The organism is Amycolatopsis sp. NPDC043887, assembly GCF_056435665.1.
The window spans coordinates 255,919-366,302 of the sequence record NZ_JBWKEB010000007.1 but is presented as its reverse complement, the minus strand read 5'-3'; the positions used below and the strand labels follow the sequence as shown (position 1 = coordinate 366,302).

Sequence of the window (110,384 nt, the reverse complement as noted above, 5' to 3'; positions counted from 1 at the left end):
GCGCCGCCTGAGCGACCTACTCGGCCTGCCGTAGCTCCACACAGCACTCGGCCGCGCCGGGAGCGAGGGCCGCCTCCACGTTCCCGGCGCGCACGCCGTTCAGGAAACCGGCAAGGAAGGCCTGATTGATCCCGCAGACCAGCCCCGGCGCCTCCGCGGCCAGCGGATGGAACGGGCAGTTCCGCAGTCGGACGCAGGTCCTGCTGTCCCGGCTCGGCTCGAAGCCGTAGCGGCGAAGCATCCCTTCGGCCACGGTGAGCGCGCGTTCCGTGCCGAGCCTGCCGGGGCGCGTTCGCGCTCGTTCCTCTTCGCCCGCCGCGAAACCGCGCTCCCCCGCGACCCGCAGCACGGCTTCCCGCGCGGACTCGCCGCTCCCTTCGGCGAGCACGGCCTCGGCGAGGATGCCCGCCAGGATCTCGTGCCGCCGGGCGGGAAGCTGCACTTGGATGGCCTCGTCGACGGGCTCGTAGACCTTCGGCCTGCGTCCCACCTTCACCACCGGACCGGCCGCGAAGCCGAATCTGAGCAGCCCGGCCGCCACGAGCTTGTCGAGATGGAAGGCGGCGAGCTTGCGGGAGATCCCGACCGCCGCCGCTGCCTCGTCCCGCGTGACAGGGCGCCTCGCACGCCGCGCGTAGACGTACATGCCTCGACGGAGGTCGTCGTCGAGCGCCGCCACCGCGGCGATGGCGGGGGCGTCGAGGCCGTCCGGGTCGGGCACTGTCACGTTCACCACGATATCGCCTATCTCAACCGGCGGAACATTCTGGACTGCCGATCTACCATGTAAGATGAGCCACCGGGTGGCAAAACACCCAAAAGTCTTGGTTTAATCCACTGGGGATCGCGTTCAGCCTAGGAGGCCCAATGTCCACTCCCGCCTTGCGCGTCGTGCACGAAACCGGGCCGGGGCCGGACCTCGCGGCGGCCGAGGCCGCGGCCGCCGATCTCCTCACCGCACTGGGCATTTCGCTGGACTCCGAGAGCCTCCGTGGCACGCCGGGCCGGATGGCGCGCGCGTACGCCGAGTTGTTCACTCCTCGGCCGTTCGATCTCACGACCTTCCCCAACGACGAGGGCTACGACGAACTCGTCCTCGCCAGGGGGATCCCGGTCCGATCCGTCTGCGAACACCACCTGCTGCCGTTCGTCGGGGTCGCGCACGTGGGATATCTGCCGGGAGAGCGGATCCTCGGCCTGTCCAAGCTGGCCAGGATCGTCGAGCACTTCGCCTGCCGTCCGCAGGTTCAGGAACGGCTCACGAAACAGGTCGCCGACTGGCTCGAAGAGCAGCTCGAACCGCGTGGCGTCGGCGTGGTGATCGAAGCGGAGCATTCGTGCATGACGTTGCGCGGCGTCCAGGCCGTCGGGTCGAGCACCGTCACCTCGACCCTGCTCGGCACACTGCGTGAAGACGCTCGTTCGCGCCAGGAGTTCTTCGCGCTCACCGGGATCAACGGCTGACAGTGGGCTCTTGCGCGTAGGCCGCGGAGACGACCTCGCGGTCGAACACCCGCCAGGTGAGCGCGGAAACGATCACCGCCACCACGAAACCGGCCCAGTACGGCGTCGTCAGCCCGAACTTCGACGCCACCGCCCCGCCGAGCAGCGCACCGACGCAGTTGCCGCCCGCGATGATGAACAGACTGGTGCTGCCGACCCGGCCCAGCATGTCGGGCGGGGTGAGCCGTTGACGCAGGGAACTGCCGACGATTCCCCACAGTGCGCCGTGTACCCCGAAGAGGAACAGGATCACCCCGACCACCGGCGCGCTCGTGCTCGTCGCGAGCACCAGATGTGTCCCGGCCTCGATCAGCAGCCCGATCCGCAACGTCCAGGTCGGGGTGCACCAGGCGATCAGCCGGTCGCCCATGACCGAGCCGAGTAGTCCGCCCACCGCCATGCAGGTGAAGAGCAGGCCGTATCCGACCGCACCCAGCTGGAGCCGTTCCTTCGCGAGCAGCACCAGGACCGAGGTGGCCGCGACGAGCGTCAGGTTCAACATCCCGATCAATCCGATCATGGTCCGCAGCAGACGCTGACCGGCGAGCCAGCGGAACCCCTCGGCCACCTCCGAGCGCATCGACCGGCGCGCGACCGGCTCACCGGTGCCGTCGCCGGGCCGCGGCCGGTACGCACCCGCGATCAGCCCGAGCAACAGGGCGCTGACCGCGTACGTCCCGGCGTTGACGTAGAACGGGATGCTCGCCGCCACGCCGAACAGGAATCCGCTCAGCGGCCCCGAGAGCATGCCGTGGGTCAGTGTCGTCCCGGCGTACAGCCGGCCGTTCGCCCGCTCCAGCAACGCTTTCGGGACTATCGAGGGCAGCATCGCCCCGCCGGCCGTCCGGAACACGACCTCGCTCGCGTTGATCACGAAGAGGACGGCGTACAGCAAGGCGATGCTGACGTCGCCCATCGAGATCGCGACGGCCAGCAGGGCGACGGCGGGCACCCGGATCCAGTCGAGGGTGATCATCAGCTTGCGCCGGTCCACCCGGTCGACGAGCACTCCACCCGGCAGCGAGAAGAGCAGCCAAGGCAGCCACGCCACCGCGAAGCCGCCCGAGACCACGAGCGGTTCGTCGGTGCGGGAAGCGATCAGCAACGGCGCCGCCACCGTCGCGAGACCGCTGCCCAGCGCGGACGTCGTACTCGCCGCCCAGAGCTTCGCGTACCTGCCATCCAGCCGCTCCCCCGTCATGAGATCAAATGTAGCGACCAGTGACCGAGCGGAGGCGTAGTTTCACCCCCAGCTGAGTAGCCGCCCTCTAGACTGCCCTTCCGTTCGGCCTTGGGAGGGGAGCACGGATGGTGCTGGTGCGCGACGTCGATCCGTCGATTCTGCTGATGAACAAGGCATCGGGCGAGAAACCGGGGGCTTACCTGCCCAGGGACATCGACGGCCCGCTCAGGTCAGCGCTCAAGACCACGCCGTTCACCCTCGTCGTCCACGAGGTGTACTCGGGCGCCAGGCGATCGGCCTTGGAAGCCTTGTGGATGACGTACGCCGGAACGGACCTGGTCATCGAGCCGGAGCTCGACGAGCTCGTGATGGACCGGCGCGACGGCCCGGCAGTGCTCTGGCTCGACCGGAAACTGCCCCAAACTCTCGGCCGCGACCCCGCCGCGGTGGCCAAATGGCTGGACAAGGATCCTCGGCGCCGACTTCTGGGGCTCGTCGGCGAAAGCCAATACGACCACCCGGAACTGCGTGCGGCGATCGATCGCCTCGGGCCGACCGTCCTCCACATCGGCCCGGCTCTCTCCGCCGCCGAACGCGCTGAAGCGAAGGCGATGTTCCCCGCGTCAGGGCCCATCCGCACGATTGACGAAATCGCTGTCGTGCGGAGCCCTCCTGATTCCGGGGACAAAGGCCCGGACCCCTTCGCCGCTCACGTCGCCGACTACCGGCCAGACACCGACGACGGCGTCGATCGACTCGGCATCGGCACCGACGTCCGTATGCTCGCCGACCTGGTCGTCTCCCGGATGATCACCCCTCCCCTGTCGATCGGCCTGTTCGGCAGCTGGGGTTCGGGCAAGAGCTTCTTCATGCGCCAGATGCAACTGCGCGTCCGCGAACTCGCCGATTCCGCGCGGGCGGCCGAAACCGAGGCCGGCACGCACGGGAAGTCCGTGTCCTCCTATTGTTCGAGCGTTCGCCAGATCAGCTTCAACGCCTGGCACTACAGCGAAGCGAACCTCCTCGCCAGCCTCGCCACGCATATCTTCGACAACCTCGCCGCGAACGGCGCCGAGAACGACCTTCAGCGCCAGGCCGACCTGCTCGCCGAACGCCGCATGACCGAGAAGACGCTTCTCGGCAGGCTCAGCGCGGTCCGGCTCGAACGCAGAACCCTGACGGCCCAGCAGAAACAAGCGAAGCGAAGGCGACGGAAACCGCGCGAGTACGTCCGCGCGGTCTTCGACAGCCTCACCGCCGCGGACAAGGCGTGGATCGCGTCCCGGATCGGCGTCGACCAGCCGACCGCCGAGGATCTCGAACGGCTGGCGCAGGAAACGGGCGGGCTGCGGTCGGACGTCGCCGAATTCTGGCGGCGGCTGCGGCAGGATCCGGTTCCGCTGCTGGTCCTGATCGGTGGGCTGGTGACGGTCCTGGTGGTCACGCTGCTCGTCGGCCGGTCGCAGGTGTCCGGCGTGCTCGGCGGACTCACCGTGGTGAGCTCCGCGCTGACCGTCGTCCTGCGGATGCGCGCCAGCGCGGACCGGATCCACCAGGCGCTCGACAAGCTCGGCGGACCGTCCGAAGAGGACGAAGAGACCGAGCGGCGCCTGGCCGAACTGGACGCCGAATCCGACCGGCTCGAAAAGGCGGTCGCCGAACTCGCACCGGGGCTGGACCTCGTGTCGTTCGCCGAGTCCCGGGTCTCGGACTACGTCGAACATCTGGGCGTGGTTTCGCTGCTGCGCAAGGATCTCGAGACGTTCGCGACCATGCTCGCCGAGGTACCCCACGGTTCGGGGAAGATCGAACGGACCGTGCTCTACATCGACGATCTCGACCGCTGCCCGCCGAAGGTCGTCGTGCAGGTCCTCGAAGCCATTCATCTTCTACTGGCGCTGCCGGTGTTCGTCGTCGTGGTGGGTGTCGACTCCCGCTGGCTCAAGAAGGCCGTGGAGCAGCACTACGAGGAGATGCTCGGCGACGATCCGGAGACCTTCGCCGAGAACTACCTCGAGAAGATCTTCCAAGTGCCGTTCACGTTGTCCCCCATGGACGATCCAGGGTTCGCGGGGCTCGTGCGCGGGCTCGCCGACACCGAGGTCCAGGACGCCTCGCCGTCGCCGACGCCCACCGAACCGGATCAGGCCACCGGTGACCGCTCTCCGGTCCCGGCCGATTCTCGCCCTCGCGCGGAAGCACCGCGACCGTCGTCCGAACAGTCCACAATAGACCTACGACCTCCTCGGCTGGTGATCTCGGCGCCGGAACTGGACTTCCTGCCGACACTGGCCCCGCTCGTCCGGTCCCCACGTGCCGCGAAAAGGCTCCTGAACCTGTATCGCCTGCTGCGAGCACGGTTCGCCGGAGAAGACCTGGCGGAGTTCCTCTCCGACGGCGACCGCGAGGCACCGTTCCGTGCGGTGCTGGTGCTGCTCGCGGTCCACGTCGGGCATCCGGACGCAGTCCGGTGGTTCGCCGGCCTCGATGGGAGCGCCCCCGACGACAAGGCCATCGAGATCGTGTCGAAGATGAACGACCACGAACTGCGCCCGAAACTCGAACGCGGCCTGTCCGGCGAAGCGTGGCCACTGCTGGCCGTGTCCTATCAGCGCTGGCTGCCGCTGGTGAACCGGTTCTCGTTCGCCCGCGATCGCTCGATGTCCGGCCCGCGATAGAGCCGCTCCGGGATCCGCGCCAGTGTCGACGGATGGACCTGCGGGCCGAGGCCGTAGAGCTTCTGGAAACTCATGATCAGCGGCCGCCACCGGTCGGGGTCGATCCGGTCTTCGGTGCCCGGCATCCGCACGTCGTCGTGGACGTGGACGCGCTGCACGCGGACCTCGAACACGAGGACGCCGCCGCGTTGTTTCGGATCGTCCTCCGCGAGCGGGTGCACGGCCTCGACGACGGCCTCCATCGTCACCGGGCATTCCGCGACGCGCGGCGGCCGGACCGTCTCCGAGGGCACCGGGGTGAGGCCGGCGCGGGCGAACTTGTCCGGTTCGTGCCGGTAGCCGCGTTCGTACTTGCGGGCCGGGACGGGATCCGAACCGGTGGTCAGCGCCAGCCTGTCGACGGCGGCAGCCAGCGCGTCGGAAGGGAGATTCAGAACACATTCACGGTTGCGCATGAGATTTTGCGCCGTCTTGGCTTTCGCGCCCAGTCCGAGCATGCCCCGCCAGCCGAGCCAGAACGCCGACGACATCGGTGCCAGGTTCGGGGCGCCCGCCTGGTCGACCGTCGAAAGGAGCACCACAGGGGTGCCGAAGTAGAGGATTCCTGGCTCGATACGGGTGTGCGCGGTCTCGGCCGCCGTCGTAGTAACTGTCACGTACGCCAGCTTCGCCGCCTCGCGCGCCGGAGGCTGGCGAGAATCGGACGTCGCGATCAACACCGTCGGCGGACGGCGTCGCGCCGCCCGAACACTTACCCTCTTCCGAGACGGTTCCCTTGGGCGGACGCGAACCCGCGGTCGTTCGGAGTATTGCGTTCGGCCGATTGCTGGTAGGTTCGCCGAACTTGAACGACGAAGGAGGCGCCGGCAGCGGCCCGGTCAACACCCGAACGCGCGTGGTGAGGCGAATCGCATGCGAGACGATGTGGTCCAGGCGAGCTCGATTCTCGGGCATTCCCCCGGCCAGGTTTGGGAAGTGATCGGCGATCCCGAGTCCTACTCGAGGTTCGTCGCGGAGATCAGCTGGTGCGAGATCCAACGTCCTGCCGAGCGCGGGCGCGGCCCGAAATGTCTTGTCCGGCTGGAACCGCGGCCGGGGACGCTCGTCGTCGGTGACATCGAGGCGCGGGTCTGGCGGCCGGGCGAGCACGTCGTGTGGTGCGGCGTCGAGAACGACGGCATCTGGGTCTCGGTCGAGCTGCGGCAGGCTCCCGGTGGCGGCACGGAACTCGTCGCGCAGCTGATGCTTCCGGCGCCACACTCCCCTCTCGTGTCCGCCGCGTCCTTCAAACGATCCGTCCGCGCGGCGGCCCGCCGGATCGATCTGCACCTTTCGGGCCGGGCGGCGTCGCCCCAGGAGGAACCGGCGCATACCAAGGCCACCACGCTGCACACGGCGAGCACGCTGATCAAGGCCGGGGTGCTCGCGGCCGCGCGCCCGGACAAGATCGCCCGGCAGCTCACCTCCTTGTCGCAATGGGGCGCCACCGTCGCCGGCGGCTACTCGGCCAACGCCGCCCGTGTGCCCGACGACGTCGCGTTGCACGACGAACGCAACGTCCGGACGTTCAAGCAGACGGCCGATCGCAGCAACCAGCTCGCGAACGCCCTCGCGGCCCGCGGAGTGCGCGCCCGCGACCGGATCGCCTTGCTGTGCCGCAACCACGCCGCGATGGTCGAGTCACTGATCGCGTGCAGCAAACTCGGGGTGGACGCGATCCTGCTCAACACCGGGCTTTCCGCCGGCGCGGTCGCGGACGTGATCGAGCAGCACAAACCGGTCGCGGTGCTCGCCGACGACGAGTTCTCGCGGATCATCGCCGGCATCCCCGGCGATTTCCTGCGGCTGTCCACCTGGCCGGAGACCGAGAACGGCTACCCGACGATCGATCAGCTGATCGCCGGGGTGCCCGCCACCAAACTCAAACCGGTGGACCGGATCGGCAGGCTCGTCGTCCTCACGTCGGGCACCACGGGGACCCCCAAAGGCGCGCGCCGCCCCACGCCGAAGGGATTGTCGACGTCGGCCGCCATGCTCGACCGCATCCCGCTCCACTCCGGAGACCGGTTCGTGGTGGCCGCGCCGCTGTTCCACAGCTGGGGGCTCGCCGGCATGCAGATCGGGATGGCCGTGCGCGCGTCCTTGTCGCTGATCCGGCGGTTCGACGCCGAGGAGATCCTGCGGACCATCGCCGAACACCGCTGCGGTGTGCTGTTCGCCGTGCCCATCATGTTGCAGCGCATCCTCGATCTGCCGGAACGGATCCGCGCCCGCTACGACCTGTCGTCGCTGCGGATCGTCGCCAGCAGCGGATCCGCGCTGCCGGGCCCGATCGTCACCGAGTTCATGGACACCTTCGGCGACGTGCTCTACAACTTCTACGGCTCCACGGAGGTTTCATGGGCCAGCATCGCCACGCCCGAGGACTTGCGCGCCGCGCCGACCACCGCCGGCCGCTGCCCTCCCGGCACCCGCGTCGCCATCCTCGACGACGACCACAATCGTGTCCCACCGGGCTGGGAGGGACAGATCTTCGTCGGCAACGACATGCTCTTCGAGGGCTACACCGACGGCGCCAGCGTGCCCCGCGCGGAGAACCTGATGGCGACCGGCGATGTCGGCTACCAGGACGCCGCCGGACGGCTCTTCGTCACCGGCCGGGCGGACGAGATGATCGTGTCCGGTGGGGAGAACGTGTCCCCTCGCCCGGTCGAGGAGGCCATCGCCGCCCTGCCCGGCGTCCACGAAGCCGCGGTGATCGGCGTGCCGGATCGCGAGTTCGGGCAACGGTTCGCGGCGTACATCGTGCCGAAACGCGGTGCCCGCATGAGTGCGGACGACGTCCGCGCCTACATCCACCACCGGCTGGCCCGCTTCGCGGTGCCGCGGGACGTGTACTTCGTCGAGGAGCTGCCCCGGAACGCGACCGGAAAGGTGCTCAAGCGGCTGCTGCAAGACGAAACGTGGCCGATCGACCAATGAGCCCCGTGTGCCGGGACGGAACACGCGTGCTTGGAGGCGGATCACGCGTGATTCCAGCCGGATGACCCGGCTTCGGCGTGTTCGGTCCCCAATCACGCGTGATCCGCCTCTGATCACGCGTGTTCCGCGCTCGGATGCCGCTCCCGCAGGAGAAACCGCTGGATCTTCCCGCTGGGTGTCTTGGGCAGCTCCGGCACGAAGTGCACCTCACGCGGGTAGGCGTGCGCGGCGAATCGCGTCTTCACCAGCTGCTGTAACTCGGCCACCAACGCGGTGTCGGCGGAGGCGCCGTCCCGTGCGACCACGTACGCGACGACCACCTCGCCGCGCAGCGCGTCCGGGACACCGACGACGGCGCATTCGGCCACGGCGGAATGCTGCTGCAGAACGCTTTCCACGTCGAACGGGCCGATACGGTAGCCCGCCATCAGGATGACGTCGTCGTCCCGCGAGGCGAAGGTCAAGTACCCATCGGTGTCCTTGGCGGCCACGTCACCGGTGTAGTACCAGCGGCCGTCGGGGCTGAAGCGCGCGGCGGTGCGCTCGGGCGCGTCGCGGTAGCCCCGGAACCACACCAGCGGGCTCGCCGCGAGATCCACGGCGACACGGCCGCGTTCTCCCGGCTCGGCCACCACGTCGGCGTCCTCACGGAGGACCTCGACCGCGAAGCCCGGCAGGACACGTCCCATCGACCCTGGCTTGACCTCCGAGCGGAGGTCGGGATGCCACGCGTTGCCCACCACCATGCCGAGTTCCGTCTGTCCATAATGGTCGTAAACGCCGACACCGAGCTTCGATGACGCCCACTCCAGGACATCCGGCGTCAACGGTTCCCCCGCCGATGAGCAGTGCCGCAGGCGGAGACCGCCCGGCACCGGGGCGGCCGAGTTCCGGAGCGCGCGATACACCGTCGGGGCGGCGGCGAAGTTGGTGACACCGAACCGCTCCAGTACCGCCCACGTCAGTTCGGCGGAGAAACCCGCGTGCAGCAACAGACTCCGCCTGCCGGTCGCCATCGGCGTCATGATCGCGTAGTACAGACCGTAGGCCCAGCCGGGGTCTGCGGCGTTCCAGAAGACGTCGTCGGCTCGGACGTCGAGCGCGAAGTCCTGGTACGCCTGGAAACCCGCGAGCGCACGGAGAGGAATCGGGACGGCTTTGGGCGTTCCCGTGGTCCCGGAGGTGAACAGCTCGACGAGGACCCCGGACCCACCGGTCACCGCGGCTCCCGGCAGCGGCGCGGCGTCTGCCAGCATCTCCCGGAACGACAGATCGCCCGCCTCGCCGTCCCCGACGACCACGATCCGCCGCGCAGGGTCGTCCGGCAGATCGGCGGACGGCGTCAGCTTCGAACGCTGACCGGCGTCGGCGATGACGACCTTCGTGCCGTTGCCGGTGACGCGCAGCGCGATGGCGGGCGGCGCGAACGCCGTGAACAGCGGGACGTGCACCGCGCCGAGCCGCCAGATCGCCAGCAGCGCCACGACCAGCTCCGCCGACTTGCCCATCAGCGTCGCGACCCGGTCCCCCGGCCCGACCCCGAGGCCGAGCAGTGCCCCGGCGAAGCGTTCCGACTGCTCGCGCAGCTCGCCGTAGGTGAGATCGTGGCTGGTCAGATCCGCTTCGACCACGGTGAACGCGACCGCCTCCGCCGGATGCCGGTCGCACAACAGCGTCGCCGCACAGGCCCGCTCGTCGTCGTAGACCTCGAGCAACCGCCGGACGTGAGCTTCGGTCATCGTTTCTCCCGGGACGTTGGCGAAGGCGTACAGTTCCGGAAATCGTGCGGGCGGGCCCGATCCGTCCACCACCCCCGATCGAGGGGGATCACCGAGGAGGGTGAGCCGATGCCGGTCGACGACGCCCAGCTTCTCGGCGCTGTCTCGGACCTGCGCCGGGACACCGGCCTGCCGGTCGGCTTCGCCGGGGTCGCCGTCGCCTCACCGCGAATGCGGCTGACCGCGTTCCTCGGCAACCGCGGCACCGCGCTGAACGGCCTGTCCGTCCGCGCGGGCCGCGGCCTCGGCGGCAAGGCGCTCGCGCTGACCCGGCCGGTGGTCGCCAACGACTACCACAGCGCCACCACGATCAGTCACGACTACGACGAGCCGGTCCGCGACGAGGGCATCCACTCGGTGGTCGCGATCCCCGTCGTCGTGCGCCGCCGGGTCCGCGCCGTCCTCTACGGCGGTCTGCGCGACGAGACCACCCTCTCCGACCGGACGATCACCGCCGCCCTGCACGCCGCGCGCGATCTCGAACAGACGTTGGCCGTCGAGGACGAAATCGAGAAGCGGCTGGTGGAGGCACGGCCGCTGGCGGAGCATCGCGAGGAGGCCGCTCCGCGCGAACGGCTGCGCGAGGTCTACGGCGAGCTCCGGGCGCTCTCCGGCCAGATCGCCGACGACGTTCTCCGTGACCGCCTCGACGCGATGTGCGCCAGCCTGACCGGCGCCGCTTCCCCCGTGGCGCGCTTGGCGCCGAGGGAACTGGACACCGTCGCGCTCGTCGCGCTCGGCCTGACCAACGCCGAGATCGCGCACCGGCTGGGGCTGACCGCGGAGACGGTCAAGAGCTACCTGCGGGATGCGATGCGCAAGCTCGACGCGACCTCCCGGTTGCAGGCCGTCACGCACGCGCGGCGGATCGGCCTGCTCCCCTGATTCAGCCCGCGGGAACGGGCGAGACCGACGAGATGCAGTACTTGTCGCCTGCCTCTCGCCGCACCTCCATAGTCCCGGTGAAGCTCTCGCTGTAGTTCAGGGTGCCGGTCATCGTCACCACGATCAGGTCCGGGCCCGCGGCACGCGGTTCTTGCGCGGTGAGCGACGCGTTGCGGTCGCCATATTCCTTCGCCGTCTGGCGGACCTTGTCCTTTGCGTCCGCGCAGGCCGACTCGGCGGGGTCTGCGTCGCACTGGCCGATTTCGAGGACTTGCTGTCGCTCAGCAGGAATCCGGGCGCGACGAACGCGAGGATCGCGAAGACGACCACCACGAGCGCGCCGCCACCGGCGATCAGCCCGATCAGCAGGCCATTGCCCTTCTTCGGCGGCTGCTGTCCCGGGTACTGCGGCCCTTGCGGTCCCTATGGGTACGACATCGATGCTTCCTTCCCCCGAACAACCTGTGCGAGAGAAATCTACCGTCCCCTTCGGACAGTCGTGATGCGGATCGGGACTCGTGAGTGGTGAGGACGGCGGCGCAGGAATGTCCATGAAGGATTTGGGACATTCACCGTCCCAAATCCTTCATGAACACGTCCATCACCACTCGCGAATCTCTACAATCCGCCCCATGAGACGGCTGGCCGTGGTGGTCTTCAACGGGGCATCCCTCGGCGCGATGTCCTTCGCGTTCGGCGTGTTCGAAATGGCTTCCGCCTTCGGGGAGCTGCCCGACCTCGAACTCAAGGTGGTCGGTGGCGAACCGGGGACCGCGCTGCGAGGCGGCGGGCTGACCGTGCCGGTCCCCGAAGACCTCGGCGCGGTCCGGGACGCCGATCTGGTGCTGGTCCCGAACTGGCGGTCACCGATGGAGGATCCACCACAAGCCGCCCTGGAGGCACTCCGCGCGGCACACGACCGGGGAGCCCGGGTGGCCGGACTGTGCAGCGGCGCCTTCGTCCTGGCCGCGGCCGGGCTGCTCGACGGACGCCCGGCGACCACGCACTGGGCGATGGCCCCGCTGCTCGCGGCCAGGTTCCCGGCGGTCCTCCTCGACGAATCGGTGCTCTACATCGACGACGGCGACATCCTGACCGCGGGCGGCGGCGCGGCGGGCATGGATCTCGGTCTGCACCTGATCCGCTCGTGGTGCGGCGCGGAGGTGGCGAACCGGCTGGCGAAGGGCATGGTCGTCCCGCCGCATCGGCCCGGCGGACAGGCTCAGTACATCGAGTCACCGATGCCGGAACTCGACGACGGCGACCCGGTATCGGAGACGATGGCCTGGGCGCTGACCCGGCTGGACACGGCGCTCCCGGTCGACGAACTCGCCAGGCGGGCACATATGAGCAGGCGCAACTACGATCGCAGGTTCCGCGAGATCACCGGTGCCGCGCCCGGCACGTGGCTGACCCACCAGCGCGTCATCCGCGCGCAGCAACTGCTCGAATCCACCGATCTCCCGGTCGACGAGATCGCCAGGTATTGCGGGTTCTCCTCGTCCGCCGCGCTCCGCCCGCATTTCCGGCGGCAGGTCGGGGTCACGCCGGTGTCCTATCGGGAGACGTTCGGGACCAGGCTGGGCGTGCCCGAGCCCATCCTGTCCTGAAACGAACCTCGTTTGGCGAAAACACCGCTCACGGTCGGAACCCCGTCCGGCCACGATCGGGACATGACCGAAGACAGCCGTTCCTTCCTCAACCGCCGGTCCATGCTCACCCTCGGCGCGGGGGCCGCGGCCGCACTGGTGGCCTCGGGTGGCATCGCCGAGGCCGGCCAGTCCGGCGCTCCCGACGACGCGGCACTCGCCCGCTCCCTCCCCGGCGGTTTCCGCAGCGAATACGCCCACGTCAACGGGGTCCGGCTGCACTACGTCGCCGGCGGCCGCGGCGAACCGCTGATCCTGCTGCCGGGCTGGCCCGAGACGTGGTGGCAGTACCGCAAGGTCATGCCGGAGCTGGCGAAACGGTACCGCGTCATCGCCGTCGACCTGCGGGGCATGGGCGGCTCGGGCAAACCCGCAGGCGGGTACGACAAGAAGACGATGGCCCGCGACATCTTCGAACTCCTGCGCACGCTGGGCCTCCGGCAGGCGCATATCGCCGGGCACGACATCGGCGCCATGGTCGCGTTCGCCTTCGCCGCCAACCACCCCGAGGCGACGAAGACCGTCACGCTCATGGACGTCTCACACCCGGACGAAAGCCTGTACCAGCTCCCCATGCTGGCTCCGCCCGGGCAACCGGTGAACGTCTGGTGGTTCGCCTTCAACCAGGTCGCGACCCTGCCCGAACAGCTGCTGACCGGCCGGTCACGCTTTCTCGTCGACTGGATGTTCGACCATCTCGCGGCCGATCCGGCCTCGATCGGGGCCAGGGACCGGGCGATCTACGCCGCCGCGTACGACCGCCCGGACGCGATCCGCGCGGGCAACGGCTGGTACCAGGCGTTCGGCACGGACATGGAGGATCAGAAGGCCTACGCGACGATCACCGCCCCGATGCTGGGGCTGGGCTCGGAGTTCAATTACGACTACCTCGCCGCGGTCCTGCCGTCGAAGGCGGTCGACGTCCGGGTGCGGAAGGTCTCCGGTTCCGGGCACTTCGTCGCGGAGGAGCAGCCGCGGACGGTCATCGACGAGCTACGGACCTTCCTCGGGTGAGGCGTATACCCCGAATGGGTCGACGCCGCCCGCTGAACGGACCGATTCACTCGGTCAGGTGAAAGACGCGGCCACGCGTCATTCTCACGACGGGATCTCCTCTTCTCTGGTGTGTCGGTACCGGCCGGGCAGCCCCCCGAACGGCCGGTACCGACATGGAAGTTCAGCTCAACCGATCCACCAGCGGGCCTTGTAGATCCACGCGCCGTGCAGCGCCAGCTCGGCGCGTGGAAAGGCCAGCCGGACGGTGTCCGTGCACCACGTGCACAGGTGACCGTCCTGCACCGAGGCGGTCAGGATCTGCCCGGTCCGCGGGTTCGTCGACACACTCTTCACATGCGGCCGGTCGATCTCCCGCACGCCCGCGTAGCGCTGGGAGAACCCGCCACTCGTCTTCGAGAACTGGTACACCCCCGCTTCCGTGGTCACCCACAGCAGGTCCGGCCGACCCGGGACCGGCTGGAGGTCGTGCCCGCCCTTGCTCGGCACCGGAACGGAGCGCTGCTCGGTGAGCACAGGCGCGGCGGGCGTGCCGCCGACGTTCAACGCGACGAGCGCGTCGGTGCCCAGAGCCCACAACACGTTCCTCACGGCGTCCCACACCACGCCGTGCGCGCCCACCAGCCGGTACTCCGTGTAGGCCGTCGAACGCTGCCCCTGCGAAGCGGTGTAGATCCGCACCCAGCCACCGGTGCTCGCCGCCACCGCGACGTTCCCGTCCGGCAGGAGTTCGATGCTGTGCGGGTTGGCGGGCCCAACCAACCCAGGATTAGGACACACAAACACCCGTTTGGCCTAATGATGTGAGTTTGACCAGGTCAGGGGTATGAGGCAGGCGCCGCGAGCCTGGATGATCGCGCCTTTCGCTTTCCGGGATGCTCGTCCGCCCCGTTCCATCTGTGGTGACGCGCTGCTCGCTGGACTTAGTCTAGCGGGCACCGCTTTCTTATCGCTACCGAGAACGTTTTGCCTGATAGAGAGGCCAAAAGGCGGTTTAGCGGGACACTCTTTCCGGCCCAGGGGCTTCCCTGGGCAAGGCCCGGACAGAGTGAAAGGACCCGAGCAATTGGTCATTCAAGATCAGGTGGCACGCGGTTGTCGCCGAGTAGACGACCGGTCTACTGAGTTGGACGTCGCGTCGTGTCCTGGGTGGATGCGGACGCGGGTGTTCCTGACCGACGAGTTCATGCGGGAGGACGGGGAGCCGACGTCGAGCGGCTGGAACGAGCGGTACGGGTTCCGCGTCGAGCTATCGGTCGATGACGACCCCGAGCTGACGTTCGTCGTCATGGCAGAGGCGGCCACGTCGGACGAGGCGGGCTGGCTCGCCGGCATTCGGCTTGGGCGGATCATCGCGCCGGGTCATTTCATCACGCGTTTCCGTACGGAGCGTGTGGACGATGAAATCTCGGTGCCCGTCCAGAGGCGGGGGTGCGTCCGTGATCCGAGGTGAACTTCAGGACGGCGAGAGGGTTGTCCCGGCTCAGTCGTTGGTCGAGTGGCAGGTGCCGGTTCGTGAGGGCTGGACGGTCACGATCAGGCCAGATGGGATCGACACCAATACAACGCCGCTGGACTTTGAGGTGGGCCGCTACTCGGCGCACGACCACCGCGACTTCCTCGCGAAGCGCCTGGTTTTTATCGTGGTGGTCGCTGAGGTCTATGGCCGCGAGCGTTCTCTGCTTGGTTCGGAAGAGATCGTCGGTGTCGAGTGGCGCCGCAGCGGCAGGCCGCAAGATCTCCACATCGGTCAAGCCGATGTGGACAAGCTCGTCACCACCGACGAACGCAAGTGGCTGACGACAAACGCCGTCTACCACGCGATCCAGGCGGGTGGGTCATGACGACCGAGTACCGGCCTGTCCTGTACGGATTGCGGGCGAAGATCCTGCGCCCGAGCTTCCTGCAACGCCAGGACCCGAGCAGGGTGATCAGCGGGAACCCGGCGATCAGTGAGGTTTTCATCGTGGGCGACGACGTACCGAAGGCCATGCCTGTCCGCGAAGGGCTCCCGTTGGTACTGCTGAAGCTGACCTTGCCGTGGTATCCGGCGGCGCGTCCGGCTGATCCGTGCCCTTCGAACCGTCACGGGTATATGGCCGGTGGCGCCTACATCGTCCACTCCAGCTGTTCCGAGGAGTGGGGCGATCTGTTCGGGCACTCGTTGCCGATCCCCCTGCACGATTACACGGAGCGGAGGTCGACGTCTCGATGACCACTTTGCACAGCAACGTCACGGTCGACAACTACGCCGAGGCCCTTCAACTCGCCGAAGCTGCGATGGCATCGGCGAAGGAGAAGCGCGATCGTCTGGAAGCGAAGTTCGAGGGGCGCACCGCGCCGCGTTCGGAGTTCGAGACCGATCCGGCCATCGTGTCCGGTATCCGGCGACGGACGACCGGGACGCAACGGCAGCGCGCGGATAGGAAGTTCGAGCTGGATTTGGAGGCGTACAAGGAGTTCCAGAACGCGGACCAGACCTATCAGGGTTCCCTGGCGCGCGTGACCAGGCTGCGGAAGTCGGTGCCGATCCCGTTCACTGAGGAGGAACTGAAAGCCGCCAAGGCGGTGCGTACCGGCGACGGCTGGTTCCGGCTGCTCAAGGTCAACCGGGTCACGGTCGGCGTGGACGCGGGCTTCCCGTGGCCGCTCAAGGTCAACCGGGACCGGGTTCTGGAGGTACACCCGAGTGCAGGAGGAGAAGTGAAAAACGAGCTCGCGGTCTTCTTCGATGCGGGCCGAAAGGCGTTCCTGGCGGGCGAGTCCCGCGCGCCCGCGTTGAATCCGGTCGTGCGCGAGGCCATCAAGGACATGGAGGTCGGGACCGGAGCGGCCGCGATCATGCTCGCGTTTCAAGAGGGGTGGATGGCCGCGTGCGTCGAGAGCGGCGCCACGGTCCATTTCGTCTCACCGGGCAACCCGGAGAAGTCGGCCTGCGCGACCAGTGCAGTCGAGCCGATCCTGTCCGGTGATCCGCGGGCCGTCATCTGCGAGCGATGCCAGGAGACCGAGGACTGGCGGGCGTACGCTGAGATGGCCGACGTCGTCGACAGTCTGCCGGAGGCGACCGAAGCCGAGGCAGACCGGATGGTGATCTTGCGGAAGGCCGTCGCGGACTTCGTGATGGTGAAGATCGACGGCACGGTCATCGATCCGCAAACCGCCAACGCGATCGTCACTGTCTACGACCACCCGAAGATCGCGGCCCACCCGACCTTCCGGGACAAGTTCGTCACCATGCCCGTCCTGGCGATGGCGAACTTGGCGTGGAAGCTGATCAGCAGGCGGTAGTCCAGAGAGGACAGAGCCCCCGGTCACCATTGTGGCCGGGGGCTCTGTCGTTCGCCGAGCGGTAGCCGGGGCGCTTGCGCCGGAATGACACGCGCCACATCGAACTCGTTCGGGTCCGTCGCGCGTCGTCCCTCGTCCGGGGAACAAACACCCCTTACTTCGGCTTCGTCCGCGCGCGCAAGGACGCTCGCGGAATAGGAAGTGCACGGAAAGTCCTATGGCGTAAGGATTCCTTTGCATGTCGGCGGAAGTGAGGTCTTGTCACCCGCCTGGTGTACTTCACGTAGAGAAACCGGAATGTCCTGCCGGGACAGCTTTTCGCAAACGCGCCTGTGCGTTTTTCCTGTGTTGACGGGGAAAGTCGATCATGCTTACGGTGGCGTCCACATTCAGCGGACCACGCGCTTCACGCAGACGCCCATACACCTGCCGACCGTTGCGCTTGAGTGAGACGAAAGGTCACTCGCATGACGGTCTCCGTGTGCGTGCGCAGCCTGCCTGCGCTCGTGGAACTGGTGAACACCCAAGGCAGTCAACGAGAACTAGCCCGGAAGATCGGGATGAGCGCTACGGCGATCAACCTGCTCTTGCAGGGCAGGCGCGACACCGTCCGAGTCGACACCGCCGCCCGCGTTGAGGACGCGCTCGGCGTCGACCGGGGCACCCTTTTCGTATTCACCGACGTCGACCTGGTGAGCCCCTACACCCGCCGGGATGCGGCATGACCGCCGGTCTGGATCGCGCGTGGACCGAGGCGTTCTACGCCGAGCAGGGGCTCACACTGCTGGATCCGGAATGGGCCGCGATCGAGCAGGCGGTGAGCGCCGCCCCGCCCGTGCCCGACGACGTCGCCGAGCAGATCGCGTCCGTGGTCCAGCCGGTCATGCCTTTTCCGCCGCCGCCCGCTGATACCCCGAGCGTGCGGAGACGTCCGCCGCATCGGCGAGCGGAACGCGCGGCCTAGCGCCAGGCCGCGCTGGCGTGCCCGTCCTGGCACGAAACCCCCTTCCCCGGGGCGGGCACGCCTTCCACCCCTTCGACGCGAAAGGCAGGAGATCCACTATGGCCGATCGGCCGACTCACGCTCTCACGGTGCGGCCCGCCGTGGTCGAGGCTCCCTTGTGGCTGCTGTGGCGAACCGCCTACGCGGCCAGCACCGCCCTGGCCGCGACGGGCGACATGGCTGCCCGTTACCTCGACGCCTACCGCGAGTCTGATCCCGCCCAACGCCACCTCGCCGCCCTCGTCGCCGCTACGACCTCGCTGGTCATGGTGCTCGCGACCGTCCTGATCACCCTGCTCACCTGATCCGGAAAGGACAGTCATGACCGACCTCGCCGAAGGCCTCGACCTCGCCGAGATCCGTGCCCAGAACGACCCGGACACCCCGGTCTTCAACAAGCTGCTGTCGGAGTACGACGCCGAGACGCTCACCGACCTCGGTACCGGCTGGCCGCCGAAGACCCCCGTCCCGGCCGACGACATCGACCGCCAGGCGGATTCGTCCAGCTAGAACTCCCGGTCCCCACCGGCCCCGTAGTCACCGTGCCGCGCGTACCGGAGTGAACAGTGAAGCCACACGAACCGTCGCCATCACAACAGAATTCAGATAGCCCGCGGTCATCCCCGCGCGGAACCGGCTCGAAGCGACGGATACCGCTCGACGCCTCCGCAGACCTGGTTCGCCGGTGGAAGCAGGCTCGGACCTCCGCCGGCCTCGCGCGAGCCGAAGTGGACAACCTCGAAGCCGAACTCCTCGCCCTGCTCGGGAACAACGACGTCGGGACCATCGACGGTGAACCGGTCGTCGTCCGCGACGTCGAGATCCGCAACGGCCTCGACCTGCCCAAGCTGCGCCAGGAGCGCCCCGAGCTGTGGCAGCAGTACCCGGCGAAACGGAAGCGCGAACGCCTGAAGTTCCCTCGCCGCCGCACCCGCACCTCCGACGACCAGCAAAGGCCGCCCGCATGACCCTCAGCCTCCGCATCCTGGCCTACCTGCTGGTGTTCCGGCTCCTGGTCCTGGACCTCGCCAGCGCCGACGACACCTGGGGGTGGCTGGTCGTCATGTTCGACCTCGTCCTCGCCTACACCATCTACCTCGACCGCGAGCCCGAGAGGGCACCGGCCACGAAGGACAGCACCCGTGACCGCCACTGACGTCGACGGCGTGGCCGTCGTGGACGACCAGCCGAGCACCGCCCCGTTCCGCGACCGTTCCGGGAACCCGATCTACCTGCGCCAGACCCGCGTCCTCACCCTCGCGAACGGGACCGTCGTCTACGGCTGCGCCCACTGCGACTACACCAGCGCGAACGTCAACAGCATCCGGCCGCACCTGGGCAAACACAACGGCCCGCGCCGGACCCGAGCCACACAGGACAAGGCGGGCGCCCTCGACCTGTCGCTGACCGACCTGCTCAAACGCTTGGAACAGCTGGACGCCGTCACCGCCGAACGCGACGAGTGGAAGGCCCGCGCCCAGGGCGCTGAACGCCGCCTCAAGCAGCTCCGTAACGCCCTCTCGGCATGACCCGCGTACCCCGCACTCCCGTGAAGGAACTGCCGTGTCCGTGAAACTTTCGCCCACGTTCCCCGCCGATGACCGCAACGGCATGGCGGCCATCGCCTCGGCGCTGACCGACCGTCCTGACGACGTCCACGTGGCCGTCCTGCTTGTCCGGACCAAGGAGATCCGCACCAACGCCCGGACCGGTGACGTCGTGCCCACGGCCGAGATCCTGGCCGCCGAGGCGTTCACCGGGACCACGGCGGACGCCGCGACCCTGCACCGGCTGCTACGTCGGCAGCACGAGCGACGAACCGGCAAGGTCGAACTCCCGCTCGAACTCGAGGAAGCCATCGACGCGCTACGTCCAGCCACGGCGGAACCCGGCGAGGACTCCACGTCCGACAACGATCCGGACAGCCGACGATGAGCACCCCGCAACCGTCCAAGCAGGCTGGAACCGTCCACGAAGGCCGGGCGTACCGGACACCGCCGTCGATCACCTGCGAATGGTGCGGATTCCCGGTCCTGTGGTTCTCACCTGGCCGATACGTCGATCACGGTGACCGGATCTTCTGCGCTCCCGGCATCGTCCGCGCACGCGCGCGCTGGACCGGGAGGCACGGTGCCGCCGCGTGAACGACTTCACCCCGCCGATCCGGCGGCGCAACCACGGCAAGGGACACAGTTACGTCGACGCCAACGGCGCGAAAGTCCCTGGCGTCACGACGATCCTGTCCGGCGGTGTCCCCAAGCCCGCGCTGATCGGCTGGGCCGCGAACACGACCGCGGACTACGCGATCGATCATTGGGACCGGCTCGCCGAACTCCCGCCGACCGCGCGGCTGAAAGAGCTGTCCCGCGCGCGGTTCGCCGACCGGGACGCCGCCGCGAAACGCGGGACCGAGGTCCACGGCCTCGCCGAGCAGCTGGTGTCCGGCCACGAAGTCGAGGTCCCCGAGCAGCTGGCCGGGCATGTCGAAGCCTATGTGGACTTCCTGGACCGCTACCGCGTCGAACCCATCCTCACCGAGTTCGTCGTGGTCTCCCATTCCTACGGCTGGGCGGGAACCGGCGACTTGATCGCGGACTTCCCGACGCTCGGCGGTCAGCGGCTGCTGTGCGACATCAAGACCTCACGGTCCGGTGTCTTCGGCGAAACCGCCTGGCAGCTCGCGGCATACCGGTACGCCGACGCCTACGTAGACGACCAGGGCGAGGAACAGCCCATGATCGAGGTCGACGGGTGCGCCGTCATCCACGTCCGTGCTGACGGCTTCGACCTCTACCCGATGCAAGCCGGACCCGAGCAGCTGAGGGAATTTCGCTACATCCGCGAGGTTTCCCGAGCCTGCGAACGGTCCCGCGACTACGTAGGCGAGGCCCTGCTCCCGCCCGCGCTGGAGGTGACCGCGTGAGCGGCGAACTTCAACGACACGACCCCACTGGCACCGAGATCACCACTCGGCCTGACTTCCACGCACCCACCGAGATCGATCAATGGGTCCTGGTCGTGCGCGACGTGGCCCGGCTGGCGAACCAGATCGCCGACACCCCCTTCGTCCCCGACTCCTATCGCGGGAACCCGGCAGCCGTCACCGCCGCCATCCTCACCGGCAGGGAAATGGGGCTCGGCCCGCTCACCAGCCTCCAGCACATCCACATCGTCAAGGGAAAACCCGGCAAGAGCGCGGAAATCATGCGCGGCATGGTCCTGGCAGCCGGGCACAACCTCCGCGACGTCGAGGTCAACGACACCCGCGTCATCCTGGAAGGCCGCCGCAGCAACGAGGAGGTCTGGACCCGCGTCACCTTCACCGCCGACCAGGCCCGCCGGGCGAAGATCGACCTCGGCGGCTATCCCGAGGACAAGCTGTACGCACGGGCGACCACCCGGTTGTGCAGGCGCAAGTTCGCCGACGTCGTGGGCGGGATCGCCCTCACCGTCGAGGAACTGGAGGACGGGGACTACCCGGACACCACCAGCGCCCCCCAGACCGGCCCACCCAGCCCCGTCGCCCCCGAGTCCCCCACGCCCCCGAAACGCACCGCACGGCGCCGTACAGGGCCGAAAAAGGCCACCCCCGCCGAGGAACCAACCACCCAGCCCGACGCGGCCGAGAACGCCCGCTGGGATGCTGACGAGACGCCACCCGATCCGCCGGCAACTCCACCGCCGCTCCCCGGTGACGACGAGGCCGAGCCTGACGAGGACGACGACACCGAGACGGTGTCGCGGACCCAACTGGACAAGCTCCACGCCCAGCTCGGCGACCTCCAGGTGACCGACCGGGCCGACAAGCTCACGACCGTGAGCATCCTCGTCCGGCGGAAGCTCGCCTCCTCCAGCGAGATGACGAAACACGAGGCGTCCCAGGCGATCGACATCCTCGCCCACGTCCTGGACGCCGAAGACCCCGCGCGAACCCTCGAAGCGGTCCTCGCCGAACTGGAGGCGTGAGCGTGGCGCGCATCCGCAGCATCAAGCCCGGATTCTTCAGCAGCGACGACGTCACACCGCTGTCGTTCCGGGCACGGCTGACCTGGATCGGGCTGTGGACCTACTGCGACGACCACGGGCGCGGGAAGGACAACACCCGGCTGATCAAGGCCGCCGTGTGGCCGCTGGACGAGCTGTCCTTTCAGGACGTCGAAGACGACCTCGCCGAGCTGGCCAAGCACAAGCGGATCGTGCGCTACCGCCGTGACGATCAACGCCTGCTCGCGGTGACGTCGTGGCACTTCCACCAGAGCGTGAACCGGCCCGGCAAGACTCTCTTCCCGGCGCCGCCGCCCGGCACGGTGCGGGTTCCCGAACCGGGAGAGAACCGGCACTGCGCGCGGTGCTGGCGCGACCAGAACCCTCCTGGATCACTCACTGAGCCCTCCCGGACCACTCCCGGAGCCGAATTCGGTGATTCCCCAGGTCATGGCCACAATGGCCGATTCAGTGAGCCGTCACGCAGGCCTCATGGAGCGCTCACGTCAGGAAAGGAAACGGAGAAGGGAAAGGAGACAGACACACCCTCCTTCGGAGGGGGTGTGTCTGTCGACTTCGTCCAGCACGCGCGTGGCCGTGAGCCCTCACTGAATCGCACCCGCACACCGCCGCCGTCGCGGCGTGACGCGCGGTGCGTCGAGCACGAGCACGACGACGACCCGCCCCGCTGCGGCGCCTGCGCCCGTGCCCGCCACCACGCCGAGCAAGCCGAGCACGAACACCGCGTCGAAGCCCGCCGCGCCGAACTGCGCGCCACCACAGCCCACAAGCGCCGCGCCATCGCCGACTGCCCGATGTGCGACGACCAGGGGTACCGGGGCACCGCCCTGTGCAACCACGACCCCGACGCCGAGAACCGCGCCCAACGCGGACGGCAACTGCTCAACCAGACCATGGGCTGGGCCACCGACCAGGAGCCATCATGACCACCCTCGACCTCGACCGCCCCTGCCAGCACAACGCGTTCGTCGCCGACGTCAACGTCCACCGGCTCACCGCCACCGACGACGGACCCGCCCTCGCCTACACCGCCGAAGTGCTCGTCCACTGTGGCCAGTGCGGCGAACGGTTCCGCTGGATCGGCGCCCCCGCCGGACTCCTCCCAGACCGGCCGTGCGTGTCGGTCGACGAAACCGAACTCCGAGCACCGCTGCGCCCCGCCTCCGCCGACCCGGACTTCGGACTCGGCATGCCCGGCTTCGCCATCGGGCTGGCCACACAGGACACCGGCCCGGAGGCAAGCTGATGCGCATCCGAGCCGAAGGCACCAAGCCCGAACTCGCCGCCGCCGTCGACCGCCTCAAGACCGTGTTCGACGTCCAGGAGACCAGCCGGTTCTACGACAACCGGGGCTCCTCCCAGCTCGGGAGGGTCTACCTCACCATCGCCTCGCCCACCAGCGGACCGACCGTCCACGCCCGCTCCGAGCGGGCCGACCGCGCCTGGGCCGAGCTTCAGCGAGCCGAGCACCGCGCAGACCTCGCCGCCGACCAGGAATGGGGACCCGCGTGAGCACCCTGGATCGCCGTAGCCGCGCGGAAATCGGCCGCGCCGCCAACCGCAAAGGCAAGGACGCCGAACAGGCCGTCGCCCGCTACCTGCGTGAACACGGCTGGCCCGACGCGCAGCGAACCGTCCGCACCGGCTGGAAATCCGGCGAACACCACTCCCGCGACCAAGGCGATATCGACGGGACACCCGGGATCTGCTGGCAGGTCAAGACCTCCATCGAAGACTTCACCGACACCCGCGTCCTGCGCGTCCTCGCCGCCACGGCGGATCAGGCCGTCGCCAGCGGCGCCGATCTCGGTGTCGTCGTTCAACGCCGCAACGGCGCGGCCGACCCCGGCCGATGGTGGACCTGGACGACCGCGGGCGACCTTCTGGCGCTCGCCGAAGCCGCCAGGAATCCTGACGTGCTCACCGTTCCTGAGTCACACCTGAACGTTCCCGTCCGGACGATGCTCGCTGACCTGCTCCCGCTGCTGCGCGCCGCCGGACGCACAGCCGCGCACCCTGCCGAGGAAGGCTTCCGCCAGTGACCATGATCGTCTCCAGCGCCGAGCTGCCCGAGCCCACCGACACCGACTTCCACGGCGCCGGTGCCGCCGCCTGGAACATCGCCGGACCGCTCGACGTGCTCTGGCTCCCGCCCCACGGCGACGTTCCCCCGCGCATCGGCATCGGCTGCGAACCCACGATGCTTGCGCTCAACACCCGCGACGCCCGCGAACTCGCGCTCGCGTTGCTCGCCGCCTGCGAACGCGAGGAACGTCCGTGACGTCCTATCCGGCCTTCGGACGGTCGGCAGCACGCAGCCAGCGGACCACCTCGTCCACACGGGCCGCGTCGAACGCCGGCAGCGGCACGGACTCCACGTCCGCGCTCCACGCCTGCAACAACCGCTCCAGGCGACGTCGCCGCGCCTGCCGCTCCCGAATGCCGTCCATGCCGTTCGACCTCCTCTCCAGCTGACGTCGCCCCACCCGGACGTGCTGTTACGCCCTCGCCGACACCGTGACCGGCCACTCAGGCCGATGACCCAGGAGACTCACCATGCTCGACCTTCACCGCTGCTACCGCGGGGCACGATGCGCCCACCGCGAAGCCGATCCCGACCACCCGGCCATCAAACGCGGTGCGCCGATCAACCCGGCCGAAGGACTCTGCGACGCCTGCACCCGCCACCTCCACCAGGCCATCGTGGACATGCCCCAGGACTACCTCGACCTCGAAGCCGTCCTCGGCGGCACACGGGACGGGCTCCGGCAGCTCGTCAGCGGAACCCGCGACCTGCCCGTGCCCCTGTCGCTCACCGTCGCCGCCCTCCAGGCCGAGCTGGTGCACGAAGCGCAGTGCTGGGCCGAGTCCACCGCCGACGTCCTCGGCGTCTGGTGGGACACCCAGGCCGCCCGCGACAGCCGACCAGGCCCGGTACTCGAGCGAGCCGCCCAGCTCCTGGAGAACTCCGTCAGCGTCTTGCTCGCCTTGCGCGGCGTCGTCCACACCGGCTGGACCGACGACGAATGGACCACCCTTGACCGGGACGGCCTCGACAGCGCGGACATCCTCCTCGACCTCCACCACCGCGTCGAAGCCGTCACCGGCCACAAACGACTCATAAACCACCTCCCGGCCCCGTGCCCGCGCTGCGACCGTGTCGCGCTCCAGTGCCCCGACGGGTCCGCCACCGTCACCTGCGGCGTCTGCCGAAACACCTTCACCTGGGACGAATACCAACGGCAATGCACGCTGCTCGCCGCCCAGCACGAGGCCGTCGCGTGAACCGGCCCGACCCGTGGCCCTGGCCCGGAGACACCCCGCTCGACCGGGCACGCCGCATCGCCCGCACCTACCGCGAAGCGCTCATGATCGCCGCACCCGAGACGTGCACCGACGTCGACGCACGCTGCCGCGACCTCGGACAGACCTGGGTCGTGCCGAAACCACTCACGTTCGGCCCCGACGACCTTCTAAACGCTCACGAAGTCGCGGAGATGTGCGACGTCCAGCCCAGCACTATCCGGCAATGGCGTCGCCGAGGACTGGCCACACAGGACACGGCGGACGGTCCCCGCTATCGCGTCGCCGACGTGCTCGACTACCACGCCGGGCGACGACGCCGACGCGCCGACACGGCCGTAAACGGCGATATGACAAGGGATTCATGACCGCCCCCAGTGGCGCGACGGCGCGCGACTGTACTACTCTCCGCAGCAAGCACCACTCTGCCCGCAGCCACGAACACCACGGCTAGCAGTCTGGCCACGACACCCTCCCGCGCCGCGCCAGCGGCCAACGCCGAACGCGCGCGGGGGTGTCATGCCCCTGCTCCGACAGAACAACCGGCTCAAACAGCACGGCATCTGGAACTGGAGCCTGCCCGCCTGGGCCGGACGCTTCGAAGACGGACGCACCTACAACGCCTGCCCCAGCGCAGGAATCTGCGCCAAAACCTGCTACGCCCGCAACGGCACCTACCGCATCCCCGCCGTCCTCACCCGGCACGAAGCCAACCTCCGCGCTACGCTCGACGACCTCGACGGCTGGAAAGCCGACATGCTCGCCGAACTCGACCACCCCAAGTTCACCGGCGCCTGGATCCGGATCCACGACTCCGGAGACTTCCACAGCACGGCCTACCTCCTGGCCTGGCTCGACATCGCGCGATCCCGGCCCGACACTGGTTTCTACTGCTACACCAAGGAAGTCGCCCTCTTCCGGCAGCACGTCGAACCCGACCCGCCCGAGAACTTCCGCTGGGTCTACTCCTACGGTGGCACCCAGGACGCCGACCTCGACCCCGAGCGCGACAGGGTCGCCGACGTCTTCGCCGACGAACAAGCCATCCAGGACGCCGGATGGAACTCCCAAGCCGAATCCGACCTGCTCGCAGTCCTCGGCCCCGCGCCCGTCGGCATCCCCGCCAACCGCATCCCGCGCTACACTCGGCTCCAGAACGGGCGCCGGTGGAGCGACTGGCAAGCCGAAGCCGATGCCGAACGCGCGCACCGGCGACCACGGCCCGGACCAGGCACCTGACCGGCGACGAGATGCCGAGCCAGCCAGGCCGCGTCTGCCCGACCTGCCGACGCACCGTCCCCGCCGGACCGTGCATGACCTGCCGACGCGAACAACGCCGCGACACCGACCAGGCCCGAGGCACCGCCGCCCAACGCGGCTACGGCCGAGACTGGCAGAAAAACCGCGCCGCCTACCTTCGCGAACACCGGATCTGCGCCCTCTGCCGGCAACCGGCCACAGTGGCCGACCACCATCCCGAAACCCGACGCTCCCTCGTCGCCCGCGGAGTACCCGACCCCGACGCCTGGAACCGACTCCGGCCACTCTGCAAGCCGTGTCACGACCGGCACACCGGACTTACGAGTCCAGGTGGCTGGAACGTTCGTCTCCGCCCTGAACGTCAGACGAACGCTCGCGGTGAAACTTGAAGCGTTTCTCCGCGAGCCGGTTGATTTCTGGCGCCTGCTGTTTGACGCGACGAATCACACGGGCCGTTTCCAAGCTGCGGGTGAACCAGTTTTCGTGTTTATCTATCCGCAGATCAAAGCGGATCGCTGCGCGAGACATGGCTACCGCAGCTACATACACTCGAATCAGGTCTCGTCGTTCGTTATCGTCCAGCTCATCCCAGTCGGCCAATCTGTGGACAATCTTGCGGTACTCGCCAAATGCTCCGATCACAAGATTGCTCGCGAAAACTTGCATTGAATGCTCCAAGCTGCTCAGCTTGGCAACAAATTCTCCCAAGTCAGGGCCAAGCGACGCCGTGTCCATGTAAAAACTGGCGTTGCGATCCAAGAGCTCAAGATAATCCAGATAGAGTTTGTACCTCTGATCGAGCAGGCGTGCTAAATGTACGTTCTTGCGATTCTTTCTCTCTCGTAGAGCGGAGAACGCGGCAGTCACCAGGGCTCCTAGTACCGTTCCGCTCACGAGCAGAGGTAGCACCTGATCCCAGGTCACACGACCTCCTGCCAGTTCACCCCAGTAGGCCGCGTGCCACCCGATGCCACGTAGTCATGTACCGCCTTACGCACTGTCGACCACAAGATCTCCGCGGTGCTCTGCACCACGCGTTCGTGTGACTGGTAGTCGTAGGCCACCGGCTCAGGCGACGTCGCGCCCGACGTGCTGATGACGCTCGGCTCGCCCCGGCCCATGTAGCCGACGAACCCGACCTGATCCGTGCGCACACCGAACTGGAGGATCGACCTGTGATCCTCGCCCTCCCAGGCAAGCTCGGCAATCACGCCCACCGGCGCCTCCGTCGCCTCGACCAACATGCGGTCCAGCAGGGCATCCACCTGGGCCGCGTCAGCCAGATCGAACGGCTCCCGCTGGCCTGGGTCGTACCAGGCTTTCACCACTGCCACGTCTTGCCTCCCTCGTAAGTCTTCTTGAACCCGTCGGTCCCGTGAACCGTCAGCTTGCTGCCCTCCGGCAACACGATCCCCAGCAGGCCGTCACAGCTCGTCTTACCCGTGCACGGCACATTGTTGATCACCACGGACGCCTCCGTGATGCCGCTGTCTCTCATCTCGGCGGCGAGCTTCAGCTCAACATCCGCGGCCGCCGTCACCGGTCTCATGGTGCAGCCCGACTCCTTCAGGATCTCGTCCACCCGGTCCGTGCGGTCATCCAGCCCGCTAGTGATGGCCGTGGCGTCCTTGCCGGGCGCGAACCATTGTCCCTGGGTCTTTACCCCACGAACGCCGGGAGTTGGCCCCGGCGGCAACTCCCGCCGCAGCCGCTCGACCAGGGCATCGTCATCCTGTTCGTCCCCGTCCTGGTCGCTGGACGAAGAGGACGGAGCAGGAGGAGCGGACTGTCCAGAAGCTCCAGCCGAAGTGGATTCCGCCGGCACTCCCAAGTCGCGAAGGTAGCCTTTGAGCAGGTCGGAGGACTGGCCAATCAGGCCGGAGACTGTCGCTGACGAGGCGTTCACCTCGGCGGGCAAACCCGGAAGCCGGGTGAACTCCAGGTCAGACACACCGGCCGCGACCTCCGACCACTTCCCGCCAGCTTCTTCAAGGTCCTGACCAGCGATCTTGAGAGCCGCCGTGGCCGCCTTCATCTTGGCGAGCGCCGTTCGCACGCCCGCGGCGATCTCTTCAACCGGTGCCACGCCCCCTCCCTAGAGCGCCGTTCCACAGGAACGACTCGGCGGCCGTCGATCTTGGGTACTGCGCAGATCAGGAGAGGGTGGGGTTAACCGCCTACTGGCCGTGACCTGACCTGCTTCGCAAACGCAACAGCAAAGCGGCAGCCTGGTGCGTCTCAGGGGCGTCTTCTCCCAAGACTCGGGCCATGTCTCTGCGTAGACGCTCCACCGTGTCTAGCAACTCGTCAGTCGGATCCGCATCAGCTATCCAGGTCAGTAGTTCAAGCCGAGTGGTAAGCGTGTGCGGGTGCTCAGGTCCCAAGTCCGCGTCTGTGTCGATACGCAGGTACTCAGCCATCCGCCGCGCCATCGGCGTATTGACGGCATAAGACCCGTACGAGCGCGGGGCAGGGGCCCATCCCCTACCCACCCTGGGAAGGGTTGGTTCCTCCTCGGAAAGTCCCGTCACAAACATGGCGTTCGGCGGGGCCACAGGCGGTTGTCCATAGCGATAGCTATCGGTAGCCGTGTCAGATGGGGATGCTTCAGCGATCTGGCGGACCAGATCAGGAGTTCGCCGCCCCAGCCTCTCGTCAAGTACGACACGCAACTGGGCTGCCGCGATCTCCTCTTCAGTGAAGCTCTGTGGCTGGCTCACGCCGACAACCCTCCTTCCGTGCGTTCGTCGGACAGGTCGTCCAATAGCCTGTCCAGTACACGCCCCTGGAACACGTCTAGCAAGAGAAGCTCGTCTCGCTGAGCAAGATCTGACTGCGCCAGCTTCGCTAGGAGCTTCAGGCCTGCGACTCTCTTCACCGGCGAGTCGTCCAGAGCAAGTTCTGACGCCCAGGTGAACCGACGCCACCACTCTTCACGACGTGCGGCCAGTTCCCGTTGCGACGTAGCACGATCATTTGCCCGCGCGCCCATGCGAGCCCCAACGAACGCACCCGAGGCGGCGAGCACGCCGACCGCAGCGGTGACAAGGATCTGCAACCAGCTCACGCAGGGCACCTGCCGTTCAGATCACCGCTCATGCAACGAGCCGCCTTCCCCTGTCGCCAACAGCGCACCCTACCGAAGCAGCAACGGATTCGCCTGTCCGCGATCGACACACGCCATCACGGACGGGATAGGGGTCGTAATCACTAGGGGGTAGCGGCTCCCAGACCGCGCCGGTGGTGCCGCGCGTGGCGCCCCACCTTTCGCGAACTCGGTTGAAGCACGTGATCAGACCTGTCGGTCCCCCGTGGCACGATGCTGAGCGCTGGACTCGCTCGACCTGGAGATGATCACGATGACCGACACCGGCACTTCGCAGCCTGACCTCACGAAAGCCAAGATCTACGCCTACGTCGTTGCGGTGGAGGAACCAGAGTCCGATCGAGGCGAGCGGTGGTACGTCCTCAGGAGCGATGACGCGGGCAACAGCGAGGACGGCGACGCCGATCAGCGCGAGGTCTGGTACCGCAAATCGCCCGACGCGCCACTGCGCAAGGCGTTGATCAAGGCGAGCACGCTGGAGAATCAGCCGACCTGGGTTCTCGTCGAGGCATGAGCACGCCCAGTGCCGCCGCTTGGCCGTGTAGCAGTCAACCAGGATCGGCGGATTACGAGACGTGAAATCGAGGAGGACAGACCAACCGAAGTCCGCGCTGGCGCGGCGGTGGCGGGATCGCGGAGGTACGTGGTGGTGGGCGATCATGGTTATCGTCGTCCCGGTCGTACTGATCGCGTCTGCGGCCGTCACGACGCTGCTGATGTACGTCGACCCTGGCGCTGATGAGAAGAACCGGATCGAGCTGATCAAGGTCGGTCTGACCGTCGGTGCGGGTACTGGCGGCGTGGTAGCTCTGGTGCTCACTGGGCGCCGACAGTGGTCCACCGAACACGATGCCAGCGAACGACGCCTGACTGAGCTGTACGTCAAGGCCGTCGAGCAGCTCGGTTCCGACAAACCCGCGGTTCGTCACGGCGGACTGTATGCGCTCGAACGAGTCGCCCAGGACAATCCTGACCATCGCCAGGTCGTGGTCGACGTGATCTGCGCCTACCTGCGTGCTCCGTTTCAGCTGCCTGGTGAACTGCGGCCCCGAAATCGACCGGGGATTCACCGGCCGCTGGCGCCCAGCATTGGCACTTCCCGAAAGCGTGCCGACCGTGGAGACCAGGCCGAGTCACTGACGGCTGCCGAACTCGACGACGCGGCCCGGCAGGAGCGAGAAGTTCGGCTTACCGCTCAACGCATTCTCACTAAACACCTAAAGCCAGGCGGGAACCCGAGACATCCCGCGAAAACCTTCTGGAAAAAGATCTCTCTCGATCTCACCGGTGCTACACTGATCGACCTCGATTTCAGACACTGCCATATTTACGCAGCCAATTTCGTCAACGCGACTTTTGCCGGGATCACCCGGTTTGACCGGGCTACATTCGTCGACCAAGCCAATTTCAGCGCAGCGGCGTTCACCGATGAAGCCTGGTTCTACGGGACAACCTTCGACTTCGCCAGGTTTGAAAAGGCGAACTTCGCCCAACATGCCCGTTTTATTGAGTCGACCTTCGCTGAGTACGCCCTGTTCCAGGGGGCAATTTTCAACGGTGCGGCCCTATTTGAAGGCGCAACCTTCACTGGCGCCTGGTTTAACAGTGCAACATTCGCCGGCCCAACCTCGTTTGCCAGGACGACTTTCACTTTCGGCACTTGGTTCGACGGCACGACTTTTATTCACACTTCCTTCTTTACGGGGGCCTCCTTCGCGCACAGTATCTTTAACGAGACAATATTTACCGACGATGCTGTCTTTGACGAGGTAACATTTGCGGGCGACAGTTTCTTCAATGGCGCCACGTTCGGCGGCGATACGGTCTTTTCGGCCAAATTCGAAGGTGAGGCCACCTTCAATAAGGCAACGTTCGAGGGCAAGGCCATCTTCGGAAACTCCGATTTTAGGGGCCGCACCGATTTCAGGGGGACGACCTTTATCGACGACGCCGACCTTGGCCACGCGACGTTCTTCTACGTGACCGACTTCAGCAAGGCGATTTTCAAGCGCCAGTCAGGCTTAGACTCTTGACACCTCTCGACGAGGTCCGGCGCAGCTAGCCGTCATGCGGCGATCTCAGCGCCGCCGTCGGTCAAGCCTCTGCGGCTCCGGCGGCGGCGTGGACCGTCCACTCAGTTCCACCTCGACGTCGGCGAAGGTGGTCGTGGCGAACTCATCCATGCCGTCCGTGACGACCACGCGATAGCGACCGTCCGGCCAGGGGCGAGGCTCCCAGTTGGCTTGCATCCATGCGGCCACGTCGGTGTCGTCGGTCCACGGGTCCCATGCGTGCTGGATTAGTCGCCAGTCATCCTGTGCGAACAGGTAGACGTACCAGTATGCCGAGGTCCTCAGCTGACGGGGCGCGTCCTGTGCCCATCCCTGCGTGCTCATGCTCTACCCGCTCTCGGTGGTGCTCGTCTCGCCGAGGGGGAAGCAGGGCGCGAAGGCTTCAGTCGAACCTCCGTTCGGGAGGGTATGCGACGAAGCACCTGGGCGCCAGTGCGGGCTGGTCCTCGGCCTGATCAAGGACGCGCACACCAAAGCCCTCACGGCTGTGCCGTGAGGGCTTTGTGCTCGGTTACGTCCCGTTACAGGGTGAACCTCGCGAGGTAACCCGCGAGGATCTTGCCGAACTGGGTGCGTGCGGCTTCGCCGCTTTCGTAGACCTGGATCTCGCTGTTCTCGCCGGTCTCAGTGATCAGGAGCAGCCGTCCGAACCGGGAGACTTCCCACACCTCGCCGTCGATAGCACCTGTGCAGGAAGCTTCCGGGATCGCGTGCTCGGCTTCGATCAGGTACCTGCAAACTGCTTCGGCGTCTTGCTGGGCTTCTTCCAGCGTCGAGCACTCGCCGAACGCGACGTCGGCGTGCTCGCCGCTGGCCTCGCTGACTCGCCACGCGTAGGGACCTTCACCGGTGACCATCGCGTGGTACTCGCTGATCTGATCGGCGTAGTCGGTCGACATGACCCACACGTCGGCTCCGTTCCAGGCGGGCAAGTCGAGTTCCCAGATGGGGCCGTTCACGGCCTCAACGACCTTGCCGTAGGCGGCGTTTCCGTTGCTGCTGTTCATGTTCGGTTCCTTTGCTTTGGCTGTCCGGGCCGTTGTTGCTGATCTCAGGATCAGCTCTCCGGGCGAGCACGGACCAGTGGCCGCGGATTCCAATCAGGTTCCGAACACGTGATCTCGACGAGAGCACTTCCCTTCTGACGCAACGACTTCGAGGGGTGATCGTGTACGAGATTCGGGTACCGGCGAACTACGCGTTCGGCCAGTTGAGCAGTGCGGCGGCGATCTCTGACACGTCGTTGACGTCGACCGATTTCGCTGCTCTGCAATCGGGCCTGAGCACGACGACGTATCTGCCGCTCACGCTCCAGGATCCGGCGAACAAGGTCTTCGAGATCGTGTGGGCAACCGCGCACACGGGCGGCTCGAACGCGATGACCGTGGTACGTGGCCGCGAGGGGACGACGGCACGAGCGTGGCCAGCCTCGACCTTGTGGGCGTGTGCGCCGACCTTGCGGGACGCGGTCCTGCCGGTGCCGAACGCGGCATCACTCCCGCCCGACCCGCACGTCGGGTTGCGCGCCCTTCTTCAGGACACGCAACAGGTTCTCCAGTGGGGAACCCCTGGCGGGTGGGCGCTGGAGGCGAGCAAGGGAATCCTCGGCCTGATCAAGCGGAACGTACAGGACCAGAACACGTCCCAAGTGGACACGCTGATGGAGACCCTGACGATCCCGGGAATGCGCACAACCCGCTACTACAAAGCGGTGTGGGTGTTCAACACGAACGCGACCGGCCCGGTCAACCCGCCGAACGCAACCGCGAACATCAGATTGAGCGCCGTCGGCGCGACGGTCTCGATCAACGACCCCGCGATTCGGACGCAAGGCATCGTAAACCAGATCTACACCAGTCCCGGGATCGTCTTGGAGACGATCTTCACTGTGCCCTCTGACGGGACGTATCAGCTCGGGTGTACCGCCAACTCAGGCGCGGCGACGAGCGGAACCGTGCTGACGATCGTCGCGGCGGGTGCGGCGGGAGACGTCAACGCGGCGAACAGGCGAGCGTTCTGGGTCGAGGACATGGGGCTTCGATAAGCCGACCGAGGACGGTTTCGAGCAGGAAAACGAAATCCCCACGGGAAGCCCGTGGGGATTTCGTTGGGTGATGATCGGCCCTCGCAGGAGCCGCCAGGTCAACTAGCGGACGGTCTTGTCCTTGCCCTGGAGGAAGACGATGACCTGTCCGTCTTCCTGGGTCTGCTGGGTGACATTCACGCCGAGGTCGCGGCTACCGGCTGCCCGGCGAACTGCGGCCTTGACCGAGTCCACGAGCTTCTGGTCGTTGGCCATGGCGGGCAGTGCGAACGGGGTCTTGTCCTCGTAGCTCTTCTGGACCAGGTCGGCCAGCGGGTTGGGCTTGCGGTTCCCCTTGGTGGGCAACGGCATGGCCTCGGCCTTGGTGGCCCCCAGGGCCAGCTTGCTGTACAGGTCGCCGTTTCCACGGCTGGCGCTGTCGGTCGCCGGGGCGGTGGGTGCCGGTGCGGTGGTCGCCTTGGTGGCGGGTGTGGCGGGCTTGGGGGCCGCCTTGGGGGCGGTCTTGGTGGTGGTGGCCTTGGGGGTGTTGGTGTTGGTAGCCATGGTGTTTCTCCCTGGTGGTGTAGGTGGTGGGCCTGTGTGCCCCCCGCTGACTACAACATTCGACTGTTGCGCGCGAGCAAGACAAGCGACGTCACCGGGAAATCGTTGAGCCATTCGAGCGTTCACAGACAGGAGTCCGATGATCGCCATTCAGTGCCGGAGCAGAGGCGGCGACCGGTGAGCGAGCGATACGTGGAGTACGTAGCGGTCGATGACATAGCACCGGCGGCGCGCAACGCGAAGCAGCACGACACCGTGGGCATCGCGCGCAGCATCGGCCACTTTGGACTTGCCGAGCTGCCGCTCATCGACGAGCGCACCGGCCGTCTGGTCGCCGGGCACGGCCGGTACCTCCAGCTGCGAGAGTGGGCCGAGGAAGGCCGCGACGCACCCGAGGGCGTGCGGGTCGATGACGACGGGCGCTGGCTGATGCCGGTCATCCGGGGCTGGGCGTCGCGTTCCGACGACGACGCCGAGGCGTACCTGATCGCGTCGAACCAGCTGACGGTCAAGGGCGGCTGGGATGACCACCTGCTCGCGGAGATGCTGCACGATCTCGGCGAAGCGCAAATGCTGGACCTCACCGGCTACGAAGCCGACGACCTCGCCGCGCTGGAAGACGCCCTCACCGCCGATCCTGACGACGACGGGGACGGCGCGGGTGACGCACCGCTGGACAAGGGCAACGCGCTCCGGCTGGCCGGAGTGACCGTGGGCGAGCCCGACTACGACACCGAGACTGGACAGGTCTGGCACGTCGGCCGTCATGTCCTCGTCGTCGCCGACGTCCACAAGAGCTGGCCATTGTGGACGCCGCTGCTCGGCGAGGGCGACCTGTTCTGGCCGTACCCGACGATGCTGGCGCCGTTCACCGACAAGGCCGACGCGCATCGCGTGGTGATGGTGCAGCCGTTGCCGTACCTGGCCGGATGGCTGCTGACGAAGTGGAAGCGGATCTCCGGGGAGGAGCCGGTGCTGGTGTCCACTGTGGCTTCGGGGCGTGCGGCGTGATCCGTACTGCCGGCGGAACGTTCGACCGTAGCGACGCCCCGATCTACTTCGCCGCTGGGGATTCCTCGGCGTATCCGCGTCATCTGCTGCTCGCGGTCAACGACCTGTATCACCGTTCCCAGGAACAGCGCATGGTCCGGCTGCTGGACGAAGGACACGTGATCCTGCTCGACAGCGGTATCTTCAACCTCACCAACGAGCACAAGCGCGCCACCGGCTGCACGATGGACGAGGCGCTATCGCTGCCCCCGGACGAGATCCAGGGCTTCGACCGGCTCTTCGACCGGTACGTTGAACTGGCCACACGGTACGAAGACCGGCTCTGGGGCTACATCGAGCTGGACCAGGGCGGCCGGGACAACAAGATCCGCACCCGCGAACGGCTCCACGACCTCGGGTTGAACCCGATCCCGGTGTATCACCCGCTCAATGACGGGTGGGATTACTTCGATGACCTCGCCCGCGGTTATGACCGCCTGTGCTTCGGCAACATCGTCCAGGCCAACCATCCGACGCGTGTCCGGCTGCTGCACACGATGTGGGAACGCCGTCGCCAGTACCCGGACCTGTGGGTTCACGTGCTCGGGCTGTCCGCCTGTGAATGGTGCCTGCCGTGCCCGCCGGATTCCTGCGACTCCAGCTCGTGGCTGAACTCCCTGCGGTATCCGTCGGTGCGCACCGAGTCCGCCGCGCTCCGGCGCCTCGGCGAGATGGGCCACCGCTTCCTCTACGGCCCCGGTGGAAACCGGGACGAGGCGTGCCAGATGCACGCCGACGTCATGGACCACACCAACCAGGTCTGGCAGGCGCTCGACGTCTTGCACACCGAACTCGGAACCCCGGCGCACCCCGAGCGAGACCCCCGTGAAGGAGAGCTGATGCCGTCGTGACCGAGACCGTGACCGTGTGGACCACCGTGACCGCCCCCGGTTTCCACCGCTGGCCCGCCGCTACCGGGCTCCGGTCCTATCTGGCCGACCGGCACCGGCACCTGTTCCACATCACCGCGCACGTCGCCGTCGAGCACAACGACCGGTTCCTCGAGTTCCACGACCTGCAAGACATCATCCGCGCGTGGTGGGGACCCGGTGCCCGCGAGTGCGGCACCGCGAGTTGCGAAGACCTCGCCCAGGACCTGTGGAACGTCCTAGAGGACGGCTACCAGCTGAGCCCCGTCCGGATCGAGGTATCCGAGGACGGCGAGTCCGGTGCGGCCCTGACGGCGGTGGACTGAATGGACAGCAGCACCGCCACCGTGACCATTGAACACAACTTCGAGACCGCGCACCGGCTCCCGCACCTGCCCGGAAAATGCGTCTCGCTGCACGGACATTCATGGTGGGCCGAGATCACCGTCACCGCGCCCGCCCTGGACGAGGACGGGATGGTGATCGAGTTCGGCCCGTTCAAGAAGGCCGTGCGCGGCTGGATCGACCAGCACTTCGACCACGGCGTCCTCCTCGGACCGGACGACCCGCTCATCCAGCCACTCCGGACAGAGGGCTGCAAGGTCTACGTGATGCCCGGCTGGCCCACCGTCGAAGCCGTCGCCCGCCATCTCGCCGAGCAGGCCGAGGCCCTCCTCGCGGAGATCCCGCACGCCGCCGGAACCCGCGTGACCGCCGTCGACGTCCGCGAAACCCACGTGAACCGAGCCGGATGGAGGGCAGCGTCATGACGACCACCCAGGCACCGGCCACAGCGGACACGCTCGTGGTCTCCGAGGTGTTCGGCCCGACCGTTCAGGGAGAGGGGCCGACCACCGGACGCCGCGCGAGCTTCGTCCGACTCGGGGGCTGCAACCTGTCCTGCTCGTGGTGCGACACCGCCTACACCTGGGACAGCTCCCGCTACGACCTGCGCGCCGAGCTGCGGCGCCTGCCCGTCGACGCGATCGCCGCGCGGGCTCTCGCCGGCAGTCCCGGCCTGGTCGTCATCTCCGGCGGTGAGCCACTGATGCACCAGAACCAGCCCGGATGGACAGTCCTGCTCGACACGCTCACGAACGCCGGAGCCGATATCGAGGTCGAGACCAACGGCACGATCGCGCCCACCACCGAGACCCTGGCCTCCGACGCCCGGTTCAACTGCTCCCCGAAGCTCACGCACTCCGGCGATCCGCTGGCGAAGCGGATCCGCCCGGAAGTCCTCGCCGCCCTGATCGCGACGGGACGCGCGGTCTTCAAGTTCGTGTGCTCCGGTCCGGACGATGTGGACGAAGCCGCCGAGCTGGCCCACCGCTACGGCATCCCGCCCGCGACGGTGTGGATCTCGCCGGAAGGCACCGACGCCGAGCAGGTCCTCCACCACGGCAAGGCCGTGGCCGAACCCGCGATCGGGCACGGCTTCAACGTCGGCACCCGGCTGCACACCCTGCTGTGGGGGAAGGAAAGACGACGATGAGCACCGACGCCCTGATCTCCGGTATCCGCTCGTGGCTCAGCGACCGCGGGCTTGATCCCGATGACCCGAACCTGGCCGACACGCCCGCGCGGGTCGCCCGCGCCTGGAACGAACTCACCTCCGGCTACGGCCACGACCCGGCCGAGCTGCTGTCGCGGACGTTTCCCGTCGACCGCGCCGACGGCCTGATCGCCGTCACCGGCGTCTCGTTCACCTCGGTCTGCGCCCACCATCTGATGCCCTTCACCGGCACCGCGACGATCGCGTACCTGCCGGTCGCGGGCGCCCCGGTCGTCGGGCTCTCGAAACTCCCGCGCCTGCTCGACATGTTCGCCCACCGGCTCCAGGTCCAGGAACAGCTGACCTGGCAGATCACCGACGCCCTCGACGCGCACCTCAAGACCGAGGGCTCGGCGTGCCTGGTCCGCGCCGAACACGGATGCATGACCCAGCGCGGCATCCGCAAACAGGGCGCGTCGATGGTGACCACCAGCCTGACCGGCCGCTTCGCCACGGATGCCGAGCTGCGCGACCAGCTATGGGAGATGCACCGGGGAGGCTGATCACGTGGGCCGACGCGGAGTACCGCCCAAGCCGACCGCCCTGCGCATCATCGAAGGCGACAAGCACACCGAGCGGTACAACCACCACGAGCCCATCCCGCGCTCGGGACGTCCGGAGTGTCCGGACGATGTGGCCGACGCGGTCCGGGAGATCTGGGACTACACGGTGTCCGAGCTGGACGCGATGGGCATCGCCCACGCCTGCGACCGGGACACCCTGCTCGTCTACTGCGAAGCCGTGGTCGCGCACCGCCGCGCCTCGGCGCTCGTGGCCAAAAGCGGCGTCCTTCAGAAAGGACTCCACGGCGGCTTCGTGCGTAACCCCGCGCTGATCATCCAGCGGGACTCTGCGCACGTGATCAGGGCTTTCGCGCAAGAGTTCGGGCTCACCCCGTCCGCGCGGACCCGGATCGAGCAGAAGGACGGGGCCAGTGGCGACGCAGGCAACCCGTTCGCGGGCGCGAGCTAGCAACCGTCACCATGATGCTTGGACCAGCGTCATTAGGAGGGGCGCTCGGCCGATCGGGTGGTATCTGCCGAGTTAGCTCGCCTCCGGCACGTCGACTGTCGGTGGTGAGGTGTATCACCTGGGTGATCGCACACTCAGGGAGGGTAAGTCGTGCCACCACGCAACTACACAGTTGGCGACCGCGCCGCACTCATTTTGTTTGGGCAAGGCAGGTGCTATTGGGGGCCAGGCTGCACGGAGCCCCTGCTCAGGAAAGTCGAAGACCGATATCGAATGAACCTGCAAATTGCACACATTCGATCAGACGAGGCGGCGGCGGAACGCTACGTTCCTGGAATTTCAAAGACAAACGTTGACGCCTTCGAGAACCTGATCTTCCTTTGCAAGCCACACCACGACACGATCGATGAGCCCGGAGCTGGCAAACGATTCACAATCGAAGTCCTCGAAGGATGGAAAGAGGAACGCGAAGCAGGTCTATATGACGAACTTCAAGGCTTGCGGGACGTAAATGAAGATGATCTGGTCGAGCAGATAGCCGGAGCCATCGAAGAGCAAAATCGCGACATTCGCGCCACGCTGGCCCGACTGGAAAAGACTGACACAGAAGCCGCCGCTCTTATTCGTGAGTTAAACGATGAGATAAAGGCACTCCGCAGGTCAGGATCAGTCCTTGATCCCGACGCGGTCAATATGCTTGGCGCCGCCGCGCGCGACCTGACGCACCTGCCGGACAGTGTCTCGCAACTATTGTTCGCGGCGCGCGACCTGTCACATCTGCGGGACAATGCGGCACTGCTAAACAAGGCTGCTGACAAAGCATCCGGGCTACAAGACGTTGCCGCGATGCTAGACAGCGCGGTTCGACGCGCCGGAGGAATGATGTAGGCAACTCGCCACTGCCGCCCTCGCTCGGACACGCTCCCGTTCGCGTGAAGGAACGAGGGCGGCAGTGGCGACGCAGGCAACCCGTTCGCGGGCGCGGGCTAAGCGCGCACCGTCCCGCTCCACCCTGGACCGCCTCCGGATCTCCCCGGAGGTCGGCTGGTACCTGCACTCCCGCGGTATCCCGCTCCCGGACTGCCCGCCCGCGATCAAGACCCCCGAGGGCAGCATCCGGCGAGGTGCCCGGTTCGATCCGGCCCGTGTGGACCGGGTACTGGACGTCTTCTCCCGGCTGCGCCACACGCAAGGGAAGTGGGCCGGACAGCCGCTCCGGCCCGACCCGTGGCAGGTCGCCTACGTCCTGGCACCCGTGTTCGGCTGGGTCTACCGCGACGCCGATGGCGATTGGGTTCGCGTCGCCCGCCGCGTGTACGTCGACGTTCCCCGCAAGAACGGCAAGACCACGCTCTCCGGCGGGTTCGCCACCTATCTGACCTGTGCCGATCACGAGCAGGGCGCACAGGTCTACGCCGTCGCGTCCGGCCGGGACCAGGCCCGGTACTGCTTCGACCCGGTCCGCCAGCTCGCGCAGAAGTCCCCGGCGCTGTCCCCGTACGTGAAGGCGTTGCAGAGCCGGATCATTCACCAGCCCACCGGCTCCTACTTCGCCGTCGTGTCCAAGATGGCCGATCTGCTCCACGGCGCAAACGTGCACGGCGCGATCATCGACGAACTCCACGTCCACAAGACGGCGGACCTCGTGGAAGCCGTCGAAACCGGAACGGGCTCGCGGACACAGCCGCTCGTCTTCACCATCACCACCGCCGACGACGGCCGAACGACCACCATCTACGCCCGCCGCCGGCACTACGTCGAACAGATCGCGCGCGGAGCCCTCCGCGACCCGTCGATGTACGGGGTCGTGTGGGCGGCCGACGAGGACGACGACCCGTTCGCCGAGTCCACCTGGAAGAAGGCCAACCCTGGTTACGGCATCTCGCCGTCGAAGGCGTACCTGGAGAACGCCGCCAAAGAGGCCCGCAACTCACCGGTCGACCTCGCGAAGTTCCTGCGCCTGCACCTGGGAATCCGCACCCGCCAGCAGACCCGCTACCTCGACCTCGACGTCTGGGACCGCAACGCCTCCATCGTGGACGAACAGCGCCTCGCCGGGGCCAGCTGCTACGGCGGGCTCGACCTCGCCTCCACCAGCGACCTGTGCGCCCTCTGCTGGGCCTTCCCCGACGGCACCGGCGGCCACGACCTGATCTGGCGCCTCTGGTGCCCAGAACGAGCCCTGGAAGCCCTGGACCGCCGCACAGCGGGCCAAGCGTCCGAATGGGCTCGCCGGGGCCTGCTCACCGTGACCCCCGGCGACGTCGCCGACTACGACTACATCCGCGCCCAGATCAACGCCGACCGCGAAACATTCCTCGTCCGCGAGATCGCCTACGACCCATGGAACGCCTCCCAGCTGGTCACCGACCTGCTCGGCGACGGCGTACCCATGGCGAAGATGCGCCAGGGCTTCGCCACCATGTCCAGCCCCACCAAGGAATTCCAGCGCCTCGCCCTCGAAGGCACCGCCGAAGCACCCCGGCTCCGACACGGCGGGAACCCCGCCCTCCGCTGGCAGGTCGACAACCTCGCCGTCGAGATGGACGCCGCCGGGAACGTCAAGCCCAGCAAACGAAACTCAGGCGACAAGATCGACGGCGTCGTGGCCGCGATCATGGCCCTCGACCGCGCCGTCCACTACACCCCGCCCCGCCGCAGCGCCTACGACGACGGCGACCTCGAAGTCGTCTAGGTCAGCTAGCTGGACTTTCCGATCGCCCGGGGTTCACTGACGTCGTACGTCTCCGGCACGATCAGTGCACGAGGGTCCTTTTCGCTGGGTGGGACCACTTTCCGAATCAACGTGACCTTCTGCTCCCATCGCAAGATCCGTTGCTGGTCAGAGCATCGAAGGGTTGCGGTCAGCGACCGTATGTCACCGACGTCCTCCAGTGGCGACAGCCCATTCAGCTCAATGTGAAGCTCCGCCTCACCTGTCCAGGAGTTCGGGGTCTGACCTCCCATCGAAGGCAGTTCCCCTGCCCCGACGCGTCGACCGGTCGAATCGTGAACGACTACCGAGACGTCCTCGGCACGGAACCCAGCCATGTTTCTGATCTCTACCGTTTCGCTGGTAGTCGAGTCAGGGAGGTTGCTACGGGTGTTGTGGAGCGCGAGGTAAGGACGGGTTGCGTATGCCAGGGCCTCACGACTCTCTCTCGCCGCCTTACCACTCGTCAGCGCCGACCTCCACGCTGCGATCGCGGACGCGGCGCCCGCGCCGGCGCTGACCATCCCCGTCACAGCTGCGATTACCTGTACGTCGGCCACGCGTTCCCCTCCCGAATATCGGTGCGCTCACAAATCGCCCGCCGCGAAGACGTTACCTGGTCTGGAGGTCGCGACATGGATACTGCGCTGGCCTGCATTTGCGTGTCGGTGTTGAGCGCGTTGACGATCTTCTTCGTGGTCAGCCACTTGCGAGAAAGAAACTTGGCAGTCCGTCAGCGCGTTGTGGTGAACCTCGTCGATGACCAGGCCTTAACCGGCATTCTGTGGCAGCGCCATCGCCGTCTGGTCCTGCTGCGATCAGCCGAGCTCGTCCAGCCCGGCCGGGAGCCCGTCCGGATGGACGGTGACGTAGTGATCGAACGCGACCGGATCAACTGGGTCCAGATCGCGGGGTCCTGATGGCTTTCGTGGTTTCCCAAGGGATTCTCGAATCGGTCCACCAGTACCAGACGGCGACGATCCCCGTTGGCGGCGCTATCTCGCTAGCCGACGGCCTCGCGCAGGACTACGCCACGATCTGGAAGACACAGCCGCAGGTCCGGACGGTCGTGAGCTTCCTCGCGCGGAACATCGGCCAACTCGGGCTGCACCTATACCGGCGACAGTCCGAGGTCGACCGCACGCGCCTGACCGACCATCCGATCGCGACACTGCTGTCCCGCCCGAACTCGTTCACCACCCGGTACCGCCTGATCGAGGCCCTGGTGTCGGACCTCGCGATCTACGACAACGCGATCCTCGCGAAGGTGAACGGTGTCGGGCTGGTCCGGCTGGATCCGCGGTTCGTCACCCCGATCTCCAGCAGCCAATTCGCGGTCGAGACCTATCGGTACAGGGGAACCACCGGACACCGCGACATTCCCGCTTCCCAGGTCGTGCACTTCCGGGGCTACAACCCGGTCGATATCCGCTGGGGCTGCTCGCCGATGGAGACCCTGCGGCGGATCTTGTCCGAGGAGTTCGAGGCCGCCCGGTATCGCGAACAGCTCTGGCGCAACGGCGCCCGGCTCGCCGGTTACCTGAAAAGGCCAGTGGACGCACCGGACTGGGGCGACAACGCCCGCGAGCGGTTCCGCCGGTCGTGGCAGGAGCAGTACACCGGAAGCGGCGCGAAGGCGGGCGGCACGCCGATCCTTGAGGACGGCATGGAATGGGTGTCCGCGTCGGTCACGCCGGAAGCAGCGCAGTACATCGAAGCCCGCAAGCTTACGCGGGAAGAAGTGGCCAGCGCGTACCACATCCCGCTGCCGATGGTCGGAATTCTGGACCACGCGACCTACAGCAACATCCAGGAACAGCACCGGAATCTGTACCAGGACACGCTCGGGCCGTGGCTGACCATGATCACCGAAGAACTCGGCCTGCAACTTCTCCCGGATTTCCCGGACTACCAAGACCTTTACCTCGAATTCAATCTCGCCGAGAAGCTGCGCGGGAGTTTCGAGGAACAGGCAGCCCAGCTTCAGACCAGTGTGGGCGCCCCGTGGATGACCCGCAACGAGGCCCGCTCCCGCGTGAACCTCCCGCAGGTCGAGGGCGGCGACGAGCTGGTCACCCCGCTGAACGTGCTGACCGGCGGCCAAGCCTCGCCGACCGACAGCGCACCCGAGCCGAAAGCCGTGCTCGCCGCCGCGAGACTCCTGGAGGGCGCCGCGTGATGAGGAAGACGAAGACGTGCCCGGTCCGGATCAAGGCGGCCGGGGAACAGGACGGCACCGAGAACGGGGTGTTCGAGGCCATTGTGGCCGCGTACAACGTGGACAGTGTCGGAGACAAGATCGTGCCGGGCGCGTTCGCCGACACCCTCGCCGAGTGGAAAGCCTCCGGCGACCCGATCCCGGTCCTGTGGTCGCACATGTCCCACGACCCGGACTACCACATCGGGTACGTCGAGGACGCCGAGGAACGCGACGACGGGTTGTGGGTCCGCGCCCGCCTCGACCTCGACGAGCCGAAGGCGGCCAAGATCTACCGCCTGCTGAAAGGACGCCGTGTCCGGCAGTTCTCGTTCGCCTACGACGTGCTCGAAGGCGGCTGGATCGAGAAGACCAGCGACGAGGACGGCGACGAGAGTTTCTACGAGCTGCGCAAACTCAGGCTCTACGAAGTCGGCCCCACCCTGATCGGCGCCAACCAGACCACCGAGCTGCTGACCGTCAAGACCCCGCCCGAACCCGCCCAGCCCCACACCCCTCCGCCCGCCGAAGCGGACCTCGGGGCAACGGCCAAGACCGACCTCCGCGCGGCCCTGGCGAAGATCGCCGACGGGGCCGCCGCTATCGAAACGGTGCTGTCCAGCCTGGACAGTGACGACGAGGACGAGAAGGCCGCGACCTCGCCGGAGACCGCCCGGCCCGATCCGCCGGCGCCACCCGACGCGGCACCGTCCACGGAGGCCAGCTCGGTCCGCTTGCGGGCCTCGCTGGCTCTGCTGGACGCCGAGTCGTAGCCGCTCACCTCCCAACCCATCCGACATAGCCTGACGTTCCACGGCCACGCCCGACCCCGCCCGCGCTCCCGTCGTCTCGACGGTGTGCGCCAGCTCGGCACGGGAACCGCCTCTCTTCGTCTGCGCGTGCGCACGAACTGAGGATTTCCCTTGAGTGACAAGATTTCCCAGCTCACCGACGAGCTGAAGAAGCACCTGAACGACGCGAAATCTATCGCGGCGAAAGCCGAAGAGGAATCGCGCGACTTCACCGACGACGAGCGCACCGCGGTCACCACCGCGATGAGCAAGGCCCAGGACGCCAAGCGAGCGCTGGACGCCGCGAAGGCCGACAACGCGGTCCGCGACGCCATCCAGGATCTCGGCGACGCGGTCGGCCTGGCCGACGCCCAGGCCGAGGAGAAGACCCGTCGCGAGCAGGCCGCCCGCGACGGGTACAAGGGCACCCGGACCAGCATCGGCGAAACGTTCGTCACCTCCGAGCAGTACAAGGACATGCTGCGGTCCGCGCCGAACGGGATGTTCGCGAAGGACATGCGCGTGCAGAGCCGCCCGCTCGGGGTCAAGGAACTCGTCACCGGGCTGAGCCCCACCTCGGGCGGCGCGTTCCGCACCGAGGACTACCGGGGTGTCCTGGTCGGACCGGAGCAGTTCTTCCGGCCTCTGACGCTGCGGCAGCTCGTCACCGGCGGCACCACGACCTCTGACCAGGTCGAGTACGCCCGCATCACCGGCTGGGCCAACCGGGCCGCCCCGGTCCCGGAAGCCACCACCTCGGCCCCCGTAGGCTCGGGAGACCCGGCGGTCACACCCGCCCAGGCGGGCGTGAAGCCCGAGTCCGGGTTCGGCACGGTCCGGGTCACCACGCCCGTGCGGACCATCGCGCACTGGATGCCCGTGACCAAGCGGGCTCTGTCCGACGCCGCGCAGGTCCGGACCCTCATCGACAACTTCCTCGAGGTCGGGCTTGAGGAAGAGCTGGAAGACCAGATGATCGCCGGAACGGGCGTCGGCGAAGACTTCGAGGGACTGGCCAATGTGTCCGGTACCCAGACACAGCCCGCCGTCGCCGACCCGGCTGGGAAGCCGCCGGGGTTCGGCAAACTCCTCGCGGTCCGCCGCGCGAAGACGAAGGTCCGGATCGCGGGACGCTCCGTCGCCAACGGCGTCGTCATCCACCCGCTGGACCTCGAAGCCATGGACGAGATCTCCGACATGGACGGAAGGTTCTACTTCGGCGGTCCAGCAGGGACGAACAACACCTCGCCGCTGTGGGGCCTGCCGGTCATCGAGTCCGAAGCCGCCACACCGGGACAGGCATGGGTCGGCGACTTCCGCAAGGCCATCCTGTGGGACCGCCAGCAGGCATCGGTCACCGTCACCGACAGCCACGCGGACTTCTTCGTCCGCAACCTCGCGGCCGTCCTCGCGGAGATGCGCGCAGCCTTCGGCATCGTCCAGCCGTCCGCGTTCTGCAAGGTCACCCTCGTCTGATGCTCGGCGACGTCGGTTGTCCCGTCTGCGGAAGCCGCGACTTCTCCTGCGGGACAACCACGTCGACCACCGGCGTAGACGAACGAACAGGAGAGGCACCAGCCATGGCAGAGCTACGCGAGTACCGCGTCACCGTCAACGGCCACCCGACCATCATGAACCTGACCGAGGAGGACGCCGCCCGGCTCGGCGGCGTCCCCGTCGAGAGCGAGCCCCGGGCGAAGCAGCGCTCGGAACCGCCGAACAAGGCGCGTACGGCCAGCAACAAGACCGATGCGCCCGCGGAGGACGCCCGGTAGCCCTAGTCAACAGGGCCGTACACCTCGCGTGCCTCGAACTCCTCGTGGTCGTCCCGTGTAGTGACGCCGACTTCGATCCTGATTTCCCAGAGGAGATGGTCAGCCGCGAAGACCATCTCGCCGACGTAGCCGAGATCGCCGTCGACTACTCGCGCCATACCCCAGGCGAACTGGTCCAATAGCGCCCGGACTGCTTTGCCGCTGACGACACGCGCGCGCAAGTGAGACTGTCGCACGGCCTCCAGACGCACGCTGAGCAACGGGAGATCCGGCTTCTCCTCGCGCGCCTCGTTCATGACCTCGTCGATAAGCGGAACAAGTTCGGCGTAGAAGTCGACGCGACGGTTGTACAGCTCCTTCTCACGTTCTAGTGCTTGTGCATGTGCTAGCTCCTCGCGTTGACGGCGAAGCGTCAGCCAGGCCGTCAGCCAGGATCCCAACAGGGTGAAAGCTCCTGTGACGATCGCGGTCACGAGCACGAACCACCAGGGCGCCGACGTCATGTGCGCCACGATAACGAGGTGAGGGAGCGCGCCATGCCCTTTCCTCCGCTGGCTGATCCCGGAGTCCTGGCGCGCTGGACAGGGCGAACCGAGACCGACCCGGCGGTAGCCGATGCCCTTGCGGCCGCCTCGGCACGGTTTCGTGCGGAGGTACGGCATCCGGTGTCGCGTGTGGCCGATGACGAAGTACGGCTCGACGGGCAAGGCGGGACGGTGCTGGCTCTGCCTGCCGCGCCCGTCGTCGCGGTGAGCCTGGTCGAGGTCCAGGGAACTCGCGTCACGGACTTCACCTGGTCTCGTCTTGGTCTGCTGCGTCGCGAGCCCGGATGGCCGGACGAATTGGACGCGGTCCGCGTCGTCTACACCCACGGGTACGAGCCCGTCCCGGAGGACATTTCGGAGGCGGTCATCAGCGAAGCTCGCTACCTGCTCACCGTCCAGCCGGGCTTGACCTCGATGACCGTGGGGGGCGAGTCCGTGGCGTTCGCCAGTCCGGCCGCGACGATGCCCCTGTCCTGGACACGGGCGGTGGACCGGTACCGGCTCAACCGCGGGGACCTGCCGTGATCTTCGGCGACACCATCACGATCCTTCGGCCCGCGATCGGCCGGGACCGGTACGGCTCCGACGTCCTGGACTACGGCGCCGGCAACCGCACCGTCGTGACGGGGGTGTGCGTCCAGCCTCGTTCGTCCACGGAGGCCACCAGCGCCTCGCGGACGACCAGCGACGCACGCTCGATGGTGACCACGGGGTGGCGGATCTACACCCCGGCAGGCATGGACCTCGACGTGACCCCGGTCGATCGGATCGAGTGGGCGGGCCGGACCTGCGAGGTCGTCGGCGAAATCGCCCGCTGGCCCCACCCGATCCGCCCCGGCGCGGTGCACCACTGCGAAGTCGACATAGAGAAGGTGACGGGCTGATGGCTCTGACAAACCGCGAATTCCGCGCGCTCATGCGCCTTCCCGGCCTGCGCGCCCGGCTGCGAGGGGTGGCCGAAGGAGTCGCCACCCGGACTCGCGCGAACCTCGCAGCCGCGAGGGTCGATGCCGAGGTGACCGTGGAGGAAGGCATCCGCCCGAGGGGACGCAGCTACGCCCGCGTGATCCATGACGATCCGTTCGGCGAGTTCGGCACGAAAGACGTTCCCCGCCATCGCGCGCTCGGCCGCGCGATCGGCGGCAAGTAGAAAGAGAGGCCGCCGTGGCCCGAGTGATCATCGCGTTCCACCCCGACCACACCCAAGTCGGCAAGACCGTGACCGTGGACGACGACCAGGCTGTGACCATGGTCGCCGAAGGCCGCGCCCGCTACGCCGACGACGACAAGGCCGCCCAGGGCACAGCAGCGCGCAAGCCCGCACCCAAGGCCCCCGGCGACCAGTGATCGACGTCGAGGCCCTGGTGGTGAGCTGGCTCGCCGGGCGCCTCGACGGAACACGCGTCGTCGCCGAGCTGCCCGCCGAGTTCGAACGGCACCTCCCGGTGGTCCAGGTCACCGCCCTGCCAGGAACGAAGGACACGCGCCCGTGGAACCACCCGCATCCGCTGCTGTGGCGGCCCCGCGTGGACGTCGACGTGTTCGCCGCATCCCGTGCAGCCGCGTTCGACCTGGCGTCCACAGTGGCCGGGCACCTGCACGAGCTGACAGGGCAGGACAACCCGTGGGGGTACGTCGCCGCTGTGGCCGAACCAGCCGGACCGGCGTGGCGGCCCGACTACAACCCGGCGGTACGCCGATGCGGGCTGACCGCCGAACTCACTCTCCGGGCTGACTAGCCCGCCAAACGATCCGCCCCGCTCTCTTCGCTCGCCAGGGGACTCCGCAACCGCAAGGGAGAAACCCGTGGCATTGAACAGCACCCTCGCGCGCCTGGGCGTGACCGGAGCGCTCTACGTCGGTGCCGTGGGCACGACGGCGCCGAGCGCGACCACCCTCGGGCCGTGGGCGCCCGCGATGCGCGACCTCGGCTACATCAGCGATGACGGGATCGTGGAAGGAGTCGACGAGGACAAGGAGGAGTTCACGCCCTGGCAGAGCGCGACTCCGATCCGCTCGGAGATCACCAAAGCGACACAGACCTATCAGGCCACTTTGTGGGAGAGCAAGTTCGACACGATCTCCCTGTACTACCGGGTCGGCCAGGAGGACATGACGCAGACCGGCACGGGCGCCGACGCTGTCGTTTCCTTCATGGACAAGGGAAAGCCGAAGCGGGACCTGCGGTGCTTCGGGATCGACGTCATCGACGGCGCCTACCACCGCCGGGTCTTCCTGCCCCTGGCCGAGGTGACCGAACGCGGGGAACTGACCTACAAGTCGGACACGCTGATCGGCTACGAGGTCACGATCACCGCCTACCCCGGCGCTGACGGCTACTCCGCCCTGCGGGTCTTCAAGGAGGGCTGGGAACTTCCCACGCCGTCGTGACCCGTCGCTAGCGGGGGCCGATGTGGACAACTGGTGGGCGGTCCACATCGGCCCCCTTTTCTCTTGCTCACCAACGCTCACCGGATGGAGAACCCCGAGTGTCCACCATTGACATGGACGCGATCCTCGCCCAACGCGAGGAAGCTACCGGATCCGCCGATACCTTCAAGTTCGTGTTCAAGGGCAAGGAATGGGTCTGCATGGACCCGATCACCGCCGACGACGACTGGAAGGACGGCCTGCTCGACCTGGACACCGACGTCGACGTGGCCGAGTACTACCTCGGTTCCGATCAGTACAAGACGTTCGTGAAGGAGGGCGGCCGGGCCGGATACGTCATCCTCGCCATCAACTCCTATATGCAGACGATGCGGCAGGAACAGGAGGATGGGCGCCCTACACGGCGGCGGACCTCCTCGCCGAAGCGCCGGAAGCGATAGAGGCCGCCCTGTGCGCGACCTACGCGCCCCGTAACCCGATCGCGGAGTTCTGGCGCGGGGACATCACCCTGCGCCATCTCCGGGTCCTCATCGAGCACCTGCCGCCCGACTCCGCATTTCACCGCACGGTGCACGGGCACGCGTGGTCGGACGTCGAATACCTCCTCGCCGTCATCGCCGACCGAGTCGCCGAAGGCACCTTCGTGACCGGGCGCGGGGCACAGATGAAGGGCCTGCACCGGCCGAAGCCCGTGCCCCGCCCCGGCGACGAGCACAAAGGCCGGATCGGTGACCGGGCCGGACGCAGCGCCGAAGACGTCATCGCCTACCTCGACACCTTCAAACCCGACAGGTCGGCCGCCACTGGCTGAGACACCCGCGCGGGGAGGTGTCCACTGTGGCCGAGTCCGGCGAGGTGTACTGGGTCGAGGTCCTGCCCTCGGCGCGGCGCTGGGGAACCATGCTGGCCAAAGAGGCCAGTGGCGCGGGCAAGCGCGCGGGCGACCAGCTGTCGAAGGAACTCGACTCCGCGTCGGCAAAGGCCGGTCGTACTGCCGGCCAGAACCTCTCCGAGGGCATGGCCGCCGCCGAGGCCGAGGTCAAGCGGATCGGTGACCAGCTCAAGGCCGCCCGCGACAAGGAAGCCGACGCGGCAGGGAAAGTCCGCGTCGCCGAACAGCAGCTCGCCGAGGTCCGCGCCAAGAGCGGTGCCCGGGCGTCCCAGGTGGCCACCGCCGAAGAACGCCTCGCCACCGCGCAGCGCACCCACGCACGCGTGCAGGAGCGGGTCACCACCGCGACCGGCGACTACGAGCGGGCACAGCGCAACGCGACCGAGGCCACCGAGTCCATGCGGCTCTCCGGCGACGACGCATCGGCCACGATGGACAAGCTCGGCGGCGCCCTGCGCAAGGTCGATGACGTCAACCTGCGCCGGGCGCACAAGTCCATTCTCGGGTTTGGCGCCGGGGCCTACAGCGCCGCCGCTGCGGTATCCCTGCTCGGCCACGCCGCGCTCGGGATCGGCGGCATGGCCAGCGCAATCGCCACCGCCTCCGGTGCCGCGCTCGTCCTGCCCGGTGCCGCGTTCGCCGGGGCGGCGGCCGTGGGCACGCTCGTGCTCGGCGTCCAGGGCATGGGCGACGCGATGAAGGCCGTGGCCGAGGGGGACGCCAAGAAGCTCTCCGAGGCCCTGTCCGGCATGGCGCCGTCGGCCGCCGCGCTGGTGCGCGAGATGGCGGCCTTGAAGCCCCAGTTCTCCGCCATGCAGGACGCGGTCCAGCAACGGCTTTTCGAGGGCGTGTCCGCCGAGCTGCGCCCGTTGGCGAACCAGTACCTTCCCGTCGCCAACCGGCAGCTGACGTTCCTGGCGGCCGGGTACAACACGGCCGCCCTGCAAGCGATCGCGTTCACCCGGCAGGCCCGCACCGTCGACGACGTGAACGCGATGCTCAGCGACTCCGGCATCGCCATGCGGGAACTCGGTCTGGCGGCGGTGAACCTGCTGCCCGCCCTGCGCGACATCTCAGCCGTGGGCGCGCAGCTGCTCCCGAACCTCTCCGGCGGCGCGGCGGAGGCGGCCCGCGGTTTCAGCGAGATGATCGCGCGCCTGCGGGAAACCGGGCAGCTCCAGCAGATCATGGTCAACGGCCTGTCGCTGCTCGGTGATATCGCCGCCGTGGCAGGCAACCTCGGCTCCATCCTCGGGTCCGTGTTCAGCGCCGCGAACACCTCGGGCGGGTCCCTTCTGGACACCCTCGGCTACCTGTCCGGCGAGCTGGCGACGTTCCTGAAAACCCCGGAGGGCGCCGGCGCGCTGATCACGTTCTTCACCACCGTGCACGACGTGGTCATGGGCCTCTCACCGGGGCTGCACGCGGTGCTGGGTGCCCTCGCCGAGGGTGTGATCGCCCTCGGCCCGACCTTGCCGCCTCTGGCCACCGCGTTCTCCGCTGTCGCGGTCGCACTCGCCCCGCTGGTGGTCGACGCCGCCTATCTCGCCGCCGACCTGATTCCCCTTCTCGTGTCAGGAATCCAGTTCCTCGCTCCCGCGCTTGGACTGCTGCTGGCGGCCTTCGGCGCGGGCGTCCTCGCCATGCGTGCGTGGTCCCTGGCGATGCGGGCGATGATGTTCGCGTCCACCGTGGTCAGCGTCGTCCAGGCGCTGACCACGGCGCAGCACGGGTTGAACACCGCGATGCGCGCGAACGTCATCGGGCTGATCCTCACCGCGGTCGTCGCGCTCGTCGCCGGGTTCGTGTACCTGTGGAACCACTCGGCCGGATTCCGCGATTTCTGGATCGGCCTGTGGGACGCGATCAAGACCGCCGCCCTGTGGGCCTGGCAGAACGTCCTGAAACCCGCGTTCGACGGAATCGTTGCGGCGCTGCGGTTCCTCGGCCAGATCGCGGGCTGGCTGTGGTCCAACATCCTTGAACCGGTCTTCGGCTTCATCGGCAAGGCCGCCGCGTTCCTCGCGCCGATCCTGCTGACCGTCCTGATCGGACCGACGGTCGTGGCGTTTCGCGCGCTGGCCGCCGTGGCGACCTGGCTGTGGTCCACCGTGCTGGAACCGGTCTTCTCCGCGCTGGGCGCGTTCTTCGGCTGGCTGTGGAACACGCTGCTGCGCCCGTACTTCGACGCGTGGGTGGCCGTGTTCCGGCTGGTCGCCGGCGTCGCAACCTGGCTGTGGGTCAACGCTCTCGGCCCGACCTTCCGCGCGCTGGGCGACTTCTTCGGCTGGCTGTGGGGAACGCTGTTGAAACCGGCCTTCGACGGCTGGGTCCGGGCGTTCCGGCTGGTCGGCGACGCCGCCTCGTGGCTGTATGACCGGGCCATCAAGCCCGCGTTCGACGCGATCTCCGGCACTCTCTCGTGGGTCTATGACCATGTGGTCCGCCCGGTCTTCGGCTGGTTCGCTGATCGGCTCGCGGACGCGAAGCGCGGGTTCGAGCTGCTGGCCGACACGACGCGCCGGGTGTTCGACACGATCGCCGGGTTCATCAAGACCCCGGTCCAGTTCGTGATCGACGTCATCTGGAACAACGGCTTACGCAAGGTCTACAACTCGGCCGCCGCTCTCATCCCCGGCGTCGACGAGCTGCCGGAACTGCGACTCGCGCGTGGCGGGGTCCTTCCCGGTTACGCGCCGGGGCGGGACACCGTGCCCGCGCTGCTGTCGCCGGGCGAGGCCGTGTTGGTGCCGGAGCTGGTGCGCGCGATCGGCCCGGCCGCCATCCTCGCCGCGAACGCCGCCGCCATGCAGGGACGCGGCTTCTCGCGGGGCGGCCTGGTCGGACGGTTCGCGACGGGCGGGATCGTCGGCACCGCCACGACCGCGACGGCGGTCACGGCCACCACCTCGGATCCGGCCGCGTCCACTGTGGCTACCGAAGCACTCACAGCCGCCTCGACAGCCCTCGCCGACACGGTCACGACCGTGCTTCTGCCGGCACTGGCCGAGGTGGAGCACCACACGTCGCTGCTGCTGCCGCAGGCCAACGGGATCGCGGTGGCGAGTCTGCTTGCCCTGCAAGGGACCTCGGCCACCGTGTGGACGGCGATCACCGGCCACAGTGTCCTGCGCGCGGGCGAGATCACCGCGCGGCAACTCCGGCTCCAAGCCGACCTGACCACGTCGTGGGCGGGGATCTCCGCGGTCGTCTGGGCGTCGGCGACCGCGCAGACCAACGCCTTCACCGCCCTCGGGAACGGCTTGGGCGCGCTGAGGACCGCTGTCGCCTTCACCGCCGGGTGGGTGCGGGACCGGTTCGCGGAGATGCAGGGACATGCCGCAAACCCGGTTCGCTGGATTCTTCAGTGGCCCTTGAACTCCGGGCTGGTCGCGGCCTGGAACAAGTTGAACTCGGACTTCTCCCTCGGAAAGACGATCGGTCCCGTTCCGATCGGGTTCGCCTCCGGTGGGCCGGTTCCGGGCGCCGGGAACACGGACAAGATCCTGGCCCTGCTCACCCCGGGCGAATACGTGCTGCCCAAGCAGGTCGTGCAGACCTGGGGTGTAGGGAACATCCGGGCGGCGCACATGGCCGCCTTGCGCGGGAACTTCCGGGGCCTCGAAGGGCTGCTCGGGGACGACTTGCGCCGGGCACAGGTGGTACCGGGCTACCAGTCCGGTGGGCTCGTCGCCGACACGGGCTCCGCGATGGACGCCGCCATCGCCCGCGTCGTCCAGTTCGGCCGGTCGATGCACGGGCGCCCCTACGTGTGGGGTGGCTCTTCGGCGGCCGGGACGGATTGCTCGGGCTGGCAAGCGATGCTCAAGCGGGCGGCGCTGGACCAGAAGCCGTACGCGCGGCGGGAGTGGTCGACCGGCGGCGTCAGCACGAGCAACCCGCCACCAGGGTTCGTACCGGGGATCGGCGGGACGTTCGCGATCGGTGTGACCCACGGGAACCCCGGTCACACCGCCGGGACCGTCGCGGGCATCAACGCCGAGTCCGGCGGGTCCCATGGTTATGTCGCGTTCGGGCCACCCTCGGCAGGGGCGGACCACCGCCAGTTCCCGATGCACTTCCACATCGCCGAACTCGGCGGACAGTTCGTGTCCGGCGGATCGGGGTTCGACCCGGCAGCCCTCGTCGGCAGCGCGTTCGCCGACACCTACCGCCTGATCGAGGACGCCGGACGAAACTTCCCCGGCAACATCGCCGCCCACCATGGCCAAGGCGTCGCGCGCCGTGCGGCGGACGGGGCGAAGACGTTCGCCGTCGACCGGATCTCCGACCTGCTGTCCACCACCACGGCGGGCGGATCGGCCGATGTGGTCGCCGCCGTCCGCGCCGTCGCCAGCCGCTACGGCTGGGGCACCGGGCCACAGTGGAACGCCTTGGACTGGCTGATCGGGCATGAGTCGAGCTGGAACCCGGCAGCGGCGAACCCGAGGTCGAGCGCCCGCGGTCTGTTCCAGAAGATGGAGTCGGTGCACGGCCCCGTCGAGCCGACCGCCGCCGGTCAGGCCGAGTGGGGGCTTCGCTACATCGCCAGCCGCTACGGCTCCCCGCTCGGCGCGAAATCGTGGTGGGAAGCCCACCACTGGTACGACCAGGGCGGCTGGTTGCAGCCCGGTTTCACCCCGGTCTACAACGGGACCGGGAAGCCCGAGCTGGTCCTTCCGCACGACACGGCGAAGAACGTCATCGGTGCTCTCGCCGGCAACACCGAGCCGGTGCGGCTGACCGGCGAACTGTCCATCTCGGACGACGGGATGACGGCGTTCGTCGACGGCCGGATCGAGCGGAACAACGACGCCACCGGTACCGCGATCGCCCGCGGTGTCCGCTTCTAGGACGGGGGCGGGCATGTCGTGGGCTCGTGGCGGGTATGCCCGCAATCCGTTCGCCTCGGGTGTCGGCCCGGAGTTCGGCTCGCTGCCTGGCGAACAGGAACTCCCGCCGCCCATTCCCGGCGGGACGTCGAAGTGGACCTACGCCCCGAACCCGATGCCCGCCTACGCCTCGCGCGCCTGGGCGGGGAGCGTGTTCCCGCTCCCGTATCCCGGCGGCGGGATCTCGATCCTGCCCGTGCCCGAGCAGGGTGTGATGCGGGTGACGGGGTGGTGGCCGAACGCCTCGGTCGTGCAGCTCATCCGCGAGCATCCTGACGGGACACTGTGGCCGGTGCGCGGCGGGAACCCGCTCACCGTGGACCAGCCGACCCGGTACAACTACGCCACCAACCCCTCGGTGGAGGTCGGGTTGCACGGCTATGTCCCGGACGTTGGTAACCCGGTTCTGGCGCGGGTCACTGGCCCGGAGGCACCTCGAGGTGGGGCGTACCTGACGGCCACCATCGCCGAGGCGGGGGCGGCCGGGGTCACCGTGCCCACCTCGGTCCCATTCGGGCCCGAGGTGGCGATCGGCCTGGACATGCGGATTTCCGCGCGCCCGGAGACGGTCACCATCCAGGTGACGTGGACGACTGCCGGGGGCGTGCCGCTTCCCCCGGCAAGCGCGGTTCTCACCGCCGACCAGGTCAACGCCTCGATCGGGCAGTTCGCCCGCCATGTCGTCACGCTTACTCCACCAGCGGGAGCGGTCACCCCGACCATGAAGGTGCTCGTGGACGGTCTGCCCGCGGGTGCGGTCCTGGGACTGGACGGGTTCACCGTCGAGACACAGAGGACGTCGTCGTCGGGAACGTTCTTCGACGGCGCGGTCTACGGCGGGACGTGGGTCGGAACTGCCGGCCTGTCGGAGTCCACAATGGCTCCGCTGCTCGTGCTGGACGACGCCGAATGCCCGCTCGATGTGCCGATCCGGTACCGGCTGGTCAATCCCGCGCCCACCGGCGGATCGATGACGAGCCAGAGCGCGGTCCTGCTCAGCCTCGGTCAGACCTGGCTCACGCACCCGTCGCGGCCTGGTCGGCCGGTCACCGTCCACGTGGGCGCGGTCCCGTCCCGCACTCGCGAGGCCGCACGGGGGATCTTCTACCCGATCGGCGCGACCCACCCCATCATCGTGTCCTCCGCGCGCCGCCGCGCGCCCACGGGTGAGCTGTCGATCGGTGCGCTGACCTTCGCCGAACGGGACCGGCTGCTGGAGCTGTTCGCCGACCTCGCGCCCGTCCTGCTGCGCGCCCCCGCCGAGTTCGGCTACGGCGCGGGAATGTGGCTGGTCCTGGGCGACCTCACCGAGGACGCCAGGTCCCGCCGCGCCTACCAGGAGACCCGCATCCTCACCGCCGGATTCCACGAAGTCGAAGCACCCAGCGAACTCGCCGTCTGACGCGGAGGTGCGCTGGTGTGGTCTCTGTCCACGCAGGCCCGGATCGCGCTCACGCAATCCCACGCGATGCAGGCACGGGCCACTGTGTCCAGTCCGACCTACGGCGTGCTCACCCTGCCGCTCTCGGGCGGCTCGGTCGAGGTCGATGCCACCAGCAAAGTCCGCCGGACCGCGACACTCCAGGCCGATCCGCGCTGGTGGCCGCACTCGCCCACGGACCTGCTCTCGCCCTACGGGTCCACCTGCCGCGTCGACTACGGGATCGTGCTGCCCAGCGGCGACACCGAGTGGGTACCGCTGCTCACTGGCTATCTGGACGAGACGTCGAGGACCAGGCCCATCACCAACTCCGGCGACCTGACGGTCAAGGTGGTCGACCCGGCTCAACGTGTCGCCGAAGACCGGCTCGACGTGCCCGCGCAGACCATCGCCAACGCCCCCGCCGTCAGCGAGATCATCCGCCTGGTCAAAGCGACCCTTGGCCCGCAGCTCGACGTCGTCGACGAGACCGGCTCCAGCGCCTCCGCATCGGTTTTTATCATCGAGCGCGAGCGCTGGGACGCCGTCGAGAAACTGGCCGACTTCCTCGCGGCCGAGCCGTTCTTCGACCCGCTCGGGCGCCTGGTCATCCGGCCACAACCGACACTGTCCCGAAGTCCTGTGTGGACGATCCGGACCGGGAATCGGGGAAGCCTGCTCACCGCCAAGGACAAGCGCAGCCGCGAGCAGGTCTACAACCGCGTCGTCGCGTCAGGACAGCGCACCGACGGCGTGCCCGCGGTCTACGCCACCGCGACCGACACCACGAGCCCCGCCTACTACGGCGGGCCGTTTGGGAAGAAGAACCGCTTCTACACCTCGGAACTGCTCACGACCACCGCGCAATGCCAGGCCACAGCGGACGCGCTGCTGGCCCGCACACGAGGTGTCGGCGCACAGGTCGAGATCGAGGCCCTGGTGAACCCTGCCCTCGATTCCGGAGACGTTCTGGTCGTACTCGACCCGGAGACCGGGGAGACCCGCCACATCATCGACAAACTCTCCATCCCGCTCACCCCGGACGGCACGCAGTCCATCACCACCCGCTCGGACGAGCTGCCCGCCGAGACCTGACCGAGGAGGACCGGCCGTTGAACATCGCCGAAGCCGTCGCCCGCGTCGTGGACGACGCGCTGACTGCCCGCAGGAAAGTCGGCACCGTCACGGGAATGTCGGGCAACCGGGTCATTGTGTCCGTCCAAGGCGGATCACTCGAACTTCCCCGTCTCGCCAGTTACACCCCGACCGCAGGGGACGTCGTGCACATCGACGCCACCGTGCCCGGCGCGTGGCTGGTCCTCGGGAAAACCGCATAGGAAGGACAAACCCATGGCCGCCACCCTCGCCGAGAGCGCCGAAATCGCCGCGTTCCCCGCCTTCACCCGCCGCGTCCTCGCGGCCGTGTCCATCGCGGCCAAAGACGTCGGTAGTGAACCGGAAGACCCGAACTTTCCCAACCGCACCCAGCTCCGCCGCGCGCTGGCGACCAACGTCTTCGCCAACCCGCTCGACTACGGCAGCCGGTTCGCCTGGGCCGTCGCGACCAACCCCGTGATCACCCTCGCCTCCAGCGACTCCGATATCCAGTACACGGTCAATTCGGTCTGGGACACCATCGCGGGCGCGCCCCCGATCCCGGCCTCGTAGCCCATGACCGTGCACGCCGTCCTTCTCGCCCAGGCGCAGTTCGACCCGACCGCCTACCTGAACTTCGGTGTCCTGGGCCTGCTCGTCGTCTCGCTGCTGACCGGCTGGCTGTGGACACGGCCGAGCGTTGACCGGCTGACCGAGGAGAAGCAAAGGGCGATAGCCGAGAAGGACCGTGCCGAAGCCCAGCGGGACGCCATGGCCCAAGTCCTCCAGGACCGCCTCTTGCCCGTGGTGAGCGACTTCATCACCACGACCAAAGCGCTGATGCCGCTCCTTCAGGAGATCCAGCAACTCCAGCAGATGGTTCCGCTTCTGCATGAGATCGCCAGGACGGGAGACCACCGTGAGCCTCTTCCGGCGCCCCAGGCCCGATCCGCCGCCCGCGCACCGCGGCGACACACCACCTGAATACAGCGAAGACCAGGTCGCCGTCCTGACCAGCCGCGCCGCCGAACTCCTGGACGAGTTGCACGAGGTCATGGACGAGATGGCCCGCAAGCTCCTGTCCACCAGCTCCGAAGGGGAAGGCCGATGAGATTCCCGTGGACAGGCCGCCATCCGGAGCGCCGGCGCCAGGCTCGCCGACCAGCCACTCAGGACAGCGACGTGAGCGCACTGGCCACACGGGCCGATCAGATCCTCACCGAGCTGGACGCCGTCGTGAACCGAATGTCGACCATGCTGCGAGAGGCATACCCCGATGACGACGCCTGACCCCAACACCCGCGAAACCTTGCGCGCCGCAGCCAGCCTCGAAGACGGCATGGCCGCACTCCGCACCGACATCGCCGCCCTGCACCAGCGCAGCAAACGCGACCGGAACTGGATCATCGGCCTCGCCGTCTCGCTCCTGCTGGACGTCGTGCTCTCCGTCGTCGTGGCGGTCGTCGCCGTCGAAGCCGCCCAGGCCACCTCGCTCGCCGAACAGAACCGGCAAGCCCAGACCGCCTCGTGCGAAGCCGCGAACGCCGCCCGAGCAGTGTCGGTATCCCTGTGGACCTACGTCCTCGACCAGGTCACCAAGAACCCGGAGAACCAGACTCCCGAGCGGGCAGAGCAGATCGAGCAGTTCCGCCGCTACATCAGCACCGCCTACGCCCCGCGCGACTGCGCCAACCCAGGGAAGTGAGACCGTGCCCCTCCTGGTCGACCTCTACCAGCGGTGGAACCGCGTCACCGACTGGAAAGCACTGTCTGGCGCGGTCTCCGGCGCCTACATCAAGTACAGCGACGGGACCAGCGGCGCCCAGGTCCCTGCCGACACCTACGTCACCGGGTGCCGGAACCACGGCATCCCGCACGGCGGCTACCACTTCGCCCAGGCCGGAGACCCCGTCGCCCAGGCCCGTGTCTTCCTCGCCCAGTACCGGCGCCTGGGCGGGCAGCTCGCGCCCGCGCTGGATCTTGAGTCCGGCGACATCCCGGTCGCCGCCCGAGCTGGCTTCGCCAGGCGGTTCCTGGAGACGGTCCACGAGGTGTACCCGGTCGTCGTCCTCTACGCATCTGGCTCGTGGCTCGCGTCCCTCAAGCCGGACAGCTGGCCGTACCCGTGGGACCGCACCTGGTGCGCGGAGTACGGGCCAAACAACGGACGCCGCAACGCCATCACCCATTACCGCGGGCGCGTCGACCTGCACCAGTACACGAGCGTCGGCCGGATCGCCGGGGTCACCGGCGACGTCGATCTGAACTGGACAGACGACCTCGCCGCGCTCCGGCTCGACACCACCAGCCCGTCACTGTCCGAGGAGGACGACATGCCCGCGATCCCGTACACCTTCGACGGAACCGGCCGCGACGCCAACGGCAAGCTCCGCGAGCGATGCCACGTTCTCCCGATCCCGGTTGGGTCTGTGAGTCTTGTCGTGGACCGCGCCTGGCTGAGCTTCAAGACCGCCATCGGTCCGGCCGAATCCGTCCGGCTCATGGCCATCTCCAGCGGCACCAAAGCCGGATACCCGGTCGACAAGACCTGGACCAACGTGGCCCACGACGCCGCCCGACCGTCCATCGAGGCACCGTCCGGGGTGGACCAGTTCACCGTCTTCGTCAAGTCCGAGTTTCCCTACGGCCTCTGTGTGGAGACCCTGGCCAAGAAGCGCTGATCCACCACTCCGAGATACAAACGCCCGCGCGTGTCACCTGGTCCAGGTGCACGCGCGGGCGTTTCTCGTCGTTACCCGACCACGGTGGTCACCATGCCCGTTTGGACCTGGTCCACCGTCGACGTTTCCTCCTCTTCTTCAGCTCGCTGCCCAGCACCCTTTGAACGCTAAGAAAGTCATCAGCTGAACCCAGCGAGTCCATCGGCGCCTCGTCGCTGCGCTCAGCTCCCGCCGCTCGCGCAGAAGGTCGTGAAACTCCAACGCCCGCGCGATCGCGACCTTCCTATGTCCAAGAGAATCCGCGATCTCGTCTACCGTCAGTTGCTTCTCGCAGAACATCTCGCGAAGCTGTCGTCGCCCGCTTGCCTGCAGGAGCTGCCGCTTCGGAAGACCGTAGACATAGACATCGCGATAGAGACTGGCCGTGCCCAGATCGAACATCGTCTTGAGATCCGAGACGCTGATCTCCAGGTCAAACCACGCTTCAGTGAACGCCTCACGCCGTTTGCTCTCGCCTGCCGCTGCCTCGGACGATTCGTTGACGAGATCTTCCGCGGTCGTCACTGGCCACACCGGCCTCTGGGCTGATCGTTCAGCACCCCGAGTGCATCCAGCGCACCGTGTACCTCGGCGAAGCTGACGTCGGCTTCGCTCGCGATCTGCGCGACGGACTTACCCTGTAAACGCTGATTCGCCCACGTCAGATGACGACTATCCTGGGTAGACGGCCTTCGGTTCTTCCTAGATGAACTCACGATGATCCCGCTGTCGGCCGGGCCTGATGCAGCTGGGCCCGGGAAAGTGAAAGGGCGTTCCTTGACACTCTTGGGTCGCAGTGCCTCCGCATTCGGTGGACCGTCTTCGTCTTCGACCGGCCACTGCTGATTGGCGACCCATCCATGCAAGCTGCGTGCGCGAAGCGGCGGGAACAAGTAGCTCTCGTCCGGCTCCTGAGTCCTCCCGATCGGCCAGAAGAGCACAGTTCGCTCCACTGGCGAGGAAAACCAGTCCACAGATCCCAGTCCCGCCCAGTGCCCCAGAGACTCACTCGTCGCACGATGGCCGATCCAATTCGGCCTGCTCCTTGATGCTACGTAGCTCTATCCGCAGCCGCACCAAATCGCGATACACCAAATCTACTCTTGTCGAGTACTTTTCAGAAATACGACGTACTGACTGTTTTTCGACTTCGTACTCTCGCCGTAGTTGCGCGTCGCTGTATGGTCGCGACTTACGCCTTCTTCCTGGCGGGCGAATCTGCACATCGGATTCATCTATTACCTTCTTTATCCAATAAGGCGAACAGTCGTAATTTCTAGCGAGTGCCGCAGTTCCAAGGCTTGCGTCGCGTTCATACTCTTGCGCAATTCGCTGTCGCAGCTGGGGGCCGTAGATGTAATGGGTGCGCACCTCACTCGGCGGAAGGTTCTTCAAAGCCCAATCAAGGTTGAGTTCCCTCGCTGCGGATGACATGCGACTTTTCTCTCCGCTGATTTATGGATGCCCCGTCCGCCGCTCAAGATAGATCCATTGATTGACGGACGGGGCTGACTCGACCGCTCGGGGGGCGTGGCGGACGAGCCAGGTCACATTTCGTTCGTTAATCGAATTCGCGCTCAGTCGGCAAAGCTTACTGGCCTGAGACGGTTACCTCGCTGCTCTTTGCAGTGAGCCGGACCGCTAAGGACAGTAGGTGCTCCACCATCTGCCGGTACATCCCTGCCATGTGAACAGGAGGCGCCGTTGCGCTCTCTTCCTCGACCAGCCTCAACCAGTGCGACAACCACCTGTCCGCTTCGTGGAGTAGGCGGCCCACTGACGATCGCCGCCGGGTCACTCGAAGTGCCTCGCGTACAGAGGTTCGGATCGCGATCAGCTGGTGGTGCCCCTCATCGGCGCTTGACCGATACGGGCGGGGAAGGTTCTCTAGACCACTTCGAGCAAGTCCGAGCGCCACTCTCTGCCGTGCCCGGCGACGCCTCGAATGCCCCATCACGGAGTCCACAACCGCGGAGCAGACGCCAGAACGAGCTTCGGCGCGAGCGGGTCACTAGGGCCTGGCAGGTCGAGCAATTGTTCGAGAACGTAGGCGAGCGAACCTTCTTGCTCCCACAGCAAACCATTGGCGTGGTCGCAGCGGATCGCCCCGGCGTCAGCCTGACCCTTTATGCGGATCGCATCGACGGCACCCTCGGGAAGCCAGACGTAGGCGCCCACCACGCGGTCAAGATGACCATCTTCATCGAAGCCAGGTTCGAATTTCCAGCCGCGAGATAAGAGTGTTGCCAGGTTTTCGAACTCAGGTGAGCCCCAGATCGAGGTGAGCGGAGATGCGGGCGCGGTGGTCATCGCCGATCACGTCCACGGCCATGCTGGACGGCCCGTCGGGCAACCGGGGCAATGTGACAAGGAGCGCCCGCGACCATCGCCGCCGAGGCGCCGCCGGCATCACGCTGCAGCGGAGCATGTCCGATAGACGAAATGCGCAATCGCCCTACGAGTGCTCGCAGCTGCAAGAAGCGTCGTCGCGCCCAGTCCACCGCCGCGCAGATGAGTGGTAGTGCGACCACGGAGGCCATGACTACGTGAAGAAACGTTGGCGTTTGAAGATCAATCACCAACTCAACCTAAGAATGTTCAGGTCGGTCGAGGTAGGACACGGTGTCCTACTACACGGTTGGGGGTAGGACACCGCGTCCTACCCCCAACCGTGTGAATGCCTACACGGGTCACCCCTCGCGGCCCACTCCGATTCGCCTTGCGAGATCACGTAGCCTGTTCGATTTTCGCGATTCCCTCGCCAGCAGCTCTCGGGCTACTTGCTTCGCAAGACTTTGGTGCTGTATCCAGTCCGGAGCCATATCCTCGGTAGCCAATAGGATCTGGAGCGCCTTGTTTCCATGTCCCATTCGCACGTGAGCTAAAGCACGGTCGGTCATGTGGCGAGCTTGGGCAGCGAGGGGTAATCCAGGATTCTGAGGCATCTTCTTAGCTGCCCGCAGTGCACCACCGTAGTCCTCGGTGACCACGTGAACATCCACGGTTTGCATTGTGACCTGAGAGGGTCCAAAGGCTGTTTGATAGTCGTCTCTGTCATGGCCAATGCGTTGAGCCACTACACTCGATTCTGCCAGGAGGTCGCTAGCGGCCTCCGCTCGTCCGTTCCGTGCAGCAGCTGTTGCGGCAGTAGTGATCAATGATCCGTATGTTGACAGATGAGGAGCTTCGACCTGCCCGGATGGCTCGATCGACTCGGCGGTCTTCGTGGCAAGTTTCACGGCTTCCTCATATCTGCCCGAAACAAGAAGTTGCCATGAAATTGAGCCGCGCAGGGTTGCCGTCAGAAGTTCGTCGCCTGCATTTTTGGAAACTTCAATTGAACGACGGACGGCAATAAATGCAGCGTCAGGTTGGTGCAGATGAGCCAATGTGCACCCAGCCACCCAGAACGCACGCGCAAGCGCATCAGCTGCCTTTGATCGCTTTATTTCGCAGACATCGTGTAATGTGGCTTGCAAGTCCGTCAGCGCAGTGGGAATAAGACTCGTGAGCACGTCATACTTTCCGGCCCAGTACGCGCCCCAGAGGTATTTGGCGGTCCTCTCGGCGTCACTGACCGAAACCGCGTCCCCCTGATAGTTTTCTAGGAGGTCGCTAATGTCAGTTACAGCTCTGCGTAGCGCTATCACCCCCGCATCATCGCCTGACGTCGGAAACGCTTCACGACCGAGAAGATCCGCCACATCGCGATCAAGCGCGCGGGCAATTCGATGAAGGCTGCCGATCTGGGCAGCGTGACGTTGCCCCTGCTCCAGCTTACGGATCAGGTCGACGCTCACTCCCGCAGCTGTCGCTAGCTCCTGCTGAGACATCCAGTCTTCTCGCAGGTCGCGGATCCGCTCCCCAATTGTGTTACCTAGCGTTTCCATAGCTGCTCACTCTCAGTGTTCGAGCCGCAGGTCCAGGCTTCCAACGGTACTCGTTGCGGTGCTGGACTGGCGGCTGAGCTGCCTTGACCGGTGGTGCGACGAACGATCGGCCGCGAACCGAGCTAGGCGGGCTGCTTTTTTCGTATCGGTCGGTAAATGTTCACACGCCGTGATCACGCGGCTACGTTAGCTCGGGTTCGAGGTTCCTTCCCGAGTGTGCATTGGAGGTCCGAGATGCCTGTGTCTGTTGGTGTCCCGGTGGCGGAGGTAGTCGAGTCGGTCGAGGAACTGGAGGTGAGTGAGCTGGCGGCGTTGGTGGCCGAGCCGGTGCCGGACCGGTGTGGCCTGGATCGGATGACGCCTCGGCGTCTGGAGGAGTTCTTGACGCCGGTCGCGTTGACCGCGCACCTGTAGGGCTGCTGGGCCGCGAGCTGGGAGGCGTACTTCTGATGGCGAACGATTGGGGACGTGTCAGCATGCAGTTCACTGCTGGCTCGCGGTCCCTCAAAGCACCGGATGAGTTGTCGTTGGCGGACATGCTGCTGGCGAATGGGATGCCGCCGGGGCTGTTTCAGGCCTATGTGGCCGGTGAGCTGGGCGAGCTTCAAGCTGTTCCGATGACGACGGTGCTGGCCGAGGTGCCGGCGGATCGGGAAGTGGTTCTGCGGTGTATCCGGAACACCGATATCACCACGCTTCGGGCACCGTCGGTCGAACTCGTCGCGCGTGACGAGTGGCCGGTGGCGGCGGTGCCGGATCTCGACGTCGGGTCTCACGATCCAGTCGCGCGGGCTCATCTGGTTGACGAGCGCACGTTGCGGGAGATGGTGGCGTTCCGGATCGAGCGTTTCCTGGAGCGGTATGAGGTCGGGGGCACGATCCTGGCGGGGATCTCCGGTGGCGGGGACAGCAACACCCTGGTCAAGGGGCTCAAGAAGGCTGCTGGCGACGTCGTCTGCTTCACGTTGGCGATGGAGCCTTTGTGGCCTGAGTCCGCGGTCGATCGTGCCCGTGAGCTGTGTGAGGACGCCGGTTTCGAGCACGTGGTCCTCTACGCCCAGGACATGGCTGATCTGCTCGGCATGACGAAGTCCCCGGAAGCGCTGTGGGACCGGTTCCGGCGAGACTTCGGCCCGGACGTGGTCCACTTCTTCGGCACGTTCTTCGTGAACCTCGTCGGCCGCCGGATGTGCCAGGACCGGGAGATCCGCAACCTCGCGGTCGGCTACAACCGCGAGGACCTGACGGCCGAGCTGCTGTTCTGCCTGCTCAACGGCAGGTCACCGTTGCGGTACCCGGTCCGGCGGATGGGGACGGTGAACTGTCTGTTCCCGCTGTGGGAGATCCCGAAGCACCTGCTCGACGCCTGCTATCCCCGCTACAGCGCGAGCAACTATAAGGAGCGGGTGGACTCCACGACGCCGCAGCGGTCAGCGATCTACGTCCTGGCTCATGCCCTGGACGCCCTCTATCCGCAGCTGTCGTTGTCCCTGCTCAAGGGCGTCTCGAAGCTCATGAACGAGGCCGACGGCTGGGAGGCGCTGACGCCGATCGCGGGCACGCCGCTGATGCGGACCAGCATGAGCGAACTGGACACCGAGGACCAGGTCCTGGACCTGCTACGCGAATACTTCGGGGACTGGCGAGAGGCTGCCTGACCGGGCGCGGGAAACTGGCCCCCAGGGCGTGGACGCGAGCCCCTCGCTGTCCGCCCCTGGGGGCCGGTCCCGTCACCGGGTCGGGTGTTCGGCCAGAATGGCCACCCAACCCACCAACGCACGAGGGACGGTTCATGGCGAAGGTTGAGCCACCATCAGGAACCCGTGATTTCGTCGGCGACGAGGTTCGCCGACGCAAGGCCGCGTTCGACACGGTGAGCACGATCTTCGAGCATCATGGGTTCGAGCCGCTGACGACGCCCGTTTTCGAGCGTCTGGAAGTCTTCGCCGGGAAGCTCGGCGAAGAAGCCTCATCGCTGATCTTCAAGATCTTGAAGCGGGGCGCGAAAGCGGCGAGCGGCGAGGCGGACTTCGCGCTGCGCTACGACCACACTGTCCCGGCCGTCCGCGCCGTGGTCACCCACGGAAGCCACCTGCCGATGCCGTTCAAGCGCTACGTCATCGACAACGTCTGGCGAGCGGACCGGGCGGCCCGCGGTCGGTTCAGGGAATTCGTCCAATGCGACATCGACATCTTCGGATCGGCGTCCCCGCTAGCCGATGCCGAGATCGTGTGGGCGATCAACGCCGGACTCGAGGCGCTCGGCGTCCGGGACTTCACGTTCCAGCTCAACTCCCGGCTGGCCCTAGCCGGTTTGCTGGAGGCCTACGGAATCCCGGACGACCAGGGCACGCGTGTGCTCGGCTCACTGGACAAGCTGGACAAGGCCACCCCGGAGGCCGTGGTCGCCGAGCTGGTCGACCGTGGCCTGTCCACCGCCGTCGCCGAGGGCCTGGTCGCCGACGTGACCGCACCCGACGGCGAGCAGGTCCGGGCACGGCTGGCCACGACCGAGCGCGGCCGGGATGGTCTAGCCGATGTGGACCGCCTGCTCGCCCTCACCGCCGATCTCCCCGAAGGACGGGCCCGGTTCACCCCGCGCATGGTGCGCGGGCTGGACTATTACACCGGCCCCATCTGGGAAGTCAGCGCGGAAGGTTTCCCCGGCTCGATCGCCTCCGGCGGCCGATATGACCAACTGGTCGCCAAGCTCGGCGGCCCGGACATGCCCGCCTGCGGCGGCTCGATCGGCCTTGAACGCATTCTCGCGATCCAGGAAGCCGAAGCGCCGGCCGAACGAGGACTCGACGTCGCGCTGACCGTGCTCGGCGCCGAAGACGAGATCGTGCGCCTCGCCGGGCAGCTGCGCGCCCGCGGGCTACGAACAGGTGTCTACCTGGGCTCGTCGGGCAAGCTCGCGAAGCAGATGAAGTGGGCCAACGACCAGAAGGCGCGCTGGGTCCTGCTCTACGGGCCGGACGAACAGGACAGTGGAGCGGTGACCGTGCGGGACATGGTGTCCGGTGAGCAGGCGCAGGTCCCGTTCGCTGAGGTCGCCGTGTACCTCGCGAAGCAGGCAGCGACGGTCTAGCGGACTGCCCTGGCGACAGCAAGAACCCCCTGTGCCGTACGTCGGCACCGGGGGTTCTTTCACGAGCAGCCGTGTCCTAGACGCCCTGGATGGTCCACCACCTCCGCAGCTCACGACCGTGGTTGAACAGGAGGTGGCCGGGTAGGACGTCGACCACGTAGACCCCTCGGCAGAACACGCACGAGGTTCGCGCGCCGAAGCGGGCGAGACCGTGCACGGACCGGCCCCGCCTTCGCGCGTCTTGCTCGGCCCGGACCCTGATCACCATGTTGTCCAGGATGGCCGCCAGGACTTTCAACTCGTGGTCGGCTAAGCCAGTGACGCAGTCCTCGATCAGCGGCAGGTCCGCCAGCCGGAGCGCGGTCATGATCGGATTCACGTCGGAGAAGCCGCCCTGGCTGGTCACGCGTCCATTCCCGTCGCTGCGAGCCGCCGGACGCAGTCGCGCAGGTCTTCGACGTGCACATCGGACTCCTGTGCGACAACGGTCCACTGCCAGGTGCTCCGCGAGACGTAGCCGACCTCGACTTCGTAGAGGTCGAGGTCGTTCAACTTGATGAGGATCTTGCGGAACTTGGTACCGGCGGGACCGAAGAGGAACATCAGGCCGTCGTCCATGCCGATGAGGTTGCGTGCGGAGATCTCGGCGCGCAGGGCGGCCCCGAGCTGGTCCTTGATCACCTGGGGGTCTGCGTCGGCCATGCGGGTTTCACCGATGGACCGCCGAACCTCGTTCATGCCGCTACCTTCCTCTGGTGCTTGTTCTGCCCACTGCTCGGTCAGATGGCCTTGTTCGTCGTATCCGAAGGTGCGGATGCGATCGAACGGGAACGCCATGAACACCGGATAGCCGTTGATCTGGAAGAGCCGGAAGTCGCGGGCGATGCCGAGGAACCATTGGCCCGGCTTCCGGTCGGTCCAGAATTTGGGGCCATATAGGACTTTGCGGTACTTGCTGTCCTGAGGCGGCCGGTTGTGCCGCTGTATCGCAAGGTGCGGGCAAAGCGATAGTGCCGCGATCGCGCAGTCCTCGTGCATGGGCGGATCGCCGTAGGTACGCAGACATGTCGACTGGACGCCGCCGAGGAACGCGACCTCCTGATCGAGTTCGTTGGCGCAGAGGCCGCACAATCCGCTTTGGGCGCTCTCGATTGCCCTCACGTCGCTGACGATGGTGAAGTCCACGTGTACGTGGCCGTCTCCCTCCTCGTGCTCGTTCATCCACGGGATGGGCAATCGCCTCTGCGGGTCGACGGGCCGCCCCGCTAGCGCGGGTGGTAGCGCTGGATGCATGTGTTGGTTCCTTTCGTGACCTGTCCGGGCTGTCCACAGTCCCCTGTGGACACCGCACGTCTGCCTCTCCGAGGAGAGGCAGACGGCGGAATCCACGCGGAACGGGTCAGGACCGTTTGCGGAGCCTGGTCACCGTGGCGTTCACACGCTTGCTCGTCCCAGGATCACCCAGTACCTCGACAATGGCGGCGTGCAGGTGTGACCGGCAGCTGTGCCGTCCTCCGTCGCCGTTGTTGAAGTACGTCACGAAGTAGGCGGCCTCCTTGCCGCACGGTCGTTTCGTGTCCCAGAAGTGGGACTCGATCTCGCAGGATTCGGCCTGTATCGAAACCTGGCTCATTGGCCGCCCCCGTCCAAGGCGACAGAACCCATGCACCAAGCCGGTCGACACTGCTGTTTTTCGTTGGAGTGAGGGCATTTCATCCGATCCAAGATGACCGTCCATGTCTCGCTGTCCTCGGCGAAGAGGAAGACAGGCTCGCCCTCCAGGTCGGCCACATGCTGGTCGCACCAGAAGTTGTACGAGCCATGCTGGACAGGCGCGATGTTGTCAGTGAACGAACGGAACAGGGCCGCGAGCTGTTGCCGGGGCACGGAACGGATCTCGAAGCCCTGGTCGTTGACCGTCGCCGCGTCTTCGAACCGGCCGCGAACCGTGCACAGGCCATCGCCACGATCGTGAACGGACCCGGTCAGGCTCATCGTGCCGCTTTCGAACGCGAACAGCTCAGGGGCGATCGGATTGGACTTCTCCGGCATCAGATCCACCTCCACCCACGCAGGTCACGGACGTCGACGTCGCGACTTTTGATCTCGGTTACGAGGGAACGGATGTACATGCCCGCAGGCGCGGAAAGAGACGTGTCGTCGCCCCCGCTGTCGGGAGCCCCCAGAAACACTACGGTTCCGTAGTAGATCTCGGTGACACCGTGGTTGAAGCCGCCCACGACGACGGTGGCGTACTCGTTGGGCATGGGAAGCTGCACGAGCTTCCCTTCCTCATCCAAGTACATCGAGGCGTGGTGCCCACTGCGGCCGAGGCGAACGGCCTCGATGGTGTTGCAGTTGATCGTCGCGTGCAGAGCTTTTAGCAAGCCGTTCCCCGAGATGGGGAACTGCTTCTCTTCCAGTTCACCGTCCGGGGTGAGAACGAGGCCATGTAGTTCGTTCACTGGACGACCTCCTCGACCTGCCACGCCCAGCCGAGGCCGAACGCGTACATGCCGTCGTCGTCGGGCTGGATGACTGCGGAGGGTTCATACGGCTTCTCCGGCATGAACACGAGTACGTAGCCCTCGGGCGTCCACTCGCAGATCGGGGACTCATCGTCGTTTTCGGCGATCCCGTTCGTCCATGCCACGACCTGCTCGGCGATCGCCTTGGGGAACCACGGCTCGATGTTCTCCCCGATGCCCTGCGGGTCACGCAAGTACGCCTGGAATCGCGGAGCATCTACTTGTCCCGCTATGTCGATGAACACGGTTGCTAGCACGGCGATTGCCGTGCTGTCAGTGCAATTCATAGGTGTCCGGGTCCTGTTCTGTGTATGGGTTACGAGGACCCCCACGACCACATGATGAGCACCCCGCAGCAATCATGCGGTCCGTAACGCGGGCGCGATGCGGCAAGCGTGGTTATGCGGGTATGCCAACGAAAAGCATGGTCGTGAAGGCTGTCCGGGCCTTGTACCCACCGTGTGGGCACACCTAAATCCTAGATGCGCCATTGCAAAACGGACAACAACCGCAACCCGAATGTCCGACGCGCGGCCAATTGCGCTGATCGTGAAATGGGGACGGCCCCCGAGCGTAAGCACGGGGGCCGCCTGTCGTACCCATACACAAATGGCCCGGACAGAGTCATTTACAGGATCCGACGGAAGACACTCTAGCGTGTCGGCCCTCCGGCGCGAAACCTGCATCTCAGCGATGCTTGGCGTGAGGATCGCTCAATGACCTGTCGCGGTTGATCCACAGACGGGCTGTCCCTGTTCCCATGCCCTCAGCGGCCGGAGCGGCAGCACCTCGGGAGTCCGGCAAGCCCCGTCACCGGTGGCTTGCCGGACCCCCAATACGGGATCGCGAGAACGACGTGACCTCGTTTAACCTCTGTCCGGGCCGGATTACGAGATCCCCGCCGATGCCCCCTACAGCACTCGCGACCCCGACACCTCAGCCTTCGTCAACCTGGGCTGAAGGTGCGTCTCAGATGCCCGACCGCCCTTCGCACGGAGTCAGGCGACGGCGGCCTTCCCGCCTTGCCGTTGCGTCGACGTCGCGGGCGGAGTCGCTTTCCGGCGGCGGTGCGCGCGAACTGTCGTTCCTGCCGCTGCCAGATCCTCCAGCTCGGCACGGATGGACACCTCGGTCGCGTAGGCCCGGCTGATCCTCACTCCCTTCGCGAGGTAGCCTTTCGCCTCCCTGTAGTCCGAACGGTTGTCGAGCCGGATGTAGCTGACGACCCGTCCCCGCCGCAGGACTACGTGGAACCGCTCGCGCTTCTTCGCCTTGCACCGACCACACACGAACGTCTTCTCGTGCGTCGCCTCAGCGTCGTTGTATGCCTCCAACAGCGGAACGTCGTCCTCATGCGGGAAGGCGTGCCCCTTGCGGCATTTCGCGAACTTGGGATTGCTGTTCAGGTATTCGTCGGGGTCTGTGACGTCCCCGTCCTCGTGCAGGGTCATCGTGTCCAATCGCGTTCGTGCTTTGCTCATTTGGCCCGCCTGCGAGACTTGCTTCCCTTCGCGGCGCTTGACGAGGAATGCTGCGCCAGGCCCTCCCACGAGGGATCGGCCATCGTGGACCACACCTGCTCGAACCAGCCCTCGTAAGCGGCCTTGGGAACGATTCCTCGAGTACCGAGGTCGTCCCACCCGTTGCGCCTCGCCCACTCCCGGACAGCACGGCGAGCCTCCGAGAAGCGCCGCGCCGTCTCCCGGCTCAGTGGTCGCGGCGGGTCCATCCACCAGGGCTGACCTTGCACGGGCACCGGCGTGATGGTCGGCAGCGGGCCACCAGAGCGGCCGTCGACCGTCACCTGCCCATCTTGGCTGGTCTCATCGTCTTTCAGCCTGCGGGCAGCCTTCGTCCAGTACGACGTCATGGCGTCGAAACGCTCGACCTCGTCCGGTCGCAGCCATCGCGTGTACTGCTTGCGGTTGTACGTGAACGTGCGTTTCCGCCAGCCTGTCATCCACTCCGCGAAGTCGCTGTCGATCCTCGCGGCGTTCTCCTCGCTAAGGTCGATGACGTAGGACCGGGCGCCCACCTCGAACGTCCGGGCCGTGGTCGCTTCAAGCGAAGCGTCCACGTCATCGACATAGCTGACGATGGTTTCGACCTTCTGTGCCATCTCTCTCCCGGCTACGTATCGGCGCCGTCTTGGCGGCGCTTCAGCTGGACCACGTTCTCCTGATCGCCTTGGTCCGAACTGGCATCGGCCACTGTGTCCGGACGAGGTGGATCGGAATGCGCCTGGTCGTACTGCCGGCGGATCTGCGCGGGAACTCGCCCGCGGGCGCTGACCGGCAGCTTGCGCCGTAGCGCCCACGCCCTGATCGTGGCGTCATCTGCCTCGTGGGGCTCTCCTCTCCCTCGGTTGCGGAGCAGGCGGCAGACCACCCCAGCCTCGTCTGCGTCGAGATCGACTTCGTACATCGTGGCGGCCGTCGGGCCGCCTGGGGATGCGCGCTGGTCTTCGTCTTCGTTCATGAAGAGGATCAGCGCCCGGTGGCGGGTCACCATGTGAGGCAACACTTCCTGTCGTGGTTCCACTCATCGTGTAATTCCATTGCGTTGCGAGGGGTAACTGGAGTTTTACAACGCGATGATCAACCCGGCAACCGAATGACATTGCGGGACACGATCGGGTGATAAACGTCCTCTTCATGTATCTGGAGAGTGAGTAGCGCGACGGCCAGGGAAGAAGAATGCCGTCGCGCTACTTACTTTCTCGGAGGTAGTCCGAACGGAGCAGTTGTAATCAGAGAAGGTCCGCTGATCGGATCACCCGATCGGCGGCATCGTCACGCCGCCGTCCGCTCCCCCGGCGCTTTGAATCGCATGTCGATGGCCATTGGATTGAACGCGCGACTCCCGGCGCGCCCGACCGGCATGATCGTAACGACCATCAGAGTGTCGAGGACGTAACGCTTAACGCTCAGCGGCTGCGATTTCCATAGCTGAGCCACGTCCTTGACTCCGATAAACTGAGCCAGAGGTGAGTCTGCGACAGCCGCATCCCGGATCTGCCGCTCAATCGCTTCAAGGCGACTCAGACCCAGTTCGGTGCCTCTCAGCATTTGAGATCGCGTGATCTGCCCCCGAATACGGTCCTCAGCGAACCCGTCCAGCTCGACACGGATGGCATCGGCCTCCGTGCGCAGCACGCCTAGATCCACGGCGGGCTTCTTCTCCGCTTCGTATACGAACTGCTCAACAAGCTTTCGATCACTGGCGATCCGCTGTAGGAGAGTCGCTTGCACCAAAGCGTCGAGGTGCACCGCGTTCCGGGTCAGGTGGGAGCTGAGCTTGCACTTGTATCGATGCGCTCGCTCACTGATACCGACGTCGCACGTCGTGCCATCCAGATGGACACCACACCCATAGATCCCCGACCCGAGCCACCGGGGAGGCCCACCCGCTGACCTTCCGGTACGTGCGGGATCGGTAAGCAGCCGGACCACGGCCTGAAACACCTCCGGAGCCACAATCGGCTCGCCAGGAAGCTTGCCAACCTCACTGCCTTTATGTAGGAGGACCCCCATGTTCCGCGGACGCGCTAGTAGATGCCGCAACGCGCCCGCCGTCATCGGCATGCCCGTACTCGTCCGAACTCCGGCGTCCCGCGCCTCGGCCGCTAGCGCCGCTAGAGTCCACTGCTTCTTCGTATGCTTGTTCAGCTGGAGAACGCGCATGGAAGCGTAGGCAAGGAAGTCGGACTCACCTTCGCGCGGCGTGATCCCATCCTCCTCGAAGCCGAAGGGGCGGATGCCGCCACCGTGCTCCCCCGCCATGGCCTTCCGTTCACGTCCGAGTGAGACTCGGCGGGAGGTGTCCCGCGACGACTTGTTCGCAAAAGCAGCCATAGCGCGGGCTAGCGTGATCTCGGAGTCTGTTCCACCGTCGGTGAAGGTCAGACTCCCCGTGAGAGATCGGACGTTGATCTTGTTCGCCTCGGCGACGTCGATCAGGTCTTCGAGGTCCCGTGGATCACGCAGTACCCGATCCAGGTCTTCGGCCAGCAGGCCATTAGCGACACCCGACTTCAGGTCCCGAAGGACTCTCCTGTAGCCAGGCCGGATGACACGCATCACAGTGGAGCCGTCGGGCAGCGTGACCTTGCGTCGTTTGAACGCCGAGGCCGGTCGAGCTTTGCCGGTTTTGGCATCGACGTCGTTCTCGACTATGACTTTTACAACTTGCCAACCCCACCGGTCAGCGAGTTCGCGTAGTCGCCGCTCCCGATCACCGAAGGTTTTGCCGGTTCCGTCCTTCAGGTCCTCCTGTCGCAGGTCAGAGAGCCGCAGGTAGATGATGGCTTGTGTAATGACTGTCCGGGTCATGACACGGACAGTCACAAACCTGGTGTGTCATAAACAAGTGGTCGGCCCGCCGACGTTCGCCGCCCAGTACGACCGGTCACCCGCCGGATACGGCACGACGGCGGTGAAACCGCCCGATGCCGACGTCAGCAGGTACTTCTCGCCACCTCGCTCGGCGAGCTTCGCGTCGCTCGGGTTGCTCCACGAACCCGCCAGGTCCGCCAGCCCGTTCGCGGCGTTCGGCGCCCACGCCCAGCTCACCTTCCGGCCCTGCCAGGACGCCCGGTCCGCGGACAGGACCAGGATCCGCTTGGACGCCTGCTCGGTGATGACGATCGAACCGCGATCGCGGGCGCCCTCGTCCGCCACCGCCGGCGCGGACGCCGCGACCGAAAGGCCCACGACGGCCAGCGCCGCCAAGGATTTCCGCATGATCTCCATAGGGAGACCGAACCCGCCCCGGGTGACGGGCGGGTGGCGGCGGCCCGAAACGTGGATGTCGACGAGATGACCCCGGATCAGAGGCTCGCCTCGGACCGCCGGAGCAGCACTTCGCCGACCTGACGGCGGGCCGTCATCGGCACCGGACGGCCGTACCCGAAGCGCAACACCGTGTGCGGCCGGCCGAGGTCGGCGAAGATCCGGTCCATCCCGGCCCGGGTCTCCGGGGTTTCGAACGGCCTGCCGACGAACGACGCCGCGAGGCCGGCGGCCGTCGCCGTCAGCAGTACCCGCTGCAGCACCATGCCCGCCCGAAGATCCGCGGCGGGTCCGGTGTCCGCGGTCAGCACCGCGCCGAGCACCGGCTCACCGCCTTCGGGCTCCGCGGTGAAGAAGGACGCCTGCGAGGCAGTGCGGTGAGCCGACGGCCGTCTGGTCGGCGCCGGGACACCGTCCGGCGCGTTCGCCGTCCGCCTGGTCCACAACGCGACCTCCGCCTGGAACGCACCGTTGCGTGCCTGCGCGACCTCGGCCCGGTGCAGCACGCCCGCGACCGCGTTCGCCCGGTCACCACGACCGAACAGCTCCAGCAGCCCACCCTCCACGAGCGCGGCCGCCCGCAACGTCATCCGCGCCCACACGGGCACCGGCCGGTCCAGGAACGGACGACGGTTCGTGTGCCGGCGGAAGACGACCTCGGCCAGCCTCCGCTCCTCCGGCGAGGAGAACCGGTCGCCATCGATCTCGAGTTCGGCGAGCAGATCAGGCTCGTCCGGCTTCGGCACCACCCGCACCGAAAGGGTCTTGCCGTTGGACCGCAACGAAATCATCAGGTTGAACATCGCCGCACCGCACGACAGCCGCGCCTCGCGGGCGTCCGGGTCGGCGATCCGGAGCACCCTGGCGCGGTCGAGCCACACCTCGATCCGGTCCCTGTCGACGACGAACCGCCACGGCTGGGTGTTGAGCGGGGACGGCGCGCGGACGGCGGCCGCCACCGCCTGGTCGACATGAGTCGGCAACGGGATCTTCATCGTGGTCTCTCCGAAGACGAGGGTTGGTCCACCTTCGGCCGGGGTACCCGGCGACCGCAGCGGCCGCCGGTCACGAATTCCGAGGACTTTCGCCCCCGATTCCCGGGAGCGAGGACTTAGGACCCTGTGCCACGAACGGCGGCGATGGGAGTCTCGATGACCGGAACGGAGCCGACGATGACGGACAAGTGGACGATCGACGTTTCCCTGCAGCACGAGCCGTACCGGGTGCGCGCGGAAGCGTTGCTCCGGCTCGAGGACGGCGGCGAGTTCGTCGGTGTCGGAATCGCGGAGGCCGGGCTGAGAAACGGTTCGGCATCCCAGATCGGCTCCTATCTCGCGGTGACACGGGCCCTTTCGGACCTCACCGCGGAACTGCTGGAGACCGTCGCCTCCGACGTCGCCCGCTCGGTCGAAGTGGACGGGATCCTCACCACGCAGTCGACGAACTGACCGCGGTCAGCGCAAGGGGGCGGACCACTCGACCCTGGTTCCGCCCTCTTCTTTCGCCTCCGCCCGGAACGTCCCGCCCGCCCTTTCCGCGCGGTCGCGCAGATTCCGCAACCCGCCGGGCCCGCCGGGCTCACCGCCGATCCCGGTGCCGTCGTCGGTGACGACGATCCGCAGGACGTCGTCCTTCACCGCGACGCTCACCGAAACCCCGCTCGCCCGCGCGTGCCGGACCACGTTGCCGACCGTTTCCAGCACCACCGCTTCGGCGTGTTCGGCGAAGGCGAGCGGAATCGAGTCGAGCGGCCCGGACAGGCTGACCGTCGGATGGGTCGGGGTGTCGTCGGTGAGTTCGGCGATCGAGTCGTAGAGCCGGTGCCGCAACCGCACTCCCTGCTGGCCTGCCTCGCCGCCGTGGAGATCGAAGATCGCCGTGCGGATCTCGTGCACGATCTCGTGCATCTGGTCGATGCTCTCGCCGATCCGCCGCCGCAGTTCCGGCGAGTCCGCGCGGCGGTGGGTGCTCTGCATCGTGAGTCCGACCGCGAACAACCGCTGGATCACGTGGTCGTGCAGATCCCTGGCGATCCGGTCGCGGTCGGCGAGTACGTCGAGTTCCCTGGCCGTGCGCTGCCGCGCCGCCAGTTGCAGCGCGAGCGCGGCCTGGTCGGCGAACGAGGCCACCACGGGCAACTGGGCGAGTTCGAACGGGACGGCGCCCGGGTTCCGCACCGCCATCAGCACGCCGGACGTCCGTTCCCGCGCCCGGAGCGGCACCACGAGCGTCGGGCCGAGGCACAACTCCCCCTCGTCGCCGAGCACGAGTTCGGGCACACTGCGCGGGGTCCGGTCGCGGTAGACCGCCCCGGGCAAGGAGGTGGCGACGCTGATCCGCGTCCCCGTCAGCTCCGCCGCCCGCGTACCCGCGCAGACGGCGATGGTGAGTTCGTCGGCCTCGTCCTCCCCGTCCGGGCTGACGTCGAGCCGTCCGGGACCGGGCAGCGCCAGCAGGGTGAGGTCGGAACCGGTGAGTTCGAGCGCCCGGCCCGCGATCAGGTTGAGCGCGTCGACGGGATCGGTTCCGCCCAGCAGTTCCGTGGTCACCTCACTGGTCGCGGCCTGCCACCGCTGGCGGATCCGCGTCTGCTCGTAGAGGTGGGCGTTCTCGATCGCGATCCCGGCCGCGGCGGCGAGTGCCTGGACGACCACCTCGTCGTCGTCGGTGAAACTCTCCCCGCGTTTCTCGGTGAGGTACAGATTTCCGAACACCTCGTCGCGCACCCGGATCGGCACGCCGAGGAAGGAGCGCATCGGCGGATGGCAAGGCGGGAACCCGACCGACGCGGGATGCCGCGAAATGTCGGCCAGCCGCACCGGTTTCGCCTCGTCGATGACGAAACCCAGCAGCCCGTGCCCTTTCGGGAGATGCCCGATCTGTTCCTTCTTCTCGCCGTCGATGCCGAGATAGACGAATTCGGCGAGCGATCCGTCGTCCGCGATCACCCCGAGCGCGCCGTAAGTGGCTTCGCCGAGTTCGATGGCCGCCTGCACTATCCGGCGCAGCGTCGTGTCCAGCTCCAGCCCCGACGCGACCGCGAGCACCGCTTCGAGCAGGCCGTCCATCTTGTCGCGGGTGCCGATGAGCCGTTCGATGCGGTCCTGGAGGTCCCGCAGCACCTCACGAACGCGCAGCTGGGAAAGGGCGCCGGTGATCCGGTCGTCGCTTCCGCCCAGCCGGTCATGAGCCGACATCCTGCTGCGCCTCCGAAGATCGGGACGAGTCGCGGCCGTGGTGACTTTCTCCTCTTTCGGCCCCGTACCGCAGGCGGGGACCGTCTCACAAGACAACCTTATTGCCCGTGGCGCGGCGGCGGGGGAAACCATGACCATACAAGTCACCAGGGTCGGACGCTTGAACTCCGAACAGGTGAATTCCGTGCTCCGGTCGGCGACATTGGCTCCGTCGACGCACAACACGCAGCCGTGGCTCTTCCGGTGCACCGGCACCGGGATCGAAGTCCACGCCGATCCGCGCCGGATCCTGCCCGCCACTGATCCGGACGGCCGGGAAATCGTTCTCTCGTGCGGTGCCGCCCTGTTCACGCTCCGGACGGCGATTCACGCACTCGGCTTCCATCCGGCGACGACCCTGATGCCGAGCCGCGCCGATCCCGATCTGCTGGCGGTCGTCCGGCCGCTCGCCGAGCGCACGCCGGATCCGAAGGTCGTCCGGCTCGCCCGTGCGATCCCCCGCCGACGGACCAACCGGCGGCCGTTCCTGTCCGACGTCGTCCCGAAGACCACGCTCACCGCGCTCCGTCACGCGACCGAACTCGAGCACGCTTGGATGTCGAGCTTCGATGTCGAACAGTGCCGGCTGCTGCGAGACCTCACCGCCCGTGCCCGCCGCGAGCAACTCGCCGACCCCGCGTTCCTCGCCGAACTCGACCGCTGGACCGGCCTGGGCGCGAGCACTCGCGACGGGGTGCCGTCCTACGCGATGGCGGGCTCCCCCGCCGACGAAAGCTGGCTCCTCGACGAATTCGGCGAAGACCACAGCACCACGCTGCCTCTTCCGCTCGTGGTGGTGATCGGGTCCCTGACCGACGAACGGCTCGACCGGCTGCAAGCCGGCCAGGCACTGCAACGGGTCCTGCTGACCGCGACCTGCGCGGGCCTGGACGTGTCGTTCATCTCGCCGCCGATCAGGGTCCGCGGGGCCCGCGCCGAACTCCGGCGTCTCCTCGGCTGCGGCGTGTGGCCGCAGGTGCTGCTGCGGGTCGGTTACGGGTCGCCGCTGCCGTGGACGCCCCGGCGCCCGCTGGAGGACATGCTGCTCGACACGCTCATTTCCGCTTGAGCCAGGCCGGAGGCTTCACTGCCGTCGCAGTTCCGTGGCCAACACGGCCGCCTGAGTCCGCCGCTGCATCCCGAGTTTCGTCAGCAGCCGGGACACGTAGTTCTTCACGGTCTTCTCCGCGAGGAACATCCGCTCGGCGATCTGCCGGTTGGTCAGTCCCTCGCCGATCAGTTCCAGCAGGGTGCGTTCCTGGTCGGAAAGCCCGGCGAGCGGTCCCTTCTTGGCGGCGTCGTCGCGGAACTTCGCCATCAGCGTCGCGGCGGCCCGCGTGTCCAGCAACGACCGGCCGAGGCCGACCTCCTTGACCGCCGCCACCAGGTCCATCCCCCGGATGTCCTTGATGACGTACCCACTCGCGCCCGCCATTATCGCGTCCAGCATCGCTTGCTCGTCGGTGTAGGACGTGAGCATCAGGCATTTCAGCTCGGGCATCTTGGAGCGCAGTTCCCTGGCTAGTTCGACGCCGTTGCCGTCCGGCAGCCGCACGTCGAGCACGGCGACATCCGGCCGCAGAGCCGGAATCCTCGCCAGCGCTTGGGAAAACGTGGCGGCCTGCCCGACGACGCACAGGTCGGAGTCCTCCTCGAACATGTCCGCGACCCCTCGACGGACCACCTCGTGATCGTCGACCAGAAACACCCGGAGCATTCCGACCTCCACGGCTTCCCTCCTCGGATGAGAGCGTACGGCGCACGGCCGGTCACTGCGACAGGCCAAAGGGCCCTGTTCGGCGCCCGTTCGAGTGGCTGCCGCCGACCGGACCAGGTTCATTTGCATCATTCGAGTCAGGACGTTCTGTTCTTCCGGAGCAATCCGGCCGCTGCGACGATCACCTCATGTCCGAGATCACGTCTTCGCCGGCCCCCGCGGCCGGGTCTCCCGACCCGGCCGACGACCTCGTGGCCATGCGCAACCGCATCCGCTTCTACCGGGCCCGCGCCGAGCAACTCCAGTACGCGCTCGACCACCGGCTTCCCATCGAACAGGCGAAGGGAATCCTCGCCGAGCGTTACCAGATCGACATCGACGCGGCGTTCGAACTGCTGCGCTCGTTCTGCCGCAACAACAACATGAAGATCCACGACGTCGCCAGGACGCTCATCGAGCAGCCCAGCGAAGGTGACCGCCGGATCTCTTGCTGAGTCACGCCCAGTTCGGCGGGGGGCCCGCGACCACCACCGGAGCCGCAGACCGCGCGGGCTCGGATCGGGTGATGAACCGAACGCCGCCCCCCAGACTCCGGGTGCTCGTAGCGGACGACAACCCGGTCATCGGCGACGCCCTGCGCGCCCTCTTGGAATCCGAACCTGACATCGAGGTGGTCGGCGTCGCGCTCGACGCCGGTGAAGCGGTCGCGCTCGCGGAGTTGCTGGCCCCGGAGGTCGCCCTGCTGGACGTACGGATCCCCGGCGGAGGCGGCGCGTGGATGGCGCGGGAGATCCGGCGCCGGGTGCCCCATACGCGGCTGATGGCGTTCTCCGCGCACAGCGACACCCGGTCCATCGCCCAGATGGCGTCCGCGGGCGTCACCGAATACCTCGTGAAGGGCAGCCCCAACACGGAGATCGTCGCGGCCATCCGCCGCGTCTGCGCGAGCAGCGCCAACGGGACCGAGTAGCCCGCCGCTGAGAGCCTGTTGGCGGAGCTGCGACGTGCCTCGCGAAAGGGACATAACGCGTGACCCCGCCTCGGCCGAAGGCCTCGCTATCGCGGTGGCAGGGCGCCTCTGTCGCCAACGTGAGAGGTAAGACCAGATCGCGCCCTGCCGGCGCGATCGCGGACGCGGGTTCACCAACAGACACTCAGTCCGCGAGCCAGCGTTCCATGCAAGCCAGCAGTTCCTCGGCGTTCACGGGTTTGGTGACGTAATCACTCGCCCCGGCGGCGAGGCTCTTCTCTCGGTCCCCTTCCATCGCTTTCGCGGTCACCGTGATGATCGGCAGACCGGCGAACTTCGGCATCTCGCGGATCGCCGCGGTCGTCGCGTGGCCGTCCATCTCCGGCATCATCACGTCCATCAGGATCAGGTCGATGTCGTCGTCGGCCAGCAGTTCCTCGATGCCCTTGCGGCCGTTGGGCGCGTGCACGACCGACAGTCCGTGCAGTTCGAGCATCCCCGAGATCGCGTACACGTTGCGGGGGTCGTCGTCGACGAGCAGGACCTTGCGCCCCTGCAACCGCGGCGAGCCGGCAGGCAGGCCGGGCGGCTGGTCGTCCGGCGACGGCACCGTCACCTCCGGCTGCTGCATCAGCGGCAGGATGCCTTCGAGTTCGCTGGCCGAGATGTGCAGCATGATGCGTTCCCGCAGCATGTCCAGCGACGGCAACAGCTCGACCGGATGCACCTTCGCGTGCCCGTGCAGCAATCGCTCCTGCGCCGCGCTGAGCTTGCGGGTCGCGTACGCCAGCACCGGGACCTCGACGGGGTCCGGCCCCTCGGCGAGCCGTTTGAGGAACGTCAGCGCGCTCGTTCCGGGAATGCTGGTGTCGAGCACGACGCACCGGTAGCTCTCGCGCTTCACCTCCTCGTACGCCTCCACCGGATCGGCCACCGCCCGTACCTGGACCGAGCCGTGGCTGTCCGCGACGTCGGCCGCGACACCGCGAGCGAGCAGGGTCAGCAGGCTGTTCCGCTCGCCCTCCACGACCAGGACCCGCCGCTCCGCGCCGACTTTGTCCACAGTGGACTCGTCGAGGCTCGCGGGCGCGGCGAACCTGGCCACCGGCAGGTAGAGCGTGAACGTGCTGCCCGTCCCCAGCGCACTGTCCGCCCGGATCTCACCGCCGAGCAGGTACGCGACCTCACGGCTGATCGACAGGCCGAGCCCGGTGCCGCCGTACTTGCGGCTGGTTGTGCCGTCGGCCTGCTGGAAGGCCCCGAAGATCGATTCGAGGTTCTCCTCGGCGATCCCGATCCCGGTGTCGATGACGCTGAAGGCCACCAGTGATTCGTGCGGGAGCGCCCCCGACGGCGAAACGACGGTGTCGACCAGTTTGACCCGCAGTTCGACGCTGCCGTCTTCGGTGAACTTGACCGCGTTCGACAGCAGGTTCCGCAGCACCTGCCGCAGCCGTTGCTCGTCGGTGAAGAGCAGTTCGGGCACGTTGGGTTCAACGGTGACCTGGAAGTCGAGCCCCTTCTCCGCGGTCAGCGGAAGGAAGGTGGTGCCAACGTAGTCGAGCAGCTGGCGCAGCGGGAACGGCTCGTGGTGGATGTCCATCTTGCCAGCCTCGACCTTCGACAGGTCGAGGATGTCGTTGATCAGCTGCAGCAGGTCGGTGCCCGCGGACTGGATCACCTTGGCGAACTCGACCTGTTTGGGCGTCAGGTTCTGGGTCGTGTTCTGCGAGAGGACGCCGGCGAGGATCAGCAGGCTGGTCAACGGCGTACGGAGCTCGTGCGACATGTTCGCCAGGAACTCAGACTTGTACTTCGAAGCCAGCGCGAGCTGCTGCGCGCGTTCCTCGATCTCCTGGCGCGCCTGCTCGATTTCGAAGTTCTTCACCTCGATGTCGCGGTTCTGCCGCGCGAGGAGTTCGGCCTTCTCCTCCAGTTCCGCGTTGGAGACCTGGAGCTTCGCCTGCTGCGCTTGGAGTTCCTCCGAGCGGGCCTGGAGCTCCTCGGCGAGCCGCTGGGACTCCTCCAGCAGCGAGTCGGTCCGAGCGTTGGCGATGATCGTGTTGACGTTGACCCCGATGGTCTCCATCAGTTGTTCGAGGAAATCCTTGCGGACGGCGGTGAATTGGCCGAACGTGGCCAGTTCGATGACGCCGAGCACCTGGTCCTCGAAGACGATCGGCAGCACGATCAGGGTGACCGGCGGGGCGGAGCCGAGGCTCGACGAGACCTTCACGAAACCCGGTGGCGTCCGGTCGACCACGATCGGTTTCTTGGTCTGCGCGGCCTGGCCGATCAACGACTGCCCCATCGCGAACTCCGAGGGCGTGTCCGGGTCCTCGCTGTGCCCGTAGCTGGTGATGAGCCGCAGCCGGGTGCCGTGTTCACCGGATTCGGTGAGGAACAGCGTCCCGTGCTGGGCGCCGACCAGCGGGGTCAGCTCGTTCATGATGAGCGTGGCCACCACCCGCAGATCCCGGTGCCCCTGCATCAGGCCGGAGATCCGCGCCAGGTTGCTGTTGAGCCAGTCCTGTTCCTCGTTCGCCCGCGTGGTCTCGCGCAGCGACTGGACCATCGCGTTGATGTTGTCCTTCAGCTCCGCGACCTCGCCCTGCGCCTCGACGGAGATCGACCGGGTGAGGTCGCCGGTGGCCACCGCGCTGGTGACCTCGGCGATCGCCCTGACCTGGCGGGTCAGGTTGCCCGCCAGCTCGTTGACGTTCTCCGTCAGCCGCTTCCAGGTGCCCGAAACGCCTTCGACCTCGGCCTGGCCGCCGAGCCGCCCCTCACTGCCGACCTCGCGCGCGACGCGGGTGACCTCCGCGGCGAACGCGGAGAGCTGGTCGACCATCGTGTTGATGGTGGTCTTGAGCTCCAGGATCTCGCCGCGGGCGTCGACGTCGATCTTGCGGGACAGGTCGCCCTGCGCGACCGCGGTGGTCACCTGGGCGATGTTGCGGACCTGGCCGGTGAGGTTGTTCGCCATCGAGTTGACGTTGTCGGTGAGGTCCTTCCAGGTCCCGGCGACGTTCGGCACCCTGGCCTGCCCACCGAGGATGCCCTCGGTGCCGACCTCGCGCGCCACGCGCGTGACCTCGTCCGCGAAGGCCGACAGCGTGTCGACCATCGTGTTGATCGTCTGCGCTAGCGCGGCGACCTCGCCCTTGGCCTCGACGATGATCTTCTGCGACAGATCACCCCTGGCGACCGCGGTCGCGACCTGGGCGATGGACCGCACCTGATCGGTCAGGTTGTCGGCCATGACATTGACCGACTCGGTCAAACCCTTCCACGTGCCCGACACCCCCTTGACGTCCGCCTGACCACCCAGCCGCCCCTCGGTGCCGACCTCGCGAGCCACGCGCGTGACCTCGTCGGCGAACGACGACAACTGATCCACCATCGTGTTGATCGTGTTCTTCAACTCCAGGATCTCGCCCCGCGCGTCCACGGTGATCTTCTGCGACAGATCACCCTTCGCCACCGCCGTCGCGACCTCGGCGATGTCGCGGACCTGGCCGGTGAGGTTGCCCGCCATCGCGTTCACCGAATCGGTGAGGTCCTTCCAGGTCCCCGAAACCGAGGGCACCGCCGCCTGGCCGCCGAGCTTTCCGTCGGTCCCCACCTCGCGCGCGACCCGGGTGACCTCGGAGGTGAACAACGCCAGCTGATCGACCATCCCGTTGAAGACGAGCGCCATCTCGTCCATCAGGACGTCGTCCACCTGGGGCAGCCGGGTGCTGAAATCACCGTCGCGAACGGCTTTCAGGCCCTCCAGCAGCCGCTGCAAGCCTTGGTCGTCGATCGCCCCGCCCACCCGGACCGTCTCTCGTGATCCGCGCTTGCTTCCCGGTTCCGGCATCGAAATGGCTCCTTGTCCTGACTACCCGCGGAGAGGGCCCAACGGAATCCAGAAGGTCACCGACGTACCTTCGCTGGGTCTGCTGGAGATCCGAAACCAGCCTTGCGCCGCTTCGGCACGTTCACGCATCGACGCCATGCCGATGTGCTCGCCCGACAACGATTCATGCGCGTTCTCGCCGTCCGGTTTCATCCCATCGCCGTCGTCGGCGACCGTCACCAGCAGACCGCCGTCCTGACCGGTCAGCGAGACCGCGACGGAAGTGGCGTTCGCGTGTTTACGCACGTTCACCAACGCCTCCTGCAGGATCCGGAAGGCGGTGACGACGAGGTGGGGCGGCGGCTTGACGGCGAGATCGTGCCGCAGTGTGCATTCGAGCCCCCACCCCGCCACGACCTCGTCGAGGTAGTCGCGGACGGAAGCGATCACGTCCTCGTCGTTCAACGCGGGCGGCCGCAATTGGGCGACGAGGATCCGCAATCGTCGGATCGCCCCTTGAATCGCTTCGTCGAGTTGCTTCAAAGCGGGATCCCGCCGTTGCGCGGCGAGCATCTGCAACCGCATGCTGACGGCTATCATCGACTGAATGGAATCGTCGTGAACATCCCACGCGATACGGCGACGTTCGGTTTCCTGTGCCCGGACCAAATGTGCGAAGGCCTGGCGGCGTTCGGTCCTTTCCTCCAGTGTTTTCCGGCGTTCGGTGAGATCACGGGTGACTTTGCCGAAACCGACGAGGCCGCCTTGTGCGTTCCGCAAGGCGGTGATCACGGTGTTGGCCCAGAACCGTTCGCCGCCGCGCCGGACGCGCCAGCCCTCGTCCTCGTGACTCCCCATCTCGGCGGCGACCAGCAGCTCCGAGGCGGGTTTGCCGTCGGCGACGTCGTTTTCGGTGTAGAAAACGGAGAAATGACGGCCGAGGATCTCGTCCTCGGAATAGCCCTTGATCCGCTCCGCCGCCGGATTCCAGCTGATCACGCGACCCTCGGCGTCCAGCAGGTAAATGGCGTAGTCGACGACGCTGTGCATGAACAACTCGAAGAGCACAGCGCTGCGGTGATCAGGCGTCTGTTCCGATGGCAGCATGGCCATAGTGCAGCTTGGCACTCGGATACGTCTCCCCGCTACGGCCGTTCGAGGAGGCCATTCTTGCGCGCGTGCGCCACGGCTTCGAGTTTCGAATGGGTCCCGGTCTTCACCAGAATCCGCTGCACGTGATTCCGCACGGTATTCCGCGCCAGCCGCAGCTCTTCGGCGATCAGGTCGGTTCCCGCTCCTTCGGCGATCAGCCCGAGCACCTGTCGTTCCCTCAGGGTGAGTACCGGCCCGAGCCTGCCAGGGCTGCCCGCCCCCAGCATGGCCAGCGCGCCGCTGAGCAGTTCGGGGTCGATGACCACGTCGCCCGCCGCGATGGTCCGGATCGCCGTGACCAGTTCGTCGAGGAGACCGGATTTCAGCAGCAGCCCGGCCCCGCCGACCTCCAGGATCCTGGCGACGATGGCGCTGTTCGCGTCACCGGTGAGCACCAGCACCCTGCTCGACGGCGAGATCGCGCGGAACCCGGCGATCGCCTCGATCCCGTCGCCGTCCGGCAGCCGCCGATCGAGCAGCACGATGTCGGGCAGGTGCTCTTCCGCCGCGATCATCCCGTGCGCCAAGGACTCCACCGACGCCACCAGGTCGATCTCCGGGAATTCCCCGAAGGCCGCGCCCAGCGCTTCGGCCACCATCTTGTGGTCCTCGACGAGCAGCACCCGGATCGGGGCCGCCTCCGGGGGCACGGGCTGCGGGGAGGTCGGGTTCGGCATGCACCTTCTCCGTCGATCGTGGTCTCGCCCTGACCATTGTCCGGCAGATTCACGGAAATCAATCCCGCCCATGGCCGCATTCACCCTGGTGCGAATTCGCGTGCCCGAAGACGGACCACACCCGAAACCGCATCGCACGGTGTCTTCCGGCTTCAAGCACGCGAGATCCGGCCGGACACACGAGTCTTCCGCCCAGGCACACGTGTGGTCCGGCTGGAGACCGGCGCATCTTCCCACTGCCTCCGGTCCCGCCGTCGTTTCGAGGCCAACCCGTGACCCGTTGTACCCGTCCGGCGACCGCGGTGAGGTCTTTGTGCCCTCGATGGCACAACCTTCGGCGCTGACCGGAACGGCCCTCGGTGGCTCATCGTCGTACGCGTCGACTGCCGGACCGAGAGCACGGGAAGGGTGACCGGGACGTGACCACGAGGATCTGCGAGACCCGCCGCCATCCCGGCACGCACGCGGTCGCCCGCCGGGCGCGGGTCGCGGCCGGCGGGCGGCTGCCGAGGGTCGTGGCCGAACCCGAAACGCACGCTTCGCTGCTCGACGACGTGCTCACCGCCATCCGGCATCTCGACGGCGCGGCCCTGGCCACGCCGTCGCGGCGCCGTCTCCCGGGGTGGACCCCGCGGGACCGGCGCGTCCAGCGGCTGCGCGGCTGGCTCAGCGGCGCACCCGGCTGACCGGGCAGGCGCCCGTCACACCGGGCGCCACCGGCCGATGTCGGACTCCATCGGCACGATCCGGCTCAGCGACGAGCGGATCCTCAGTTCCATAGCCCTGTCCCGGCCCTGGGTCCCACGAGGCGCGTACGGATAGAAAGTGCCGCGCTCCCGGCGATAGACCATGGTCAGCTTGGGATGGCGCATGTCCCGCAGCTCGGCGAAGTCGACCGTCGTGTGCAGCAGCCAGGGCGCGAACCCGGCCTGAGCCAACCGCTCGTTGACGTCGGCGAGGTCGTCGAGCAACCAGCCCAGGTCGCCGTTCTCCCGCCAGCAGCGCACGATCGTCCGCCCGAGCGCGTCGTGATTGACCACGTTACGACGGACGGAGTCCCCGGCGAGCCCGGCGACGATCTCCGCCTCCGTCCCCTGGCCCGGACGGCCCTCCGCGACGAAGCAAACCGTCCCTGATCCGGTGGACGCCAGCCCGTACCCGGACCGCAGTGTCAGTGCCGCGGACCTGAACTCCAGCAACGGAAGCAGGCTCGGCCGCACCGACCGGCTCCTCCCGCGCAGACCTCCCAGCGACGCCATGACCTCACCGCACCCTTCTGGTGCGTGAAGCCTTTCCGATGACGACCTCGCGCCCTAGGGCCGCACGGTCGCGCGTTGTCCGGGACAAGTCCCCGGTTCCGGTGACCAACGGCCCTACCAGCCCACGCTTGCCGTTTCCCGGCAGCCGTCACCGGCCTCGCGACCGGAGTTCACGGGCGTCCAGTGTGCCTTCGACGACGCCGCGCGCGACTTCCGACAGCTTCCTGTTCGTACCGCGGGCGAGGGAACGCAAGCGCTTGAAGGCGGTGCCGACATCGACACCGGCGCGTTCGGCGAGCATGCCTTTCGCCTGTTCGATGACGACCCGGCTTTCGAGCGCGGTCTGCAACTGCTCCGAAAGGGTCCGGTAGTGGCGCAATTCCCGCTGGCGCAGGAGGCACAACGTCGCGACGTCGGCGAGCGCCCGGCCAAGACGGCGGTCTTCGGCACTCAGGACCGCGGTTTCGGCACTGAGGAAGGCGATCGCGCCGACGGTTTCGTCCGCCGTCCGCAACGGCAGCGCGGAAACCGCGGCATAACCCTTCCCCGCCATTCTGGCGGCGTAACCCGGCCAGCGCGAAGCCTCCGCGGAAAGGTCGCGGACGGCGATGTCGTTCCCGGTTTCGAACGACTCTCGCGCGGGCCCTTCCGCCACCGCCGAGGGATGGCGTTCGAGTTCGAGACCCGGCAGGAAGACCTCGGTGGAATCGATCGGCAGCAGTCGCGTGCATTCGCTGGACAAGGTGTCCACCACCCGGTCCGGCCCGAGGTCTTCCGTGACACTCGCGGTCAAACTCGCGAAGGCGGCACAGACCGCGGGCTCCCGGTCCGTTCGCCAGCTGTTCACCCGAGCGATTCTGGCCTTCACCGCGATCACCGGCAACGACCAGATGGAGGATCCTGTTCCGACGGCGTCACACACGGCGACGACCGTTGATCTCGGCTGGATAACGACGGGCGGGGTTCTCAGTACCGCCGCAGGGAAAACGGCGGTACTGCATTCGCCCTCAACGCCTCTTCGTCCAAAGTGGACTCCCCGATGCCCGCCTTGCCGAGCTTTTCCGCGACGAGCGCGCCAGGCTCTTCGAGCGCGTCGGCCCTGCCGCTCAGGAACGCCCACTCGTGCTCGTCCGAACCGTAGTAGAGAACGGTACCGAAAGACTCGCTGAACCGGCGCCACGACGTGCTCAACGTCTGGTTGCGCCACAACGTCGGGCAACCCGCCTGACACCCGACCACTCCGCCGTCGGTGAGCGACGCCGTGCACCGGGCGAGGAAGTCGGCACCGTACAACCGGTTGTGCTGCGCCTCCGGATCGTCGTTCTCGTCCGGCAGGTCGATCACGACCACGTCGTAGGAATCCCCGCGCTCACGCGCGTCGGCGAGGAACTCCCAGCCGTCGCGGTAGTGGATCCGGATCTTCCCCTCCCCGCGTTCGGCACGGGCCAGATCGTCGAGCGTGTAGCCGTAGGGAAGATGCTCGGCGCAGGCCCGCACCGCTTCGGCGTCGATGTCGACGTGATCGACCACCTCTGCGCCCGCGGCGACCGCGAGTTCGGAGGCGACCCCTTCGCTGGACCCGATGATCAGTACCCGCTCGACGCGTTCTGCGAGCAGCAGCGAGGGGATCATCAGCGCCTCGTGGTATACGAGCTGACTCAGTTCGGTGCTCTGCCGTTCGTCGTCGCAGAACAAGGAGATCCCTTGCGCGGTCCGTCCGATGAGGACGTTCTGGAACGCGGTGCGGCCCTCGAACAGGACCTCCTCGACGTCCCAGTTCCGGGTGAGCCCCGCGCCCATCGGCTCGACGATCACTCGCTGCGCCATCAGTTCTCTCCTCGTTCCACGATGGACATCCGGACGGTACCGGCGCCCAGCATCTTCGCCAGCAGTGTGACCGCGCGTTCCGGATCCGCCCGGTCCCCGCAGGTGAACACGTCCACGAACACCGAGCCGATCTCCGGATAGGTGTGCACCGACGCGTGCGATTCCGCCAGCAGCGCGAGCACGGTGACCCCTTGCGGGGCGAAGGAGTGCGACACGACTTCGCAGACCGTCGCGCCCGCCTCGGTCACCGCTTCGGCGAGCGTCTTCTTGAGGAGCACGGCATCGTCGAGCAACGACGGCTCGATCCCCTCGAACTCCGCGAGTACGTGGCGGCCGGCGAACCGGCCGACGAGTGGTACTTCACCCGGCATCGGCGAACCTCCCCACACAATAGGTACGCAACGGCTCGATTCCGTTGAACGCGACGGACGAATAGCTGGCGGTGTACGCCCCGGTGCCCGGGATGTCCAGCCGGTCGCCGGCCTTCAACGACATCGGCAGGGCACATGGCGTCCGCTGGTAGAGCACGTCGTCACCATCGCAGGTCGGCCCGGCGAGGACCACCGGTCCTTGCGGTCCCTTGACGCCGACGGCCTCCAGCCGATACGCGACGGCTTCGTTCTCGCACTCCGCCATTCCGTTGTACCTGCCGACGTCGAGGTAGACCCAGCGGCGTTCGTCGGCGGCGGCGCGAGTCGTCACCAGGACGACCTCGGTCCTGATGAGCCCGGCGTCGCCGACGATCACGCGACCGGGTTCCAGCAGCAACTCCGGCTCCGGCAGATGCTCCCGGCGTGCGGCGTGGATCACCGCGGCGTAGTCCGTCAGCGACGGCACGGGTTCCCGATGCTCGGTGGCGAACCCGCCGCCGATGTTGAGCCGCTCCAGTACGACGCCCGCGTCGGCGGCGACCTTTGCCGCGGTCGCGATCCCGATCTCCCAGGCGGCCGGATCCGGCTGCTGCGAGCCGACGTGGAACGCGATCCCCGGCCGCAGTCCGGCTTCCGCGGCCTGGCGGACCAAGACCGCGGCCACCGCGGGCTCGCACCCGAACTTGTGGCCGAACGGCGTGACCGAGTCCGGGCCGCCGGTCAGGAGGCGGACCGAGACCAGCGAACCGGGCGCGTGCTCGGCAAGGTTCGCCAGATCACCGGCGGAATCCGTGGTGAATTCACAGACCCCGCGCTCGTGAGCGAAGGCGATGTCCGCCGGTTTCTTGATCGTGTTGCCGTAGGCCAGGTCCGCCGCCCGCGCGCCCCGGGACAGGCACAGCTCGATCTCCGCCGTGCCCGCCACGTCGAAGCCCGCGCCGGTCGACGCCACGGCGTCGAGTACCTCGGGAGCCGGATTCGCCTTGACCGCGTAGCGGATCAGCGCGTCCGGGAAAGCCGCCGAGACCGCGGCCGCACGCTCCGCGACCAGGTCGGTGTCGACGACCAGGCACGGTGTCGGCGGCTCGCGGTCCGCCAGGAAGGCGCGGATCCGGTTCAGGCTTGCGGTCACACGCCCCAGGGTGTCAAAGCCCGATCATCGGCTCCGAACCCGGGTCACGCCCGGACGTCACCCGAAGACTGCTCCGGCAGCTCCACGCCGTGCTCGGCGGCCAGTCGCTCCAGGTTGGCCAGATCGGCGCCGACGGCCGAGGCCCTGTCCTCGTCCGAGGCCTGCTTGGCGATCTGGACGTCTTCCCTCGCCTGCCGTACCCGGTCCCGCAGATTCACCGCGAACTCGCTCATCGTGCACCCCCGATCTCCCGCATCTTGTCTGCTTTCACCCTAGGACCCTCCGAATCGGTCACCCACGTGATCTGCGTCATCACGGGTTCGTTCGTGTCGGAGTGGAGCAGTATGACGGCAGGCCCCGGGTTTCGCAGATCAGCGGAGCCTGGCTTTTTCAACGGGTTCCGGCGCGGCCGCCCGTCGGCCGATCACCGCGAGCGGGACGAGAGCGCACAGTCCGCCCGCGACGGCGACCAGAACGTATCCGCCCAGGCCGAACAGCTGCCCGGCGAGCAGGCTCGCCGCGGCCGAGGTCCCCCAGACGAAGGCGTCGACGGTGCCTTGCGCCCTCGTCCGCTGAGCGGGCGGGAGATCGCGGCTGAGCATGCTGCTGCCGCCGACGAACACCAGGTTCCAGCCGTAGCCCAGCAGGAACATCGCGACCGGGATTCCCACGTGATGCGAATCCGGGGCGCCGATCGCGGTGACCGCCGCGACGGTGAGCGTGCCGATCCCGCCGAAGATCGCCGCGCGGCCGCCCCAGCGGTCGGTGATCCAGCCGGACAGCGGTGCCAGCGCGAACATCCCGACCAGATGGGCGCTCAGCACCCAGCCGACGACGTCCAGTCCCTGACCGTGCTGGTGCAATTGGACCGGCGTCATCGTCATCACCGCCACCATGGCCAGTTGCGCGCCGACCATCGCCACGAGCGGCCCGAGGATCACCGGGTTCCGCACGGACATCCGCTCCCTCCTCGGCACCCCCTCCGCCGGGGCGGCGAGGCCACGCGGCAGGGTGGCGACGGCGACCACGGCGATGGCCACGACGATCGCCCCTGCCGCGATCGGGCCGGACAGGGCGGGCAGGTCGGCGGCTTCCGCCCTCGCCGCGGCCGGTGCGATCAGTGCGGGCCCGGCGACCGCGCCGACCGTGCCCGCCCAGACCATTGTGGACAGTGCGAACCCCTTGCGGTGCTCGGGCGACAGGTCGGCGGCCGTGTACCGGGACAGCTGCGCGCCGCTGTTGCCGAAGCCGATCAAGGGCATCCCCGCCACCAGCGCGAGCACGGATCCGCCGAGCACACCGGCGAACGAGATCAGCGCGCCCGCCACCGCGGCGCCGTACATCAGCACCAGGACGAGCCTCCTGCCGTAGCGGGCGGCCAGTGCCCCCGACCACAGCGAACCCGCCGCGGAACCGAGTACCAGCACGGCGTTCGGCAGTCCGCTCCACGCTGCGCCGGCGTGCTCGACCACGATCAGCGCCGCCGTGGTGGACAGGCCGACGACCGCGGTACTGAGACAGGCGACGCCCATGAAGAGCGCGAACATCGGTTTCATGATTCAAATCTAGGGATTCCGGGCGCTCCGGCGAATAGGCTGACGAAGGCCTCGCGGGGGTGCGAGGCGCATCATGGAAGGAATCCGGGCGCGATGACCTTACGATCGGAAAGGGCGCTGGACGACCTCGACTGGCGGCTCCTCGAAACGCTCCAGAGCGACGGGCGGCTCTCGTTCAAGGAACTCGGCCGCCGCGTGAACCTCTCCGCCCCGGCCGTCGCCGAACGGGTCCGGCGGCTGGAGGAGGCGGGCGTCATCACCGGGTACCGCGCCCAGGTCGACGCCCGCCGCGCCGGGTACGGCCTCCAGGCGTTCGTCGAGATGCGCTGCTCGCTCGGCAGCTGCCTCCTGCGCACCAGCAAGTCCGAGGACTACCCCGAGGTGGTCGAGCTGCACCGGCTCAGCGGCGACCGCTGCACCATGCTGAAGGTGCGGGTCGTTTCGCTCGAACACCTCGAAGGCCTCTTCGAACGGCTGGGCGAACACGGCGAGATCCGGTCGTCGGTGGTGCTGTCGACCCAGTACGAGGGCAGGCCGGTCGGCCCGCCGGTCGAGGACTACCTGAAGGCGACGAAGAGCGAGGGCTGGAGCGTCTGAATACTGACGCCCATGGCACTTCTGTTCGTGGACGGCTGGTTCGGCCCCGAGCCCGGGGACTGGCAGTCGGTCTGGTGTGACCGTTATCCGGGGTCGAGGCGGTTCGAGCAGGACGACTGGGACTCGCCGGTTCGCGAGGCCTGGGTCGCCAGGCTCGACGAGGCGCTCGCGGAAACGACCACCCCGCCGGTGCTGGTGGCGCACAGCCTCGGCTGCCTGACCGTGCTGCACTGGCTCGCCGCAGGGGGTGACCGCCCTGTGCGCGGCGCCCTGTTCGTCACCCCTCCCGACGTCGAGGAGAACCCCGAGCCCGCGCTGGCCGGGTTCGGCCCGATCCCGCGCCTGCGGCTCCCGTTCCCGGCCGTCGTCGCCGCGAGCACGAACGACCGCTGGATGACCCCGGCCCGCGCGCGGTCCTTCGCCGGAAGCTGGGGTGCCGAGTTCGCCGACATCGGCCTCGTCGGGCACCTCACCGGAGCGCACGGGCCGTGGCCCGAGGGAGAGAAGCTCCTCGCGGCCCTGCTTCGGGAAGACGGATCAGGAATCGAGAAGCACAATGCGCCCGAACTCACCTAGCGTGATCATCGTCGAGGACGAACAGCTCGAAGCTGGTTAGATCGAGCCCGGTGAGGCTGACGGAACGTACACGCGGCCCACATGAGGATGGAGAGAAGATGCGCAAGACCACCAGGCCGCAGCCGCCCGAGCAACACCCCGCCGACAGCCACGACCTGATCCGCGTGCTGGGCGCGAGTGAGAACAACCTCAAGAACGTCGCCGTCGAGCTGCCGAAGCGACGGCTGACGGTGTTCACCGGGGTTTCCGGTTCGGGCAAGAGCTCCCTGGTCTTCGACACGATCGCGGCCGAGTCGCAGCGGCTGATCAACGAGACGTACAGCACCTTCGTGCAGGGCTTCATGCCGACGCTGGCCCGGCCCGAGGTCGACGTGCTCGACGGCCTGACCACCGCGATCATCGTCGACCAGCAGCGGATGGGCTCCGACCCGCGCTCCACGGTCGGCACCGCCACCGACGCCCACGCCATGCTGCGCATCCTCTTCAGCCGGCTCGGAAAACCGCATATCGGCTCGCCGCAGGCGTTCTCCTTCAACGTCGCGTCGATCTCCGGCGCGGGCGCGGTGACCGTCGAGAAGGGCGGGCGGACCACGAAGGAACGCCGCGAGTTCAGCATTACCGGCGGCATGTGCGCCCGCTGCGAAGGCCGGGGGCAGGTCAACGACATCGACCTCACCGCGCTGTACGACGACACGAAGTCCCTCAACGAGGGCGCGCTGACGATCCCCGGCTTCTCCATGGACGGCTGGTACGGCCGCATCCTGCGCGGCTGCGGTTTCTTCGACCCCGACAAGCCGATCAAGAAGTACACCAAGCGGCAGATGAACGACCTGCTCTACAAGGAGCCGGTCAAGCTCAAGATCGAGGGCATCAACCTGACCTACTCGGGACTGATTCCCACGATCCAGAAGTCGTTCCTGTCCAAGGACCGCGAGGCGATGCAGCCGCATATCCGCGCGTTCGTCGACAGGGCGGTCACCTTCGCCACCTGCCCCGAATGCGACGGAAGCAGGCTCAGCGAGCTCGCGCGATCGTCGAAGATCAAGCGGATCAACATCGCCGACGCCTGCGAGATGCAGATCAGCGACCTCGCCGACTGGGTCCGCGGGCTCAAGGAGCCGTCGGTGGCGCCGCTGCTGGAGAAGCTCCAGCACACCCTCGACTCCTTCGTCGACATCGGCCTCGGCTACCTCTCCCTCGACCGGCCGTCCGGCACGCTTTCGGGTGGCGAGGCGCAGCGCACGAAGATGATCCGGCACCTCGGCTCCTCGCTCACCGACGTCACCTACGTCTTCGACGAGCCCACCATCGGTCTGCACCCGCACGACATCCAGCGGATGAACAACCTGCTCCAGCAGTTGCGAGACAAGGGCAACACGGTGCTGGTCGTCGAGCACAAGCCGGAGACCATCGCCATCGCCGACCACGTCGTCGACCTCGGGCCCGGCGCGGGTACCGCGGGCGGGACGATCTGCTTCGAGGGCACCGTCGAAGGCCTGCGCGCCAGCGACACCATCACCGGCAGGCACCTCGACGACCGGGCGTCGCTCAAGGACAGCGTCCGCAAGCCGACCGGCAAACTGGAGATCCGCGGCGCGGACCGCCACAACCTCCGGAACGTGGACGTCGACGTCCCGCTCGGTGTCCTCTGCGTGGTCACCGGTGTCGCGGGTTCCGGCAAGAGTTCGCTGATCCACGGCTCCATCCCCGCCGCCGAGGGCGTGGTCTCGGTCGACCAGACCCCCATCCGCGGCTCGCGGCGGAGCAATCCGGCCACCTACACCGGCCTGCTCGAACCGATCCGCAAGGCCTTCGCCAAGGCCAACGGGGTGAAGCCGGCGCTGTTCAGCGCCAACTCCGAAGGTGCCTGCCCGAACTGCAACGGCGCGGGCGTCATCTACACCGACCTCGGCATCATGGCGGGCACCGCGACCACCTGCGAGGAATGCGACGGCAAGCGGTTCCAGGCGTCGGTGCTGGAGTACACCTTCGGTGGCAAGAACATCAGCGAAGCGCTCGAAATGCCGGTCTCCGAGGCCGTGAAGTTCTTCGGCGAGGGCGACGGGCGCATCCCGGCCGCGCACGCGATCCTCAGCAGGCTCGACGACGTCGGGCTCGGCTACCTCAGCCTCGGCCAGCCGCTCACCACGCTTTCCGGCGGTGAACGGCAGCGGCTGAAGCTCGCGACGCACATGGGTGACAAGGGGGGCGTCTACGTCCTCGACGAGCCGACCACCGGTCTGCACCTCGCCGACGTCGAGAACCTGCTCGGCCTGCTGGACCGGCTCGTCGACGCGGGCAAGTCCGTGATCGTGATCGAGCACCACCAGGCGGTCATGGCGCACGCCGACTGGATCATCGACCTCGGCCCGGGCGCCGGCCACGACGGCGGCAAGATCGTCTTCGAGGGCACGCCGTCCGACCTCGTCGCGAGTGCTTCGACGCTCACCGGCGAACACCTGGCGGCCTACGTCGGCAAGTGACCCTCTGCCCCTCTCGCATTTAGTCCTCTAAATGCGGGAGGGGGTCACTCGCCGTCGGCGTCGAGGCCTTCGCGGTCCGCCCACTCGAGCAGGGTGTCGAGCGAGTACGCCGTGTCGTCGATGCCCGCGTGCAGGTCGCCGAGTTCGGCGAAGCGCGCGGGCACGGTGGCGATGGTGAACTCGCGCGGTTCGACGTCGTCGATCTCGTCCCACCGGATCGGGGTCGAGACGACGGCTTCGGGCACGCCACGAACCGAATACGCGCTCGCGATGGTGTGGTCGCGCGCGTTCTGGTTGTAGTCCACGAACAGCTTCGACGGGTCGCGGTCCTTGCGCCACCAGGTGGTGGTGACCTCGTCGGGCATCCGCCGCTCGACCTCGTGCGCGAACGCGAGCGCCGCCCGGCGGACATCCTGGAAACCCCAGCGTGGTTCGATCCGGACGTAGACGTGCAGGCCGTGCCCGCCGGAGGTCTTCGGCCAGCCGGTGATCCCGAGCTCGTCCAGGATCTCGCGGACCGTGTGGGCGACCTTCCGCACGGTGGAGAACGGGCAGCCGGGCATCGGGTCGAGGTCGATCCGCCATTCGTCGGGTCGTTCGGTGTCGGCGCGGCGGGAGTTCCACGGGTGGAACTCGACGGTCGACATCTGCACCGCCCAGATCACGTCCGCGGGATGGGTGACGCACAGTTCGTAGGCGTGCCTGCCGGAGGGGAAGTCGACGCGGACGGTCTGCAACCAGTCGGGAGCACCGTTCGGCACCCGCTTCTGATGGACCTTCTCCCCCGAAACGCCGGACGGGAACCGATGCAGCATGCACGGCCGTTCCCGCAGTGCCCGCACGATCCCGTCGCCGACGGCGAGGTAGTACCGGACGAGGTCGAGCTTGGTCTCGCCGCGTGCCGGGAAGTAGACACGATCCGGATTCGAGACACGCACCGTCCGGTCGCCGACCTCGATCTCCACCGCCGAGCTTTTCGCCATACAGGGAAACTAACCCGAAAGCCGCCTATCCGCGCTCTGCCAGGATGAACGACATGGCACCACGGACACGCGCGGAGGCACTGCCACCGGCCCTGGCGCGATCTCCTGGCATGTGCCGAACAAGGGCGCGCTGCTCGACGCCGCGACCACGTCCGTCATCGCTGATGCGCCGGCCGTCGAAGCAACGGGCTCACCCCTGCGCGAGATCCGCGCCCTCGCGCTCGGCCTGTTCGACGCGGTCGACCGGCACCCCTGGCTTTCCCCGCTACTCTCCCGTAGCCCTCGGGGCTCCGTGACGCCGCGGATCTTCGAAAACATCGGACAGCGGGTCGGCGCGCTCGGCGTCCCCGAAACCACCTGGTTCACGGCGACCTCGGCGCTGGTGCACTACATCTTCGGCGCCGCGGGCCAGCACGCCGCGAACGCCCGGGTGCTCGGGCCCGGGGTGGACCGTACCGAATTCCTCCACGCCGCGGCGGACGCGTGGGAAGACCTCGATCCGGGCGAATTCCCCTTCCTCCGGACAGTCGCCGCCGAGGCCCGCGATCACGACGACCGGATGCAGTTCCTCACCGGGCTCGATCTGATCCTCGCCGGGATAGCCGGCGCCGGTGGATCGCGGCGACCATGACCGCGAACACCGCTCCGAGAAAGGTCACGTCCACCGCGGGGACCCAGCGCACCTCGCCGCCTTTGAGCACGTAGGCCCCGACGGGTCGCGCGGCGAGGATGAAACCGCCGCCCTCGCCTTCCTTGTCTTGTTCGGCTCCGTGCCCACCGCCTCCGCCGCCGATCACGCTCGCGGCCGGGATGACCACGACGCCGTCCTTCTCGACGGGCTCGCCGTAGACACGCCGGACGGTGAGGTTGTCGCGCATGACGCCGACGACCTTTTCGAGTCCCATCGAGGTCAGCCTTCCTGTGGCAGCGCCGACATCACTTCGGACACCGGGCGCAGATGCTCCTCCAGCAGCCGCGACGCCTCTTTGACGTCATGGGCGTTCAGGGCGGCGACCAGGGCCCGGTGCTCCTCGTTGATCACCGTCAGCCGTTCCGGGCGTGCCTCCAGCGCGCGGACCGTGACCCGCTGCTGCCGTGAACGGAGCGTGTCGTACAGCTCGGTCAGGACGGTGTTGCCCGCGGCGTTCACGATGGCGCGGTGGAACCGGCGGTCGAAACCCGAAACGGCGAACCAGTCACGTTCGGCGCCGGAGCTCGCCATCGCTTCGATGAGTTCCGGCAGTTCGGCGGGGGCCCCCGCCGAGTTCGCGCAGAGCGCCGCGATGGCGTGCCCTTCGATCAGCCGCCTGCTCTGGTAGACCTCTTCCAGTTCCCTGGCGGTGACCGTGCGCACCTGGGCGCCCTTGCGGGGCAGGAGGCTGATGAACCGCTCGGCGGCCAGGCGGTGGAACGCCTCGCGCACCGGGGTCCTGGAGACGCCGACGACGCCGGAAACCCACATTTCGTCGAGGAAGCGGCCGCCCTCCAGCTCGCCCGAGATGATTCCGTCGCGCAGCCACGTGTAGACCCGCTCGCGCGCCGGGCCGCCCCCTTCGGCGGTCACAGTCATCTCGTTCCCCCTCTATTCCCTTACTTTCCGCGACAGAGCCTACACCTGGACCACTCAAGTATCCATCATGTATACAAGAGTTCCACTGATTGGAAGGGGTCCCATGGTGCACGTCGCGGTGGCGCAGTTCGCGCCCGGCAACGACAAACAGGCCAACCTCGCCCGAGTCGCCTCCCTCGTCGGCGAAGCGGCCGACCGCGGTGCGCGGGTGGTCGCGCTGCCCGAGTACTCGCTGTTCACCGTACCGACGATGAGCCGGGAATTCGTGACCTCGGCCGAAGAACTCGACGGGCCCTTCGTCACCGAGCTGCGCGGCCTCGCGAAGGACCGGCAAATCACCGTCGTCGCGGGCATCAACGAAGCACTCCCCGGCGGCGAGCGGATCTCGAACACGCTGGTGGCGGCCGGCCCCGACGGCGCGATCGTCGCGCTCTACCGCAAGCTGCACCTGTACGACGCCTTCGGTTTCCGCGAATCGGAACTGGTCCGGCCCGGCGACATCGAGGCCCCGGAGACGTTCGAGGTCGACGGCATCACCTTCGGTCTTCAGACCTGCTATGACCTGAGGTTCCCGGAGGTCACCCGCCGCCTGGTCGACGCGGGCGCGGACGCGGTGCTGCTGCCCGCGGAGTGGATGCCCGGTCCGCTCAAGGAGGACCACTGGACCACCCTGGTCCGGGCCAGGGCGATCGAGAACACGATCTACCTCGTCGCGGCGGGGCAGGCCGCGCCCGCGGGTTCGGGACACAGCATGATCGTCGACCCGATGGGCGTCGTCGTCGCCTCGCTCGGCGAGCGCACGGGGACCGCGAGCGGCGAGGTCTCCGCCGAGCGGATCTCCGAGGTACGTGCCAAGAACCCGGCGCTGGAACTGCGCCGGTTCGCCGTCACCCCGAAGTCCTGAGTATCTTCTGACCCGGAGGTCCGTTCGTGAAGACACGCCCTCGGGCGTGGTGACGCGGCTTCCGTTCGCCTGGGTGCCGGGTGGCCGCCCGGCACCCAGGCTCATTTCACGGCACCAAAAGTCCCCAGTGGACGGCCCAGGGGACGAACAGCACGGTCCCGGCCAGCAGCAGGCCGACGCGCACTCCCGCGCCTTCCTTCTTCCGCCACCACGAAACCGCGGTCACCGCTCCGGCGACGACGACCCCGACCGCGATCAGCTGCAACGCGAGCCACGGCAATGTCCGTCCGAAAAGGACCGGGCCCGGCGCCATCGCCGCCCCGATCGTCAGCACGACGTAGTAGACGAGAAATCCCACCGTGCCGAGCAGGCCGGCCGACGCCAGCCAACGCGCGGGCCTGCCGAGCGGAACCTCCTTACGACGGCGGAACAACGCTGTCACCGGGTAGGCCGCGAACGCCAGCAAAGCCAGCGCCCAGACCCCGATCTGCACCCACGGCGCCTCGTACCAGGCGAGCGGCGCCAGTGCCGCACTTTGGCTCGCCTGGACCGGAGGCGGGTCTGCCAACGGCCCGCCCTTCGCTCCGTTCACCCAGTTCGCGACGAGGTCGAGGTAGCCGGGAGCGAACCCGTCGAGCTTGTCGAAACCATCGGTGGTCCGCCGGAGCCCGTGCTGCGCTTGCGGGAACACCTTCAGCGTGTACTGCCGGTTCCCGGCCCTGTCCAGCGTTTCCCGGAAGATCCGGACGGCCTCGCCGGGCGGGGTGAGCCGATCCAGCTCGCCCCACAGGCCGAGCACCGGCTGCCGCACCCTCTCCAGCACCGGAACAGGGTCGTATCCGGCCTCAGGGAACACGCCGGCGCCCGCGAGGGTGCGCATGTTCGTCGACGACACCATGTCCACCATCGAACCGGTGACCCCGCCGCGGCGCAGATAGGTCTCGAAGGCCCACGACTGCTGGCGGTCGGGCGAAACGCCGTTGGCACCGACGGTGACCACGAAGGAGACGTCCTTCGACTTCGACGCCGCCAGCGGCGCGACCCAGCCTCCCTCGCTCAGTCCCCACACGCCGACGCGGGCCGGATCCACCCCCGGACGCGAACGCAGCGCCTGGACAGCGGCGAGAGCGTCGTCGGCCAGGACCGAGTAGTCCCGTTCGAACAGCGAATAGCCCTCGGTCCGCTTGTCGTAGATCAGGGTCGCGATCCCCGCCTTGGCGAAGGATCCCGCCTCGGCGCGGTAGTCGTCCCGGTCGTGTTCGCCGGATCCGTGCACCATGACGATGCCCGGCGCCGGACCGCCGCCCTCCGGCGCGACCACCGTTCCCCGCAAGGTGACCCCGTGGCTGGTGAACGAGACTTCGCCGTCCGGAGCCGCGGCGGGCAGCGGTGACGAGACCGCCACGACGGCCGCGAGCAACGCGGCGATCATCGCCTGCTCACCCGGGCGACCTCCAGCGACGGCGACGCGAGGATGTCCTTCTCGCAGTACCGTTCGGTGACCCACTGCTTGCGCGAGTACAACTCCGTCTGGTCGCTGTGGTGCGCGGACTCCGGGTTCGCGGACTGCGAGTAGGTCAGCAGCGTCGTCGTGTCCGGGCAGCCCGTACCGTCGAACGCCACGACGTGCAGGTACGTCCCGCCGTGCGTGAACTCGGTGTAGCCGCGTGCCGGATCCCAAGGTCCGCCCAGGGTGTTGTAGACGCCGCGGCCCGCGGTTCCACCACCCAGCGGGATCTTCCGGCCGTCACGGACGATGTAATGGTTGTCGCCGTACGGCGCGTCGAGCGGAATCTTCGCCGCTCGCAACTCCGCGACGGCATCGGAAAGCGCCTTGCGGACCGCCGCGTTGCCCGTGTCGAGGGTGTTCGGCGTGCGGACCGGGTCCTTGACGTCGAACGGAACCTTCCAGATCGATGGCCCCACGCGATCCACGGCCGACCAGAACCGGTCGAACAGCAGAGCGCCCCTGCTCTCCGCGTCCGAACGGCCGTCCCAGCCCGCCAGCGCGGCGCACGCGGCCTCCATTCCCGGCATCGTGCGGCACATCGTGACGACGTCGGCCCGCACGAGTTCGGCGGCGTGGTCCCGGTGCGAGAACATCAGGTCCCGCATCGCCTGCCCCGTGAAGCCGCCCTTCTTCAGCTGATCGGCGATCTCGACGAAGCCGCCACGGGTCCGCATGTTCTGTTCGTAGCGGACCGGGCCCACGATCCTGGGGAAACCGGTCGTCGCGGCCGAGGGGTTGGGCAGCCAGTAGCTGTCGTTCGAGTTCGCCACGTAGTCGGACCGGCTCAGGCTCGGCAGGCTGGACGGGCCGAAGACGCCAGGTCGTAGCGCGTCGCGATCCCGGCCCCACGCGCAGGCCGTCTTGGCACCGTCGAGCACCGCGACGCCGTCAGAGTCGAACAGCTCCTTGCCCAGTGGCGTGTTGCAGCGCGCCGCCTTCTCGTCGGTGACGTGCGGGACGCCGTGGATCTGGCTGAACTCCACCCGGCCGCGGTCGTCGGCGGCGAGGATGTTCATCCACGGCAGCCCTTGGGTCTCGCGGACCGCGCCGATCATCTCCCCCGCCGTCCGGCCGCGGGCGATCGCGAACATCGAGTTCGTCATCCCGAGGTTCGTGGCGTTGGCGTCCGCGATGGCGAACGCGCTCGACGCCGTCCACGGCAGTTCCCGCTGCCCGAGCCGGGTCGTCACCGGGCCGTACCGCGTCGTCCACTGTGGACGTACGACCCGCTCCAGAGTGCCGTCCGCCTTGCGCGACAGGACACTCACGTCGTGGCGGCGCATCCGCTCGGGCTTCCCGTCGACCAGATACGTCGTCGGTGAGCCGGGCGCGAGCTTCAGCTCGAACAGCGTGTACGTCCGCGTCGTGTCGGTGGCGGTTCCACTCCAGGCGGCGGTTTCGTTGTGTCCCAGCCACATGAGCGGAATACCGGGGATACCGGCTCCGCTGACGTTGAGCTTGCCGGGCAGCGTCACCTGCGACTGCCACAGCCTGGTCCCGCTCAGCTGCCACGGCAGGTGCGGGTTGGCCAGCGAGACACCACGTCCGTTCGCCGACGCCGCCGAGCCGATCGCGATCGCGTTGCTGCCGATCCCGGTCTCCCCGAGCATCTGTCCGGCACCGCCGCCCGCGGGCGGCGCACCCGGCAGCGACGCGGTGATCGAGTCCGCGACGCCGCCCTGTCCGAAGATCATGCCGACCGCGTGGCTGTGCCGGTAGACGTCGAGTTCGGTGATCGGCTTCAGCCAGCCGGCGCCCCGGCAAGCCGGGTCGGTGATCTCACCGGTGCGGAGGTACTTGTTGACCCCCTCGACGTAGCCGCGGATCAGTTCGCGGACCTCTCGGTACGGCCCGCGCGGCGCGGGCGCCGAAAGGAGCCGCTCGATCACCCCGCTTTCGTTCAGACCTTGGAAGTACAGGTCGCTCGCGAGGTTCGTGCTCGCCTGGCTCACCCCGCTCGTCGGCGGCGCGTCCGGCCCCAGCCAGCGGGAACGCTCGGCCCGAGTCGTGACCGCGACGTCCGCGATCGCGCAGATGTTGTCCTTGGCCGCGGCGAACCCCTGCCCGAAGCCCAGGTTCACCCAGTCGTTCGCGACGATATGCGGGATGCCGTATTCGGTGTAGCGGATGGTGGCGTCCGCCCGGGTTGCCCCGTCCGGCGGTTGCGCGGCCGCCGCGGTCCCCGCCGCGAGCAGGCTCGCCGCGGCGCAGACGGCCGCGATTCTCTTCCAGAGCAGCATGCTGCTCCCCCTTGTCTGTGGAGTCGTTCGTGAAGACACGCCGTCCGGCGTGGTGACGCGATGCCGGTGGTCGAGTGGCCGCTCTCCCACCGGTTTCACTTCCCTTCGCCCACCTCCCCGTCGGCATCCGGGAACGCCGTCCAGCGCACGAGCACCTTCCGCGCGTCCGGGCCGGGTTCCGGCCGCCAATAGCGGCGCAGCAGGTCCAGGTACGCGTCGAAGAACTCCTTGAGCTCTTCGAGGTTCAGGTGGACCGAGCCGCGTGAGAAGACCAGCGCGTCACCCCATTCGCCCAGCTCACCGCGGCGCTCGAGGAAACGCGCCAGCTGTTCGAGGTCTTCGGTGAACGCGGCGCGCTGCGCCTCGTCGAACACGGCGCGCATCTCGTCGTTCTGCTCGCTGTGCCGGGGCCAGCGGATGTCGCGCGGCCGGGCACGCCACCAGCGCTCCTTGCCGTGCGCGAGTTCCGGCGCCTCGTCGACGAAGTCGTACTTCGCCAGTTCCCGCAGGTGGTAGCTGGTCGCGCCCGAGCTCTCCCCCAGTTCCTTGGCCAGCTTCGTCGCCGTCGCGGGTCCGCGGCCCAGCGCCTCCATGATCCGGCGGCGCAGCGGGTGCATCACCGCCTTCAGCACGGCGGCGTCGGCGATCTCTTCGGGTGGCGGCGGACCGGTCATGGCACCAAGGTAGCCGTGCAAAGGAGATTGTGCAAAGGTCTCTTTGCACGCGGTTCAGGCCACCCCGAGGAGCGAGCGGGGATTCTGCTGACGATTCGGTGAACTCAGCGTGAAATTGACAACTTCACTACGAAGGTCTTGTGCCGGGCGGACGAAAACTCGACAGGATCGCGGGTTCTTCGTTGCGCCGTCCCCGAAATTCGGTGATATCGGATAGTTTTGCCCGGAGTCGACCTTGCGGGAGAGAACATGCCGAAGCACCGCCCTCGACAGACGGACAAGTTGTCCGCCCGGCACCGGACGGCCTTCGCGCTCGCCGGCGGGGCGCTCGCCGTCCTGCCCGCGGTCACCGCGTCGGCAGGCCCGGACGCCCCGGTCGCCGCGCCGAAATCGGCCGCACCGCAGAACCAGGCCGCGGCCTGGCAACCGCCGGCGGGCACGGTCCCGGAGATCGCCGTCGACGGCAGCCTCCCCCAGCCGCCCACGCCGGACCCGCTGACCGTCCCCGGCCACAGCGGCAACGTCGGCGGCGCGTTCGCGCCGTCGGGCGCGCTCGGCATCCCCGCCAGCATGATGAAGGCGTACAAGAACGCGGCCGACATCCTCGCGAAGGAACTGCCCGGCTGCCACATCGACTGGGCTTTGATCGCCAGCATCGGCCGGATCGAGTCCAATCACGCACGCGGCGGCTACGTCGACGCCAACGGCAACACCCTCGAACCGATCCTCGGCCCGCAACTCAACGGCGCCGGGCCGTTCGCCGCGATCTCCGACACCGACGGCGGCAAGTACGACGGTGACACGGTGTGGGACCGCGCGGTCGGACCGACGCAGTTCATCCCGTCGACATGGAAGGGCTACGCCTCCGACGGCAACGGCGACGGCGAGTCGAACCCGAACAACATCTACGACGCGACGCTGGCCTCGGGCCGGTACCTCTGCTCCGGCGGTGTCGACCTGACGTCGGAACAGACCCAGCGCGTGGCCGTGTACCGCTACAACCACTCACTGTCCTATGTGGACACCGTGATCCGCTGGGCGGTCGCCTACCGCGGCGGCGTCGCGACCACGCCGGACAGCCAGGTGCCCGTCGGCGCTCCCGACTCTCCGGACGTCGCCGCCGGCACGCCCGGCGGCGAGGTCCCGGTGCCGACCCTGCCCGGCACTCCCCCGCCCGGTACGACCACGCCGCCGCCGACGTCGCAGCCCGGTACGTCGCTCCCGCCGAGCAGCACCACACCGCCGAGCAGCACCACACCGCCGAGCAGTACTTCGCCCTCGAAGCCGACCAGCACCCCGCCGTCGTCGACACCTCCCTCGTCGACACCGCCTTCGTCGACACCGCCTTCGAGCACGCCTCCGTCCTCGACGACGCCCCCGCCGTCCAGCACGTCCTCGGCTGCGCCGTCCTCGACACCGGCCGGGAACACCGGCGAGACGAGCCCGACCAGCACCACCACTTCACCCACCCCGTGACGCTCGTGAGTGGTAAGGACGGTTAGGGCCAGCCGTGTCTTAGGTACCTACTGGCGCCTGGATGAGCTTGCGCGGGCCGGTCCGTGAAGGCCTCCTTGCCTACCTTGAGGGTAGGGAAGGAGGCCTTCACTACCGCTGGGACCGCCACGCTCGCTTAGTAGGTTCTGCCGGTGCGCGGGTGGCGGTTTCGCGTGTTCGGGCGGACGACTCGCGGCGGAATCGGCCGCGGGTCGTGTCGTCCATCCAGTCACGCGTGTCGTCCGCCGGATCACGCGTGTCGTCCGGTCAATCACGTAACATCGCCGGCTCAGCGCCCGGAATGGCCTGAACCCGTTCCGCGTTACCGCTTCTCGTAGCCACCAACCGAGAGAAGCGAGACACGGATGTCGTCATTCGTCATGACCGCCGAAGAACGGGAAGCCTTCCTGAGCGAGGTCCACATCGGGGTCTTGGCCGTGGAACGGGAGGGCCGGGCGCCGCTGGCCGTGCCGGTCTGGTACGACTACGAGCCAGGCGGAGAGCTCCTGATCTGGATGGACGGCGGCTCGGTCAAGGACAAGGCGATCAAGAAGGCGGGCAGGCTCAGCCTGGTCGCGCAGACGGAGACCTTCCCCTACAAGTACGTGACGGCCGAGGGTCCGGTCATCGCGAACGACACGCCGCCGACCAGGGAGCAGGCGCTGAAGATCGCGCACCGCTACCTGCCCGGCGACGAGGGCACCAAGTACGTCGACGGCGCGCTCAGCGACAACTCCGTGCTGGTCCGCGTCCGGCTGGAGAAGTGGCTGAGCAACGATCAGAGCAAGGCCTGACCGCATGACGGTGTCCCGGCGGGCCGGCCGCCGGGACACCGTCATCAGCCCGCGATCGGTTCGAACTCGACGACGCTGTCGAGTGCCTTGCCCATCGCGGCGTTCCCTTCGCGTTCGATCATGATCTCCACCAGCACCGGTCGCGACGTCCGCTCGGCCTCCTTGCGCGCCCATTCCAGCGAAGCCCGGATATCGCCAGGCTCGGTGACACGGGTACCGGAGCAGCCGTAGGCCTCCATGACCTTCACGTTGTCCGTGCCGATCTTGTCGTAGTGGATGTCGACCTCGAAGTTCATCTCGTAGCCGGTCTCGGCCTGCCGGATGAGCCCGAGGTACTCGTTGTTCAGCATGATCAGCACGAACCCGACGTCGTACTGCGCGGCGACCGCCAGCTCCTCCACCAGGAATTGGAACGAGTAGTCCCCGACGACGCCGACGACCTCGGCCTCCGGTTTCGCCTTCTTGACCCCGATCGCCGCCGGGATCTCCCAGCCGAGCGGCCCCGCCTGGCCACACACCTGGTAGTGCCGCGGCTTGTGCGCGCGCTGGAACTGCCCGGACCAGATCTGGTAGAGCCCGATCGCGGTGACGAAGTAGGCGTCCTCGCCGTAGAACTCGTTGATCTCCTTGAACACCCGGGGCGCCTTGATCGGTGTGTCCTCGAAGTCCTCGCGCCGGGGCAGGCTCCCCTTGAGCTCGCCGATCCGCTGTGGCCACGCGCGATCCCGCACCGGCGAACGCTTCGACGCCGCCTCGATCAGCGCGTCCAGGAAGGCGCCCGTGTCCGACACGATGCCGAGATCCGGTCCGAACACCTTGCCCAGTTGCGTCGGCTCGATGTCGACGTGGATGAACTTCCGGTTCCCGCGGTAGACGTCGAGGTCACCGGTGTGCCGATCGCCGAACCGCGCGCCCAGCGCCAGCACCAGATCCGCTTCGAGGAAGGCCGCGTTCGCCCAGCGTTGCGAGGTCTGGATACCCGCCATGCCGGCGAACAGTTCGTGGTCCTCGGGAAAGGTCCCCTTGCCCATCAACGTCACGCCGACCGGGACGCCGAGCAGCTCGGCCGCGGTCCGCAGCCGGTCGCTCGCGTCGCCGAGCACCACGCCGCCACCGGCGAGGATCAGTGGCCGTTCGGCGGCCAGCAGCAGATCCAGCGCGCGCTGGACCCTGGCCGGTGACGGCGTCGCCCTGGTGACCGGCAGCGGCGAGTCGATACTGGAGTCCCACTCGATCTCCTGCCGCTGGACGTCGATCGGCAGGTCGATCAGCACCGGCCCCGGACGGCCGGACCGCGCGATCCGGAACGCCTCCCGGAACACCCACGGCAGCTGGGCCGCCTCCTTGACCTGCACGGCCCATTTCGTCACCGGTTTGGCGATCTCGACGATGTCGACGGCCTGGAACGCCTCGGTGTGCAGCTTCCGCGAGTCGGCCTGCCCGGTGATGCACAGGATCGGGATCGAGTCGGCCTGCGCGGTGTAGAGGCCGGTGATCATGTTCGTCCCGGCGGGCCCGGAGGTGCCGATCGCGACGCCGACGTTGCCGGTGGTCCTCGCCCAGCCGTCGGCCATATGGGTCGCGCCCTCTTCGTGGCGCACGATCAGGTGCTCGATACCGCTGTCCTGCATCGCGTGGTACAGCGGGAGGATCGCGGCGCCGGGGCAGCCGAACGCGGTGTCGACGCCCTCACTGACCAGAACGTCGACGACGGCCTGCATGGCGGGGATTCTGGGCATGCGTCACTCCTTGTTTTCCGCGCCGGACAGCGTTTCGACGACCTTCAGCAGCGCGGAGTGATCGAGCGAGCCGTGGCCCATCGCCCGTCCGGCGGCGACGAGCTGGGCGACCAGCCCGGTGAGCGGCAGCGCGACCTCGGCCTGCCTGGCGGCGGCGAGCGCGATGCCCATGTCCTTGTGGTGCAGGTCGATCCGGAAGCCCGGCGCGAATTCCCGCGCCACCATGGACTTCCGCTTGAGTTCGAGAATCCGGCTGCCCGCGAGGCCGCCCGCGAGGACGTCCAGCCCGACACCGGCGTCCACACCGGAGGCTTCGAGCAGCACGATGGCCTCGGCGATCAGCCCGTAGGTGCCGCCGACCACCAGCTGGTTCGCGGCCTTGACGACCTGGCCGGCGCCGTGCGGCCCGACGTGGACGATCGTCTTGCCGACCGACTCCAGGATCGGGAGCGCCGCGGTGAAGTCCTCGCCATCGCCACCGACCATAATGGACAGTGATGCCTGCTCGGCTCCGGCCTGGCCACCGGAAACGGGTGCGTCCAGCACCCGGATCTCCCGTTCCGCCGCCCGCTCGGCCACCTCGACGGAGGTCTCCGGCCGGATGGTGCTCATGTCGATCAGCAGGGTGCCCGGTTTCGCCGACTCCAGCACCCCGTCCGCCGCGAGCACGACGGCCTCGACCTGAGGATGGTTCGGCAGCATGGTGATGACGACCTCCGCGCCCGCCACCGCGTCCGTCACCCCGTTCGCGGCCCGGCCGCCCGCGGCTTCCAGCCTCGCGAGCGCGTCGGCGTTCGTGTCGAACCCGCTCACCTCGTGGCCGGCGGCGACAAGATGTCCCGCCATCGGCCCGCCCATGATGCCCAGGCCGATGAATCCCAGCTTGGTCATGCCAGTCCCCTTCGTTCGAAAGGCAGCCACGACAGCGAATCCGCGCTCGGCCCGTCGGGCTTGTACTCCACGCCGACCTGCCCGCGGTATCCCGCCGTCTGCAGCTTTTCCAGGTATCCCTCGATGTCCAGCGTTCCGGTACCCGGCTGGTGACGCCCTGGGGAATCGGCGATCTGCACATGGCCGATCCGTCCGGTGTGGACGGTCGTGACCGTGTCGAGGTCGTCACCGTTGACCGCCAGGTGGTACAGGTCGGCCAGCAGCTTCACGTTGTCCCGCCCGAGTTCGTCGAGCACCTTCAGTACGTCGTTCGCGGTTTTGAGCGGGTACTTCTCCGCCCCAGACAACGGCTCCAGGACGATCTCCGCGCCGATGCGCGCGGCCGCGTCCGACGCGAGCGCCAGATTCGACAGGCCGAGCTTGTCCTGCCCGGCCGGATCCGCGCCGTCGATCCGGTTGCCGTAGAGCGCGTTGAACCGCCGGCAGCCGAGCCGCTCGCCCAGGTCGATCGCCGAAGCGATACCGCGGGCGAACTCGTCCTCGCGGCCAGGCCAGGTGACCAGGCCGCGATCGCCGCCCGCCATGTCACCGGGGAAGAAGTTCAGCCCGGTCACCGCGACGCCCGCCCGCTCGACCGACGCCACGAAGGCGTCGACCTCGGCGGCGTCCGGCACCGGCGTCTCGAACGGCCACCAGTACTCGACCGCGGTGAAACCCGCCGCGCGCGCCGCCTCCGCACGGTCGAGCAGCGGCAGCTCGGTGAAGACCAGCGACAGGTTCAGCACGTACGGCAGCGCATGACGCGAACCGGCAAGATCAGCCATCGAAACCTCTGCAATTTCGCTCTGCGGAAACTTTCTTTCGTATATCGAGAATAGCTCGCTGGCCTGCCCTCGGTCAACGGGCGGTATACCGGCAGAGGGACGTCGAGCGCGGGTGGCCGTTCGGTACAGGTGGTCGTGAGTGGCGATTCGGGTTCTCACCCGAATCGCCACTCACGACCCACTCGACCATCACCGGCAAGCGTTCGCCGGTTCGAGGGTGTCGCCGTAACAGAACGTCGGGATGTTCTTGCCCGCCGCCGCGCAGGCGTCGAGAATCGTCGATCCTTCGGGAACGCGGACGATCTCGCCGTCCACAGTGAACTCGACGAGCCGTCGCGGGAGTCCTATTTCGACGATGGTCATGACTGCCCCCTCCGGCGCGCCCAGCCGGTCGATCGCCGACTCGATGGCGTTCCAGGCGGTCTGGTCCGGCCCGCAGATGGACGAGTCACGCATCACCTGGCCGACTTCGCGCAGCAGCGCGAGATCGTCCCCGCCGGTGCCGAGCCCGCGGCCGCCGACGATCCGGTGCAACGCCTCCTCCTGCCGCACGGTCACGATCCGGCACGGCACGCACTGCCCGCCGCGCGGGCGTCCTCCATGGTCAACGGCGGGGCGGTCTCGTCCGGGCGCATGAAACCACCCACCGCGCCGCCGAGCAGGATCGCCCGGAGCTCCCGCTCCTCGGGCCAGGTCGAGCAGTTCACCGAGCGCCGTCCCGACGGCACCTCGTACACGCCAGGACGCCGGACAGGCAGAACAGTTTCGGCCCGGACGAACGCTCCGTCCCGATACGGCGGTAGGCGTCGAAGCCCTCGGTGAGGATCAGCGGGACGTTGACCAGGGTCTCGACGTTGTTCACCACCGTCGGCTTGCCGAACAACCCCGTCTC

At 67.6% G+C, this 110,384-nt stretch carries 131 protein-coding genes (2 of these 131 only partly in view); 78 read left to right on the top strand and 53 right to left on the bottom strand.

Annotated features, from left to right (window positions below; all coding sequences use genetic code 11):
• A protein-coding gene (locus AC069H_RS21115; RefSeq protein ID WP_478233537.1) for a carboxymuconolactone decarboxylase family protein crosses the window boundary here: on the top strand, positions 1–11 show its 3' end. The gene continues 442 nt to the left of window position 1, outside the view; 11 of the gene's 453 nt are visible here — the last part of the coding sequence; the start codon falls outside the window, past its left edge; its stop codon occupies positions 9–11.
• Positions 12–16: 5 nt separating this feature from the next.
• Here the strand turns inward: AC069H_RS21115 and AC069H_RS21110 are convergent, their stop codons facing one another.
• A complete protein-coding gene (locus tag AC069H_RS21110) occupies positions 17–733 on the bottom strand; it encodes a helix-turn-helix transcriptional regulator (protein WP_478233612.1) in 717 nt (238 codons plus the stop codon).
• A gap of 134 nt (positions 734–867) precedes the next feature.
• Between AC069H_RS21110 and folE (AC069H_RS21105) the strand changes: the two genes are divergently transcribed.
• The gene (folE, locus tag AC069H_RS21105; protein ID WP_340681596.1) at positions 868–1,464 is read left to right on the top strand and encodes a GTP cyclohydrolase I FolE; all 597 of its coding nucleotides are present in this window, start codon (positions 868–870) and stop codon (positions 1,462–1,464) included.
• Here the strand turns inward: folE (AC069H_RS21105) and AC069H_RS21100 are convergent.
• Entirely contained in the window at positions 1,454–2,704 is a 1,251-nt protein-coding gene (locus AC069H_RS21100; protein ID WP_478226046.1) for an MFS transporter, read from the bottom strand. The two genes, folE (AC069H_RS21105) and AC069H_RS21100, sit on opposite strands and share 11 nt — an antisense overlap.
• Before the next feature lie 107 nt (positions 2,705–2,811).
• On the opposite strand from AC069H_RS21100, the gene AC069H_RS21095 reads away from it, so the two are divergent.
• Entirely contained in the window at positions 2,812–5,364 is a 2,553-nt protein-coding gene (locus tag AC069H_RS21095; RefSeq protein ID WP_478233536.1) for a P-loop NTPase fold protein, read from the top strand.
• On the opposite strand, the gene AC069H_RS21090 is transcribed toward AC069H_RS21095, so the two are convergent.
• Positions 5,295–5,945, bottom strand: a complete 651-nt coding sequence (locus AC069H_RS21090; RefSeq protein WP_478226162.1) for a flavin reductase family protein — start codon at positions 5,943–5,945, stop codon at positions 5,295–5,297. The two genes, AC069H_RS21095 and AC069H_RS21090, sit on opposite strands and share 70 nt — an antisense overlap.
• A 331-nt stretch (positions 5,946–6,276) precedes the next feature.
• Between AC069H_RS21090 and AC069H_RS21085 the strand changes: the two genes are divergently transcribed.
• Positions 6,277–8,346: an AMP-binding protein gene (locus AC069H_RS21085; RefSeq protein ID WP_478233535.1), complete on the top strand. Its 2,070-nt coding sequence runs from the start codon at positions 6,277–6,279 to the stop codon at positions 8,344–8,346.
• Positions 8,347–8,459: 113 nt separating this feature from the next.
• Here the strand turns inward: AC069H_RS21085 and AC069H_RS21080 are convergent, their stop codons facing one another.
• Complete coding sequence (locus AC069H_RS21080) at positions 8,460–10,085, bottom strand: AMP-binding protein (RefSeq protein WP_478233534.1); 1,626 nt, start codon at positions 10,083–10,085, stop codon at positions 8,460–8,462.
• A 108-nt stretch (positions 10,086–10,193) separates the two neighbouring features.
• Between AC069H_RS21080 and AC069H_RS21075 the strand changes: the two genes are divergently transcribed.
• The 3 genes from AC069H_RS21075 to AC069H_RS21065 all read left to right on the top strand — a co-directional run bounded on the left by AC069H_RS21075 (position 10,194) and on the right by AC069H_RS21065 (position 13,672).
• A complete protein-coding gene (locus AC069H_RS21075; protein WP_478226042.1) occupies positions 10,194–11,009 on the top strand; it encodes a helix-turn-helix transcriptional regulator in 816 nt (271 codons plus the stop codon).
• Between the two features lie 632 nt (positions 11,010–11,641).
• The gene (locus AC069H_RS21070; RefSeq protein WP_478233533.1) at positions 11,642–12,619 is read left to right on the top strand and encodes a GlxA family transcriptional regulator; all 978 of its coding nucleotides are present in this window, start codon (positions 11,642–11,644) and stop codon (positions 12,617–12,619) included.
• A gap of 63 nt (positions 12,620–12,682) precedes the next feature.
• Positions 12,683–13,672 (top strand): alpha/beta fold hydrolase, encoded by a 990-nt coding sequence (locus AC069H_RS21065; protein ID WP_478233532.1) that lies wholly within the window; start codon positions 12,683–12,685, stop codon positions 13,670–13,672.
• A 168-nt stretch (positions 13,673–13,840) separates the two neighbouring features.
• Here AC069H_RS21065 and AC069H_RS21060 read toward each other — a convergent pair whose 3' ends face one another.
• Positions 13,841–14,434 carry a DUF6528 family protein gene (locus AC069H_RS21060; protein WP_478233531.1) on the bottom strand — a complete coding sequence of 198 codons (594 nt, stop codon included), beginning with the start codon at positions 14,432–14,434 and terminating at the stop codon, positions 13,841–13,843.
• Between the two features lie 391 nt (positions 14,435–14,825).
• Here AC069H_RS21060 and AC069H_RS21055 point away from each other — a divergent pair, with 391 nt between their 5' ends.
• From AC069H_RS21055 to AC069H_RS20960, 20 genes are all read left to right on the top strand, one after another.
• Complete coding sequence (locus AC069H_RS21055; protein ID WP_478233530.1) at positions 14,826–15,125, top strand: hypothetical protein; 300 nt, start codon at positions 14,826–14,828, stop codon at positions 15,123–15,125.
• Positions 15,112–15,516 carry a hypothetical protein gene (locus AC069H_RS21050; RefSeq protein ID WP_478233529.1) on the top strand — a complete coding sequence of 135 codons (405 nt, stop codon included), beginning with the start codon at positions 15,112–15,114 and terminating at the stop codon, positions 15,514–15,516. Before AC069H_RS21055 ends, AC069H_RS21050 begins: the two co-directional genes overlap by 14 nt.
• On the top strand, positions 15,513–15,887 hold the full coding sequence (locus tag AC069H_RS21045; protein ID WP_478233528.1) for a hypothetical protein: 375 nt from the start codon (positions 15,513–15,515) through the stop codon (positions 15,885–15,887). Before AC069H_RS21050 ends, AC069H_RS21045 begins: the two co-directional genes overlap by 4 nt.
• Positions 15,884–16,963, top strand: coding sequence for a hypothetical protein (locus AC069H_RS21040; protein ID WP_478233527.1), 1,080 nt, complete (start codon positions 15,884–15,886; stop codon positions 16,961–16,963). The genes AC069H_RS21045 and AC069H_RS21040 overlap by 4 nt, the downstream gene beginning before the upstream one ends.
• A 467-nt stretch (positions 16,964–17,430) precedes the next feature.
• Positions 17,431–17,688 (top strand): helix-turn-helix transcriptional regulator, encoded by a 258-nt coding sequence (locus AC069H_RS21035; protein ID WP_478233526.1) that lies wholly within the window; start codon positions 17,431–17,433, stop codon positions 17,686–17,688.
• Complete coding sequence (locus AC069H_RS21030; RefSeq protein WP_478233525.1) at positions 17,685–17,927, top strand: hypothetical protein; 243 nt, start codon at positions 17,685–17,687, stop codon at positions 17,925–17,927. The genes AC069H_RS21035 and AC069H_RS21030 overlap by 4 nt, the downstream gene beginning before the upstream one ends.
• Before the next feature lie 98 nt (positions 17,928–18,025).
• Positions 18,026–18,271 carry a hypothetical protein gene (locus tag AC069H_RS21025; protein ID WP_478233524.1) on the top strand — a complete coding sequence of 82 codons (246 nt, stop codon included), beginning with the start codon at positions 18,026–18,028 and terminating at the stop codon, positions 18,269–18,271.
• A 16-nt stretch (positions 18,272–18,287) separates the two neighbouring features.
• Complete coding sequence (locus AC069H_RS21020; protein WP_478233523.1) at positions 18,288–18,476, top strand: hypothetical protein; 189 nt, start codon at positions 18,288–18,290, stop codon at positions 18,474–18,476.
• Between the two features lie 218 nt (positions 18,477–18,694).
• Positions 18,695–18,934, top strand: coding sequence for a hypothetical protein (locus AC069H_RS21015; RefSeq protein ID WP_478233522.1), 240 nt, complete (start codon positions 18,695–18,697; stop codon positions 18,932–18,934).
• The gene (locus AC069H_RS21010) at positions 18,931–19,122 is read left to right on the top strand and encodes a hypothetical protein (protein ID WP_478233521.1); all 192 of its coding nucleotides are present in this window, start codon (positions 18,931–18,933) and stop codon (positions 19,120–19,122) included. The genes AC069H_RS21015 and AC069H_RS21010 overlap by 4 nt, the downstream gene beginning before the upstream one ends.
• Complete coding sequence (locus AC069H_RS21005; protein WP_478233520.1) at positions 19,109–19,495, top strand: hypothetical protein; 387 nt, start codon at positions 19,109–19,111, stop codon at positions 19,493–19,495. The genes AC069H_RS21010 and AC069H_RS21005 overlap by 14 nt, the downstream gene beginning before the upstream one ends.
• A 34-nt stretch (positions 19,496–19,529) precedes the next feature.
• On the top strand, positions 19,530–19,901 hold the full coding sequence (locus AC069H_RS21000; RefSeq protein WP_478233519.1) for a hypothetical protein: 372 nt from the start codon (positions 19,530–19,532) through the stop codon (positions 19,899–19,901).
• Positions 19,898–20,110: a hypothetical protein gene (locus AC069H_RS20995; protein WP_478233518.1), complete on the top strand. Its 213-nt coding sequence runs from the start codon at positions 19,898–19,900 to the stop codon at positions 20,108–20,110. Before AC069H_RS21000 ends, AC069H_RS20995 begins: the two co-directional genes overlap by 4 nt.
• Positions 20,107–20,889: a hypothetical protein gene (locus AC069H_RS20990; protein WP_478233517.1), complete on the top strand. Its 783-nt coding sequence runs from the start codon at positions 20,107–20,109 to the stop codon at positions 20,887–20,889. The genes AC069H_RS20995 and AC069H_RS20990 overlap by 4 nt, the downstream gene beginning before the upstream one ends.
• Positions 20,886–21,932, top strand: a complete 1,047-nt coding sequence (locus AC069H_RS20985; RefSeq protein ID WP_478233516.1) for a hypothetical protein — start codon at positions 20,886–20,888, stop codon at positions 21,930–21,932. The genes AC069H_RS20990 and AC069H_RS20985 overlap by 4 nt, the downstream gene beginning before the upstream one ends.
• A complete protein-coding gene (locus tag AC069H_RS20980; RefSeq protein WP_478233515.1) occupies positions 21,929–22,897 on the top strand; it encodes a hypothetical protein in 969 nt (322 codons plus the stop codon). Before AC069H_RS20985 ends, AC069H_RS20980 begins: the two co-directional genes overlap by 4 nt.
• Complete coding sequence (locus tag AC069H_RS20975; protein ID WP_478233514.1) at positions 22,894–23,217, top strand: hypothetical protein; 324 nt, start codon at positions 22,894–22,896, stop codon at positions 23,215–23,217. Before AC069H_RS20980 ends, AC069H_RS20975 begins: the two co-directional genes overlap by 4 nt.
• Positions 23,217–23,483 (top strand): hypothetical protein, encoded by a 267-nt coding sequence (locus AC069H_RS20970; protein ID WP_478233513.1) that lies wholly within the window; start codon positions 23,217–23,219, stop codon positions 23,481–23,483. Before AC069H_RS20975 ends, AC069H_RS20970 begins: the two co-directional genes overlap by 1 nt.
• On the top strand, positions 23,480–24,013 hold the full coding sequence (locus AC069H_RS20965) for a hypothetical protein (protein ID WP_478233512.1): 534 nt from the start codon (positions 23,480–23,482) through the stop codon (positions 24,011–24,013). The genes AC069H_RS20970 and AC069H_RS20965 overlap by 4 nt, the downstream gene beginning before the upstream one ends.
• The gene (locus AC069H_RS20960) at positions 24,010–24,252 is read left to right on the top strand and encodes a hypothetical protein (protein ID WP_478233511.1); all 243 of its coding nucleotides are present in this window, start codon (positions 24,010–24,012) and stop codon (positions 24,250–24,252) included. The genes AC069H_RS20965 and AC069H_RS20960 overlap by 4 nt, the downstream gene beginning before the upstream one ends.
• A gap of 4 nt (positions 24,253–24,256) precedes the next feature.
• On the opposite strand, the gene AC069H_RS20955 is transcribed toward AC069H_RS20960, so the two are convergent.
• The gene (locus tag AC069H_RS20955; protein ID WP_478233510.1) at positions 24,257–24,421 is read right to left on the bottom strand and encodes a hypothetical protein; all 165 of its coding nucleotides are present in this window, start codon (positions 24,419–24,421) and stop codon (positions 24,257–24,259) included.
• Between the two features lie 106 nt (positions 24,422–24,527).
• On the opposite strand from AC069H_RS20955, the gene AC069H_RS20950 reads away from it, so the two are divergent.
• The 3 genes from AC069H_RS20950 to AC069H_RS20940 all read left to right on the top strand — a co-directional run bounded on the left by AC069H_RS20950 (position 24,528) and on the right by AC069H_RS20940 (position 26,513).
• Positions 24,528–25,256, top strand: coding sequence for a hypothetical protein (locus AC069H_RS20950; RefSeq protein WP_478233509.1), 729 nt, complete (start codon positions 24,528–24,530; stop codon positions 25,254–25,256).
• Positions 25,253–25,642: a MerR family transcriptional regulator gene (locus AC069H_RS20945; protein ID WP_478233508.1), complete on the top strand. Its 390-nt coding sequence runs from the start codon at positions 25,253–25,255 to the stop codon at positions 25,640–25,642. The genes AC069H_RS20950 and AC069H_RS20945 overlap by 4 nt, the downstream gene beginning before the upstream one ends.
• A gap of 151 nt (positions 25,643–25,793) precedes the next feature.
• Positions 25,794–26,513: a GP88 family protein gene (locus AC069H_RS20940; RefSeq protein ID WP_478233507.1), complete on the top strand. Its 720-nt coding sequence runs from the start codon at positions 25,794–25,796 to the stop codon at positions 26,511–26,513.
• A gap of 339 nt (positions 26,514–26,852) precedes the next feature.
• On the opposite strand, the gene AC069H_RS20935 is transcribed toward AC069H_RS20940, so the two are convergent.
• From AC069H_RS20935 to AC069H_RS20920, 4 genes are all read right to left on the bottom strand, one after another.
• Positions 26,853–27,401 carry a hypothetical protein gene (locus AC069H_RS20935; RefSeq protein ID WP_478233506.1) on the bottom strand — a complete coding sequence of 183 codons (549 nt, stop codon included), beginning with the start codon at positions 27,399–27,401 and terminating at the stop codon, positions 26,853–26,855.
• Between the two features lie 53 nt (positions 27,402–27,454).
• Positions 27,455–27,868 (bottom strand): Imm1 family immunity protein, encoded by a 414-nt coding sequence (locus AC069H_RS20930; protein ID WP_478233505.1) that lies wholly within the window; start codon positions 27,866–27,868, stop codon positions 27,455–27,457.
• Positions 27,856–28,620, bottom strand: a complete 765-nt coding sequence (locus AC069H_RS20925; protein WP_478233504.1) for a DddA-like double-stranded DNA deaminase toxin — start codon at positions 28,618–28,620, stop codon at positions 27,856–27,858. Before AC069H_RS20925 ends, AC069H_RS20930 begins: the two co-directional genes overlap by 13 nt.
• Before the next feature lie 630 nt (positions 28,621–29,250).
• A complete protein-coding gene (locus AC069H_RS20920) occupies positions 29,251–29,601 on the bottom strand; it encodes a hypothetical protein (RefSeq protein ID WP_478233503.1) in 351 nt (116 codons plus the stop codon).
• 292 nt (positions 29,602–29,893) lie between these two features.
• Between AC069H_RS20920 and AC069H_RS20915 the strand changes: the two genes are divergently transcribed.
• Together AC069H_RS20915 and AC069H_RS20910 are read left to right on the top strand one after the other, a co-directional pair.
• On the top strand, positions 29,894–30,154 hold the full coding sequence (locus AC069H_RS20915) for a hypothetical protein (RefSeq protein WP_478233502.1): 261 nt from the start codon (positions 29,894–29,896) through the stop codon (positions 30,152–30,154).
• Between the two features lie 145 nt (positions 30,155–30,299).
• Positions 30,300–31,673 (top strand): pentapeptide repeat-containing protein, encoded by a 1,374-nt coding sequence (locus tag AC069H_RS20910; RefSeq protein ID WP_478233501.1) that lies wholly within the window; start codon positions 30,300–30,302, stop codon positions 31,671–31,673.
• 45 nt (positions 31,674–31,718) lie between these two features.
• Here AC069H_RS20910 and AC069H_RS20905 read toward each other — a convergent pair whose 3' ends face one another.
• Both AC069H_RS20905 and AC069H_RS20900 read right to left on the bottom strand, forming a co-directional pair.
• The gene (locus AC069H_RS20905) at positions 31,719–32,036 is read right to left on the bottom strand and encodes a hypothetical protein (protein WP_478233500.1); all 318 of its coding nucleotides are present in this window, start codon (positions 32,034–32,036) and stop codon (positions 31,719–31,721) included.
• Between the two features lie 197 nt (positions 32,037–32,233).
• Positions 32,234–32,719, bottom strand: a complete 486-nt coding sequence (locus AC069H_RS20900) for a hypothetical protein (RefSeq protein WP_478233499.1) — start codon at positions 32,717–32,719, stop codon at positions 32,234–32,236.
• Positions 32,720–32,730: 11 nt separating this feature from the next.
• Between AC069H_RS20900 and AC069H_RS20895 the strand changes: the two genes are divergently transcribed.
• Positions 32,731–33,756 carry a hypothetical protein gene (locus AC069H_RS20895; protein WP_478233498.1) on the top strand — a complete coding sequence of 342 codons (1,026 nt, stop codon included), beginning with the start codon at positions 32,731–32,733 and terminating at the stop codon, positions 33,754–33,756.
• Between the two features lie 102 nt (positions 33,757–33,858).
• On the opposite strand, the gene AC069H_RS20890 is transcribed toward AC069H_RS20895, so the two are convergent.
• A complete protein-coding gene (locus tag AC069H_RS20890) occupies positions 33,859–34,299 on the bottom strand; it encodes a hypothetical protein (RefSeq protein ID WP_478233497.1) in 441 nt (146 codons plus the stop codon).
• A gap of 177 nt (positions 34,300–34,476) precedes the next feature.
• Between AC069H_RS20890 and AC069H_RS20885 the strand changes: the two genes are divergently transcribed.
• The 14 genes from AC069H_RS20885 (at position 34,477) to AC069H_RS20820 (ending at position 46,221) form a co-directional block, all read left to right on the top strand.
• Positions 34,477–35,310 (top strand): ParB N-terminal domain-containing protein, encoded by an 834-nt coding sequence (locus AC069H_RS20885; protein ID WP_478233496.1) that lies wholly within the window; start codon positions 34,477–34,479, stop codon positions 35,308–35,310.
• Positions 35,307–36,200 carry a hypothetical protein gene (locus AC069H_RS20880; protein ID WP_478233495.1) on the top strand — a complete coding sequence of 298 codons (894 nt, stop codon included), beginning with the start codon at positions 35,307–35,309 and terminating at the stop codon, positions 36,198–36,200. Before AC069H_RS20885 ends, AC069H_RS20880 begins: the two co-directional genes overlap by 4 nt.
• Positions 36,197–36,544, top strand: coding sequence for a hypothetical protein (locus AC069H_RS20875; protein WP_478233494.1), 348 nt, complete (start codon positions 36,197–36,199; stop codon positions 36,542–36,544). The genes AC069H_RS20880 and AC069H_RS20875 overlap by 4 nt, the downstream gene beginning before the upstream one ends.
• Positions 36,545–36,988, top strand: a complete 444-nt coding sequence (locus AC069H_RS20870) for a 6-pyruvoyl trahydropterin synthase family protein (protein ID WP_478233493.1) — start codon at positions 36,545–36,547, stop codon at positions 36,986–36,988. It abuts the gene before it with no gap.
• Positions 36,985–37,713 (top strand): 7-carboxy-7-deazaguanine synthase QueE, encoded by a 729-nt coding sequence (locus AC069H_RS20865; RefSeq protein WP_478233492.1) that lies wholly within the window; start codon positions 36,985–36,987, stop codon positions 37,711–37,713. The genes AC069H_RS20870 and AC069H_RS20865 overlap by 4 nt, the downstream gene beginning before the upstream one ends.
• Complete coding sequence (folE, locus tag AC069H_RS20860) at positions 37,710–38,276, top strand: GTP cyclohydrolase I (protein ID WP_478233491.1); 567 nt, start codon at positions 37,710–37,712, stop codon at positions 38,274–38,276. Before AC069H_RS20865 ends, folE (AC069H_RS20860) begins: the two co-directional genes overlap by 4 nt.
• Positions 38,277–38,280: 4 nt before the next feature.
• Positions 38,281–38,745 (top strand): phage terminase small subunit P27 family, encoded by a 465-nt coding sequence (locus tag AC069H_RS20855; protein WP_478233490.1) that lies wholly within the window; start codon positions 38,281–38,283, stop codon positions 38,743–38,745.
• 273 nt (positions 38,746–39,018) lie between these two features.
• Positions 39,019–39,633 carry a hypothetical protein gene (locus AC069H_RS20850; protein WP_478233489.1) on the top strand — a complete coding sequence of 205 codons (615 nt, stop codon included), beginning with the start codon at positions 39,019–39,021 and terminating at the stop codon, positions 39,631–39,633.
• Positions 39,634–39,697: 64 nt separating this feature from the next.
• Positions 39,698–41,440 (top strand): terminase large subunit, encoded by a 1,743-nt coding sequence (locus tag AC069H_RS20845; protein ID WP_478233488.1) that lies wholly within the window; start codon positions 39,698–39,700, stop codon positions 41,438–41,440.
• 653 nt (positions 41,441–42,093) lie between these two features.
• The gene (locus tag AC069H_RS20840; RefSeq protein WP_478233487.1) at positions 42,094–42,378 is read left to right on the top strand and encodes a hypothetical protein; all 285 of its coding nucleotides are present in this window, start codon (positions 42,094–42,096) and stop codon (positions 42,376–42,378) included.
• On the top strand, positions 42,378–43,637 hold the full coding sequence (locus AC069H_RS20835) for a phage portal protein (RefSeq protein ID WP_478233486.1): 1,260 nt from the start codon (positions 42,378–42,380) through the stop codon (positions 43,635–43,637). Before AC069H_RS20840 ends, AC069H_RS20835 begins: the two co-directional genes overlap by 1 nt.
• Positions 43,637–44,428, top strand: a complete 792-nt coding sequence (locus tag AC069H_RS20830; RefSeq protein ID WP_478233485.1) for an HK97 family phage prohead protease — start codon at positions 43,637–43,639, stop codon at positions 44,426–44,428. Before AC069H_RS20835 ends, AC069H_RS20830 begins: the two co-directional genes overlap by 1 nt.
• Positions 44,429–44,578: 150 nt before the next feature.
• Entirely contained in the window at positions 44,579–45,922 is a 1,344-nt protein-coding gene (locus tag AC069H_RS20825) for a phage major capsid protein (protein ID WP_478233484.1), read from the top strand.
• Between the two features lie 104 nt (positions 45,923–46,026).
• Complete coding sequence (locus AC069H_RS20820; protein WP_478233483.1) at positions 46,027–46,221, top strand: hypothetical protein; 195 nt, start codon at positions 46,027–46,029, stop codon at positions 46,219–46,221.
• Positions 46,222–46,223: 2 nt separating this feature from the next.
• On the opposite strand, the gene AC069H_RS20815 is transcribed toward AC069H_RS20820, so the two are convergent.
• The gene (locus tag AC069H_RS20815) at positions 46,224–46,724 is read right to left on the bottom strand and encodes a hypothetical protein (protein WP_478233482.1); all 501 of its coding nucleotides are present in this window, start codon (positions 46,722–46,724) and stop codon (positions 46,224–46,226) included.
• Positions 46,725–46,895: 171 nt separating this feature from the next.
• On the opposite strand from AC069H_RS20815, the gene AC069H_RS20810 reads away from it, so the two are divergent.
• The 16 genes from AC069H_RS20810 (at position 46,896) to AC069H_RS20735 (ending at position 60,137) form a co-directional block, all read left to right on the top strand.
• Complete coding sequence (locus tag AC069H_RS20810; RefSeq protein WP_478233481.1) at positions 46,896–47,291, top strand: hypothetical protein; 396 nt, start codon at positions 46,896–46,898, stop codon at positions 47,289–47,291.
• On the top strand, positions 47,288–47,650 hold the full coding sequence (locus tag AC069H_RS20805; protein WP_478233480.1) for a hypothetical protein: 363 nt from the start codon (positions 47,288–47,290) through the stop codon (positions 47,648–47,650). Before AC069H_RS20810 ends, AC069H_RS20805 begins: the two co-directional genes overlap by 4 nt.
• Complete coding sequence (locus AC069H_RS20800) at positions 47,650–47,916, top strand: hypothetical protein (protein ID WP_378344857.1); 267 nt, start codon at positions 47,650–47,652, stop codon at positions 47,914–47,916. The genes AC069H_RS20805 and AC069H_RS20800 overlap by 1 nt, the downstream gene beginning before the upstream one ends.
• 14 nt (positions 47,917–47,930) lie before the next feature.
• The gene (locus AC069H_RS20795; RefSeq protein WP_378344856.1) at positions 47,931–48,113 is read left to right on the top strand and encodes a hypothetical protein; all 183 of its coding nucleotides are present in this window, start codon (positions 47,931–47,933) and stop codon (positions 48,111–48,113) included.
• On the top strand, positions 48,110–48,505 hold the full coding sequence (locus AC069H_RS20790) for a phage tail termination protein (protein WP_478233479.1): 396 nt from the start codon (positions 48,110–48,112) through the stop codon (positions 48,503–48,505). The genes AC069H_RS20795 and AC069H_RS20790 overlap by 4 nt, the downstream gene beginning before the upstream one ends.
• Before the next feature lie 67 nt (positions 48,506–48,572).
• Entirely contained in the window at positions 48,573–49,157 is a 585-nt protein-coding gene (locus AC069H_RS20785; RefSeq protein ID WP_478233478.1) for a phage tail tube protein, read from the top strand.
• A 98-nt stretch (positions 49,158–49,255) separates the two neighbouring features.
• Positions 49,256–49,597: a hypothetical protein gene (locus AC069H_RS20780; RefSeq protein WP_478233477.1), complete on the top strand. Its 342-nt coding sequence runs from the start codon at positions 49,256–49,258 to the stop codon at positions 49,595–49,597.
• 128 nt (positions 49,598–49,725) lie between these two features.
• Positions 49,726–49,968, top strand: coding sequence for a hypothetical protein (locus AC069H_RS20775; protein ID WP_478233476.1), 243 nt, complete (start codon positions 49,726–49,728; stop codon positions 49,966–49,968).
• A gap of 26 nt (positions 49,969–49,994) precedes the next feature.
• Complete coding sequence (locus AC069H_RS20770) at positions 49,995–54,902, top strand: aggregation-promoting factor C-terminal-like domain-containing protein (RefSeq protein ID WP_478233475.1); 4,908 nt, start codon at positions 49,995–49,997, stop codon at positions 54,900–54,902.
• 13 nt (positions 54,903–54,915) lie between these two features.
• Positions 54,916–56,343: a hypothetical protein gene (locus AC069H_RS20765; RefSeq protein WP_478233474.1), complete on the top strand. Its 1,428-nt coding sequence runs from the start codon at positions 54,916–54,918 to the stop codon at positions 56,341–56,343.
• 15 nt (positions 56,344–56,358) lie between these two features.
• Positions 56,359–57,456 (top strand): DUF5047 domain-containing protein, encoded by a 1,098-nt coding sequence (locus AC069H_RS20760; protein WP_478233473.1) that lies wholly within the window; start codon positions 56,359–56,361, stop codon positions 57,454–57,456.
• A gap of 17 nt (positions 57,457–57,473) precedes the next feature.
• A complete protein-coding gene (locus AC069H_RS20755) occupies positions 57,474–57,698 on the top strand; it encodes a hypothetical protein (RefSeq protein ID WP_478233472.1) in 225 nt (74 codons plus the stop codon).
• 13 nt (positions 57,699–57,711) lie between these two features.
• Positions 57,712–58,029, top strand: coding sequence for a hypothetical protein (locus AC069H_RS20750; RefSeq protein WP_378343921.1), 318 nt, complete (start codon positions 57,712–57,714; stop codon positions 58,027–58,029).
• A 3-nt stretch (positions 58,030–58,032) separates the two neighbouring features.
• Positions 58,033–58,440 (top strand): hypothetical protein, encoded by a 408-nt coding sequence (locus AC069H_RS20745; RefSeq protein ID WP_478233471.1) that lies wholly within the window; start codon positions 58,033–58,035, stop codon positions 58,438–58,440.
• A 292-nt stretch (positions 58,441–58,732) separates the two neighbouring features.
• The gene (locus AC069H_RS20740; protein WP_478233470.1) at positions 58,733–59,161 is read left to right on the top strand and encodes a hypothetical protein; all 429 of its coding nucleotides are present in this window, start codon (positions 58,733–58,735) and stop codon (positions 59,159–59,161) included.
• Positions 59,162–59,165: 4 nt separating this feature from the next.
• Complete coding sequence (locus AC069H_RS20735; protein WP_478233469.1) at positions 59,166–60,137, top strand: glycoside hydrolase family 25 protein; 972 nt, start codon at positions 59,166–59,168, stop codon at positions 60,135–60,137.
• Between the two features lie 138 nt (positions 60,138–60,275).
• Here the strand turns inward: AC069H_RS20735 and AC069H_RS20730 are convergent, their stop codons facing one another.
• The 3 genes from AC069H_RS20730 to AC069H_RS20720 form a co-directional block, all read right to left on the bottom strand.
• Positions 60,276–60,701 carry a hypothetical protein gene (locus AC069H_RS20730; RefSeq protein ID WP_478233468.1) on the bottom strand — a complete coding sequence of 142 codons (426 nt, stop codon included), beginning with the start codon at positions 60,699–60,701 and terminating at the stop codon, positions 60,276–60,278.
• Positions 60,702–62,129: 1,428 nt separating this feature from the next.
• Positions 62,130–62,486: a hypothetical protein gene (locus AC069H_RS20725; protein WP_478233467.1), complete on the bottom strand. Its 357-nt coding sequence runs from the start codon at positions 62,484–62,486 to the stop codon at positions 62,130–62,132.
• Positions 62,487–62,866: 380 nt separating this feature from the next.
• Complete coding sequence (locus AC069H_RS20720) at positions 62,867–64,066, bottom strand: helix-turn-helix domain-containing protein (protein ID WP_478233466.1); 1,200 nt, start codon at positions 64,064–64,066, stop codon at positions 62,867–62,869.
• 234 nt (positions 64,067–64,300) lie between these two features.
• Here AC069H_RS20720 and AC069H_RS20715 point away from each other — a divergent pair, with 234 nt between their 5' ends.
• The 3 genes from AC069H_RS20715 (at position 64,301) to hisS (ending at position 67,157) form a co-directional block, all read left to right on the top strand.
• A complete protein-coding gene (locus AC069H_RS20715; RefSeq protein WP_478233465.1) occupies positions 64,301–64,480 on the top strand; it encodes a hypothetical protein in 180 nt (59 codons plus the stop codon).
• Positions 64,481–64,542: 62 nt separating this feature from the next.
• The gene (locus tag AC069H_RS20710) at positions 64,543–65,724 is read left to right on the top strand and encodes a tRNA lysidine(34) synthetase (protein WP_478233464.1); all 1,182 of its coding nucleotides are present in this window, start codon (positions 64,543–64,545) and stop codon (positions 65,722–65,724) included.
• A 134-nt stretch (positions 65,725–65,858) separates the two neighbouring features.
• A complete protein-coding gene (gene hisS, locus AC069H_RS20705) occupies positions 65,859–67,157 on the top strand; it encodes a histidine--tRNA ligase (protein WP_478233463.1) in 1,299 nt (432 codons plus the stop codon).
• 76 nt (positions 67,158–67,233) lie between these two features.
• On the opposite strand, the gene AC069H_RS20700 is transcribed toward hisS, so the two are convergent.
• The 12 genes from AC069H_RS20700 to AC069H_RS20645 form a co-directional block, all read right to left on the bottom strand.
• The gene (locus AC069H_RS20700) at positions 67,234–67,563 is read right to left on the bottom strand and encodes a hypothetical protein (RefSeq protein WP_478233462.1); all 330 of its coding nucleotides are present in this window, start codon (positions 67,561–67,563) and stop codon (positions 67,234–67,236) included.
• A complete protein-coding gene (locus AC069H_RS20695) occupies positions 67,560–68,318 on the bottom strand; it encodes a hypothetical protein (protein ID WP_478233461.1) in 759 nt (252 codons plus the stop codon). The genes AC069H_RS20700 and AC069H_RS20695 overlap by 4 nt, the downstream gene beginning before the upstream one ends.
• A gap of 238 nt (positions 68,319–68,556) precedes the next feature.
• On the bottom strand, positions 68,557–68,790 hold the full coding sequence (locus tag AC069H_RS20690) for a hypothetical protein (protein WP_478233460.1): 234 nt from the start codon (positions 68,788–68,790) through the stop codon (positions 68,557–68,559).
• On the bottom strand, positions 68,787–69,209 hold the full coding sequence (locus tag AC069H_RS20685) for a hypothetical protein (RefSeq protein ID WP_478233459.1): 423 nt from the start codon (positions 69,207–69,209) through the stop codon (positions 68,787–68,789). Before AC069H_RS20685 ends, AC069H_RS20690 begins: the two co-directional genes overlap by 4 nt.
• Positions 69,209–69,622 (bottom strand): DUF3846 domain-containing protein, encoded by a 414-nt coding sequence (locus AC069H_RS20680; RefSeq protein ID WP_478233458.1) that lies wholly within the window; start codon positions 69,620–69,622, stop codon positions 69,209–69,211. Before AC069H_RS20680 ends, AC069H_RS20685 begins: the two co-directional genes overlap by 1 nt.
• Positions 69,619–69,879, bottom strand: coding sequence for a hypothetical protein (locus AC069H_RS20675; RefSeq protein WP_478233457.1), 261 nt, complete (start codon positions 69,877–69,879; stop codon positions 69,619–69,621). The genes AC069H_RS20680 and AC069H_RS20675 overlap by 4 nt, the downstream gene beginning before the upstream one ends.
• Positions 69,880–70,683: 804 nt before the next feature.
• A complete protein-coding gene (locus AC069H_RS20670) occupies positions 70,684–71,166 on the bottom strand; it encodes a hypothetical protein (RefSeq protein ID WP_478233456.1) in 483 nt (160 codons plus the stop codon).
• Positions 71,163–71,804, bottom strand: coding sequence for an Lsr2 dimerization domain-containing protein (locus AC069H_RS20665; RefSeq protein WP_478233455.1), 642 nt, complete (start codon positions 71,802–71,804; stop codon positions 71,163–71,165). Before AC069H_RS20665 ends, AC069H_RS20670 begins: the two co-directional genes overlap by 4 nt.
• 11 nt (positions 71,805–71,815) lie before the next feature.
• Positions 71,816–72,196, bottom strand: coding sequence for an Lsr2 family DNA-binding protein (locus AC069H_RS20660; RefSeq protein ID WP_478233454.1), 381 nt, complete (start codon positions 72,194–72,196; stop codon positions 71,816–71,818).
• A 281-nt stretch (positions 72,197–72,477) separates the two neighbouring features.
• Positions 72,478–74,016 (bottom strand): recombinase family protein, encoded by a 1,539-nt coding sequence (locus AC069H_RS20655; protein ID WP_478233453.1) that lies wholly within the window; start codon positions 74,014–74,016, stop codon positions 72,478–72,480.
• Between the two features lie 27 nt (positions 74,017–74,043).
• Entirely contained in the window at positions 74,044–74,427 is a 384-nt protein-coding gene (locus tag AC069H_RS20650) for a hypothetical protein (RefSeq protein ID WP_478233452.1), read from the bottom strand.
• An 86-nt stretch (positions 74,428–74,513) separates the two neighbouring features.
• On the bottom strand, positions 74,514–75,470 hold the full coding sequence (locus tag AC069H_RS20645; protein ID WP_478233451.1) for an Acg family FMN-binding oxidoreductase: 957 nt from the start codon (positions 75,468–75,470) through the stop codon (positions 74,514–74,516).
• Between the two features lie 156 nt (positions 75,471–75,626).
• Here AC069H_RS20645 and AC069H_RS20640 point away from each other — a divergent pair, with 156 nt between their 5' ends.
• A complete protein-coding gene (locus AC069H_RS20640) occupies positions 75,627–75,923 on the top strand; it encodes a dsRBD fold-containing protein (protein WP_478226037.1) in 297 nt (98 codons plus the stop codon).
• Between the two features lie 6 nt (positions 75,924–75,929).
• On the opposite strand, the gene AC069H_RS20635 is transcribed toward AC069H_RS20640, so the two are convergent.
• Positions 75,930–77,672 (bottom strand): GAF domain-containing sensor histidine kinase, encoded by a 1,743-nt coding sequence (locus AC069H_RS20635; protein WP_478233450.1) that lies wholly within the window; start codon positions 77,670–77,672, stop codon positions 75,930–75,932.
• 160 nt (positions 77,673–77,832) lie between these two features.
• Here AC069H_RS20635 and AC069H_RS20630 point away from each other — a divergent pair, with 160 nt between their 5' ends.
• Positions 77,833–78,780 (top strand): Acg family FMN-binding oxidoreductase, encoded by a 948-nt coding sequence (locus AC069H_RS20630; RefSeq protein ID WP_478233449.1) that lies wholly within the window; start codon positions 77,833–77,835, stop codon positions 78,778–78,780.
• 15 nt (positions 78,781–78,795) lie between these two features.
• On the opposite strand, the gene AC069H_RS20625 is transcribed toward AC069H_RS20630, so the two are convergent.
• On the bottom strand, positions 78,796–79,428 hold the full coding sequence (locus AC069H_RS20625; RefSeq protein WP_478226034.1) for a response regulator: 633 nt from the start codon (positions 79,426–79,428) through the stop codon (positions 78,796–78,798).
• A 188-nt stretch (positions 79,429–79,616) separates the two neighbouring features.
• On the opposite strand from AC069H_RS20625, the gene AC069H_RS20620 reads away from it, so the two are divergent.
• Positions 79,617–79,922 (top strand): ANTAR domain-containing protein, encoded by a 306-nt coding sequence (locus tag AC069H_RS20620; RefSeq protein ID WP_478226033.1) that lies wholly within the window; start codon positions 79,617–79,619, stop codon positions 79,920–79,922.
• A gap of 101 nt (positions 79,923–80,023) precedes the next feature.
• Positions 80,024–80,398 (top strand): response regulator, encoded by a 375-nt coding sequence (locus AC069H_RS20615; protein ID WP_478233448.1) that lies wholly within the window; start codon positions 80,024–80,026, stop codon positions 80,396–80,398.
• Between the two features lie 184 nt (positions 80,399–80,582).
• Here the strand turns inward: AC069H_RS20615 and AC069H_RS20610 are convergent, their stop codons facing one another.
• Genes AC069H_RS20610 through AC069H_RS20600 form a run of 3 tightly spaced genes read right to left on the bottom strand, consistent with a single transcriptional unit; the run spans position 80,583 to position 86,068 of the window.
• Positions 80,583–84,260 carry a HAMP domain-containing protein gene (locus tag AC069H_RS20610; RefSeq protein ID WP_478233447.1) on the bottom strand — a complete coding sequence of 1,226 codons (3,678 nt, stop codon included), beginning with the start codon at positions 84,258–84,260 and terminating at the stop codon, positions 80,583–80,585.
• Positions 84,261–84,281: 21 nt separating this feature from the next.
• Entirely contained in the window at positions 84,282–85,352 is a 1,071-nt protein-coding gene (locus AC069H_RS20605; RefSeq protein WP_478233446.1) for a PAS domain-containing sensor histidine kinase, read from the bottom strand.
• Between the two features lie 32 nt (positions 85,353–85,384).
• Positions 85,385–86,068 (bottom strand): response regulator, encoded by a 684-nt coding sequence (locus AC069H_RS20600; RefSeq protein ID WP_478233445.1) that lies wholly within the window; start codon positions 86,066–86,068, stop codon positions 85,385–85,387.
• Positions 86,069–86,487: 419 nt separating this feature from the next.
• On the opposite strand from AC069H_RS20600, the gene AC069H_RS20595 reads away from it, so the two are divergent.
• Complete coding sequence (locus AC069H_RS20595; protein WP_478233444.1) at positions 86,488–86,754, top strand: hypothetical protein; 267 nt, start codon at positions 86,488–86,490, stop codon at positions 86,752–86,754.
• A 15-nt stretch (positions 86,755–86,769) separates the two neighbouring features.
• Here AC069H_RS20595 and pspAB read toward each other — a convergent pair whose 3' ends face one another.
• From pspAB to AC069H_RS20560, 7 genes are all read right to left on the bottom strand, one after another.
• Positions 86,770–87,327: a PspA-associated protein PspAB gene (gene pspAB, locus AC069H_RS20590; RefSeq protein ID WP_478226027.1), complete on the bottom strand. Its 558-nt coding sequence runs from the start codon at positions 87,325–87,327 to the stop codon at positions 86,770–86,772.
• Between the two features lie 148 nt (positions 87,328–87,475).
• Positions 87,476–88,174 carry a GAF and ANTAR domain-containing protein gene (locus tag AC069H_RS20585; protein WP_478226026.1) on the bottom strand — a complete coding sequence of 233 codons (699 nt, stop codon included), beginning with the start codon at positions 88,172–88,174 and terminating at the stop codon, positions 87,476–87,478.
• A 119-nt stretch (positions 88,175–88,293) separates the two neighbouring features.
• Positions 88,294–89,154, bottom strand: a complete 861-nt coding sequence (locus tag AC069H_RS20580; RefSeq protein WP_478233443.1) for a spermidine synthase — start codon at positions 89,152–89,154, stop codon at positions 88,294–88,296.
• A complete protein-coding gene (gene speD, locus AC069H_RS20575) occupies positions 89,154–89,525 on the bottom strand; it encodes an adenosylmethionine decarboxylase (RefSeq protein WP_478233442.1) in 372 nt (123 codons plus the stop codon). The genes AC069H_RS20580 and speD overlap by 1 nt, the downstream gene beginning before the upstream one ends.
• Positions 89,515–90,657, bottom strand: a complete 1,143-nt coding sequence (locus AC069H_RS20570; RefSeq protein WP_478233441.1) for a type III PLP-dependent enzyme — start codon at positions 90,655–90,657, stop codon at positions 89,515–89,517. Before AC069H_RS20570 ends, speD begins: the two co-directional genes overlap by 11 nt.
• A 44-nt stretch (positions 90,658–90,701) precedes the next feature.
• Complete coding sequence (locus AC069H_RS20565; protein WP_125683248.1) at positions 90,702–90,890, bottom strand: hypothetical protein; 189 nt, start codon at positions 90,888–90,890, stop codon at positions 90,702–90,704.
• Between the two features lie 138 nt (positions 90,891–91,028).
• A complete protein-coding gene (locus AC069H_RS20560; RefSeq protein WP_478233440.1) occupies positions 91,029–92,213 on the bottom strand; it encodes an MFS transporter in 1,185 nt (394 codons plus the stop codon).
• A gap of 93 nt (positions 92,214–92,306) precedes the next feature.
• Between AC069H_RS20560 and AC069H_RS20555 the strand changes: the two genes are divergently transcribed.
• From AC069H_RS20555 to AC069H_RS20545, 3 genes are all read left to right on the top strand, one after another.
• Positions 92,307–92,810: an Lrp/AsnC family transcriptional regulator gene (locus tag AC069H_RS20555; protein ID WP_478226022.1), complete on the top strand. Its 504-nt coding sequence runs from the start codon at positions 92,307–92,309 to the stop codon at positions 92,808–92,810.
• A 12-nt stretch (positions 92,811–92,822) separates the two neighbouring features.
• A complete protein-coding gene (locus AC069H_RS20550) occupies positions 92,823–93,386 on the top strand; it encodes an RBBP9/YdeN family alpha/beta hydrolase (RefSeq protein WP_478233439.1) in 564 nt (187 codons plus the stop codon).
• A gap of 98 nt (positions 93,387–93,484) precedes the next feature.
• On the top strand, positions 93,485–95,869 hold the full coding sequence (locus tag AC069H_RS20545; protein WP_478226019.1) for an ATP-binding cassette domain-containing protein: 2,385 nt from the start codon (positions 93,485–93,487) through the stop codon (positions 95,867–95,869).
• A 44-nt stretch (positions 95,870–95,913) separates the two neighbouring features.
• On the opposite strand, the gene ligD is transcribed toward AC069H_RS20545, so the two are convergent.
• The gene (gene ligD, locus AC069H_RS20540) at positions 95,914–96,852 is read right to left on the bottom strand and encodes a non-homologous end-joining DNA ligase (protein WP_478233438.1); all 939 of its coding nucleotides are present in this window, start codon (positions 96,850–96,852) and stop codon (positions 95,914–95,916) included.
• Positions 96,853–96,964: 112 nt separating this feature from the next.
• Between ligD and AC069H_RS20535 the strand changes: the two genes are divergently transcribed.
• Entirely contained in the window at positions 96,965–97,483 is a 519-nt protein-coding gene (locus AC069H_RS20535; RefSeq protein WP_478233437.1) for a TetR/AcrR family transcriptional regulator C-terminal domain-containing protein, read from the top strand.
• Here the strand turns inward: AC069H_RS20535 and AC069H_RS20530 are convergent.
• A complete protein-coding gene (locus AC069H_RS20530) occupies positions 97,422–97,757 on the bottom strand; it encodes a sporulation protein (protein WP_478233436.1) in 336 nt (111 codons plus the stop codon). The two genes, AC069H_RS20535 and AC069H_RS20530, sit on opposite strands and share 62 nt — an antisense overlap.
• 5 nt (positions 97,758–97,762) lie before the next feature.
• Complete coding sequence (locus AC069H_RS20525; protein WP_478226015.1) at positions 97,763–98,422, bottom strand: GntR family transcriptional regulator; 660 nt, start codon at positions 98,420–98,422, stop codon at positions 97,763–97,765.
• A gap of 103 nt (positions 98,423–98,525) precedes the next feature.
• Here AC069H_RS20525 and AC069H_RS20520 point away from each other — a divergent pair, with 103 nt between their 5' ends.
• The gene (locus AC069H_RS20520) at positions 98,526–99,326 is read left to right on the top strand and encodes a carbon-nitrogen hydrolase family protein (protein ID WP_478233435.1); all 801 of its coding nucleotides are present in this window, start codon (positions 98,526–98,528) and stop codon (positions 99,324–99,326) included.
• A gap of 106 nt (positions 99,327–99,432) precedes the next feature.
• Here the strand turns inward: AC069H_RS20520 and AC069H_RS20515 are convergent, their stop codons facing one another.
• The 3 genes from AC069H_RS20515 to AC069H_RS20505 all read right to left on the bottom strand — a co-directional run bounded on the left by AC069H_RS20515 (position 99,433) and on the right by AC069H_RS20505 (position 103,750).
• Complete coding sequence (locus AC069H_RS20515) at positions 99,433–100,758, bottom strand: alpha/beta hydrolase family protein (RefSeq protein WP_478233434.1); 1,326 nt, start codon at positions 100,756–100,758, stop codon at positions 99,433–99,435.
• Positions 100,755–103,076 carry a penicillin acylase family protein gene (locus AC069H_RS20510; protein WP_478233433.1) on the bottom strand — a complete coding sequence of 774 codons (2,322 nt, stop codon included), beginning with the start codon at positions 103,074–103,076 and terminating at the stop codon, positions 100,755–100,757. Before AC069H_RS20510 ends, AC069H_RS20515 begins: the two co-directional genes overlap by 4 nt.
• Positions 103,077–103,171: 95 nt before the next feature.
• Positions 103,172–103,750: an ArsR/SmtB family transcription factor gene (locus AC069H_RS20505; RefSeq protein ID WP_478233432.1), complete on the bottom strand. Its 579-nt coding sequence runs from the start codon at positions 103,748–103,750 to the stop codon at positions 103,172–103,174.
• A gap of 249 nt (positions 103,751–103,999) precedes the next feature.
• Here AC069H_RS20505 and AC069H_RS20500 point away from each other — a divergent pair, with 249 nt between their 5' ends.
• Entirely contained in the window at positions 104,000–105,226 is a 1,227-nt protein-coding gene (locus AC069H_RS20500; protein ID WP_478233431.1) for a lytic transglycosylase domain-containing protein, read from the top strand.
• A 383-nt stretch (positions 105,227–105,609) separates the two neighbouring features.
• The gene (locus AC069H_RS20495; protein WP_478233430.1) at positions 105,610–106,038 is read left to right on the top strand and encodes a pyridoxamine 5'-phosphate oxidase family protein; all 429 of its coding nucleotides are present in this window, start codon (positions 105,610–105,612) and stop codon (positions 106,036–106,038) included.
• 44 nt (positions 106,039–106,082) lie between these two features.
• On the opposite strand, the gene gcl is transcribed toward AC069H_RS20495, so the two are convergent.
• From gcl to AC069H_RS20465, 6 genes are all read right to left on the bottom strand, one after another.
• Entirely contained in the window at positions 106,083–107,777 is a 1,695-nt protein-coding gene (gene gcl / locus AC069H_RS20490; RefSeq protein ID WP_478226008.1) for a glyoxylate carboligase, read from the bottom strand.
• Between the two features lie 3 nt (positions 107,778–107,780).
• Positions 107,781–108,668, bottom strand: a complete 888-nt coding sequence (locus tag AC069H_RS20485; RefSeq protein WP_478233429.1) for a 2-hydroxy-3-oxopropionate reductase — start codon at positions 108,666–108,668, stop codon at positions 107,781–107,783.
• The gene (locus AC069H_RS20480) at positions 108,665–109,492 is read right to left on the bottom strand and encodes a hydroxypyruvate isomerase family protein (RefSeq protein WP_478233428.1); all 828 of its coding nucleotides are present in this window, start codon (positions 109,490–109,492) and stop codon (positions 108,665–108,667) included. Before AC069H_RS20480 ends, AC069H_RS20485 begins: the two co-directional genes overlap by 4 nt.
• Before the next feature lie 189 nt (positions 109,493–109,681).
• Positions 109,682–110,050 (bottom strand): 2Fe-2S iron-sulfur cluster-binding protein, encoded by a 369-nt coding sequence (locus tag AC069H_RS20475; protein ID WP_478233427.1) that lies wholly within the window; start codon positions 110,048–110,050, stop codon positions 109,682–109,684.
• On the bottom strand, positions 110,047–110,199 hold the full coding sequence (locus AC069H_RS20470) for a hypothetical protein (RefSeq protein ID WP_478233426.1): 153 nt from the start codon (positions 110,197–110,199) through the stop codon (positions 110,047–110,049). The genes AC069H_RS20475 and AC069H_RS20470 overlap by 4 nt, the downstream gene beginning before the upstream one ends.
• A protein-coding gene (locus AC069H_RS20465; RefSeq protein WP_478226002.1) for a hypothetical protein crosses the window boundary here: on the bottom strand, positions 110,196–110,384 show its 3' portion. 249 nt of this gene lie beyond the right edge of the window; only the last 189 of its 438 coding nucleotides appear in the window; the start codon falls outside the window, past its right edge — the gene reads right to left on this strand; it ends in the stop codon at positions 110,196–110,198. Before AC069H_RS20465 ends, AC069H_RS20470 begins: the two co-directional genes overlap by 4 nt.

Coding starts and splice junctions, on each gene's coding strand:
- AC069H_RS20970 (WP_478233513.1), top strand. CDS start 23,217: ATGCGCATCCGAGCCGAAGGCACCAAGCCCGAACTCGCCGCCGCCGTC.
- AC069H_RS20650 (WP_478233452.1), bottom strand. CDS start 74,427: ATGCGGAAATCCTTGGCGGCGCTGGCCGTCGTGGGCCTTTCGGTCGCG.
- AC069H_RS20635 (WP_478233450.1), bottom strand. CDS start 77,672: ATGTCGGCTCATGACCGGCTGGGCGGAAGCGACGACCGGATCACCGGC.
- AC069H_RS20605 (WP_478233446.1), bottom strand. CDS start 85,352: ATGGCCATGCTGCCATCGGAACAGACGCCTGATCACCGCAGCGCTGTG.
- AC069H_RS21010 (WP_478233521.1), top strand. CDS start 18,931: ATGACCCTCAGCCTCCGCATCCTGGCCTACCTGCTGGTGTTCCGGCTC.
- AC069H_RS20525 (WP_478226015.1), bottom strand. CDS start 98,422: ATGACTGTGACCGCCGAAGGGGGCGGCCCGGCGCGCGAGCGGGTCTAC.
- AC069H_RS21080 (WP_478233534.1), bottom strand. CDS start 10,085: ATGACCGAAGCTCACGTCCGGCGGTTGCTCGAGGTCTACGACGACGAG.
- AC069H_RS20725 (WP_478233467.1), bottom strand. CDS start 62,486: ATGACCACCGCGCCCGCATCTCCGCTCACCTCGATCTGGGGCTCACCT.
- AC069H_RS20660 (WP_478233454.1), bottom strand. CDS start 72,196: ATGGTGACCCGCCACCGGGCGCTGATCCTCTTCATGAACGAAGACGAA.
- folE (WP_478233491.1), top strand. CDS start 37,710: ATGAGCACCGACGCCCTGATCTCCGGTATCCGCTCGTGGCTCAGCGAC.
- AC069H_RS20765 (WP_478233474.1), top strand. CDS start 54,916: ATGTCGTGGGCTCGTGGCGGGTATGCCCGCAATCCGTTCGCCTCGGGT.
- AC069H_RS20955 (WP_478233510.1), bottom strand. CDS start 24,421: ATGGACGGCATTCGGGAGCGGCAGGCGCGGCGACGTCGCCTGGAGCGG.
- AC069H_RS21020 (WP_478233523.1), top strand. CDS start 18,288: ATGACCGACCTCGCCGAAGGCCTCGACCTCGCCGAGATCCGTGCCCAG.
- AC069H_RS21045 (WP_478233528.1), top strand. CDS start 15,513: ATGACGACCGAGTACCGGCCTGTCCTGTACGGATTGCGGGCGAAGATC.
- AC069H_RS20625 (WP_478226034.1), bottom strand. CDS start 79,428: ATGCTCCGGGTGTTTCTGGTCGACGATCACGAGGTGGTCCGTCGAGGG.
- AC069H_RS21035 (WP_478233526.1), top strand. CDS start 17,431: ATGACGGTCTCCGTGTGCGTGCGCAGCCTGCCTGCGCTCGTGGAACTG.
- AC069H_RS20580 (WP_478233443.1), bottom strand. CDS start 89,154: ATGGCGCAGCGAGTGATCGTCGAGCCGATGGGCGCGGGGCTCACCCGG.
- AC069H_RS20840 (WP_478233487.1), top strand. CDS start 42,094: ATGGATACTGCGCTGGCCTGCATTTGCGTGTCGGTGTTGAGCGCGTTG.
- AC069H_RS20835 (WP_478233486.1), top strand. CDS start 42,378: ATGGCTTTCGTGGTTTCCCAAGGGATTCTCGAATCGGTCCACCAGTAC.
- AC069H_RS21065 (WP_478233532.1), top strand. CDS start 12,683: ATGACCGAAGACAGCCGTTCCTTCCTCAACCGCCGGTCCATGCTCACC.
- AC069H_RS20850 (WP_478233489.1), top strand. CDS start 39,019: ATGAACCTGCAAATTGCACACATTCGATCAGACGAGGCGGCGGCGGAA.
- AC069H_RS20515 (WP_478233434.1), bottom strand. CDS start 100,758: ATGATCGCCGCGTTGCTCGCGGCCGTCGTGGCGGTCTCGTCACCGCTG.
- AC069H_RS20910 (WP_478233501.1), top strand. CDS start 30,300: ATGGTTATCGTCGTCCCGGTCGTACTGATCGCGTCTGCGGCCGTCACG.
- AC069H_RS20900 (WP_478233499.1), bottom strand. CDS start 32,719: ATGAACAGCAGCAACGGAAACGCCGCCTACGGCAAGGTCGTTGAGGCC.
- AC069H_RS20685 (WP_478233459.1), bottom strand. CDS start 69,209: ATGCCGGAGAAGTCCAATCCGATCGCCCCTGAGCTGTTCGCGTTCGAA.
- AC069H_RS21070 (WP_478233533.1), top strand. CDS start 11,642: ATGAGACGGCTGGCCGTGGTGGTCTTCAACGGGGCATCCCTCGGCGCG.
- AC069H_RS21055 (WP_478233530.1), top strand. CDS start 14,826: ATGCGGACGCGGGTGTTCCTGACCGACGAGTTCATGCGGGAGGACGGG.
- AC069H_RS20750 (WP_378343921.1), top strand. CDS start 57,712: ATGGCCGCCACCCTCGCCGAGAGCGCCGAAATCGCCGCGTTCCCCGCC.
- AC069H_RS20905 (WP_478233500.1), bottom strand. CDS start 32,036: ATGAGCACGCAGGGATGGGCACAGGACGCGCCCCGTCAGCTGAGGACC.
- AC069H_RS20815 (WP_478233482.1), bottom strand. CDS start 46,724: ATGACGTCGGCGCCCTGGTGGTTCGTGCTCGTGACCGCGATCGTCACA.
- AC069H_RS20640 (WP_478226037.1), top strand. CDS start 75,627: ATGACCGGAACGGAGCCGACGATGACGGACAAGTGGACGATCGACGTT.
- AC069H_RS20670 (WP_478233456.1), bottom strand. CDS start 71,166: ATGAGCAAAGCACGAACGCGATTGGACACGATGACCCTGCACGAGGAC.
- AC069H_RS21075 (WP_478226042.1), top strand. CDS start 10,194: ATGCCGGTCGACGACGCCCAGCTTCTCGGCGCTGTCTCGGACCTGCGC.
- AC069H_RS20710 (WP_478233464.1), top strand. CDS start 64,543: ATGCAGTTCACTGCTGGCTCGCGGTCCCTCAAAGCACCGGATGAGTTG.
- AC069H_RS20820 (WP_478233483.1), top strand. CDS start 46,027: ATGGCAGAGCTACGCGAGTACCGCGTCACCGTCAACGGCCACCCGACC.
- AC069H_RS20715 (WP_478233465.1), top strand. CDS start 64,301: ATGCCTGTGTCTGTTGGTGTCCCGGTGGCGGAGGTAGTCGAGTCGGTC.
- pspAB (WP_478226027.1), bottom strand. CDS start 87,327: ATGGCGTCGCTGGGAGGTCTGCGCGGGAGGAGCCGGTCGGTGCGGCCG.
- AC069H_RS20915 (WP_478233502.1), top strand. CDS start 29,894: ATGACCGACACCGGCACTTCGCAGCCTGACCTCACGAAAGCCAAGATC.
- AC069H_RS20500 (WP_478233431.1), top strand. CDS start 104,000: ATGCCGAAGCACCGCCCTCGACAGACGGACAAGTTGTCCGCCCGGCAC.
- AC069H_RS20870 (WP_478233493.1), top strand. CDS start 36,545: ATGGACAGCAGCACCGCCACCGTGACCATTGAACACAACTTCGAGACC.
- AC069H_RS20560 (WP_478233440.1), bottom strand. CDS start 92,213: ATGAAACCGATGTTCGCGCTCTTCATGGGCGTCGCCTGTCTCAGTACC.
- AC069H_RS21040 (WP_478233527.1), top strand. CDS start 15,884: ATGACCACTTTGCACAGCAACGTCACGGTCGACAACTACGCCGAGGCC.
- AC069H_RS20600 (WP_478233445.1), bottom strand. CDS start 86,068: ATGCCGAACCCGACCTCCCCGCAGCCCGTGCCCCCGGAGGCGGCCCCG.
- AC069H_RS20485 (WP_478233429.1), bottom strand. CDS start 108,668: ATGACCAAGCTGGGATTCATCGGCCTGGGCATCATGGGCGGGCCGATG.
- AC069H_RS20950 (WP_478233509.1), top strand. CDS start 24,528: ATGCTCGACCTTCACCGCTGCTACCGCGGGGCACGATGCGCCCACCGC.
- AC069H_RS20995 (WP_478233518.1), top strand. CDS start 19,898: ATGAGCACCCCGCAACCGTCCAAGCAGGCTGGAACCGTCCACGAAGGC.
- AC069H_RS20890 (WP_478233497.1), bottom strand. CDS start 34,299: ATGGCTACCAACACCAACACCCCCAAGGCCACCACCACCAAGACCGCC.
- AC069H_RS20620 (WP_478226033.1), top strand. CDS start 79,617: ATGTCCGAGATCACGTCTTCGCCGGCCCCCGCGGCCGGGTCTCCCGAC.
- AC069H_RS20745 (WP_478233471.1), top strand. CDS start 58,033: ATGACCGTGCACGCCGTCCTTCTCGCCCAGGCGCAGTTCGACCCGACC.
- AC069H_RS20520 (WP_478233435.1), top strand. CDS start 98,526: ATGGTGCACGTCGCGGTGGCGCAGTTCGCGCCCGGCAACGACAAACAG.
- AC069H_RS20800 (WP_378344857.1), top strand. CDS start 47,650: ATGGCTCTGACAAACCGCGAATTCCGCGCGCTCATGCGCCTTCCCGGC.
- AC069H_RS20865 (WP_478233492.1), top strand. CDS start 36,985: ATGACGACCACCCAGGCACCGGCCACAGCGGACACGCTCGTGGTCTCC.
- AC069H_RS21085 (WP_478233535.1), top strand. CDS start 6,277: ATGCGAGACGATGTGGTCCAGGCGAGCTCGATTCTCGGGCATTCCCCC.
- AC069H_RS21095 (WP_478233536.1), top strand. CDS start 2,812: ATGGTGCTGGTGCGCGACGTCGATCCGTCGATTCTGCTGATGAACAAG.
- AC069H_RS21030 (WP_478233525.1), top strand. CDS start 17,685: ATGACCGCCGGTCTGGATCGCGCGTGGACCGAGGCGTTCTACGCCGAG.
- AC069H_RS20550 (WP_478233439.1), top strand. CDS start 92,823: ATGGCACTTCTGTTCGTGGACGGCTGGTTCGGCCCCGAGCCCGGGGAC.
- ligD (WP_478233438.1), bottom strand. CDS start 96,852: ATGGCGAAAAGCTCGGCGGTGGAGATCGAGGTCGGCGACCGGACGGTG.
- AC069H_RS20610 (WP_478233447.1), bottom strand. CDS start 84,260: ATGCCGGAACCGGGAAGCAAGCGCGGATCACGAGAGACGGTCCGGGTG.
- AC069H_RS20665 (WP_478233455.1), bottom strand. CDS start 71,804: ATGGCACAGAAGGTCGAAACCATCGTCAGCTATGTCGATGACGTGGAC.
- AC069H_RS20555 (WP_478226022.1), top strand. CDS start 92,307: ATGACCTTACGATCGGAAAGGGCGCTGGACGACCTCGACTGGCGGCTC.
- AC069H_RS20690 (WP_478233460.1), bottom strand. CDS start 68,790: ATGAGCCAGGTTTCGATACAGGCCGAATCCTGCGAGATCGAGTCCCAC.
- AC069H_RS20655 (WP_478233453.1), bottom strand. CDS start 74,016: ATGACCCGGACAGTCATTACACAAGCCATCATCTACCTGCGGCTCTCT.
- AC069H_RS20530 (WP_478233436.1), bottom strand. CDS start 97,757: ATGGGACTCGAAAAGGTCGTCGGCGTCATGCGCGACAACCTCACCGTC.
- hisS (WP_478233463.1), top strand. CDS start 65,859: ATGGCGAAGGTTGAGCCACCATCAGGAACCCGTGATTTCGTCGGCGAC.
- AC069H_RS20975 (WP_478233514.1), top strand. CDS start 22,894: ATGACCACCCTCGACCTCGACCGCCCCTGCCAGCACAACGCGTTCGTC.
- AC069H_RS20545 (WP_478226019.1), top strand. CDS start 93,485: ATGCGCAAGACCACCAGGCCGCAGCCGCCCGAGCAACACCCCGCCGAC.
- AC069H_RS20480 (WP_478233428.1), bottom strand. CDS start 109,492: ATGGCTGATCTTGCCGGTTCGCGTCATGCGCTGCCGTACGTGCTGAAC.
- gcl (WP_478226008.1), bottom strand. CDS start 107,777: ATGCCCAGAATCCCCGCCATGCAGGCCGTCGTCGACGTTCTGGTCAGT.
- AC069H_RS20565 (WP_125683248.1), bottom strand. CDS start 90,890: ATGAGCGAGTTCGCGGTGAATCTGCGGGACCGGGTACGGCAGGCGAGG.
- AC069H_RS20720 (WP_478233466.1), bottom strand. CDS start 64,066: ATGGAAACGCTAGGTAACACAATTGGGGAGCGGATCCGCGACCTGCGA.
- AC069H_RS21100 (WP_478226046.1), bottom strand. CDS start 2,704: ATGACGGGGGAGCGGCTGGATGGCAGGTACGCGAAGCTCTGGGCGGCG.
- AC069H_RS20740 (WP_478233470.1), top strand. CDS start 58,733: ATGACGACGCCTGACCCCAACACCCGCGAAACCTTGCGCGCCGCAGCC.
- AC069H_RS20645 (WP_478233451.1), bottom strand. CDS start 75,470: ATGAAGATCCCGTTGCCGACTCATGTCGACCAGGCGGTGGCGGCCGCC.
- speD (WP_478233442.1), bottom strand. CDS start 89,525: ATGCCGGGTGAAGTACCACTCGTCGGCCGGTTCGCCGGCCGCCACGTA.
- AC069H_RS20495 (WP_478233430.1), top strand. CDS start 105,610: ATGTCGTCATTCGTCATGACCGCCGAAGAACGGGAAGCCTTCCTGAGC.
- AC069H_RS20510 (WP_478233433.1), bottom strand. CDS start 103,076: ATGCTGCTCTGGAAGAGAATCGCGGCCGTCTGCGCCGCGGCGAGCCTG.
- AC069H_RS20940 (WP_478233507.1), top strand. CDS start 25,794: ATGCCCCTGCTCCGACAGAACAACCGGCTCAAACAGCACGGCATCTGG.
- AC069H_RS20830 (WP_478233485.1), top strand. CDS start 43,637: ATGAGGAAGACGAAGACGTGCCCGGTCCGGATCAAGGCGGCCGGGGAA.
- AC069H_RS21025 (WP_478233524.1), top strand. CDS start 18,026: ATGGCCGATCGGCCGACTCACGCTCTCACGGTGCGGCCCGCCGTGGTC.
- folE (WP_340681596.1), top strand. CDS start 868: ATGTCCACTCCCGCCTTGCGCGTCGTGCACGAAACCGGGCCGGGGCCG.
- AC069H_RS20505 (WP_478233432.1), bottom strand. CDS start 103,750: ATGACCGGTCCGCCGCCACCCGAAGAGATCGCCGACGCCGCCGTGCTG.